The organism is Micromonospora sp. WMMD708 (genome assembly GCF_049315245.1).
GTDB classification, from domain to species: Bacteria; Actinomycetota; Actinomycetes; order Mycobacteriales; family Micromonosporaceae; genus Micromonospora; species Micromonospora wenchangensis.
In genome coordinates, this window is record NZ_CP186060.1 from 4,790,331 (window position 1) to 4,905,158 (window position 114,828).

Sequence of the window (114,828 nt, forward strand, 5' to 3'; positions counted from 1 at the left end):
GGTAGGAGCTTGAGATATTCGAGGATCACGGAATGCCGGCCCGGCACCCCGCCGATCCGCTGCGTTCTTCTCGTCGTGGCCGCCATGGTGATTCCCCTGTCCGGTGCCCGCGTCCGGTCGGATGAATCGGAGCCGCTGACCGGAGAACCGGCCCTCGCCGCCGACCGGCAGCCGACCGGACACTCAGCATCGAGGGCATAAGCCCTGTTCACAGGAGTGCAGCCGACGTCCGCGCATCCTACCTTTCATATTCGACCGTAGGCGTGTCGACCAGTCGAGCGCAATCATCAGTACCGGAAAGAGTACGGAGGAATGCCATTTTCACGCGTGGGAGTGGCATGCCGCGCAACTGATTTCGGATTACCGGCGGGCACCCCGTACCCCCGCCGCCGTCGGTATTCCGAATTCCGCCGGTGGCGTGGTCGACTGTCAGGCGGTGGCGTCGTCGACCGGGTGCTTCGCCCGGCTCGGCTGCACCCGTTTCGGTTCGCCGGGCATCTTCGGATGGTCGGGTGGATAGGGCAGGTCGCCCAGGCCCTGCCCGGCGTCCCGCTCGGCCCAGTCGAGCAGGGGCGTGATGTCGGCGGGGTCGTCGTCGATGCCCGCGTGCGGGTCGCCCCGCTCGGCCAACCGGACCGGAACCGTCCGCAGGTCGAAATCGTCGGGATCGACGTCGGGCAGCTCGTCCCAGGTGACCGGGGTGGAGACGGTGGCCCGCGCGGTGGCCCGCAGCGAGTACGCGCAGGCGATGGTGCGGTCCCGGGCCATCTGGTTGTAGTCGACGAAGACCCGCTGCCCGCGTTCCTCCTTCCACCAGGCGGTGGTGACCAGGTCGGGACGACGCCGTTCCAGCTCCCGGGCCAGCGCGATGGTGGCCCGGCGCACCTCGGTGAACGTCCAACGCGGGGCGATGCGCAGGTAGACGTGCAGCCCCCGGCCGCCGGAGGTCTTCGGCCAGCCGGTGACGCCCAACTCGGTGAGGATGCCCCGCAGCTCGGCGGCGGCCGTCGCCGCGTCGGCGAAGTCGGTGCCGGGCTGCGGATCGAGATCCACCCGCAGTTCGTCGGGGTGGTCGACGGCGGCGGCCCGGACCGGCCAGGGATGGAACACCACCGTGCCCATCTGCGCGGCCCAGGCGACGTGGGCGAGGTCGGTCGGGCGCAGCTCGTCGGCCCCCCGGCCGCTGGGGAAGGTGATGCCGACCGTCCGCACCCACGGCGGCACCCCCCGGGTGGGCACCCGCTTGGAGAAGAACGCCTCCCCCGCGATGCCGTCGGGGAAGCGTTGCAGGGTGGTCGGCCGGTCGACCAGAGCACGCATGATGCCCTCGCCCACCGCGACGTAGTAGTGGAAGACGTCGGCCTTGGTGAAGCCGCGCTCCGGGAAGATCACCCGATCCGGGCTGCTCAGCCGGACGCTGCGCCCGGCCACCTCGACCTCGGTCGCCGTCGTCTTCCCGCTGCCCGCCATGGCGCGACCATATGCGATGCCCCCGACATCCGACGTACGGTTGGCGGGTGAGTCTTGACGAGAGCGAACTGCCCCGCACCGAGGACGAGTGGCGGGTCCGGCTGACCCCGGAGGAGTTCCGGGTGCTGCGCGAGGCCGGCACCGAACGCCCCTTCACCGGCGAGTACGTCGACACGAAGACCCCCGGCGTCTACCACTGCCGGGCCTGCGGGCTGGAGTTGTTCTCCAGTGACACCAAGTTCGACTCGCACTGCGGCTGGCCGAGCTTCGACGACGCCATCCCGGGCCGGGTCAAGGAGATCCAGGACCGCAGCCTCGGCATGGTCCGCACCGAGATCCGCTGCGCCCGCTGCGACAGCCACCTGGGGCACGTCTTCCACGGCGAGGGTTTCACCCCGAAGGACACCCGGCACTGCGTGAACTCGGTCTCGATCCGGCTGGAGCCGACGCAGAGCTGACCCCGACACGCCGTCCAACCCGACCGAATTCAGGGCATTTGCCTCCTTTAGCTGTTCCCGCGAGGCACGCTTGGGGAAGATGTCCGATTCGGGGGGTACGACAGATGGCTACCTGCGAGGTCTGCGGCAACGACTACTGGATGGCGTTCGAAGTGCGCACGGTCAGCGGTGACGTGCACACCTTCGACTCCTTCGAGTGCGCGGCGCACAAGCTCGCGCCGATCTGCGAGCACTGCCAGGTGAAGATCATCGGGCACGGGGTGGAGGTCGGCGGCCGGTTCTTCTGCTGCGCGCACTGCGCCCGCGCGGTGGAGGCCCTGGGCGCCGAGATCCGCGACGCGGTCGGCGCCCGCCCGGCCTGACCCACCCTCCCCCGATGCCTCCGGCGCGGCATGTCGGGCGGCGCGGCGGCGGACCCGCCCTGCCGCCCCGCAGGGCAGCGCGGCCGACCGACCGGCGACCCCGCAGGGCGGCAGGGCGGGCCGCCTACCATCGCGGGATGGAACCGCAGACTCTCGACGTCCACGTCGCCCCGTTCGCCGAACTGGACACCCGTACCTTCCACGACCTGCTGCGGTTGCGGATCGACGTGTTCGTGGTGGAACAGCACTGCCCGTACCCGGAGCTGGACGGGCGGGACGTCGAGCCCGGCACCCGGCACCTCTGGCTGGCCCACGACGGCGTCGTGCGGGCCTACCTGCGGCTGCTCGCCGACCCGGGCGGGGTGGTGCGGATCGGCCGGGTGGTGGTGGCCCCGGCGGCCCGGGGCGGTGGGCTCGCCGGCCGGCTGATGACCGAGGCGTTGCGGCTGGCCGGCGACCGGCCGTGCGTGCTGGAGGCGCAGGCCCACCTGGCCGGTTTCTACGCCGGGCACGGCTTCACGGTGACCGGCCCGGAGTACGTCGAGGACGGCATCCCCCACCTGCCGATGCGCCGGAGCGGGGCAGACGGCGCGAAATATTGACGGACACCGCTTTCCTATGCAAGCCTGCGGGGGCAGTGGGAGCCGCACAGCAGGCACGGGAGGGGCAACTCCCGGCCGTCCGGGCGTCGATCGATAGACCCCTTCACCTCGGAGGCTCCATGTCCACCGTCCTACGCAGACGACCCACCGCGCTCGCGGGGTCGCTGCTCACCATCGGCGCGGTCATCGCGCTGCTGCTCACCACCGCCCTGGCCAACTCGGCGTCCGCGCACGGCGCGGTGGTGAACCCGGGGTTCCGCGCCTACAGCTGCTGGGAGCGCTGGGGTGCCGAGTTCCAGAACCCGCGCATGGCCACCGAGGACCCGATGTGCTGGCAGGCCTGGCAGGCCGACCCGCAGGCCATGTGGAACTGGAACGGCCTGTTCCGCGAGGGGGTCGCCGGTAACCACCAGGGCGCCATCCCGAACGGCCAGCTGTGCAGCGGCGGACGCACCCAGAACGGCCGCTACAACGCCCTGGACACCGTGGGGGCGTGGAAGACCACGTCGGTGGCGAACAGCTTCCGGCTGAAGTTCTTCGACCAGGCCAGCCACGGCGCCGACTACATCCGGGTGTACGTCACCAAGCAGGGTTTCAACGCGCTGACCACGCCACTGGGCTGGAGCAACCTGGAACTGGCCGGGCAGATCGGCAACACCCCGGCCTCCCAGTGGGACCGGGACACCGGCGGCGTGTCGATCCAGATCCCGGTGAACGCGCCGGGTCGTACCGGCCGGCACATCGTCTACACCGTGTGGCAGGCCAGCCACCTGGACCAGTCGTACTACCTGTGCAGTGACGTGGACTTCGGTGGCGGCACCAACCCGACCACCCCGCCGCCCACCACGGCCCCGCCGACCACCCCACCGCCCACCACCGCGCCGCCCACCACCCCGCCGCCGACCACGGCTCCGCCGACCACCCCGCCGGCGACCGGTGGCTGCACCGCGACCTACCGGGTGACCTCCACCTGGAACGGTGGGTTCCAGGGTGAGGTGGACGTGACCGCCGGCACCTCGGCGATCAAGGGCTGGACGGTGAACTGGACGTACTCCGGGGGCCAGCAGGTCAGCCAGGCGTGGAACGCCACGCTGACCAGCAGCGGGTCTGCGGTGACCGCCCGCAACGTCAACTACAACGGCGCGTTGGCCGCCGGCGGGAAGACCACCTTCGGTTTCCTCGCCTCGGGCACCAGCGGCGCCAGCCCGACCCCGGTCTGCACCGCGACCCTCTGACCGGTCCCGACCCCACACGGACGTGGTGGCCTCCCGTCACGCGGAGGCCACCACGTCCGTGGTCGGGCACGAGCCGGCCCGGCGGGCGGTCAGACCAGGCAGTTGACGATGTCGGCGACCGAGCGACGCCGGCCGGTGTAGAACGGGACCTCCTCGCGGACGTGCCGCCGGGCCCCGGAGGCCCGCAGGTCCCGCATCAGGTCGACGATCCGGTGCAACTCGTCGGCCTCGAAGGCGAGCATCCACTCGTAGTCGCCGAGGGCGAACGAGGCGACCGTGTTGGCCCGGACGTCCGGGTAACCGCGCGCCATCCTCCCGTGCTCGGCCAGCAGCTCCCGCCGCTCGGCGTCCGGCAGCAGGTACCACTCGTAGGACCTGACGAACGGGTAGACGCACAGGTACGGCCGGGGCTCCTCGTCGGCGAGGAACGCCGGGATGTGGCTCTTGTTGAACTCCGCCGGCCGGTGCAGCGCCAACTGCGACCACACCGGGGTCAACGCCCGCCCCAGGGTGGTGCGGCGCAACCGCAGGTAGGCGTCCTGGAGGGCGTCGCTGGACGACGAGTGCCACCAGATCATCACGTCCGCGTCGGCGCGCAGCCCGGCCACGTCGTACATGCCCCGGACCACGACGTCCTTGCCGGCCAGCTCCTCGAAGAGCGACTCCACCTCGCCGGTGACGTTCTCCCGCAGCGCCGGCAGCCCACCGGTGGCCCGGTACACCGACCACATGGTGTAGCGCACGGTGGCGTTGAGTTCCCTGATCCGGGCCGCGTTGGACTGCTCGGTGCTCTGCTCGGTCATGGACCCGATCCTCCCAGTGCTTCGATGATCTCGTCGGCCGCGCTCTCGCCGGAACGGACGCAGACCGGGATGCCGACCCCGTCGAAACCCGCGCCGGCCACCGCCAGGGTGGGGTGCGACGCGCGCAGCGCCGCCCGGACGGCGGCCACCCGCCCGGTGTGCCCGGGGGCGTACTGGGGCAACGCACCGCCCCAGCGCTGCACGTGACCGGCGACCGGCGTGGGCAGCGCCACCCCGAGCACCCGGGTCAGCTCCCGGTGCACGGTGGCGAGCAGGTCGTCGTCGGTGACCTGGAGCGAGGCCTCCTCGCCGTAGCGACCCACGGAGGCGCGGACCAGGGCCAACCCGTCCGGCGCGGCCAGGTGGCCCCACTTGGTGGTGAAGAAGGTGGACGCCTTGATCAGCAGTCCCTCGGTCGCCGGCACCAGGAAGCCGGAGAGCCGGGGCAACGCCGGCGCGGGCAGCGCCAGGGTGACCAGCGCGACGCTGGCGTAGTCCAGCCCGCCGACGGTCGCCGCCTGCGCCGGGGCGAACCCGGCGAGCAGCCGGGCGGTGGGCCGGGCCGGCACGGTGATCAGCACCGCGTCCGCCTCGACCGACTCCGGGTCGCGGGTCGGGCCGACGGTCAGCCGCCAGCCGTCGCCGACCGGGGTCAACTCACGGACCGCCGCGTTGCGGCGGATCGTCGCGCCGCTGGCCGTGGCCGCCGCCTCGACCAGGGTGCTGAGCCCGCCGGCCAGGGTGCCGAAGACCGGTGCGCCGGGCGCACGCGGCGCGGCGGCCTGCGCGGCCCGGACCGCGCCGACCAGGGTGTGTTCCACCCGCGCCGCGCGGGCCAGCGCCGGCATGGTGGTGACCAGGGACAGGTCGTCGGCCCGGCCGGCGTAGACGCCGCCGAGCATCGGGTCGACCAGCCGCTGCACCACCTGCTCGCCGAACCGGGCCCGGACCAGCGCGCCGACCGAGACGTCCTGGTCGGCGTCGAGCAGCGGCCGGCCGCCGTCGCGGTCGGCGTCCGGGGTGGGCTCGGCGACCGTCGCCACCGCCGCCAGGTCCCCGGGTACGCCGACCAGCGTGCCGCCCGGGACCGGACGCAGCCCGCCGTCGACGACGAGCGCGGCCTGCCCGACGGTGGGGTGCACGATCCGCCCGGCCAGGCCGAGCCGGCGGGCCAGGGCCACCGCGGCGGACTCGCCCCCGGCCGGGTCCCGCATCAGGAACGACTCCGCGCCGAACTCCACCGTACGGCCGGCCAGCTCACCGGTGCGCAGCTTGCCACCGAGCGCGCCGGACTGCTCGTACACGGTGATCCCGGTGTCGGCGGGGGCGCGGTCGCGCAGCCGGACCGCGGCGGCCAGGCCGGTGATCCCGCCACCGACCACCGCCACCCGCCACGGCCGTGCCCGCACCGCTCAGCCCTGCTCGTCCCGGCACGCGGACACCTCGTGCACCAGCGCGACCACCCGGGTCAGCACCTCGGGGTCGGTCTCCGGCAGCACGCCGTGACCGAGGTTGAACACGTGTCCGGGGGCGGCCCGGCCCTGCTCGACGATCCGCCGCACCTCGGCCTCGATCACCGGCCAGGGGGCGAACAGCACGGTCGGGTCGAGGTTGCCCTGCACGGCCCGGTCCGGCCCGATCCGGCGGCTCGCCACGTCCAGCGGGGTACGCCAGTCGACGCCGACCACGTCGGCGCCGGCCTCGCCCATCGCGCCGAGCAGTTCGGCGGTGCCCACCCCGAAGTGGATCCGGGGCACCCCCGCGTCGTCCAGACCGGACAGCACGGCGGTGGAGTGCGGCAGGACGAAACGGCGGTAGTCGGCCTCCGACAGGGCCCCGGCCCAGGAGTCGAAGAGCTGCACGGCGGAGACCCCGGCGTCGACCTGCACCCGCAGGAACGCCAGGGTGACCTCGGCGAGCCGGGCGCAGAGCGCGTGCCACAGCTCGGGCTGGCCGTACATCATCGCCTTGGTCCTGGCGTGGGTGCGCGACGGTCCGCCCTCGACCAGGTAGCTGGCCAGGGTGAACGGCGCGCCCGCGAAGCCGATCAGCGGGGTGTCGCCCAGCTCGGCGACGAGCAGCCGGACCGCTTCGTCCACGTAGGACACGTCGGCGCGGTCGATGCGGCGGACCCGCTCGACGTCGGCGACGGTGCGCACCGGCTCGGCCACCACCGGCCCGGTGCCGGCGACGATGTCCAGGTCGATGCCGGCCGCGGCGACCGGGACGACGATGTCACTGAACAGGATCGCCGCGTCGACGCCGTGCCGGCGGACCGGCTGGAGGGTGATCTCGGCTACCAGCTCCGGCCGGCGGCAGGAGTCGAGCATCCCCACGTTGGCCCGGATCTCCCGGTACTCCGGCAGGGACCGGCCGGCCTGGCGCATGAACCAGACCGGGGTGTGCGGGACGGACTCCCGGCGGCAGGCCCGGACGAAGGGCGAGTGGGCCGGCCCGTTGCGGCGGGATTCTCCGTCTCGGGCTGCGGTGCCCGTGGTGTCGGTGGTCATCGCGGCAATCGTGCCACGCTCCCGCGCGGGCCCGACGGGCAGCGCCGCCATTTGTGACCCGCGCCCCCGGCGCGCGCCGGTCGGCGGCGGCCCGGGTGCACGGCCCGCGCCGGTCGGCGGTGGCCGGGTGCCCGCCCCGCCCGGCCGCCGTGGCCCGGGTGGGCCGGTCCGGCCGGCCGTGGGCCGCCCCGCCCGGCCGACGGTGCCACGCGGACCACCGGAACGTCCCGGTCGGCGGCGGGACGCGGCACTTCGGCGTGCCGTCCCGGCGGGCGACGGCGGGTCGGCATAGGCTGCCGGTCATGGCCCCCCCGATCGCGCTCCCGGAGACGTTCGCCCGCGCGGTCGCCGGCCTGCGGTCGGTCACCCCGCGGGCGGAGATCGTCCTGGAGGAGGTCGGCGCGCCCCAGCGGCTCGCCCCGTACGCGTTCGCCCTCTCCGCCACCGTGCTGCGCGACGACGACGAGGTGGCCGACGGACGGCTGATCCTGCTGCACGACCCGGCCGGGCACGACGCCTGGCAGGGCACCCTGCGGCTGGTCACCTACGTGACCGCCGACCTGGAGGTCGACCTGGCCGCCGATCCGCTGCTGCCGGGGGTGGGTTGGACCTGGCTCACCGATGCGTTGGAGGCGCACCAGGCGCGCTACCGGGCGGCCGGTGGCACGGTCACCCAGACCGTGTCGACCCGGTTCGGCGACCTGGCCGGCCCGCCCGCCGCCGGGGACGTCGAGATCCGGGCGTCCTGGACGCCGCTCGGCGAGGACCTGGGTGCGCACCTGTCGGCCTGGTGCGCGCTGCTCGCCTCCACCGCGGGGCTGCCGCCGCCCGGCGTCACCGCGCTCACCGACCGCCGGCCGGCCGGCGCGGCCTGACCACCGGCCGCCCCCTCCGGTAGTGACGCGACACGCCCGAGGCACAAGCAGATGTCCCCGACCTACCGGGGACGTCCCACCCGACGCGGAATGTCCCGCACCCGAGGTGGCCGTCCCCACCGCCCGGACCCCTGCCGGACACCGGGACGACACACACCGGACCGCCTGCGCACACCATGTCGGCCGGGCGCACTAGGGTTGTCAGGTGACCGACGAACCACCCCTGCGCCGTCGGGCCGCCGAAAGCCGTACGGCAGACGTTCCGCCCCCGGCCGTCGACCAGCCGGCGGACCCGGGCACCGAGCAGCCCTCCGGCGGGCCCGTACCGCTGACCGCGCCCCGCGACGGCACCCCCCAGCCGGTGGCCACCCCCGCCGAGCTGGACGAGGTCGTGGCCCGCTTCGCGGCGGGCACCGGCCCGGTGGCCCTGGACGCCGAGCGGGCCTCCGGGTACCGCTACAGCCAGCGGGCCTACCTGGTGCAGCTGCGCCGGGAGGGGGCCGGCACCACGCTGATCGACCCGCTGCCGCTGCCCGACCTGACCGCCCTCGACGAGGCGATCGGCGACGCCGAGTGGGTGTTGCACGCCGCCAGCCAGGATCTGGCCTGCCTGGCCGAGCTGGGGTTGCGTCCGCGCCGGTTGTTCGACACCGAGTTGGCCGCCCGGCTGGCCGGCTTCGAGCGGGTCGGCCTGGCCGCGCTGACCGAGCAGTTGCTCGGCTACACCCTGGAGAAGCACCACTCGGCGGCCGACTGGTCCAGCCGTCCGCTGCCCGAGTCGTGGCTGACCTACGCGGCGCTGGACGTGGAGATGCTCGTCGACCTGCGCGACGCGCTGGACGCGGAGCTGCGCGCGCAGGGCAAGTCCGCGTGGGCGGCGGAGGAGTTCGCCGCGCTGATCACCTGGGCCACCCGGCCGCCCCGGGTGCGGGCGGAGCCGTGGCGGCGGACCTCCGGCATCCACCGGGTCCGGGGGGCGCGGGCGCAGGCCCGGGTCCGGGCCCTGTGGTACGCCCGGGACCAGATCGCCGTACGCCGCGACGCCGCTCCGGGCCGGGTACTGCCCGACTCGGCGATCATCGCCGCCGCCGAGCTGGACCCGAAGGACGAGAAGACGCTGCTGACCCTGCCCGGGTTCGGCGGCCGGTCGGTGCGCCGGCTGGCCCGGTCCTGGCTGACGGCGCTCGACGAGGCCCGCCAGTTGGCCGATGACGCGTTGCCGGTCACCCCGACGGTGGAGGGGCCGCCCCCGCCGCACCGGTGGGCGGAACGCGACCCGGTGGCCGCCGGGCGGCTGGCCCGCTGCCGGGAGGTGGTGGTCCGGGTCGCCGGTGAGCACCGGCTCCCGCCGGAGAACCTGATCACCCCGGACTCGGTCCGCCGGCTGGCCTGGCAGCCGCCGGACGAAATCACCGTGGACACCGTCACCGAGGTGCTGCGCGACTACGGCGCACGCCGGTGGCAGCTCTCCCTCCTACTGCCCGCGCTCGCCGAGGCGCTGCTGCCCACGCCCCGGGCCTGAGCCGCCGCCCCGCACCGCCGACGGTCCGGGCTGCGCCACCACCGGCGCACCCGGGCCGGAGTGTGGGGTGGGCCACACCGGGGGTGGTGACGGCCATGGTTACTGGCGAGTAGCATTCCTCGGGAAACGCCAGTGCCGGCCGACCCTCACCCGGCCCGTGCCGCCCCCGCGGCGCGTCGGCCGGGTCGTGGTCGATAAGGAGGCTCCAAGTGCCCCGAGAAGTTCGGGACGTCGTCTTCGTCGACGGTGTCCGCACCCCGTTCGGCAAGGCGGGTGGCATGTACGCCAACACCCGCGCCGACGACCTGGTCATCCGCTGCATCCGCGAGCTGCTGCGCCGCAACCCGCAGCTGCCCCCGGAGCGGGTCGAGGAGGTGGCCGTCGCCGCCACCACCCAGATCGGCGACCAGGGCCTCACCATCGGCCGCACCGCCGCCCTGCTGTCCGGACTGCCCAAGACCGTCCCCGGCTTCGCCGTCGACCGGATGTGCGCCGGGGCGATGACCGCCGTCACCGCCGTCGCCGGTGGCATCGCGATGGGCGCGTACGACATCGCCATCGCCGGTGGCGTCGAGCACATGGGCCGGCACCCGATGGGCGAGGGCGTCGACCCCAACCCGCGGATCATCGCCGAGAAGCTGGTCGACCCGTCCGCCCTGGTGATGGGGGCCACCGCCGAGAACCTGCACGACCGGGTCCCGCACATCACCAAGGAGCGCACCGACGCGTTCGCGCTCGCCTCGCAGGTCAAGACCGCCAAGGCGTACGCCGACGGCAAGCTCCAGGCCGACCTGGTGCCGGTCGCGATCCGCGACGACGAGGGCGGCTGGGGTCTCGCCACCGCCGACGAGGCGCCCCGGGAGACCTCGCTTGCGAAGCTGGCCACCCTGAAGACCCCGTTCCGCCCGCACGGCAAGGTCACCGCCGGCAACGCGGCCGGCCTCAACGACGGTGCCACCGCCAGCCTGCTCGCCGACGAGGCCACCGCCCGTGAGCTGGGCCTGCCGGTCGCCATGCGGCTGGTGTCGTACGGCTACGTCGGCGTCGAACCCGAGGTGATGGGCGTCGGCCCGATCCCGTCGACCGAGAAGGCGCTGCGCATCGCCGGCCTGAGCATCGACGACATCGGCCTGTTCGAGCTGAACGAGGCGTTCGCGGTGCAGGTGCTCGCCTTCCTCGACCACTTCGGCATTGCCGACGACGACCCCCGGGTCAACCCGTGGGGCGGCGCGATCGCCATCGGCCACCCGCTCGCCTCCTCCGGCGTACGGCTGATGACGCAGCTCGCCCGGCAGTTCGCCGAGCACCCCGAGGTGCGCTACGGCCTCACCGCCATGTGCATCGGCATCGGCATGGGCGGCACGGTCATCTGGGAGAACCCGAACTGGGAGGGTGCAGACAAATGAGCCTCACCGCACCGAACGAGGTCGTCACCCGGGCGCTGCTGCGGCAGGTGAACGTGCCGGGGCTGGACCGGCCCGCCGCCCTGATCACCCTGGACAACGGCTTCGACCACACCAAGCCGAACACCTTCGGCCCGGGTGGCCTGGCCAGCCTCGACGAGGCGATCACCGCCGCGCTCGCCGCCGAGCCGGCGTTCGTCGCGGTCACCGGCAAGCCGTACGTCTTCTGCGTGGGCGCGGACATCACCAGCCTGCCCACGCTGGCCGACCGGGAGCAGGCGCTGGAGATCGGCCGGCTCGGCCACCGGGTCTTCGCCCGGCTCAAGGACAGCGCCGTGCCCACCTTCGCCTTCGTCAACGGCGCGGCGATGGGCGGCGGCCTGGAACTGGCCCTGCACTGCCACTACCGGACGCTGTCCGGTGGGGCGGCGGCGCTGGCCCTGCCCGAGGTGTCGCTCGGCCTGATCCCCGGCTGGGGCGGCACCCAACTGCTGCCGAACCTGATCGGCATCCCCGCCGCCACCCAGGTGATCCTGCAGAACCCGCTGATGCAGAACAAGATGCTCAAGCCGAAGCAGGCCGCCGAGATGGGCATCGCGGACGTGCTGCTGGAGCCGGCCGACTTCCTGGAGCGGTCGCTGCAGTGGGCGGCCGGAGTGGTACGGGGCGAGGTCACCGTCACCCGGCCCGAGGTCGACAAGGACATGTGGGCGGGCGTGCTCTACTTCGCCCGGCAGACCCTCGACGCGCGGCTGCACGGCGCGGTCCCGGCCGCGTACAAGGCGCTGGACCTGCTGGAGACGGCGAAGGACGCCGACTTCGCCACCGGCACCGCCGCCGAGGACGAGGCGCTGGCCGACCTGATCTTCTCGGAGGAGCTGCGCAGCGGCCTGTACGCCTTCGACCTGGTGCAGCGGCGGGCCAAGCGGCCGGCCGGCGCGCCGGACAAGGGCCTGGCCCGGCCGGTCACCAAGGTCGGCATCGTCGGCGCCGGCCTGATGGCCAGCCAGCTCGCCCTGCTGTTCGCCCGCCGCCTGCAGGTGCCGGTCGTGCTGACCGACCTGGACCAGTCCCGGGTCGACAAGGGCGTCGGCTACGTGCACACCCAGATCGAGAAGGCCGTCAGCAAGGGCCGGATGGACAAGGGCACCGCCGCCAAGCTGTACGGCCTGGTCTCGGGCTCGGTCGACAAGTCCGTCTTCGCCGACGCCGACTTCGTCATCGAGGCCGTCTTCGAAGACCTGGACGTCAAGAAGCAGGTCTGGGCCGAGCTGGAGAAGATCGTCGCGCCGGAGGCGGTGCTCGCCACCAACACCTCCTCGCTGTCGATCACCGCGATGGCCGCCGAGCTGGAGCATCCGCAGCGGCTGGTCGGCTTCCACTTCTTCAACCCGGTGGCGGTGCTGCCGCTGCTGGAGATCGTCCGGGGCGAGCGGACCGACGACGCCACCCTGGCCACCGCGTTCGCCGTGGGCAGGCAGTTGAAGAAGTCCTCGGTGCTGGTCTCCGACGCCCCGGCGTTCGTGGTCAACCGGCTGCTCACCCGCTTCCTGGGCACCGTGTTCGCCGCCGTCGACGCCGGCACCCCGCTGGACGTTGCCGACAGCGCACTGGACCCGCTGGGGCTGCCGATGCGTCCGCTCGCCCTGCTCCAACTCGTCGGGCCGGCGGTGGCCTACCACGTGGGCGGCACCCTGCACGCGGCGTACCCGGACCGGTTCGACGTCAGCGAGAACCTCCGTCGGATCGCCGACTCGGGTCAGCCGATCGTCGTCGAGGACCGGATCAACGACGAGGTGGCCAAGCTGCTCGTCGTCGGCGACCAGCCGCTCAGCGCCGAGCAGGTCCGGCAGAACGCCCTCGACGCGTTGGCGCAGGAGATCCGGCTGATGCTCGACGAGGGCGTCGTCGCCGAGGCGCAGGACATCGACCTGTGCATGATCCTCGGTGCCGGTTGGCCGTTCCACCTGGGCGGGATCACCCCGTACCTGGACCGGACCGGCACCTCCGAGCGGGTCACCGGGCAGCGTTTCCTGCCGCGTGGGGCCGCCAGCCTGCGCGCCTGAACCATCCCCGCTCCCCCGCCGATCGCGGTGGCCGACGATGTCCTCCCCCCGGGATATCGTGGCCACCGCGATCGTCGTTTGCGTACCCTCGTCAGACTCGGGGGGCTGCGCGGCCGGGCACCGTCTGGCTACCATCACGCGTTCTCACCCTCGCCTGGAGCTGATCTGATGACCTCACCGCCGGTCGATCCCTGGTCCGGGCAGCCGGAGCACGGCTCGCCCACCGGTCACTACTCCGACGGCCCTCCGGTGCCGCCCGAGGGCCCGCACACCCCGCCGCAGGGTGGCGGCTGGCCCACCACGCCGTACCCGGCGGGATCGCAGCCCGGCGGATGGCCGGCCGATCCGCAGTCGGGCCCGCCGGCCGACGCCTACCCCGGCCCGCAGTACGGCGGCTGGCCACAGTCCGACCCGGCGCAGGGCGGCTACCCCGGCGCCCCGCACTCCGGGCCGCCCGCCACCCCACCGTCGGGCTACCCGGGCGCCCCGCAGCCCGGCTACCCGGCGGCCCCGCAGCCCGGCTATCCGGGCGCGGCCCCGTCCGGCTATCCCGGCGCCCCGCAGCCCGGTTACCCCGGCCCGCAGCCGGGCTACCCGGGTGCCGCCGCGTCGGGCGGCTACCCCGACCCCGCCGCGCAGCAGTACGCCGGCTTCGGCGGCGCGCCGTTCAGCTCCCCGCCCGGCCCCCCGCACGCCCCCGCACCCCAGCGGTCGAAGCTGCCGCTGCTGCTGTCGCTGGGGCTCGCCGGGCTCCTGGTGCTCTGCCTCGGCGGCGGCGGCCTCACCTGGGTCGCCCTGAGCGACGACGACGACCCGAAGACGCCGACCCCGTCGCCGACGCCCACCGCGGTCACGTCGCCCACCCCGAGCCCCACCCCCGACGAGACCGACAGCCCGACCCCCGACCCGACCCCCTCCGAGAGCGCCGACGACCCGGGTCCGATCCGGCTGGTGACGCCGTCGACCCTCGGTGGCCGGTCCAAGAGCACCGACCCGGAGCTGCGCCGGATCGCCGACCAGATGGTCCGCGACATGAAGTCCGAGGTGCGCAACGAGACGGGCGCGGTGAGCGCGTTCTACGGCAGCGCAGCCGGCAGGAACATGGTGATGATGGCCGGTGCGTCCGGCCCGGTCATCCTCCCCGAGCAGGAGCTGGACGACGCGGTCAAGGGACTGGGCAGTTCGCTCGCGGTCACCAAGATGTCCACCATCGACCCGGGTCCGCTGGGCGGGGTCGCGAAGTGCGGTGACGGCAAGGCGTCCGGCATCGCGCTCGGCGTCTGCGTGTGGGCCGACCACGGCAGCGTCGGCATGATCGTCATGTACTTCTCCTCGGCGGCCAAGGCGAAGTCCGAGTTCGTCGCCATCCGGGGTGAGATCGAGAAGCGGGACTGATCCGCCAGGGGGCGGTCACGGGTCCACCGGACCTCGTGGCCGCCCCTGCGGCTGTCCGCGCCCCATGCGCGGCGGTGACCTCGGGCGGACCGGTCGGCGGCGAGGGATGTCGGTCGGGCTGGCTAAGATCACCCGGCCTCAACAAACGATCTCTGGAGCCGATCTGATGTCCCAGCCCCCGACCACCCCTCCCGCCCACCAGCCGGACGGCGACGCGCCGCAGGGCGGCTACCCGCCGCCGCCGGCACCGCAGGGCGGCTTCCCGCAGCAGCCGGACGGCGCCGGGGCCACCCCGTACGCCGCCCCGCCCGCGCCGGCGAAGAAGCGGTCCGTCGGCAAGATCGTGCTGATCGTGCTGGCCGTGCTGCTGGTGCTCTGCCTCGGCGGCGCGGCGATCGCCGCCTTCGCCCTCAAGGACGACGTCAAGGAGGCGGTGGACGCCGCCAACACGACCGTGTCCGCCCCCGCCACCCTGGCCGGCCGCCCGCAGGTCACCGAGCCGGGCCTGAAGGCGGTCGCCGACAGCCTGGTCACCGAGATGAAGAAGTCCGTGCAGAACGAGACGAGCACCGCGGGTGCCTTCTACGGTGACCCGGCCAAGCGGGACCTGCTGATGATCGCCGCCGCGTCCGGTGTGATGGTCGACCCCAAGAAGGAACTCGACGACGCCGTCACCGGCATCTCCAGCCAGCTCAACGTCACCAACATGGCGGCCGTCGACGCCGGCCCGCTCGGTGGCGACGCCAAGTGCGGCGACGGCAAGAGCGAGGGCGTTCCGCTGGGCGTCTGCATCTGGGCCGACCGGGGCAGCGTGGGCCTCATCGTCCAGTACTACAAGTCGGCCGCCGAGCTGAAGTCCGAGTTCGTCACCATGCGCGGGCAGATCGAGAAGAAGGGCTGACCCCACCCGGTCGCCCCGACGGGCCCCGTCCACCGTGGAGTGGGCGGGGCCCGTCGGCGTCCGGGCCGACCCACCGGCAGTTCCGCCGACGGGTCAGCCGGACCGACGGTCAGGCGGTGGTGGCGGCCCGCTCGGCGGCGCTGCGCAGCACGCAGAACTCGTTGCCCTCCGGGTCGGCCAGCACCACCCAACCGGTGCCGTCGGGCCGACGCTGGTCGTCGACCTGGACGGCACCGACGGCCAGCAGCCGGGCGACCTCCTCGTCCCGGGTCCGGTCGACCGGCTCCAGGTCGAGGTGCAGGCGGTTCTTCACCGACTTGCCCTCCGGCACGGCCAGGAAGAGCACCTCCGGCCCACCCGGCGGCAGCAGCATCGCCTCCGGGTCACCGGGCTGGTCGTCGGGCTGGCGGGGGCAGTCGAAGACCTGCGCCCAGAAACCGGCCAGGGCGTAGGTGTCGTGACAGTCGATACCGATGTTGTGGATCCGTGCGCTCACGGGTCTGCCTCTCGCAGCGGTGGAACGCGCCCCGTGACGTGTGGTGTCAGCGGTGGGCAGGGCGGGGCGCGGGACAGGTCATGATGGACATCTCCGCACCCCCTCTCCTCGGACCGGGCCGACGGGGCGATCATTGCAGGCGTCCGGCCGGCCGGCAAGCAGATTCAGCCCGGGGTCTGTTCGGCAGAGGGCAGCGTGACGGTCACCTCCAGGCCCCCGCCCTTCTGCGCGGTGACCTGGACCGTCCCGCCGTGCGCGTCACAGACCGCCCGGACGATCGACAGGCCCAGCCCGGAACCCCGGGCCCCGGTGCGTTCCCGCCCGCCCCGGCGGAACGGCTCGAACAGCCCCGGCACGTCGGCCTGGTCCACCTCGAACCCGGTGTTGCGCACCACCAGCCAGGACGACCGCCCGTCGGTGCCGGTACGTACCCAGAGCCGGCCGTGCAGGTGGTTGTAGCGCACCGCGTTCTCGATCAGGTTCCCGGCCAGCCGGTCCAGCAGGCCCGGGTCACCGGTCACCGGAGCCGGTCGCAGCGAGGACTGCACCCGCAACCCGATCCGCTCCACCTCGCGGGACATGGCGGACAACGCGTTGGCGGTGCCGGTCGCCAGATCACACTCCGTACGCCGGGCCAGCCGTCGACCCGTCTGGGCCTCGCTGCGGGCCAGCACCAGCAGCGCGTCCACCAGGCCGTTGGCGCGTTCCGAGGCGTCCCGGACCACGGTGGCCATCCGGCGGTACTCGGCGGCGTCCGCCTCGTCGTCGCTGAGCGTCACGTCGATCTCGGTACGCATCACCGCCAGCGGGGTCCGCAGCTCGTGCGAGGCGTTGGCGACGAACCGCTTCTGCGCCTCGAAGGCGGCGGTGATCCGGTCCAGCATCGCGTCGAAGGTCCGGGCCAGCTCGGCCACCTCGTCGTCCGGCCCGGACCAGCCGATCCGCTGGTCGAGCGTGGTCTCGCCGAGCCGGCGGGCGGTCGCGGTGACCTGGTGCAGCGGGCGTAGCGTCCGGCCGGCCACCCAGTACGCCCCGGCCACCCCGACCACGCTGATCGCCAGCAGCGCCAGCAGGCCCTTGACCAGCAGCTCGTCGGAGGCGGCGTCGACCAGTTGCCGCTGCCACACCGCCGCGTCCAACGAACGCCCGTCGGCCAGCAGCACGGTGGTGCCCGGCCGCAGCTCGTCGGTGGGCCGCAACGCGTCGCGCACCAGCAGCCAGGCCAGCGTCACCAGGATCGCCCCGGCCCCGACCAGCAACACCCCGTTGAGCAGCGTCAACCGTAACCGCAGGGTGGGCCGCAGCCGCCGGATCACGAGCCGACCGTCCGGTAGCCGGCACCGACCACCGTCTCGATCAACGGCGGGTCGCCGAGCTTCTTGCGCAGGGTCCGCACGGTCACCCGGACGATGGTGGTGAACGGGTCGGTGTTGGCGTCCCAGACCCGCTCCAGCAACTCCTCGCTGGAGACCACCGCGCCGCGCGCCTTGACCAGCTCGCTGAGCACCCCGAACTCCTTGTTCGTCAGGTCGACCGGGGCACCCGCCCGGGTGACCACCCGGCGGGCCGGGTCGAGCACCACGTCGCCCACCTGGAGCACCGGCGGGGCGGCCGGGGTGGCCCGCCGGCCCAGCGCCTGCACCCGGGCCACCAACTCGTCGAAGGCGAACGGCTTGGGCAGGTAGTCGTCCGCGCCGAGGCCCAGCCCCTGCACCCGGTCGGCGACGCTGTCGCTGGCGGTCAGCATCAGCACCCGGGTGAGGGTGCCGGAGGCGGCCAGCTCGGCGCAGATCTGGTCGCCGTGCATGCCGGGCAGGTCGCGGTCGAGGACCACCACGTCGTACCGGGTGACGAAGGCGGCCTCGTGGCCGGCGTCACCGTCGTACGCCACGTCGACCGCCATGCCCCGCTTACGCAGCCCCCGCACGATCGCGTCGGCGAGGTTCCGTTCGTCCTCGACCACCAGCACCCGCATCCCGACCTCCTCGCCGACCTGTCCGACAACCTAGCGCCGCCGGCCAAACACCCGGCCGCAGGTGGGCCGTCCGACACCGTCAGCCGGGCATCCGCCACACGCCGATACTGTCGCGTTGCCGCCAGCAGACCAGCACCCCCTGGGTCCGTGAACAGGCCTCCCACCGGCCGGGCAGCACGTCCCGGACCCGTGGTGTGCCGTCGGTCGGGTCCAGCTCGGCCAGCAACTGCCGGTCGCCGCCAGCCGGCCGGACGACCAGCAGCGCGTCGGTGGGCGGCCACTGGTGGACCAACTCCCACCTGCCCAGCTCGGCCACGGCCCGACCGGTAGCCGTGTCGAGCAGGGCCAGCCCCTGTCGCCCGTCGGCGCTGACCCCGACCATCCGGCCGGCGACCGACGCGACCGGGGCCCACCAGTCGGAGGTCCAGCGCACCCGGCCGGTCAGCGGATCGAGTACCCGGGTCCCGAACGACTCCCCCAGGCAGACGGCGTCGCCGCAGGACCGGACGGTCCAGGCGTCCGACGTCGGCACCGGCGTGTCCCACCGCCGCCGGCCGGACGCCAGGTCGTAGCCGGCCAGCCGGCCCGGTTCCCCGTCGACCATCAGCAGGTCACCGACCGGTTGGGCCACGTGGTGATGGTCGCCGCGGGCGGGCGGCACCGGGAACGCGAGCCGACGTACGCCGGTGTCGACGTCGTACGCCTCGGCCCGGCCGACGCTGGTCACCAGGACGAGTTCCGCGACACCGCGTTCCCCCGGCCGGTAGCCGACGGTGGCCGCCCCGGCGGTGACCGTCCAGCGGACCGCGCCGGTCGCCGGCTCGACCCCGTGCAGCGCCACCCGGTCGACGTGCAGGTCCTCCAGCAGCAGCCCGCCGTCGGCGGTCGGCACCGCCACCCCGGGCTGCCGCCACCGGGCCCGCCCGTCGACGTGGTCGAGCACCATGGAGACCGGTTCGCCACCGGGGTCGGTGGTGACCACCACGTCGTCGCCGGCCCCCTCCAGCACCACCAGTTGGTGCCGGGGCGACAGCGACGTCTCCCAGCGGACCCGCCCGTCGGCCAGGTCGATCGCGGTGAGCTGCCGGCTGCCGGCCGGTGAGAGCGCCGACGGGTAGGCGAGCACCAGCAGGCCCCCGACGATCAGGTGGCTGGGCTCCGGCACGTCCGGCACGGGCACCGGGGTCAACCGGGTCGGTCCGGGTGCCGCGCCGGCCAGGGTGAGCAGCAGAAGAAGCGCGGTCAGGGCGACGACCGCCGGGTGGCCGGCCGACCGCCGGCCCCGGGGCCGGCGTGCCGGTGGGGGCGTCGGCTCGTCGTGGTGACCGACCTCACCCAGGTCGATCACCGTCACCGGGGCACCCGCCAGACCCCGAACCTGCCGTCCATCAGCCGGCACAGCAGCAACCGCCCGTCGCTCTGACAGTCGCCGGAGACGGCCGGCAGCACGTCGCGCACCCGCGCCCGCGCGGCGGCCACGTCCAGCTCGGCGACGAGCATCCGGCCCTCGCCGGCCGGGCGTAACCCGATCACCGGCCCGTCGGGGCTGTTCGACGCGGCGACGTTCCAGACGTCGAGTTCGGCGGCGACCCGCCCGGAGGCGACGTCGAGCACCACCAGCGGGTGCCAGACGCCCCGGCCCAGGCCGCTCGCCAGCACCCGGCCGCCGCGTTCGACCCCGGAGAGCCGCCACCGGTCGTCGCGCCACACCGTCCGGCCGGTCGCCGGGTCCAGCGCCCGTACCCCGCCGGCCTCGCCCTGCGCGCAGAGCAACGGTCCGCACGCGACGAAGAACGACGGCGTCGGCAACGGCACCTCCCATCGGTGGTCCAGCCGGTCGAGGCCGTACCCGGTGAGCCGGCCGGAGTTCTGCGCAACGGCGAGCAGCAGGTCACCGACGACGTCGAACCCGGAACTCGACGACGTTCCCTCGTGGTCGATCCGCCCGGTGTGCAGGCGTACCCCGCGTCGGGCGTCCCAGACCTCGGCCGTGCCGCCGGCGTGCACCGTCACGATCCGGTCCACGCCGTCGGCCCGGTGACGGAACATGGTGAACAGCGCCGGCATCGCCGCCGACCAACGGTCCCGCCCCGTGCCCGGGTCGACCGAGTGGAAGGTCTGTGGGCCGTCCGCGCCGTCCGCGAAGAGCAGGTCAGGGCCGGCGGACAGGCCCGCCCCGGCGCGCTGCCACCGCACCCGGCCGGTGTCCCGGTCATGGGCGAACACCCGGTACTCCCCGTCCGGCCGCCCCACCGGGCCGGTGAGCAGCAGCACGTCGGCGTGCCGGCGCAGCTGCGTGAAGCCGTCGGTCACCGACACCGGTACCGGCACCTGCCAGCGCCGTACCGGCCGCGCCCCCGGGGAGGTGGGGATCGTCCACGCGCTCAACCGGCCGGGAGCGGCCGGGGCACCGCCCGGTTCGAGCAGGAAGACCTCCCCGTCGTGGAGCAGCACCAACGAGCCGAGCGGCGCCGGCACCACGAACGCCGCCCGTCTCGCCACCGGCGCGGCGGCGGTCAACGCCAACAGGGTGAGCGCCAGCACCACCGCCAGCCGCAGCGGCCGGCCCACGGCCCGGGGCGCGGGGCCGGGTGGTCGCGGCGCGGCTTCGCGGAGTTCACCCAGATCGATGACCGTCACGCGCACCCTCTTTCGACCGCCATGCCCCGCCGACCGCCCGCCGGTGGACGTGGTGCCCCGCGCACCGGGCCACCGGGGCGGCCAGCCGTCGCCTGTACGATGGCCCGTCGTGGCCGTGCCGGTGGTAGATCCCTCGTTGAACCCGACATCCGCGCCCGACGCGGTCGAGCCCGACGCTACCGGGCCCGACGCGACAGACCCGCCCCGGCGGCCACGCCGACGGCCGGGCCGGGCCGACATGCTCGCCATCGGAGCCTATGCGCTGATCGGCGTTCTCGTGTGCCTGAACTACTGGGTGGACGTGCAGCACCGGGTGTCGTCCCACCTGCCGACCGACCACAGCTGGTTCGAGTGGCTGTTCACCCATGGCGCGTACTCGGTGCGGCACCTGGAGAACCCGCTGTTCAGCGCCCGGCAGAACGCCCCGGACGGGGTGAACATGATGGCGAACACCTCGCTGCTGGGCATGACCATCCCGCTGGCCCCGGTCACGCTGCTGTTCGGCCCCCAGGTGACGTACGCGCTCTACCTGGGCGGGGCGCTCGCCGCGACGGCGGCCACCTCGTACTGGATGCTCTCCCGGCACCTGGTGCGCTCGCGGGCCGGCGCGTTCGTCGGCGGCGCGTTCCTCGGTTTCGCCCCGGGCATCGTGCACCACGCCAACGGGCAGCCCAACTTCGTCTCCAACTTCCTGCTCCCGGTGATCGTGACCCGGGTGCTGCTGCTGGGCCGGCCCGGCCGGTGGCGGCGCGACGGGCTGGTGCTGGGCCTGTTGGTCGCGTACCAGGTCTTCATCAACGAGGAGATGCTGCTGCTGACCGCGCTGGCCTGCCTGGTGGCGGTGGTCGCGTACGTGGTGCAGCGGCCCCGCTCCGCCCGCGCGCGGGCCGGCGGTTTCCTGGCTGCCCTCGGGGTCGGCGGCGGGCTGGCGCTGCTGCTCACCGCGTACCCGATCTGGTACCAGTTCAACGGGCCGCAGTCCTACCGGGGCCTGCAGGGCGGGGTGTTCCACAACTGGGGCGAGGACCTGATGGCCTTCGTCACCTTCGCCCGGGACACGGTCGCCGGGGACGAGGCGGTCGAGAAGACCATCGGCCTGACCGAGCAGAACACCTGGTTCGGCTGGCCGCTGGTGCTGGTCGCGCTGGCCGCGCTGGTGCTGCTCTGGCGGCGGTCGCTGGCCGCCCGGATCGCCGGGGTGCTGGTGGTGGTCTTCACCGTCGCGGCGATCGGCCCCAAGGTGCGGTTCAACGGGGTGGAGACCACCGTGGACGGCCCGTGGGCGTACATCCCGGACGACCTGCCGCTGGTCGAGATGATGATGCCGACCCGGCTGACCCTGGTGGTGACCGGCGCGGTAGGCGTCCTGCTCGCGCTGGCCTGGGACGCGGTCGGCGGCCACGGCCGCCCCCGGGTGCCCGCGCCGCGTACCGCCGCCGCCGACACCGCCGTCGCCGACACCGCCGGGAAGGCCACGCCGGCCCGTCGCCGGTGGGTCCGGCCGGTCGGGTACGCGGCGATCGCGCTGGCGGTGCTGCCGCTGTTCCCCCGTCCGCTGCCCGCGCAGCACATCGACCTGCCGCCGCACTTCATCACCGCCGGCGGCTGGCGGCCGTACGTGCCGGACGGGCGCACCCTGGTCCCGGTCCCGATCCCGAGCAACGTGCACGGCCTGTCCACGCTGCGCTGGAGCGCGCTGACCGGGCACGAGTTCCCGGTGCCGGGGGGCTACTTCATCGGCCCCAACGAGCTGGGCGAGGGCGTCTTCGGCGCGCCGAACCGGCCCACCAGCACCCTGATCTACGCCACCATCGACGCCGGCACGGTGCCCGCACTGACCGGGGAGAACCGCCGGCAGGCGCTGGAGGACCTGCGGTTCTGGCGGGCGTCGGTGGTGGTGCTGGGGGCCCATCCGCGCGAGGCGGTGCTGCGGGACCTGATGACCGGCCTGCTCGGACCGGCGCAGCGGGTCGACGACGTCTGGCTCTGGGACGTCCGCACCCTGGTCGACTGACCCGCCCGGCGTGCGGCGCGACCGGCCGGGCCGTCGGTCCGGCCGGTCGAACGGTCAGGTGGTACGGGCGGACAGCGGCCGGACGTCCCACACCCACACGTCGAGTTCCCGGCGGGCGGGGCCGACCAACTGCTCGACGGTCCGGCGCAGCGGCTCCGCGTTCTGCTGGCGCAGCGGCAGCACCAGCACGGCGGCGTTCCAGTGCCGCAGCTCGTCCAGGCTGCGGCGGCGCTGCCGGTCGTCCAGTTTGGTGGTCCGCCCGGTGGTGGCGACCTCGTCGAGGAGCTGCCCGATGCCGCTGGGCCGCCCGCCGAACCGGCCCGGGTCACCGGTGTTGCCGTTGCGTGGGGCGAGGAAGTAGCCACCCGGGATCTTGAAGTCCAGGTTGGTGGCCGCCGCCCAGCGCATCCCGTGGGTGTTGCCCATGCTGGGCACCGGCACCGGCACCAGGGTCTGTCCGGGGCCGACGTACTCGCGCCAGCGGTCGGCGGTGATGAAGTCCGGCACCGGCGGGCGGGAGGTCACCTTCAGCGGCATCGGCACGATCGGCAGCAGCGCCAGCACCAGGGCGGCCACCGTGACGGTCTTGGCGTGCTGCCACTGCGCGCCGCGCAGCGTCCAGGCCCGCTGCACCGCCAGCGCCAGCAGCATGCCGATCACCACGGAGGTGATCAGGGCGAACCGGGTGGGCACCACCGCGTCCAGCAGGGGCAGCCGCACCAGCAGCTCCCACGGCCCGGTGACCAGGTCCCGCCCCCACCAGGAGATCCGCTCACCGAGGGAGAGCAGCGCGAAGAACGCTCCGGTGACGGCGAGCGCCCGGACGAGGCGTTCGCGGCGCAGCCAGAGCACGATGCCGACGGCGATCAGCGACAGGCTCCAGCCGAAGAAGGCGTTCTCCTCGGAGTAGTTCGGGGCCAGGTTGACGTTGGCCCGTTCGTTGCCGCCGAAGGTGGGCGAGCCGGGGGCGAAGAAGGCGGCGATGTCGTTGCCGTAGTCCTGCACCGCGTCGCTGAGCCCGTGGTACGCCATCGGCCCGGCGAACTGGATGTAGAGCGGGTACGCCAGCAGCGCCCCGGCCAGCACCGCGCAGGCGGCCAGTCCCTTGCCCAGGGGCCGCCACGCCGCCGACCAGAGCGCCGGGCGTTGGGCCACCATGGCGATCAGGAAGACGCCGCAGGCCAGGGCGGTGAAGAGCAGGATCTCCTCGTTGATGAACGCCTGCCCGGTGACCAGCACGGCGAGCAGCAGCCCGTCACGTACCGGCCGGGTGGAGCGGGTCAGCACCATCACCCGCCACACGATGAACGGCAGCAGGAACTGGCTGATGATGTTGGGGTGCCAGTTGGCGTGCGACAGCATCGCCGGGGAGAACCCGCAGAACCAGCCGCCGACCGCCGCGGCGAACCGCCGCCGCACCAGGTGCCGGGACAGCACGTGGTACCAGGCGGCGGCGGTGCCGGCGAGGCCGAGGGTGACCAGCACCACGAAGGACACCGCCGGCCCGAACAGCAGGGTGACCGGCACCATCGGGATGCCCAGCGCCAGCACCGCCGTGTTGGCCATCAGGTTGACGCCGTCGGGGAAGTTGAACTGGTCGGTGTAGAACGGGAACTCCCCGTGCAGCACCACCCGCACCGAGTGGGCGAGGAAGAACTGCACCTGCGCCGGGTCGCTGCTGTAGAGCGAGGCCACCCGGCCGGCCGGGTCGGCCCAGATCCGGCTGGTCACCCAGAGCGCGACGAGCAGGAAGATGCCGTACACCACCAGGTCCTTACGGCGGGCGGTCCAGTGCCAGCGCCGCCACCACGCGGCCGGCGTCGCGCCGTCACCGTCCGTGTCCGCAGCCACCCGCTCCGGTACGACCACCGCTGCCGGAGCGCCCGGCTTCCCGGCCGTCCCGACGGGCGGGTCCGTCACCGGTGGCGCGTCGACAGGCGTCGCCTCGACCGTCCGGTCGGCGGGTGCCGGCACGTCGGCGAGGCGCAGGTCGGCAGGGGTGGGACGGGTCACGGGTGGGGGCGCGGTCGCGGTGGCCGTCGTGCCGCGGGCGGAGCCCCCGGAGTCGTCGGGGGCCGGTGCGGAGGCGCCACGGGGCTCGGCAGACGTCACAGTCGGCGGAGTCTACCGGAGCCGGGAAAAAGCCCGAAATTCACTGTGGTGTCCCTTGTGGCCATCGGGACACGGCTGCGGGGCGTCACCGGGCGTTGCGTACCATGTGGGCTTCCGACAACGACGGCGACGCGATCGGGGGCGTAGGGATGGCTTCGGTTCGCCGTCGCGGCACGACGGTCGCCGCGCTGCTCACCCTGCTGCTGGTGGCTCCGGCGTGCGGCCCGGTCGCCGGGCGTCAGGTCCACGAGCTGCGGGTCGGCTACGACAGCCTGGACGGCACCCGCGCGGTGTGGCCGCCGCGCGGAACGCTCGCCGGGGACGCCGCGGCGACGGCGGCGGTGACCGAGGCCGTGCGCGCCTGGCGTTCACCGATCGACGACCGGGTCCACCTGCCGTCGTCGGGGATCCTCTGGTCGGGTGCGGTCGACGGCGTGCCGCTGGCCCTGGTCGCCGCCGACGTGCCCGGGGAGAGCGCCTCCTGGCTGCTCCAGCTCACCGGGCGCGACGGCCGGTACGAGGTGACCCGCGCCAGCGAGTACACCGACCCGGGCTACCTGGTCTACGCCGACGTCCTCCCGCTGCGCCTGCCGGACGGCCGGCGCTACCTGACCTCCGGCCGGGTGGAGCGGCTGCTCGGCCCGGACGGCCGGGCGCTGATGCTGACCGACGGGCTGACCGGCCCGGTGAAGGTGCCCGACTGCCGGGCGGTGCCGGTGACGGCCACCCTGCGGGCCACCGAGTCGCTGCCCCGGGGGCGGGCCGCCGACCGCCTGCTCGACCTGGGCGTCGCCACCGTCGACCCGAGGTATCCCCTGGTCCGCGACGACACCGGCTCCGGCCGGCGGGCCCTCGACGGGTTGGACACCTGCGTGCTGGCCGACGAGCAGGGGCCGTTCGGCAGCATCCCGCGCCGCATCGGCGACCGCGACGCACCCCGGTCGGTGCCCGAGTCGTGGCCGATGGAGAAGGTGGCCGTGCGGGCGATCGGCGAGATGACGCTGGGCGGCGGGAACGACCCCGGCGACCTGGAGCAGCTCACCTGGGAGACCGACGCGGGGACGATGACCGCGGTGGTCTACCGTCCGGCCGGCGACGGCACCCCGGTGGTCTCCCCCGCCGACCGGTCCAACCCGCTGCAGACGTACGTGCTGCCGGTGCCCGGGCAGCCGCTGGTGGTGCTGACCTGGCGGGGCAACCGGGACGCCTCCCTGTCGGTGCCCCCCGGCACCCCCCGCCTGGTGGAACGTCCCGGCCTGGTGGTCGTCCCGATGCCCGCCTCCCGGCAGACCTTCAGCCTGGCCACCGCCGAGAAGACCTACTACCGCTCCGCCGGCGGCCGCTGACCCCCTCTCCACCCCTCCCGGCCTCGCCCCCGGCCCGCCCCGGCCCGGCTCGCCCCGGCCCGGCTCGCCCCGGTGATCAAGAGGTTTGCGTCAAAGTTGATCACTGAATTGACGCAAACCTCTTGATCACGGGAGAGATTGACGCAAACCTCTTGATCATCGGGGTCAGCGACGGAGGCGACGGGCGGCAGCAGGCGGCGGGGCGGGAGACGGGCGCAGGGGCGGTCACGGCAGTGCCGTGACCGCCCCTGCGGGGTCGCCGGTGGGTCAGTTGGGGGTGGTGTCGGGGGCCGGGAGGCGGACCGTCTCCACCGAAGGCGCGTCGCCGTCCAGGCCGGAGATCCAGCCGGTGACGTCGCGGGCCACGTCCTGCGCGGTCAGCCGCAGGTCGGCCAGGATCTGCGCCCGGGTGCCGTGCGGGTGCCAGTCGGCCGGTACGCCCAGGTCGCGCAGCGGAACCCGGACGTCGGCGTCCCGCATCGCCTGGCCCAGCGCGTCACCGACACCGCCGATCCGTACGCCGTCCTCGACGGTGACGACCAGGCGGTGCCCGGCGGCCAGCTCGACCAGTTCGGCCGGCACCGGACGCACCCAACGCGGGTCGACCACGGTCACGCCGTAGCCCTGCTCGGCCAGCCGGGTCGCCACTTCCATCCCGAGCAGGCCGAAGGCACCCACCGCCACCAGCAGCACGTCGGTACGCGCCGACTCGGCCAGCACGTCGACCGGGCCCACCCGGCGGATCGCCGGCAGGTCGGCGGCGACGGTACCGGTGGGGAACCTGACGATGGTGGGACCGTCATCGACCGCGATCGCCTCGCGCAGCTCCTCCCGGAGGCTGGCGGAGTCGCGGGGAGCGGCGATCCGCAGCCCCGGCACCACCCCGAAGACCGACATGTCCCAGATGCCGTAGTGGCTCGGCCCGTCCGGCCCGGTGATGCCGGCCCGGTCCAGCACGAAGGTCACCGGCAACCGGTGCATCGCCACGTCCAGCAGGACCTGGTCGAAGGCGCGGTTGAGGAAGGTCGCGTAGACGGCCACCACCGGGTGCAGGCCGCCCATCGCCAGGCCGGCCGCGGACGTGGCCGCGTGCTGCTCGGCGATGCCCACGTCGTACACCCGGTGGGGGTGCTTGCGGGCCAGGGTGGCGATGCCGGTGGGCTCGGCCATCGCGGCGGTGATCCCCACCACGTCGGGCCGCTCGTCGGCGATGGCGACCAGCTCGTCGGCGAAGACCTGGGTCCACTTCACCGACGGGGCGGCGAGCAGCTTGCCGGTCTCGACGTCGAACGCGCCCGGACCGTGCAGGCAGTCCGCCTCGTCCTCCTCGGCTGGGCGGTAGCCGTAGCCCTTGCGGGTCACCGCGTGCACGATCACCGGGCCGCCGAAGTTCTTGGCCGCGCGCAACGCCGACTCGACGGCGGCGACGTCGTGCCCGTCGACCGGACCGACGTACTTGATGCCGAGGTCCTCGAACATGGCCTGCGGGGCGACCGCGTCCTTGATGCCCTTCTTGACCGCGTGCAGCACCTCGTACATCGGCTTGCCGACGAGCGGGGTGCTGCCCAGGGCGTCCTTGACCGTGTCGAGGACCTTCTCGTAGCCGGGGTTGAGCCGCAGCGACGACAGGTGGTCGGCCAGACCGCCGATGGTGGGCGAGTAGGAGCGGCCGTTGTCGTTGACCACGATCACCAGCCGGTTGCCGGCGGTGGCGATGTTGTTCAGCGCCTCCCAGCACATGCCGCCGGTGAGCGCCCCGTCGCCGACCACGGCGACCACGCTGCGCTGCTCGCCGCGCAGGGCGTACGCCTTGGCCAGCCCGTCGGCGTAGGACAGGGCGGTGGAGGCGTGCGAGTTCTCGATCAGGTCGTGCTCGCTCTCGCCCTGGCTGGGGTAGCCGGAGAGGCCACCGCGCTGGCGGAGCTTGTCGAATCCGTCCTGCCGGCCGGTGATGATCTTGTGTACGTACGACTGGTGGCCGGTGTCGAACAGGAGCCGGTCACGCGGGGAGTCGAAGACCCGGTGCATGGCCAGGGTCAGCTCCACCACGCCCAGGTTGGGGCCGACGTGTCCACCGGTGCGGGACACCTTGGCGATCAGGAAGTCGCGGATCTCGGCGGCGAGGATGTCCAGCTGTTCGCCGGTCATCCGCTTCACGTCCTGCGGACCACGGACGGTGCCCAGTAGCCGACCGTGGTTGGCCGTGTCCTCGTCAACACTCATGACGAGAGAGTCTATCGGCCGCCGCACACTCCGCAGCCCGGCCGTGGATCACCGCAGGTGAGGACCCTGACAGGCGGCGCGACAGCCACCCGCGCCGGTGCGCCGGCCGGAGGCGGCCCCGGGTCAGCGGAGCACGACCATCCGGCGGGGCGGTCGCGGCGCGGCCACCCCGTACGGCGGCCCGGACGGCGTCCAGGAGCCCAGCACGGCGGCCCGCCGCGCGCCGGTCACCGACGGCAGCGCGCCCGGCAGCCCGTGCCAGGACAGCCACCCGAGCAGGGCGAACGCGTACGCCTCCCGGGCCTGGGCGGGCACCCCCAGCTCGTTGGTGGTGCACAGCGTCCACCGGCCGTCGCCGAGGGCGGACAGCCGACCCCACAGGGTCGGGTTACGGACCCCACCCCCGGCGGCCACCAGTTCGGTCACCCGGTGCCGCCGGCAGGCGTCGGCTACCGTCCGGGCGGTCAGCTCGGTCAGCGTGGCGAACACGTCGTCGCGGGCGACCGGTTCCCCGAGCGCCGCCAGCCGGTCGTCGAGGTAGCCGGCGTGGAACAGTTCCTTCCCGGTGGACTTGGGCGGTGCCGCCGCGTAGTAGGGCTCGGCGAGCAGCAGCGCCAGCAGCCCGGGGTGCACCCGGCCGGCCGCCGCCCGCGCGCCGTCGACGTCGCAGGGCCGGTCGAGGAACCGGCGGGCCGCCGCGTCGAGCAGGGCGTTGGCCGGGCCCACGTCGTAGCCGAGCACCGGGGCGTCCGGCGCGACCACGGTGAGGTTGGCGATGCCGCCCAGGTTGAGCGCCGCCCGCACCCCGCCGCCGGGCCGCCCGCCCGGGTCGTCGTCGGTGGCCGGGGCGAGCAGCAGGGCGTCGAAGGCGGGGACCAGCGGCGCGCCCTGCCCACCGGCGGCGACGTCGGCCGACCGCAGGTCCGACAGCACGGGTACGCCCACCCGGGCGGCGACCCGGGCCGGCGCGCCGAGTTGCAGGGTGCCCCGCACGGTGCCGCCGTCGACCCAGTGGAAGACGGTCTGCCCGGGGGAGACGACCAGGTCGGCCGCCCCGCCGGCCAGCTCGACGCCGAGCGCGGCGGCGTCGGCGAACACCGCGCCGAGGGCGTTGTCGAGCCGGCAGACCGCCTCGACCGTGGTCGGCCGTGGCGGCAGCACCGCGGCGATCCGCTCCCGCAGCTCCGCCCCGTAGCCGCACTCGCGGTGCCCGAGCGGACGCATCCGCAGGGTGTCCCCGGCGGTGCTGAACTCGGCGGCGACCACGTCCACCCCGTCGTACGAGGTGCCCGACATCAGCCCGACGATCTTCATCGGGCCAGGCTAGTCAGCGGACCGGGGGCAGGAACAGGCCGACGAGTTCGACGTGCTGGGTCATCGGGAACAGGTCGAGGCCGCGCAGGGCGGCGAGCCGCCAGCCGGCCCGTCCGAAGGTGCGGACGTCCCGGGCGAAGGCGGCCGGGTCGCAGGCCACGTAGGCGATCGCCCGGGGGGTGGCGGCGATCACGTCCCGCACCACCGTCGCGCCCGCACCGGTGCGCGGCGGGTCGAGCACCACGAGGTCGACCGGGCCGGTGATCCGGCGGCGGGCCAGCGCGGTCTCCACCCGGGCGGCGACCACCTCGACCCGGGACAGGTCAGCGAGGTTACGTCGGGCGGCGGCGACCCCCTCGGCGGCGGACTCGACCACGGTGACCCGGGCCTGCGGGCCGACCCGGGCGGCGAGCGCGGCGGCGAACAGGCCGGCCCCGCCGTACAGGTCCCAGACGGATTCGCCGGGCCGCGGGTCGAGCAGGTCGAGGACCGTGTCGACCAGGGTGTCGGCGGCGGCCGGGTGCACCTGCCAGAACCCGCCGGCCGGAACCGTCCAGTCCCGGCCGGCGGCGACCTCGCGTACCGTCGCCGGGGCGTCGCCGGCCGCCGGCCCGCCCGGGGCCCCGGGAAGGTCGGTCGTCGCCGGGCCGTCGGGGAGGTCGACCGGGGTGGGCGTCCCGTCGGCGATGGCGGTGACCACGACGTCGCCGCCGGTGGAGGCGACCGCCGTCACCGCGTCAGCCGCCGGCCAGTTCCGCCCGAGTACCGGCAGCGCCTGGATCGCCGGGTGGGCGATCAGGCAGCGGTCGATCGGCACCACCTCGTGCGAGCGGTGCTTGAGCAGCCCGGCCCGGCCGGTGGCGTCGACCGCGTAGCGGACCCGGGACCGCCAGCCCAGCGGGCCGCCGGGCAGCGGCGCGACGGTGACCCGCAGCGCGTCGATCTCGGCGTCGGTCAGCCCGCCGAGCCGGCTGAGCTGCTCGCGCACCACGGCGGTCTTCCAGTCGAGCTGGGCGGCCGGGGCCACGTGTTGCAGGTCGCAGCCGCCGCAACCGCCCGGCCGGGCGTACGGGCAGGGCGGGGCGACCCGGTCCGGCGACGCCTCGACGATCTCGACGGCGTCGGCGCGGGCGAAACCCCGGTGCAGCTCGGTCACCTCGGCGACCACCCGTTCACCGGGCAGCGCGTGCCGGACGAAGACCACCTGGCCGTCGACCCGGGCCACGCAGTGCCCGCCGGGGGCGACCGCGTCGACGGTCAACTCGACCCGCTCGGCCTCCTCCAACCCGGACCGCTGCTCCGACCCGGACCGCTGGTCCCCGCCGGCCGGCGCGGCACGGTCGGCGGTCGCGGAACGGGCGGGTCCGGGGTACGCGGTCACTGACGGTCTCCGGTCGACGGGCCGGGCTCGCCGGGCGGGGCGGTCACCGGCGGGACGGGCGGCGGCAGGGTGCTGCGCGGCGCGACCCGGGGCCCCCGGGCGGGGGTACGGCTCAGCGTCTCGTCCAGCCGGTCGAGGTTCTTGGTCGCGGTGGACGCCAACTGCCACGGCACACTGGTCACCATCACGCCCGGCTCGAAGAGCAGCCGGCCCTTGAGCCGCAGCGCGCTCTGGTTGTGCAGCAGGTTCTCCCACCAGTGGCCCACGACGTACTCGGGGATGAAGACGGTGACCACGTCGCGGGGCGACTCCCGGCGGGTGTTCGCCACGAAGTTCAGGATCGGCCTGGTGATCTCCCGGTACGGCGAGTCGACCACGGTCAGCGGCACCGGCAGTTCGCGGCGCTCCCACTCCTGCTGGAGCTGCCGGGTGTCCTTCTCGTCCACGTTGACGGTGACCGCGGTCAGCGTGTCCGGCCGGGTGGCGCGGGCGTAGGCGATGGCCCGCAGGGTCGGCTGGTGCAGCTTGCTGACCAGCACGATGGCGTGGTTACGGGCGGGCAGCACGCCGCGTACCTCGGTCGGTTCCAGCTCGGCGGCGATCCGGTCGTAGTGCCGGCGGATGGCCAGCATCAGCACGTAGATCACCGCCATCGCGGCGATGGCGATCCACGCGCCGAGCAGGAACTTGGTGATCAGCACGATGACCAGGACGGTGCCGGTCATCGCCATGCCGAACGCGTTGATCGCCCGGGAGCGGAACATCCGCCGGCGGGCCTGCGGGTCACGCTCGGTGCGCAGGTGCCGGTTCCAGTGCCGGATCATGCCGGCCTGGGAGAGCGTGAACGAGACGAAGACGCCGACGATGTAGAGCTGGATCAGCTTGGTCACCTCGGCCTGGAAACCGACGATCAGCACGATCGCGAAGACGGCGAGGAAGACGATGCCGTTGGAGAACGCCAGCCGGTCGCCCCGGGTGTGCAGTTGCCGGGGCAGGTAGCGGTCCTGGGCGAGGATCGAGCCGAGCACCGGGAAGCCGTTGAACGCGGTGTTCGCGGCCAGGAACAGGATCAGCGCGGTCATCCCCGCGACCACGTAGAGCAGCACCGACCCACCGCCGAAGACCGTCTCGCCGAGCTGGGTGGTGACGGTCTTCTGCACGTACCCGTCGGGGCCGGAGAGGATCTGCGTGTTCGGGTCCTCGACGAACTGGAGGCCGGTCAGCCGGGCCAGCCAGATGATGCCGACCAGCATCGCCACCGAGATGGTGCCGAGCAGCAGCAGGGTGGTGGCCGCGTTGCGGCTCTTCGGGGCCTTGAACGCCGGCACCCCGTTGGAGATCGCCTCGACCCCGGTCAGCGCGGCGCAGCCGGAGGAGAAGGTCCGCAGCAGCAGGAAGATCAGCGCGAAGCCGGTCACGCTGTGCTCGGCCTGGATCTCCAGCCCGGCGCTGGGGGCGCGCAGGTCGTCGCCGAGGATGAAGTACCGGACCAGCCCGGTGAGGATCATCCCGCCGATGACGATCACGAAGCCGTACGTGGGGATGGCGAACGCGGTGCCGGACTCGCGCAGCCCGCGCAGGTTCATCGCGGTCAGCAGCACCACCGCGCTCACCGCGATCAGCACCTTGTGGCTGGCCACGAAGGGCACCACCGACCCGAGGTTGGCCACCCCGGAGGAGACCGACACGGCGACGGTCAGCACGTAGTCGACCAGCAGCGCGCTGCCTACCGCCAGCCCCGCCCGGGGACCCAGGTTGACGGTGGCCACCTCGTAGTCGCCGCCGCCCGAGGGGTACGCGTGCACGTTCTGCCGGTAGCTGGCCACCACGGTCAGCATGACCACGACCACCGCGAGGGCGATCCAGGGGGAGAACAGGAACGCCGACGCCCCGGCGATGGACAGGGTCAGCAGGATCTCGTCCGGCGCGTACGCGACGCTGGACAGCGCGTCGGAGGCGAAGACCGGCAGGGCGATGCGCTTGGGCAGCAGGGTGTGCTGGAGCCGGTCGGACCGGAACGGTCGACCGACGAGGAGTCGCTTCAGCAGCGAGGTGGGACTGGCCACAAGCGCTAAGGGTACGACCACCGGATCGTGGTCGCCGGGGGGTGCCTGGTCCCCTCCCCGCGCCCCGGCGCGGTACCGTTCGGTCCCCCGTGGTCGGGGTGGACGTGGCAGGCTCGCAGACGACAGTCGCCGGGAGGCGGGCACACCTTGGGAGGGACACCGTGCACGTCGTGATCATGGGCTGTGGGCGGGTCGGCTCGACGCTGGCCCAGAGCCTGGAGTCCCGGGGGCACTCGGTGGCGGTGATCGACCAGGACGCGGACGCGTTCCGCCGCCTCGGCCCCGACTTCGCCGGGATCACCGTCACCGGTGCCGGCTTCGACGGCGAGGTGCTGCGCCAGGCCGGCATCGAACGGGCGGACGCCTTCGCCGCCGTCTCCAGCGGCGACAACTCCAACATCATCTCGGCCCGGTTGGCCCGCGAGACGTTCGGCGTCTCCCGGGTCGCCGCCCGGATCTACGACCAGCGCCGGGCGCAGGTCTACGAGCGGCTCGGCATCCCCACCGTCGCCACCGTCCGCTGGACGGCCGACCGGATGCTGCGCCACCTGGTCCCCGAGGGCAACGTGGAGATCTTCCGGGACCCGACCAGCACCGTGTCGATCATCGAGGTGCCGGTGCACAAGGACTGGATCGGCCGGCCGCTGCGCCAGTTGGAGGAGGCGGCCGGCACCCGGGTGGCGTACCTGACCCGCTTCGGCATCGGCATGCTGCCCACCGCGTCCAGCGTCGTGCAGGAGGGTGACCAGCTCTACCTGCTGGTCACCGACGACATCGCCGCCCAGGTCACCGCGGTGGCCGCCACGCCGCCCGAAGGAGGGCACTGAGCCATGCGGATCGCCATCGCGGGCGCCGGCAACGTGGGCCGGTCGATCGCCCAGGAGTTGATCGACAACGGCCACCAGGTGATGCTGATCGAGCGGCAGCCCCGGATGCTGCGCCCGGACCGGGTGCCGACCGCCGACTGGGTGCTGGCCGACGCCTGCGAGCTGGCCAGCCTGGAGGAGGCGAACGTCGCGGGCTGCGACGTGGTGGTCGCCGCCACCGGCGACGACAAGGTCAACCTGGTGGTGTCCCTGCTGGCCAAGACCGAGTTCGCGGTGCCCCGGGTGGTGGCCCGGGTCAACCGGGCCGAGAACGAGTGGCTGTTCACCGAGCAGTGGGGCGTCGACGTGGCGGTCAGCAAGCCCCGGGTGATGGCCGCGCTCGTCGAGGAGGCGGTCACCGTCGGCGACCTGGTCCGGTTGATGACGTTCCGGCAGGGTGAGGCGAACCTGGTGGAGATCACCCTGCCGCCGACCGCGCCCTACGTGGGCCAGCCGATCCACGCCGTGCCGATCCCCCGGGACGCCGCGCTGGTGGCGATCCTGCGCGGCAAGCGGGTGCTGGTGCCCAGCCCCGACGACCCGATCGAGGCCGGCGACGAGCTGATCTTCGTGTGCACCGCCCAGGTGGAGGACGAGGTGCGCGGGGTGATCCTCGGCCCCGACAGCGTGGAACGGACCCGCGGCGCGGGCTGACCGGGCGGGGGCGTCCCGCCCGGCGGGTGCCGGGCGCGTGCCGGCCCCGGCGGTCCGGGTGCCGGCCCGGCGGTCAGCCGCCGGGCAGCGGCTGCGGCGCGGACTCCCGGGTCACCCGGCGTACCACCCAGACCGTGATCAGCAGCAGCAGCGCGTAGGGCGGGTAGCCGAGGGCGAGCCGGGCCACCCCCAACGCGGTGTCCTGGTGGGCCAGGTAGAGCCCGGCCTGCACCCCGACCTTGGCCAGCCAGACCACCCCCCAGAGCACGGTGAGCTGGGTGAAGGTACGCACCAGCCGGGGGTCGTCGCGCCACTCGGAGCGCCCCTTGGCCACCAGCACCGACCAGATCCACCCGACCAGGGGCTGCCGGATCACCGCGGAGAGCAGCAGGGCGATGCCGTAGCCGATGCCGTAGAGGATGCCCGGGAGGTAGAAGTCCCGCTCGTCCCCCGTACGCCAGGCGATGGCCGCGCCGATCGCGATACCGAACAGCCCGTTGACGGCGTGCCGGACCGGACGGCGCTGGACCAGCCGGACGACCGCGATCAGCACCGCCACCCCGACCGAGGCGATCACCGCCGGCCGCAGCTCGCCGACCACGTTGGCCAGCACGAAGACCACCACGGGGATGCTGGACTCGACCAGCCCGCGCCAGCCGCCGAGCTGGTCGGCCATCTGCTCGGCGAGGCTGGGCAGCCGCTCGTCGTCCGGCGCGGTGGTCTGCGGATCGGTGGCCGGGGGCTGTCCCGTCGTCACTTCGGCGACTCCAGCTCGTAGTACGGGTTGTAGATGACCTTGCGGTCGTCCCGGACGGCCACCCGGCCCCGCGCGGTCAGGTGCCGGCCCGGCTCGATGCCGGCGATGTGCCGTCGGCCCAGCCAGACCAGGGTGACCACGTCACTGCCGTCGTAGAGGTCCGCCTCCAGGGTGGGCAGGTTGGTCCGGGGCGTGTAGACCACCGTGCGCAGCCGCCCGGCGACCGAGACCACCTGCCCCCGCATGCACTGCCGGGCCAGCACGCCGCCGGACTCGGCGCTCTCCCGGCGCAGCTCCTGCGCCTCGATCTCGGCCTCGCTGGCGGTGAACCGGCGCAGGATGCCCCGTAGCGACATCCGGCTCTCGTCGGTCGACATGACCTCCGCGTCACCCTCTCCACGCTGACCGGTCGGCACCGGCGTCGCCCGACCCCGGGTGGGACCGTGCCGCCAGCGTACGCCGATCCGGCCCCACGGCGTCGGTCCGGTGCGTCCGCCCCCCGGTCGGCACCCCCACCGGAACGCCACCGCCGCCGGCTCGTGGCCGGGACGTGCCGCCGCCCCGACCCGGACGCCCGGGCGGACAGCAGTCCGGGCCGGCCCCGGCCACCTCGGGCGGCGGGGTCCGGCCCGGACCGGTCGGTCAGGCCTGGCGCGGGGCGGGCGTCGCGGCGTCGCCACCCTCGGCCTGGTCGGCCATCTCCCGGGGCAGCCGCAGCGGCAGTGGCTCGCGCACCGGCTTCGCCTCCTGCCCCCGGTCGACCACCAGGCCGTCCAGGCAGGTGGCGAGCGGGCCGGCCGCGGCCGGGTCGGTGGCGGCGGCACCCTGGTAGACGCCCCGGACCATCCAGCGCGGGCCGTCGATGCCGACGAAGCGCAGGTCGGTCGGGCCGTCCGGGGTACGCACCCGGGCGTGCAGCTCGACGCCGTACTCGCCCCGGGCCTCCTGGGCGGTGGCGCCGTCGGCGATCAGCGACTGCCGGATCTCCTCGCGCACCTCGTCCCAGATGCCCTCGGAGCGGGGGGCGGCGAAGACACCGAGCTGGAGGGCGTTGTCCCCGTGGACGAGCACCACCTGCTGGACGACGCCCTGCGGGTCGGCCTGCACCCGCACCTCGACCCCGGGCACCGCCGGGATGTGCAGGCTGCCCAGGTCGAGCCGCTGCACGTCGTCCGGTGCCTCGGCGACGTCGTACGGGCCACGGGCCGGGCCCGCCGTCTCGTACGCGTCAGGGCCCCCGGCCCGCTCGTCACGGGCGTGCCGCCCGTTGTCGGCCCGCTTTCGGGAGAAGATCACTGCGCCCACCCTCCGCTGTTCGCACTCACCCTGCCACCTCTTCCGTCCGTTCGCCGACCCGGTCGGTGTCCGCCACCCGGGTCGGGCCACCGGGCGGGGGCACGAGACCGGCGTGGCCACCGGTCGACCCGTGTCCGCCCGTCCCCCGTCGGGACCCGGGCAGCACCGCCACCGGCTGGAAATCGGCCCGCTCCACCCGCTGGACAACGAGCTGCGCGATGCGATCGCCACGGGAGATCTTCGCCGGTGCGTCCCGATCGTGGTTGATCAGGTTGACCAGGATCTCACCCCGGTAGCCGGCGTCGACCGTACCGGGCGCGTTGAGCACCGTCACGCCGAGCCTGGCGGCCAGGCCGGAGCGTGGGTGGACCAGGCCGACGTAGCCCTCCGGCAGGGCCAGCGCCACGCCGGTGGGGACCAGGGCCCGGCCGCCGGGGGGCAGCTCGACGTCCGCGGCGGCCACCAGGTCGGCACCGGCGTCGCCCGGGTGGGCGTACGCGGGCAGCGGTAGCTCCGGATCGAGCTGCCGGACGGGCACGGGTACGACGTGGGTCACGGATCTGCCTCTTCCGTCGGCGTTCACGGGGTGCCCTGCCATCCTGCCGGGTCGACCGGCCGTCGTGTTCCGTACCCTCGAGGTGTGAGCCTGTCGCCTTCCCCGTCGTCGCCGACCCCGCACGTCGCGGCCGTCCCGGCGTACTCCGAGCGGCTGGGCCTGCCGTGGTGGTGCTGGGCTGCCGGGGTGGCCCTGGCCGGGTTCGCCGCCGTCGAGCTGTGGATGGGCGCCGGCGGGGTACGCGCCTGGCTGCCCTTCGCGCTGCTGCTGCCGGCCACCCTGGCCGGGTTGTGGTGGCTGGGCCGGGTCCGGGTCGCGGTCGCCGACGGTGAGCTGTGGGTCGACGACGCCCACCTGCCCGTCCGGTACGTCGCCGACGCGGTCCCGCTGGACGCCGCCGGCCGGCGCGAGGTGCTCGGGGTGGGCGCGGACCCGCTGGCCTTCGTGGTGCAGCGGCCCTGGATCGGCGGCGCGGTGCAGGTGGTGCTCGACGATCCGGACGACCCCACCCCGTTCTGGGTGGTGAGTTCCCGCCGGCCGACCGAGCTGGCCGCCGCCCTGCTGGCCGCGCGCGACGCGGGCTGAGCACGGCCGTCGCGCCGCCCGGCCCGGAACCGGGGCGGGACCGTCCGGGGTCGGGCAGTCCGGGTCAGGGCAGGACGAGTGGTCCGCCGCCGGGCAGCTCCCCGCGCTGCCGGCGCAGGTCGCGGCGGAGCTGGTCGGCCAGGGAGCGGGTGGCCCGGCGGTTGAGGTAGCTGGCCACGGCCGCGCCGGTGAGGAACGGGCCCAGCGTGGTCAGGTTGCGACCGAAGCGCTTGAGCAGGGTGTCCCGCAGCTCCTTGCGGGCGGCGGTGCCGAGAACCGCGCTCACCCCGACGCCCGGCATCATCGGGTTGATCCCCCGCTGGCTGGCCCAGGACTGGACCAGGGCGATGGTTCGGGGGGTGCCGCCGGTGGGCAGCGGCGCGCCGTAGATCTCGTGCAGCTCGCCGATCAGCTTGAGTTCGATCGACACCACGGCCACGGTCTCGGCGGCGAGCAGGACCGGCGCGGACAGCAGGGTCGGGGCGACCGTCCACTCCACCGCGGCGACGCCGCCGCCGGCCGCGCCCACCCCGGCGGTGGCCCGGGTGGCGTTGCGGACCAGCCGGTCGGCGAGCGCCTCGTCGTCCAGGCCGGGGAAGTGCCGCCGCAGCGTCGCCAGGTCCCGGACCGGGATGTGCGGCGCGACGTCGGCGACCGTGTCGGTCATCCAGCGCAGCGCCGCCCTCGGCTTGAACAGGTCGGCGATGCCCCGACCGCGGGCCTGCCCGACGAGCCGGGCGAGCAGTTGCCGACGGCGGGCGGGGGCGATGTCGTCGGCGGTCAGCGCCGCCACCGTGGCACCCAGCTCGTCGCCGGCCGGACCGCTGCCGGGCGGGACGGTCGGGTCGGTGCCTGCCGGATCGGTGCCGGGCGGGACGGCCGGACCGCTGCCGGCGGCCCGGTCACCGGGCACGACGACGGGCGGGCCGGCGTCGGACTTCGGACCGTCCGGATCGGACCCGCCGTGCTCGTTCATCCGTCTGCCCCTCCCGTGGTGTCCACCGGTCCGGTGGACGCGCCTACCACGAGTCAAGCAGCAACCCGCCGTACCCGCACGGCGGCTCGGGCAGCGGCGGCCCCACGGGGAGGCCGCCGCTGGTGTGGTGGGTGCTCAGACGCACTCGCGGCAGATCAGGTCGCCGTTACGCTCCACCGCCAACTGGCTGCGGTGGTGCACCAGGAAGCAGCGTCCGCACCGGAACTCGTCCTGCTGCATCGGGAGGACCTTCACGGTCAGCTCCTCGTCGGCCAGGTCGGCGCCGGGCAGCTCGAAGCTCTCGGCCACCTCGGCCTCGTCGACGTCCACGGCGCCCGACTGTGAGTCGACCCGCCGGGCCTTGAGCTCTTCCAGGCTGTCCTCGCCGAGGTCGACCTCGTCGCGACGCGGGGCGTCGTAGTCGGTGGCCATCGGTTTCACTCTCCCATATCGATGTTGTCGCTTCCGGTTGTAACGCCGGGCGACGCTGTTTCGGTTCCCACTGGCCGGCCACCAATGTGTGTCGGTCGCCCGACCCGACGGCCTCTGGATCAAGGTCGCCGGGGGCAGGACCCGACGAGCGCGGTACCTTACCCCCTACCGGGCGAGGCATGTATACCGCCCTCGCGGCAGACATGTACGCCCCAGCGGCCAAAGATGTTCCCAATGTGACTCAGGCGACACGAAGATAGGGGTAGTAGTACCCCGTTCCCGGTTGGCGCGCCGGCATGTCGGACTGTTTCCACGCGTCCGCCGGACAACCGTTAACCTCAGCGGCGTACTCGACGGCCGACGGCGCCGCCCGCCGCCGACGTTCGCCGCCACCACCCACTGTCCGGGGAGCACCCAGATGAGCTTTGCGCGAGTGCGAGCACTCGTTGTCGTCGGCCTGCTGGCGGTCGTCGCCCTGGTCATCGTCATCGTCGCCGTGGTTCGCGACACCCAGGGCAGCGGTGCCAACGCCAAGGGCTGCCCCGAGGGCTGGCCACTGGCCGACCTGTCCCTGCGCACGTACAAGGATGTCAAGATCAACATCCTGAACGGCACCGGCGAGCCGGGCCTGGCAAGCAGCGTGGGCGACGACTTCCGCAACCGGAAGTTCCAGGTCAAGAAGGAGGGCAACGCCGCGCACTTCGACGGCGTCGCGCTGCTGCGGTTCGGTCCCAAGGGGGTCGGCTCGGCGCACCTGCTGCGCGCCTTCTTCCTCAACAACGCCGAACGCGACTACGACCCCAAGCGCCAGGACGACACGGTCGACGTGGTGCTGGGCGACAGCTTCCAGCAGTTGGCCACCACCACCGAGGTCAACCAGTCCCTCGGTGACCTGGGCGCGCCGGTCGCCCCGGAGGGCTCCTGCCCGATGCCGGTGGAGGACAAGTAGCCGGCCCCGCCGGTTCCCGGCGACCGACCGGCGCCACCGCCGTTCCCCGGCCGTTACCCGGCTGTCGGGCATGCTCCGGTAGCCGGGTAACGGCCGGTCAGGGAGCGTTCAGGGGCCGCCGGAGGCGTCCAGCGCGGCCAGCCGGGTGTGCAGCGGCGTGAACAGCGCCGGTGGGGCCGCGATGACCAGGTCGGGTCCGGCCGGACGCCCGTTCAGACCGGTCACCCGCAGCCCGGCCTCCGCGGCGACCAGCCCGCCCGCGGCCAGGTCCCAGGCGGCCAGCCCCTTCTCGTAGTAGGCGTCGACCCGGCCCTCGGCGGCCAGGCACAGGTCCAGCGCCGCCGCCCCCATCCGCCGGATGTCCCGCACGTCCCCGATCAGCTCGGCGACCACCCTGGCCTGGTGCCGGCGACGGCCGGCGTCGTAGCCGAATCCGGTGGCGACCAGCGCCTGTCCCAACTCCGTCTCGGTGGAACAGCGCAGCCGCCGGCCGTCGCGCCAGGCCCCACCACCGGCGGTGGCGGTCCACTCCTCGCCGGTCACGACGTTGCGCACCACCCCGGCGACCACCCGGCCGGCCACCTCGGCGGCGAGCGAGACCGCGCAGTACGGCAACCCGTACAGGTAGTTCACCGTGCCGTCGATCGGGTCGACGATCCAGCGCACGCCGTCCGCGCCGGCCTCGACGCCGCCGTACTCCTCGCCGAGCACCACGTCGTCCGGCCGGGCCGCGCGCAGGGCGGCGAGGACCTGCCGCTCCACCGCCCGGTCGGCGGCGGTGACCACGTCGGTGGCGGTGCTCTTGGTCGCCGCGACCGAGACCCCCTCGGCCCGCATCCGGGCCGCCGTGCCGGCCGCCTCCCGGGCCACCCCGACGGCGATCCCGAGCAGTTCCCGCGCGGTGGGCGTCGCACCCGTCATCGAACCCTGCCCCCTTCGCGGCCGCCGGGCGCGCACCGGGCGCACCGTTCGGGAGCCGAACGTGTGCCGCCCCGCCGTCCGGCGCGGCACGAGCCCGCCGCGCGTCGTCGATCCCGTCCGGACAGCATAGGCAGGCGCCGTCACCACCGGGCGCACGCGGTGCGACGGGCGGTTTCCGGCGTCGACCGACCGCCCGCCGGGGCGGGTCGACAGGATGGCCGCAAAGTCGACATCCGTGCCGAACCGGTGGTACAGACGGCCGGTTGCCGTGCGCCGCAGGATGATCGCGCCAACCGGGGTTACAATTCACCCTGCCCACGCGCCACGGACCACCGCCGCACAGCCGGCCCGGGACACGGGGGCCACTCAACGACGTCGACGGCGCGGCATGCCACGCTGCGCCGGACGACTCCGGCCGTGCTCGCTCTTCGCCTCCGGAAGGTCATTCGTGACAGAACCCCGCCAGCCCGGCGCCGACGTTCGCTCGCTCACCGACACCCTGATCGCCCACGCCCAGAGCGCCGGTGGTCAGCTGACGTCGGCCCAGCTCGCGCGCACCGTCGAGTCCGCCGAGGTGACCCCGGCCCAGGCCAAGAAGATCCTGCGGGCGCTCTCCGAGGCGGGCGTCACCGTGGTGGTCGACGGCTCCGCCAGCACCCGTCCCCGCCGGGTGGCCGCCGCCCGGTCGGCCACACCGGCCTCGCGGGCCACCACCGCCAAGACCACCAAGAAGGCCGTCGCGCCGGCCCCGAAGCAGGCACCCGCCGCCGAGGAGGCCACCGCGCCCGCCCCGCGCAAGGCGGCCCCGCGTAAGGCGGCCACCACCGCCGGGGTGGCCGCGAAGGCCGCCACGCCGGCCGCCAAGGCGACGAAGTCGACCCGTGCCACCAAGGCGACGGTGGCAGCCGCCGGGGCCGGCAAGGCCGCCACGAAGGCCAAGGGTGAGGGCGCCGAGGGCGACATCGATCCCGAGCAGCTGGCCGCGGAGATCGAGGACGTGGTGGTGGAGGAGCCGGCCGAGCTGGCCCGCGCCGCCGAGACCGACGCCGCCGCCTCCGCCACCGACAACGACTTCGAGTGGGACGACGAGGAGTCCGAGGCGCTCAAGCAGGCCCGTCGGGACGCGGAGCTCACCGCCTCCGCCGACTCGGTCCGGGCGTACCTCAAGCAGATCGGCAAGGTTCCGCTGCTCAACGCCGAGCAGGAGGTCGAGCTGGCCAAGCGGATCGAGGCCGGCCTCTACGCCGCCGAGCGGCTGCGTGCCGCCGACGACGGCGAGGAGAAGCTGACCCGCGACATGCAGCGCGACCTGCTCTGGATCTCCCGGGACGGCGAGCGCGCCAAGAACCACCTGCTGGAGGCGAACCTCCGGCTGGTCGTGTCGCTGGCCAAGCGGTACACCGGGCGGGGGATGGCCTTCCTCGACCTGATCCAGGAGGGCAACCTCGGCCTGATCCGCGCCGTCGAGAAGTTCGACTACACCAAGGGCTACAAGTTCTCCACGTACGCCACCTGGTGGATCCGGCAGGCGATCACCCGGGCGATGGCCGACCAGGCCCGAACCATCCGCATCCCGGTGCACATGGTCGAAGTGATCAACAAGCTCGGTCGCATCCAGCGCGAGCTGCTCCAGGACCTGGGCCGTGAGCCCACCCCGGAGGAGCTGGCCAAGGAGATGGACATCACACCCGAGAAGGTGCTGGAGATCCAGCAGTACGCCCGGGAGCCGATCTCGCTCGACCAGACCATCGGTGACGAGGGTGACAGCCAGCTCGGTGACTTCATCGAGGACTCGGAGGCCGTGGTCGCGGTCGACGCCGTCTCGTTCTCCCTGTTGCAGGACCAGCTCCAGCAGGTCCTGCAGACGCTCTCCGAGCGGGAGGCGGGGGTGGTCCGGCTGCGTTTCGGCCTGACCGACGGCCAGCCGCGTACCCTCGACGAGATCGGGCAGGTCTACGGGGTGACCCGGGAGCGGATCCGGCAGATCGAGTCCAAGACGATGTCCAAGCTCCGGCACCCGTCGCGCTCCCAGGTCCTCCGGGACTACCTGGACTGAGCCGGTCACGTCAACCCGTCGTGTCGGTTTGATCACCAGGCGTAGAACATGCGATGGTGACCCGTCCAATACGTGTTTGTGATCGTTGACGTGGCACCCTGGGTGCACGGCACACTGTCCTTCCCGCCAGGTGTGACCTCGGTCCCCCGCGGGCACACTGGGAAGGCGGCGCCCGGTAAGGGTGTTGCACGATGAGTGAGCAACGACCGAAGAGAGTGTTCATCGGTGACGACCAGAGGAGGAAGGCGATGACCCCGACCCTCACGCCGCCGCCCGAAACGGTGGCTCCCCCAGCCGCCGATGAACGGTGCGACCGCTGCAATGCTGCCGGCAAGCTCCGTATCACTCTGGCGGGTGGGAGCGAGTTGGTGTTCTGTGGGCACCACGCGAACAAGTACGCCGAGGATCTCGTGAAGATCACGGTGAAGTTCGCGACGGACCCGGAGTTCAGCTGGCGAGGCGCCGATCTGATGGCGAACTGACCCGAAACCCCTACGACGACGCAGCCGGGCGGAGGCACCCACAGGGTGCCTCCGCCCGGCCGTTCCCGGCTCTACCCTCTGCCCACCACCTCCGGTCGCCCCCTACCCGGCCCCGGATTCCCGCCACCGGCCCGGTGATCAAGAGGTTCGCGTCACCATCCCGCCGGTTTCTGACCCGAACCTCTTGATCACCGGGAAAGGCCGGGGATCCGGGGCCGGGAGGACGGGCGGGGCGGGAGAGCGGAGAGGAACGGGGAGCGTCAGAGGGTCTGGACGGTGGCTATACGTTCCTCGAGCTGTTCGATGGTGGCCTGGGCGCTGGGCGGGCCACCGCAGAGCCGGCGCAGCTCGGCGTGGATCTTGCCGTGGGGCAGCCCGGTGCGGTGGTGCCGGGCGGCCACCAGAGCGTTCAGCTGACGCCGGAGCGCCACCCGACGCTGGGCGGCACTCAGTGGTACGGCGGGTGCTGCCGGGGCCGCAGCGGCCGGCTCAGCGGCCTGGACGGCCGTCCGACGCCGCTGCGCGGCGAGCTGGTCGGCCTGCCGCTTGGTCAACAGCAGCGACACCTGGTCGGCGGTGAGCAGACCGGGCAGCCCCAGGTACTCCTCCTCCTCCGGCGTGCCGGCCTGGGCGGCGGTGCCGAAGGACGCCCCGTCGAAGATCACCTGGTCCAGTTCGGCGGTCGCGGACAACGCGGTGAACCGCTTCTCCAGCTCGCCGCTGGCCTGTTCGTCGCGTTGGGCCCGCTCCAGCAGGTCGTCGTCGAAGCCCTCGCGGTCCTTGGGCTTGCCGAGCACGTGGTCCCGCTCGGCCTCCATCTCGCTGGCCAGCCCGAGCAGGTGCGGCACGCTCGGCACGAACACCGAGGCGGTCTCGCCGGGGCGGCGGGCCCGGACGAACCGGCCGATGGCCTGCGCGAAGTACAGCGGGGTGCTGGCGCTGGTGGCGTACACCCCGACCGCCAGCCGGGGGATGTCGACGCCCTCGGAGACCATCCGGACCGCCACCAGCCACCGCTGCTCGGACGCCGCGAACGTCGCGATCCGCGCGGACGCCCCCTGGTCGTCGGAGAGGACCACGGTGGCCTTCTCCCCCGTCACCTGTTCGATCAGCTTCGCGTACGAGCGGGCGTTCTGCTGGTCGCTGGCGATGATCAGGCCACCGGCGTCGGCCATCCCGGCGTTGCGCAGCACGGTCAGCCGGGCGTCGGCCGCCCGCAGCACCTGCGGCATCCAGTCGCCGGCCGGGTCGAGGGCGGTCCGCCAGGCCTGGGCGATCAGGTCCTGGGTCATCGGCTCGCCGAGCCGCGCCGCCAGCTCGTCCCCGGCGTTGGTGCGCCAGCGGGTCTCCCCCGAGTACGCCAGGAACAGCACCGGGCGTACGACGCCGTCGCGCAACGCGTCGGAGTAGCCGTAGACCGAGTCGGCGCGGGAGCGCAGCAGCCCGTCGCCGCCGCGCTCGTAGGTGACGAACGGGATCGGGTTGTCGTCGGAGCGGAACGGCGTACCGGTGAGCATCAGCCGGCGTACGGCGGGCTCGAAGGCGTTCTTGACCCCGTCGCCCCAGGAGCGCGAGTCCCCGGCGTGGTGGATCTCGTCGAGGATGACCAGGGTGCGGCGGGTCATGGTGCGCCGCCGGTGCACCTGCGGGGCCATCCCCACCTGGGCGTAGGTGACGACCGCGCCGTGGAAGTCGGCGGCGGAGTGCAGGTCGGCGTTGCGGAACGCGGAGTCGAGCTGGATGCCGACCCGGGCGGCGGCCTGCGCCCACTGGGTCTTCAGGTGCTCGGTCGGGGCGACCACGGTGACCGCCTCGACGGTGCCGTCGACCAGCAGCTCGGCGGCGATCCGCAGGGCGAAGGTGGTCTTGCCGGCGCCGGGGGTGGCGACCGCGGTGAAGTCTTCGGTACGACGGCGCAGGTACTCCACCATCGCCTTGCGCTGCCAGGCACGCAGGGGCGGGAACGTCTCCAACGCCGGCAACCGGGGTGCCACCCGAGGCTCCTCTCCGACCGCACGAGGCGGATCCGGGCCGAGGGCCACGGTACCGCCGCCCATGAAAACGCCTCCGCGCAGAGCATGCCGCGAAGGCCGGCCCAGCATAACCAGCCGGGCCCGGCAACCCCAGCCGACACCACGCCGACCGGTCCCGCCGCCGGTCAGCCGGGTGGACGGCCGAGGCCGGTCTCCGGCGGACGCATCGTCGCCACGGGTGCCGACCACCGTCGCCGCAGCGCCACCAGGCGCAGTACGAAGACCAGCAGCGCCGCCGCGGTCAGCCCGCCCGCCCCGGCGTACCCCAGCGCCGACAGCAGCACCACCATGATCGAGCCGGCGAGCGCGGCGACGGCGTAGATCTCCCGGCGCAGCACCACCGGGATCTCGGCGGTCAACAGGTCCCGGCCGAGCCCGCCGCCGATCGCCGTGAGCATGCCGATGACCACCGCGCCGACCGCCGGCACCCGGGCGTCGAGCGCCTTGAGCGTGCCGGTGACGGTGAACAGGCCCAGCCCGGCGGCGTCGAGCACCAGCACGGTGGTGCGCAGCCGGGCGAGCTGCGGGTGCAGCCAGAACACGGCGGTGGCGGTGACCGCGGCGGTCGCGGCGTAGCGCCAGTCGGCGAAGGCGAGCGGCGGGACCTCGTCGATGACCAGGTCACGGAAGATCCCACCACCCAGCGCGGCGACGAACCCGACGAAGACGACGCCGAACAGGTCGAGCCGCTTCGCCACCGCCGCCGAGGCGCCGGAGGCGGCGAAGACGGCCACCCCGGTCAGGTCGGCCAGGAGCAGGGCGGTGGAGGTGGTCACACCGCCGAAGGTTACGGGGGCGGTCCGGTGGACCGCCCGGATCACTCGCGGTACGAGTCGTAGATCTCCTTGCACTTCGGGCAGACCGGCGAGCCGGGCTTGGCGGCCTTGGTCACCGGGAACGTCTCGCCGCAGAGCGCCACCACGTAGGTGCCCATCACGGCACTCTCGGCGATCTTCTCTTTGCGGACGTAATGGAACATCTCGGGACCCGTGTCGGCGTCCTTCAACTCCGGACGCTCAAGAACCTCGGTACTCACAGTCACACCTCCAACTGCCCAAGTTTGGCAGGTCGGCCGGGTCCGGTCCACCGCAGCCCACCCCGACGGCGGCCAGTTACGGTAGCTGACGTGACCACCTTTCACATCCGGCCCGGTACCGAGGTCGACGAAGCCCTGCGTGACGGCCGTCCCGTCGTCGCCCTGGAGAGCACCATCGTCTCGCACGGTCTGCCCCGACCGGACAACCTGCGCGTCGCCCGGCAGATCGAGCAGACGGTACGCGACGCCGGAGCCGTCCCGGCCACCATCGGCATGGTCGGCGGCGAACTCGTCGTCGGCCTCGACGACGCCGAGCTGACCCGGCTCGCCACCGTCGACCCAGTGGCGAAGCTCTCCGTCCGGGACCTCGCCGTGGCCGCCGCCACCGGGGCCGACGGGGCCACCACCGTGGCCGCCACCAGCGCGGTGGCCGCCGCCGTGGGGATCGGCGTCTTCGCCACCGGCGGCCTGGGCGGGGTGCACCGGGAGGCGGCGCAGACCTTCGACGAGTCGGCCGACCTGGTCACCCTGGCCCGTACCCCGATCACGGTGGTCTGCGCCGGGGTCAAGTCGATCCTCGACGTCGGGGCGACCCTGGAGCGGCTGGAGACCCTCGGCGTCGGGGTGGTCGGCTACCGCACCCGGCGGTTCCCCGGCTTCTACCTGACCGACTCCGGGTTCGACCTGGACTGGTCGGTGGACTCCCCCGAGCAGGTCGCCGCGGTGCTCGCCGCCCGTGAGCAGCACGGGGTGCACGGCGGCGGCCTGATCGTGGCCAACCCGCTCCCGGTCGACGAGCAGCTCGACCCGGCGCTGCACGACCGCACCCTCACCGAGGGCCTGGCCCGGCTGGGCCGCGAGGGGGTCACCGGCAAGGCGGTCACCCCGTTCCTGCTGGCCCACTTCCACTCGGCCACCGAGGGCGCCAGCCTGGCGGTCAACGTCCGGATCATCCTGCGCAACGCCGACCTGGCCGCGCGGATCGCGGTCGCGGCGTCCGGACGCACCGCCGCATGACCGCTCCCGGTCGGATCGTGGTGGTCGGCGACCTGATCACCGACGTGGTCGCGGTGCTGGAAGGCGCGCTGGCCACCGGCTCGGACACCCCGGCGACCATCCGGGTCACCGGCGGCGGGCAGGCGGCCAACACCGCCGCCTGGATCGCCGCCCAGCACGCGCCGGTGACGCTGGTCGGCGCGGTCGGCGACGACAGCGCCGGTCGGGACCGGGTGGCCGAGCTGGAACGGGCGGGGGTGGACTGCGCGGTCGAGGTGCACCCGCAGGCCACCACGGGAACGGTGATCGTGCTGGCCACCGCCGACGAGCGGACCATGGTCACCGAACGCGGGGCGAACCTGCGGCTGACCGCCGAGCACGTGGACCGGGCCCTGGCGGCGGTGCCCGACGCCACCCACCTGCACCTGTCCGCGTACTGCCTGTTGGACGCCGGGTCGCGACCGGCCGGGCTGCGCGCGTTGGCCGCCGCCCGTGAGCGTGGGCTGACCACCAGCGTCGACGCCGCCTCCGCCGCGCCGTTGCGGCGCATCGGCGCGGCGGCCTTCCTGTCCTGGGTACGCGACGTCGACCTGCTGCTGGTCAACGCGGACGAGGCGGGGGTGCTGGCCGGCGGGCTGGACCCGGCGGCCCAGGCGCGGGCGTTGTCGGCGGCGGCCCGACGGGTGGTGGTCAAGCGGGGCGGGGCGGGCGCGATCTGGGTGGACCGGCGGGCCACCGTCGGGGTGACGCCGTCGTTGCGGGTCGCCGTGGTGGACGTCACCGGGGCCGGGGACGCCTTCGCGGCCGGCCTGCTCACGGCGTGGACCACCGGCGCGACCCCGAGGGCCGCGCTGACCCGGGCCGCCGACCTGGGCGCCCTGGCGGTCTCGATGGTGGGTGCCCGGCCGGAGGCGACAGGCGGGTAGCGGTGCCGGCTACGTCCGCACCGGTCGGCCCGGTCAGGGTTCGGCGTCGATGATCCGGTGCGGGCGTTCCTCGGCGGTGAGGCTCATCGGCGGGGTCTCGTCGCGGTGCCGGGGCTGGAACCTGGTGGCCAGCCGGTGTTCCTCCTTGGGCGGACGGTCGTTGGCGAGCAGCACCGCCAGCCAGGGGATGAGGATCATGCCCAGCGCCACCAGGGGCAGCCAGAGCCAGAGCAGCGGGGCCTTCGTGCCGACCAGGACCGCTCCGGCGATCACGCAGGCCACCCGGATGCCCATCATCAGCACGTACCGCTTCTGTCGGCTGGTGAGCTGGTCGTCCTGGCTGCGCGAGGCGTCGGTGATCAGAATCGGCTGGTACGCCTGACGCTTCACCATGGACCTCCTGAGGGGATTACCCACCATCCTGTCACCGCACCACCTTGATCAGCGAAAATCGACGCATACCGGGATCGTGTTACGTACGTGGTACGCTCCGGCGGTGGGCAGCCGGTTCAGCTTCACCGAGGAGGCGTTGGCCAACCTGCGGGTCTACGACGTCACCCCCGGGGAAGTCTGGGAGGCGCTGCACAGCACCCGCCGGGTGATCCGGCACCTCGGCGAGGACCTGACGGTCGTCTACGCGGCGAGCGGTCGCGGCCGGCGGCTGGCCGTCCTGCTCGCCGAGGCCGACGGCACCGACCACGACTGGGACGTCCTCTCCGCCCGCGAACTGAGCGACGTCGAGGCCAAGCGCTACGACGAGACCGTGCGGAGAACGCGCCGATAGAGGAGGCGACGGCGATGAACCGTGACGAGGCCATCAAACGATTCCACGGCGGCGACGACACGTTCGCCGAGCTGATCGACGACAGTCGGCCGGTGGAACTGCCCGCCCCCGACACCGACGTGCCGATGGTCAGCCGTTCGGTACGCCTGCCGGTGGACACCTACGAGCGGGTCCGGGCGGCGGCCGAGGCGCGGGGCATCGGCGTCACCACCCTGATGCGGCAGTGGATCGAGGTCGGCCTGGCAGACCTGGACGACTCGGCCACCGTCTCGCTCGCCGACGTACGCCGGGCGCTCGCCTCGCTGTCCCGCCCCACCGCCGCCTGACCGGCCCGCTCACAGGGCAGGGTGGGGCCGCTCCGGTGGCCGCCCGTACGCCCGGCGGTAGTCCGCGACCGTGACCGCCGCCAGCACGGTCGCGGTCGCGGCGAGCGCCACCACGCTGACCGTCAGGGTCGCCAGGGGCGTCAGCACGGCCAGGACGAGCACCGCGATGATCCGGGAGCGGGACACCCGCCCGAACACCTCGTGCTCGAACCGGGCGCGGGCGAGCAGGAAGACCGCCGGCCCACCCGTCAGGAAGACCGCCCAGGCCAGCTCGGTGCGCTCGTACGGGTGCACGATCGCCAGCTCGTAGCCGACCGCCGTGGTCAGCACCCCGGCGACGATCGCCAGATGGGTCCAGCTCATCGACTCCCCCAGCCGACCGGGCGCACGGGCCACCCGGATCGCCTCGGTGAGCAGGTGACCCGCCCGGTGGAAGTAGATCCGCCAGAGCAGCACGGTGGTGACGAAGGAGAGCAGGAACGCCCCGGAACTGGCCGTGGAGAAGCTGTGCCCGCTGAACGCCAACCCGATGACGAGGATGTTCTCGCCGAGCGCGATCAGGAAGAACTGCTGGTGCCGCTCGGCCAGGTGCTCCCCCAGCACCGCCCAGGTGGAGGTGCGGGTCGCCCCCAGTCGCGGCACCGGCCAGCCGAACATCAGCCCGGCGTAGTCGACGACGACGGCCACCGACCAGCAGACCAGCCGCCAGGTCCCGGGCAGCACCGCCCCGAGCAGCCAGGGCACGGCGCTGACCGCCGCCCAGGACGCGACCCGCACGGTGACCAGCCGGCGGGGGTGACCGCGCAACGCCAGGGTGAGGATGAGCGGCCGGCCCACCTGCACCGCCACGAACGCCAGGGCGAAGGCCGGCGCACGGGTGTCGAAGGCGCGCGGCGTGGCGACCGCCATCACCATGCAGCCCAGCATCGCGTAGACCACCACGAACTGGATCTCCGGCCGTTCCGGCTCGTAGCGGCTGGTGACCCAGGCGGTGAAGGTCCAGACCGCCCAGAAGGCCAGGAAGATCACCAGGGTCTGGGCGATCTCGACGGGCAGGTCCCGCCGGGGGGTGTTCAGATCGTCGATCACCCGCTGGGAGACCCGGGTCAGGGCGAAGACGAAGACCAGGTCGAAGAAGAGTTCCAGGAAGGTGGCCCGGGGCGAGCTGACCCCGCCGCGCAGCAGCGCCGCCCCCCGCTCGTCCGTCATCGTCCACCCGTCGCCGCTGTCGCGGATCTCAACGAGCCGACCCGGCTGCGGTTGCGTCAGCCCTTGTCCGCCTTCGCCGCCGCCTTCATCTGCTGCTTGTACTCGCGTACCCGGCGCAGCGACTCCGTGTCGGTGACGTCGGCGACCGAGCGGAAGGTGTCCGGGTCGCCGTACCCGCCGGCGGCCTCCCGCCAGCCGTCGGGACGCACGTCGTACCGCTTGCCGAGCAGGGCGACGAAGATCTGCGCCTTCTGGGTGCCGAAGCCGGGCAGGTCGGCGATCCGGCGCAGCAGTTGCGCGCCGTCGGTGACGTCCGCCCAGAGCCGGCCGGCGTCGCCGGCGTACCGGTCGACCAGCACCCGGCACAACTCCTGCACCCGGCCGGCCATCGCTTTCGGGAACCGGTGCAGCGCGGGCGGCCGGGCGAAGACCTCGACCAGCTCCTGCGGGTCGTAGCCGGCCAACTCCCGGGCGTCCGGGTCGTGGCCCAGTCGCTGGGCCAGCACGTACGGCGAGGAGAACGCCTTCTCCATCGGCACCTGTTGGTCCAGCAGCATCCCGGTCAGCAGGGCCAGCGGGCTGCGCTCCAGCAACCGGTTGGCCTCGCCGTCGATAGGCAGCGAGAGCGTCATGCCCCCATCCTGCCCGCACCGGCCGCCCCGCCGGCCGACATCCGCCTCCGGCCCGCCGCGCCGGGGCCGTCCGGACGCCCGGACGCGGAGCGGCCAGGTGGACACAGCGCGGCCCGGTGGACGCGGCGCGGCCCGGTGGACGCGGCGCGGCCCGGTGGACGCGGCGCGGCCCGGTGGACGCGGCGCGGCCCGGTGGACGCGGCGCGGCCCGGTGGACGCGGCGCGGCCCGGTGGACACGGGGTCCACCGGGCCGGTTGGGTGCCGTGGGGGGTCAGTTCACGACGTAGAGCAGCCGGTTCGGCGAGCCCGAGCCGGGGCTGGTCACCACGTTCGGGGTGGCGCTGCCGGTCAGGGAGCTGGCGACCTGGGCCGGGGTGTACGACGGGTTGGCCGACAGGACCAGGGCGGCGGCGCCGGCGACGTGCGGGGACGCCATCGAGGTGCCACTGATCGAGTTGGTGGCGCTGTCGTTGGTGTTCCACGACGAGGTGATGTTCGAGCCCGGCGCGAACAGGTCGACGCAGGTGCCGTAGTTGGAGTAGGAGGCCCGCGCGTCGGTGTTGGTGGTGGCGCCGACGGTGATCGCCGAGGCGACCCGCGCCGGGGAGGAGCTGCAGGCGTCGGCGCTGGAGTTGCCGGCCGCCAGCGCGTACGTGATGCCTGAGCTGATCGAGCTGGCCACCGCGTTGTCGATGGCGGTGCTGGCCCCGCCGCCGAGGCTCATGTTGGCCACCGCCGGCTTGACCGCGTTGGCGGTCACCCAGTTGATGCCGTTGACCACGGCGGTGGTGGTGCCGCGACCCCGGCAGTTGAGCACCTTCACCGCGACCAGCTGCACGCCCTTGGCCACACCGTACTTGGTGCCGCCGACGGTGCCCGCGACGTGGGTGCCGTGGCCGTTGCAGTCGGTGTTGTTGGAGTCGACCGCGTTGGTGCCCCAGGTGGCCCGTCCGCCGAAGTCGGAGTGGGTGATCCGGATGCCGGTGTCGATGATGTAGGCCCGCACGTTGGTGGCCGTGGTCGGGTAGGTGTAGCTGGAGTTCAGCGGCAGGTTGCGCTGGTCGATCCGGTCCAGGCCCCAGGACGGCGGGTTGGTCTGGGTCGCCTGGACGGTCATCACCCGGTCCTGCTCGACGTAGGCCACCGACGGGTCGGCGGCGAGCCGGCGGGCCTGGCTGGCGCTCATCTTCGCACTGAACCCGGTGAGCGCGGCGCTGTAGACGTCGGCGACGTTACCGCCGTACCGCTTGGTGAGGCTGGCGGCCCGGTCCGGTACGGCGGTCCGGGCGGCGCGGCTGTTGGCGGCGCCGACGGCTTCGCCCTTCAGCACGACCAGGTAGCTGCCGCTGATCGCGTCCGGGGAGGAGGCGTAGCGGATCTGGCCGGTGGGGGCGGCGAGGGCGGGGGCGCCCGCGGCGACGGAGAGGGCGGCAGCGGCGGCCGCGACGGCGACCGCGCGGAGCGCGTGACGCCGGGGGACGGACACGTCGGACATCGTCTGAACTCCCTACCGGGAACGACCGGACAGACGGGGGCCGTCCGAACGTCCCATCGACGGATGTTGGAGGGAATGTTAACGAGACATCGACGCACGTAACAGAGATAACGGCCGGGGGATTGAGCTGGTGTTATGGAAGTCGCCGGGTGCCCCCCACCGCCGGCCTCCGGGCCAGGCAGGATGACGAGGTGGACCGTTACGACATGCTGCTCTCCCCCGCCGGCGTCGACGCGCTGCGCACCGCGCTCACCGGCGCCGACTTCACCGCCAACGGCATCGCCGGCCGGCTCGGGCCGCAGGCCACCGGCGGGGTCGCCCGCAACGACTTCCGGGCCGCGCTGCGCGCCACCGAGGATCGGGACCCGCTGGCCACCCTGATCCGGGTGTTCGTCTGCGACCAGACCGAGCCCGAGTCGGCGGTCGCCGCCGCGCTCGCCCCGCTCGACCTCGCCGAGGCCGTCGCCGCCGGCCTGGTCGAACCGTGCGGCGACGGCCTGCGCGCCGGGATCGACCTGGAGCCGTACGGGGACGACTGGTGGGTGCTCGCCGACGTGCCGACCAGCGCCCGCCCGGGCCGGCCACTGCCCAGCGAACACGTGCTCGGCATCGGCGGGGCCACCCAGACCCTGATCGGGGCGACCGTCCGCCGCCCGGTGGACACCGCGCTGGACCTCGGCACCGGCTCCGGTGTGCAGGCCCTGCACCTGGCGACGCGGGCCCGACGGGTCACCGCCACCGACGTGTCGGAGCGGGCGCTGCGCTTCGCCGCCACCACCGCCGCCCTCAACGGGCAGGACTGGGAACTGCTGCGGGGCGACCTGGTCGCGCCGGTGGCCGGCCGCCGGTTCGACCTGGTGGTCAGCAACCCGCCGTTCGTGGTCGGGCCGGGCACCACCACCCACGTCTACCGGGACTCCGGCCGGGTCGGCGACGCGATCGGCGCGGAACTGGCCGCCGCCGCCCCGGGCCTGCTCACCGAGGGCGGCACCATGCAGTACCTGGCCAACTGGGTGCACGTCGCCGGGGAGGACTGGGCGCAGCGGGTGACCGGTTGGTTCGCCGGCACCGGCCTGGACGCCTGGGTGATCCAACGCGAGGTCGCCGACCCGATGGCGTACGTCAACCTGTGGCTGACCGACGTCGGTGAGGCGGCCGACCCGCACCGGGCGGCGGCCTGGCTGGACTGGTTCGACGCGCACAAGATCGAGGCGGTCGGGTTCGGCATCGTCTCGCTGCGCCGGGGCGGGCACACCGACCCCGTCGTCCGGGTGGAGGATCTGCGCCAGCGGGTCGAGGCCCCCCTGGGCGACCAGGTCACCGCCTGGTTCGACAGGCAGGACTTCCTGCTCGCCCGGGGCACCGACGGGGTGCTCGACGCCCGCTACCGGGCCGCCCCGGGGCTGCAACTGCGGCAGGAGGCGACCATCGGCGACGAGGGCTGGGCGGTGGACCGGCAGGTCCTGACGATGCCGCGCGGGCTGCGTTGGAGCGAGGAGATCGACCCGCTGGTGCTGGCCCTGGTCGGCGGCTGCGACGGACGGTTGCCGCTGCGCGACCAGCTCGCCCTGCTCGCCGCCGCGCACGACGTCACCACCGACGAGTTGGCCGAGGCGGCCGGACCGATCGTGGCGCACCTGGTCGAACGGGGCATCGTCGAGCCGGTGACCGACTGATGCGGGCGGTGGTGCAGACCGTCGGCCGGGCCAGCGTCACCGTCGACGGCGAGGTGGTCGGCGCGATCACCGACGGCCTGCTGGTGCTGCTCGGGGTCACCCACACCGACACCCCCGAGCTGGCCGCGACGATGGCCCGCAAGGTGCACGAACTGCGCATCCTCGACGACGAGCGCAGCGCCGCCGACACCGGTGCGCCGATCCTGCTGGTCAGCCAGTTCACCCTCTACGGCGACACCCGCAGGGGCCGCCGGCCGAGCTGGACCGCCGCCGCCCCCGCCGAGGTGGCCGAACCCCTTGTCACCGCCGTGGTCGAAGCGCTGCGCGCCCGGGGCGCGACGGTCGAGACGGGCCGCTTCCGCGCCCACATGCTCGTCGAGAGCATCAACACCGGCCCCCGCACCCTCCTCCTGGACCTCTGACCCGCCCTTCCCCCTCCCCCACTCCCTCCCCCCGCCCGCCCCGCCCCCACGCCAGCCCCGCTGATCAAGAGGTTTACGTCACTCTGAAGATCGAAGTTGACGCAAACCTCTTGATCATTTGACGCAAACCTCTTGATCACCGAGGCGGGGCGGGCAGGGCGGGGACGGGCCGGGAGCGGGTGGGCGGGGCCGGGAGCGGGTCAGGAGAAGAGGCCCCGGCGTTGGAGGGACTGGCGGAGCCAGCCGTCGAGCTGGGCGGCCCAGTCGGTGTGGTCGGCGTTGGCGTGGTCGACGGTGAACCGGCCGAAGGCGTCCCGACCCTCGGTGAACAGGCCGCCGCGCTTGTCCATCTCCAGCACCACCTGCACCTGGTGCGGGTCGGTGACGAAGGTGACCTCCAGCTGGTTGATCGCCCCGGCGTACTGCGGGGCAGGGTAGAACTCGATCTCCTGGTAGAACGGCAGGCTCTGCCGTACGCCGTAGATGTGGCCGCGCTCGACGTCGGCGCGGGCGAACCGGAAGCCCAGCCGCAGCAACGCCTCCAGCAGCCGCTCCTGGGCCGGCAGCGGATGCACCGACACCGCGTCCAGGTCACCCTTGTCGACCGCGCGGGCCACCTCCAGCTCGGTACGCAGCCCCATCGTCATCCCGTGCAGCCGGTGGCCGTACAGGTCGGTCAGCGGGGTCTCCCACGGCACGGCGAACCGGAACGGGATGTCGTACCGCTGGCCCGCCTCCAGCCGGAACGGGCCGGTGACCTGCTGCCGGGCGAACTCCTGGGTGGTCTCGTACTCGGAGTCCGCGCCCTCCACCTCGACCCGGGTGACCATACCGAGCGCCACGTACTCGATGTCGGTGGCGTGGTCGCCGCCGGCCACGTGCACCCGACCCTCCAGCACCCCGCCCGGACGGCAGTTCGGGTTGGCGAGCACGGTTTCCACCGACGGCCCGCCCACCCCCATCGACTGCATGAGCCGCTTGAAGACCACCACGTCCTCCATTGCCTGTTCACGTGCCGACCACCATGGTCGACCGCTGGCACGGTAGCCGGACCCGGCAAGACCCGCGACGGCCAACCCCGCACCCGACCGGATTGGTGTCGGTTCCCCGATCACCTCACCCCCGTTTCACGTCCCGGTTGGAAAGCTGTTCGTCACCGGGGCCGATGGCGCCGGTACGCGACACGAAAGCGGACACGGGGAGACACAGAGATGGCCCTGCAGATGATCGATAACAAGACGCGCCCGGCCACCACCATCGACGCCGAGCACGGCACCGAAGCCCTCACCGACCTCGACGCCACCGACGAGCGCGGGGTCTCCACCGACCTCGTCCGGGCCTACCTCAACGGCATCGGCCGGACGAAGCTGCTCACGGCGGCCCAGGAGGTGGAGCTGGCCAAGCGGATCGAGGCCGGGCTGTTCGCCGAGGAGAAGCTGTCGACGTGCACCCCCGTCTCCGGCGACCTGCACGCCGACCTCGCGCTGATCGCCCGGGAGGGTCGCGCCGCCAAGGACCACCTGCTGGAGGCGAACCTGCGCCTGGTGGTCAGCATCGCCAAGCGGTACACCGGGCGGGGGATGGCCTTCCTCGACCTGATCCAGGAGGGCAACCTCGGCCTGATCCGCGCCGTCGAGAAGTTCGACTACACCAAGGGCTACAAGTTCTCCACGTACGCCACCTGGTGGATCCGGCAGGCGATCACCCGGGCGATGGCCGACCAGGCCCGAACCATCCGCATCCCGGTGCACATGGTCGAGCAGGTCAACCGGATGGTCCGGGTCCGCCGGGAACTGTCGGTCACGCTGGGTCGCGAGCCGATCGTCTCCGAGGTGGCCCGGGCGATGGAGATCCCCGAGTTCCAGGTCATCGAGCTGATCTCGTACGACCGGGAGCCGGTCAGCCTCGACCAGGCCGTCGGCGAGGACGGCGAGAGCGCCCTCGGTGACTTCGTCGCCTCGGTGGACCCGCGCACCACGCCGGGTGACGCCGCCGCCAACGGCGAACTGCGCAACGAGGTACGCATCGTGCTCGCCACCCTGTCCCAGCGGGAGCAGGCGGTGATCCGGCTCCGGTTCGGCCTCGACGACGGCCGGCAGCGCACCCTCGACGAGGTGGGCAAGGAGTTCGGCCTGTCCCGGGAGCGCATCCGGCAGATCGAGAAGGTCACCCTGCTCAAGCTGCGCGACCCGGAGCGGGCGCAGCGGCTGGAGGCGTACGCCTGCTGAGCGGGACGGTTCGCGGTCAGGCCCCCGGCGGTTCGCCGGGGGCCTGACCGCTGTCCGGGGTCTCGTCACCGCCCGCCGCCGGGCCGAGCGGGAAACACGGTCAGAGCCGGCGCGGGCCGGTGTCGGGGCGGGCCCCGGCGGTGCCGACCCCCACCGCCGCGTGCAGCACCGAGATGCCGTCCGGGCGGGCCAGCACCGGGTTGAGGGTGAGCGACCGCACCCGGGGCTGCTCGTCGGCGAGCCGTCCCACCCGCAGCAGCAGGTCGGCCAGGGCCGCCCGGTCCACCGGGGCGGCACCCCGGTGCCCGCGCAGCAGCGGCGACGCCCGGGGCTCGTCGACCAGTTCGGCGGCGTCCCGGTCGGTCAACGGCACGGCCCGCCAGGCCCGGTCGCCGAGCAGCTCGGTGGCGACGCCCCCCAGCCCGAAACCGACCACCGGCCCGAACGCCGGGTCCTCCCGCAGCTCCACCACGCAGGCCACCCCGGGCGGCACCATCGGCTGGACCAGCACCTGCGCGCCGAAGCCGGCCGCCAGGTCCGCGTACGCCCGACGCAGGGCGACCGGGTCGGCCAGGTCGAGGCGGACGGCACCCAGGTCGAGGCGGTGCCGCAGGCCGGGCGCGGCGGCCTTCAACGCCACCGGCCACCCGCAGCGGTCGGCGGCGGCGAGCGCCTCGTCGACGCTGCCGGCGGGCACCGACCCGACCACCTCGACGCCGTACGCGGCGAGCAGCGCCACCGGGTCGGCGGTGTCACCGCGCAACGCGTCCCGTCCGGCTTCCCGGTCCACCCCGGTCAGCTCCGGCACCGTGCCCGGGTCCCGCCGCAGCCACCCGGCGTACCGGCCGACCCGGCCCAGCGCCCGCACCGCCTCCTCCACGCTCGGGTACGCGGGCAGCCCCGCCGGCACCCGCCCGGCGAGGAACGTCACCACGGTCGGCTTGCCGGCGGCCAGCGTCGCCGGCAGCGCGGCGGTGACGTCCGCCTCCTCGACGGTGAGCTGCCCCGGCAGCGGCGGGGCGAAGACCGCCACCAGCGCGTCCACCCGGTCGTCGGCGGCGGCCCCGGCCAGCGCGGCGGTGAACTCGGCGACCCCGGCGTGCGGACCGACGTCGAGCGGGTAGCCGTCGGCGACGGTGAGGCCCTGCCCGGCGCAGGCGGTGGCGGCCAGTCCGGTCAGCGCCGACGAGTTGCCCACCACCGCGACCCGGTCCCCGGCGGGCAGCGGTTGGTGGGCCAGCAGCACCCCGACGTCGAGCAGCTCGGCGACGGTGTCCACCCGGATCACCCCGGACTGGGCGAACAGCGCGCTGACGGCGGCCTCGTCCAGCGCCGGTCCGGCCGGGCGGGCCAGCGAGGCCAGCGCCACCACCGGCTTGTCCCGGCCGATCCGGCGGGCCAGCCGGGCGAACTTGCGCGGGTTACCGAAGGTCTCCAGGTAGAGCAGGATCACGTCGGTGCCCGGGTCGTCCTGCCAGTACTGGAGCAGGTCGTTGCCGGACACGTCGGCCCGGTTGCCGGCCGAGACGAAACTCGACAGGCCCAGCCCGCGACGCTGCGCCTGCGCCAGCAGCGCCACCCCGAACGCGCCGGACTGGCTGAAGAAACCCACCCGGCCGGGGGCCGGCAGCACCGGGGCCAGGGTGGCGTTGAGGCGTACCCGCTCGTCGGTGTTCGCCACCCCCAGGCAGTTCGGGCCGACGACCCGCATGCCGGCGGCGTGTGCCGCCCGGACCAGGGACCGCTGGGCCGCCGCACCGGCCGGGCCGGCCTCGGCGAAGCCGGCGGAGATGACCACCAGGCCGTGCGCGCCGGCAGCGGCGGCGTCGGCCACCACCGCGGCCGCCGCGTCGGGGGGCACCGCGACGACCGCGAGGTCGACCGCCACCCCCGCGTCGGCCGCCGACGGGTACGCGGGCAGCCCCGCCACCGTGCGCGCCACCGGGTGCACCGGCACGATCGCCCCCGGGTAGCCGCCGTCGCGCAGGTGCCCGAGCAGCGCCGCGCCGACGCCCTGACCGGTGGCGCTGGCCCCGTACACGGCCACCCCGCGTGGGGCGAGCAGCCGGGCGATGGACCGGGCCTCGGTGCGGTGTTCCCGACCCCGCTGCACGGCCAGGGTCGCCTCGGTCGGCGCGATCGGGAAGGTCAGGTGCACCACCCCGTCGGCGAACTGCCGTTGCACCTGGTAGCCGAAGTCGGCGAAGACCCGCAGCATCGCCCCGTTGGTGGGCAGCACCTCGGCGACGAAGTGCCCGATGCCGGCCCGGCGGGCCGCATCGGCCAGGTGCTCCAGCAGCACCGAACCGATCCCCCGGCCCTGGTAGGCGTCCTCCACCACGAACGCCACCTCGGCTTCGGGGGCGCCCGGCCCCAGCCGCTCGTACCGGCCGACGGCGACGATCCGGTCGCCGGCCAGCACCACGAACGCCTCCCGGTCGCGGTGGTCGACGGTGACGAACCGGTGCAGGTCCCGTTCCGGAATGCGCGGGTACGGCGAGAAGTACCGCAGGTAGCGGGTGCGTTCCGAGAACCGCCCGTGCATGGCGACGATCTCCGGGGCGTCCTGCGGCCGGATCGGTCGCAGTGCGACGGTGCTGCCGTCGCTGAGCAGCACGTCCACCGGTTGGTCGACAGTGGTCACCGGTCCCTCCCCAGGTCCCCGGCTCAGTCGCGCGGGTCGTACGGGTCCAGCCCGAGCAGCGGGAACACCGCCTTGCGGGTGGCCGCCACGGCCCGGTCCACCGAGTTCGGCTCCCCGGTCGGCTGCCACGGCCGGTGTTCCGGGTCGACGTCGTCGGTCATCCGCAGCGGCACGTCGTGGCCGGGTCGCCGGTGGGCGGCCAGCGTGCGCCAGCCGGGCGGGGTGAGGGTGGCCGGGTCGAGCGGGTCGCCGGTGGCCACCGCCAGCAGGTGCGTCCAGGCCCGGGGCACCACCTCCACCAGGGCGTACCCGCCGCCGCCGGTGGCGACCCAGCGGCCGTCGCACAACTCGTCGGCGAGGGCCCGCAACGCCAGGTAGGTGGCGCGCTGCCCGTCCACCGACAGGTGCAGATCGGCCAGCGGGTCCATCCGGTGCCCGTCGGCACCGCACTGGGTGACCAGGATCTGCGGCCGGAACGCGCGCAGCACCGACGGCACGATCGCGTGGAAGGCCCGCTGCCACCCGGCGTCGTCGGTGCCCGGCGGCAGCGGCACGTTGACCGCGCTGCCCTGCGCCCCCGGCCCGCCGGTCTCGTCGGGGAACCCGGTGCCGGGGAAGAGCGCGAGCGGGGTCTCGTGCAGGCTCACCGTGAGCACCCGGGGGTCGTGGTAGAAGACCTCCTGCACGCCGTCGCCGTGGTGCACGTCGACGTCGACGTAGGCGACCCGCTCGGCACCGAGGTCGAGCAGGCGGGCGATGGCCACCGCCGGGTCGTTGTAGACGCAGAACCCGGCGGCCCGGTCGGGCATGGCGTGGTGCAGCCCACCGGCCACGTTGACCGCGCGGCGGGCCTCGCCCCGCCAGACCGCCTCGGCGGCGGCCACGCTCGCCCCCGCGATCAGCGCGCTGGACTCGTGCATCCCGTCGAAGACCGGATTGTCCGAGGTGCCCAGTCCGTACCCGGCGAAGAGCGGATCGCGGGGGGCGGCCCGGACCGCGTCCAGGTAGTCGGGCCGGTGCACCCGGGTCAGCGTCGCGTCGTCGGCCGGCTCGGGTTCGACCAGCCGCACCCCCGGTCGGTCCAGCACGCCCAACTCCCGGGCCAGCGCCACGGTCAGCTCGACCCGGACCGGGTCCAGCGGGTGCTCCCCCATGTCGTAGTCGAGCAGGGACTCGTCCCACACCACCAGCGTGTCGTCCGACATGGGGTCATCGTCGCACGACGGTCACCACCCGCCCACCACACGTGCAGGTCAGCCGCCGGGTGTCGGGCCGGTGGCCACCGGGCGGGACCCGTCGGCGACCCACCCGCTCCACGAGCCGACGTAGAGCGCGGCGTCCGGCCGGCCCGCCAGGTGCAGCGCCAGCACCGCCTGCGCGGCGGTCACCCCCGACCCGCAGTACGCCCCCACCGGCGCGCCGGTGCGCACCCCCACCGCCGCGAACCGGTCCCGCAGCACGTCGGCCGCCGGGTAGCGCCCCTCCGTGACGTACCCGGGGGCTGGCAGGTTGACCGCGCCCGGCACGTGCCCGGCCACCGGGTCGATCGGCTCGGTCTCACCCCGGTAGCGGGGCGCGGCCCGTACGTCGATAAGCACCCCGTCGTCGGCCGCCGCGAGGGCCGCCGCCGCGTCGGCGTCCAGCACCGGCAGCGCACCCGGCCGCACCGTCACGTCACCGGGTGTGACGGGGGGCACCTCGACGGTGTGCGGTAGCCCGGCGGCACACCAGGCCGCCCAGCCACCGGCCAGCACCCGGACCGGCCGGTGGCCGGCCCAGCGCAGCGTCCACCAGGCGCGGGCGGCGGCCAGGCCGTCGCCGCCGTCGTACACGACGACGGGGTGACCGGCGCGGACCCCGGCGGCCCGCAGCGCGTTCTGGAGGGCGGCCGGGTCGGGCAACGGGTGCCGGCCCGCCGCGCCGGGCGGACCGCACAGGTCGGTGTCCAGGTCGACGAAGACCGCACCGGGCAGGTGCCCGGCGAGGTAGTCGTCGCGTCCCGGCGGGCCGGCCAGCCGCCAGCGGACGTCCAGCAGGGTCGGTGCGTCGGGCCGGGCCAGCTCGGTGGCGAGCCGGTCCGGCTCGATCAGGGGGTCATCGGTACCGGACATGACGTCCAGTCAACACCATCGGGGTACCGACCTCGCGTTTCGGCGCAGGTCGATCTTCGTGCGCCGGGGTAGCATCGACCACCGGGAGGCCGCTGACGTGAAGCATGACCTGGTCGACACGACCGAGATGTACCTGCGCACCATCCTCGAACTCGAAGAGGAGGGGGTGCCGCCGTTGCGTGCCCGGATCGCCGAGCGGTTACGGCAGAGCGGGCCGACCGTCAGCCAGACCGTGGCCCGGATGGAACGCGACGGGCTGCTCACCGTCGAGGGCGACCGGCACCTGGCGCTCACCGAACTGGGCCGGGGCACCGCCGTGTCGGTGATGCGCAAGCACCGGCTCGCCGAACTGTTGCTGGTCAACGTGATCGGGATGCCCTACGAGGAGGCCCACGAGGAGGCCTGCCGGTGGGAGCACGTGATGAGCGACGCGGTCGAGAAGCGGGTGTACGACCTGCTCAACCGCCCCACCCGCTCGCCGTACGGCAACCCGATCCCGGGGCTTGAGGAGCTGGGTTCACCGCAGGCCGGGGCCAGCGATCCGGTCGAGGGTGAACGCAACCTCGCCTTCCCCGGGCTGACCGGGCAGGTGGTGGTCCGGCGGATCTGCGAGAGCGTGCAGACCGACGCCGACGTGCTGCGGCAACTGCACGCCGCCGGGGTGGACCCGGGCGCCACGGTCACCGTCGCCCAGGAACGCGACGGGGTGTTCATCGACCGCTCCGGCGAACGGGTCCGGCTGCCCCGCGAGGTCGCCTCCCGGGTCTTCGTCGCCGCCCACTGACCGCCCCGGCGGCGGCCCGCCGTCACCGCGACCGGGCGTCCCAGCGAACAGCCGTCACAGCGACCGGGTGTCGAGCGTCCTGGCCAGGTCGACGAGATGGTCGGCCACCTCGTCGGCGGCCGCCCGGTCGTCGTCCGGCCGGCACGTCCAGCGGAGCGTGGCCAACCGGTCCTCGGTGGCGAGCCACCCCACCTCGGCCGTCGGGCCGCGCTTCGCGGTCTTCGCGCCGGTCCGGCGGTAGGCGGCCTGACCCAGCTTCGACACCTTGTTCGCCCCGGCGGGCAGCACGTCGGCGGTGAAGGTCGGCACGTCGATCGAGGTGTCGGTGACCGTCAGGGTCAGCTCCGGCCAGGTGGCGTCGGTGGCCCGCACCACGCAGGTCCGGGTGTCACCGCGCTCGCTGGCGGCGGCCACGTCGAAGCGGGCCCCGGTGTGTTCCTCGACCACCGCGAAATCGAGCAGCCGGCACGCCCCACCGGACGAGGCCGCACCCACCTGCACGGTGGCCGGTTCCCCGGTCGGCAGCGGTACCGGCTCGACCTCCGACGCGCCACAGCCCGTGGTCAGCAGCACGCCCACGCCGGCCAGCCAGATCCGCCCGTGCACGGGCACACCTCCGTGATCGTCGGCGGGGAACCCGCCGGTGTCCGTCGGAAACCGTACGGGTTGGGGTTGCCGGACGGAAGACCCGGGTGGTCCGCCTCTGCGGCGTCAGCCCGGCGGCAGGTCGCGCAGGCTCCGCAGTGGAGACAGCACCACGAACAGGGCGGCGCTCCAGGTGCCGAGCGCGCAGACCACCAACGCCGGCCGCAGTCCCCAGTGGCTGCCGAGCAGGCCGCCGGTCAGCGCCCCCAGCGGAACCACCCCGAAGCAGACCCACAGGAACGCGGCGTTCACCCGGCCGAGCAGCTCCGGCGGGGTGATCCGCTGCCGGTACGACAGGATCGACACGTTGAACAGCACCGCGTTGGCGGAGAACGCGGCCAGCCCGACGACGTAGAGCGCCAGCCCCCACCCGGGTCGGGCCAACGGCACCAGCAGGTAGAGCGGTCCCGGCACCGCCATCGCCACCCAGATCACCCGGGCCGTGCCGATCCGGCGGGACAGCGGGGCGGCGAACGCGCCGGTGACCAGACCGCCGACCGCCCCCAGGGAGAAGACCAGCCCGACCGTGGCCGGGCCGGCCCGCAGCTCCCGCACCAGGAAGCTGACCTCCAGCGCGGTGGTGCCGATGGCGAAGAAGTTCGAGGTGGCGGTGCAGGCCAGGATGCTACGCAGGATCGGACGCCGGCCGACGAAGCGCAGCCCCTCGGTGAGGGCGACCCGCACCGGCACCCGGTCGGTGAGCCCGCGGTCCCGGAGCACCGGGCGGACCGCCGCCAGCGTCGCCGCGCTGAGCAGGAACGCCAGCGCGGTGCCGAGAAACGTCCGGGCGGCACCGACCAGCCCGGCCAACACCCCGCCGACGGTCGGCCCGACCAGCGCGGCGGTGTCGGCGGTGACGGTCAGCCGGGCGTTCGCCTCGACCAGCCGGTCCGCCGGGGCCAGCGCCGGCACGATGCTCTTGTAGGCCACGGTGAAGAGCACGGTGAGCACTCCGCACAGCCCGACGACGACGTACAGGAAGGCCAGGGTGAGCCGGCCGACCAGGGCGACCGCCGGCAGCGACGACAGCAGCGCGGCCCGGCCCAGGTCGCAGCCGATCATCAGCCGGCGCAGGTCGACCCGGTCGGCGAGCAGCCCCGCCGGCAGCGCGAAGACCAGGTACGGCAGCCAGGCCAGCACGGTCAGCAGGGAGACCTGGAACACGCTGGCCCGCATCGGGCCGGCGGCCAGCAGCGGCACCGCCACCCCGGACATCCGGGTGCCCAGCTCACCGACCGTCTGGCCGGCCCAGAACAGGGCGAAGCTCCGGTCCCGCCACAGCGGTGGGCGTACCGCCCGACCGTCGGTCAGTTGCGCCGTCATCGATCCCCCGTCGGTCCGCCCCAATCTAGGTGGGCGGGGCAGCCGGGGCCGCCGAATTAGTCGTCGACGTACGGGCAGTGCCGACAGCCCCGCCCGCAGCAGGTGCCACGCCGGGCCAGAAAGCCGGCGGTGAGGACGAACAGGCCGGTGGCCGGGTCGGGATAGCCGGCGTCCCCGGCGGCGAGCGCAGCGGCGTGTGCGGCCAGGATCCGTGCCCGGTCGGGGTGCTCCGGCGGCAGCCGGGACGGGTGCGGCTCGGTCAGCGGCCGGTCCGCCAGCGGACGTCGTTCGCCACTCACCACGAGGAGTCTACGGACCCGGCGGGTTCACTGCCCCGGGCCGGCGGTCTCGGCGCGGACCCGGATCAGCAGGTCGACGAAGGGGCCGGGCCGTTGGTAGAGCGAGCGGTGACCGGCGGCGTCCAGCACCACGTGCTCCTTGTGCGGGGCCTGGAGCTGGGCGTACCACTGGGTGGTCAGGGCCAGCCGGCCCGGCACCTCGTGTACGCCGTCGACCAGGTAGACCGGCACCGCGAGTTGCCGCACCCGGGTACGCAGGTCGACCTGCTGGACCTTCGGGTAGAGCACGTCCCAGCCGTCCAGACCGCCGCCGAGCACGTGCACCTTCTCCAGCAGGGTGTACTCGGCGACGCCCAGGTTCTCCCCCGTCCCGCCCCGGCCCTCGTGGTTGCCGGTGCGGTCGAAGTCGAAGGCGGCGGCCTCGTTGGCCAGCAGCGGCTCATAGTGGTACATGTCCGGATACGGTGGCGGCCCCAGGTCGGTCAACTGCCGGACCAGATCGTCCCGTCCGGTCCGGCGCGCCCAGGCGAGGGTGTCGGCGTACTGGCTGCGGTCGGCGGCCCGCAGGTCGACCACCTGGCCGACCCCGACGTACGCCCGGAACAGCTCCGGGCGGCGCTGCACGGCGACGGCGGCGACCAGCGTCCCCCCGGAGTGCGCCACCAGGTAGACGTCGGGCCGGCCGAAGCGCTGCCGCAGCCGGTCGGCGACGGCGAGCAGGTCGGTGACCTCACTGTCGAGGGTCAACGACGAGGAGGGCGGGAACGCCGCCCACGAACGTGCCGCGCCCCGCCGGTCCACGACAGCCACCACGAACTGCCGTTCCAGCCCGGCGAGGTGCCGCCGGACCGCCCCCACCTCGGAACTGCCCGGCCCACCGGGCAGGAAGAGCAGCACCGGGGCCTGCCGGTCGGCTCCCCGCAGCAGCACCCCCAACTCCCGGTCGCCCCCGCCGCGCACCGTGGTCAGCTCGGCGATCCCACCCGGTACGGCGGCCGTTGCGGCCGGCAGCGCCACCCCGACCGTCACCAGGGCGACCACCGTGGTGAGCAGGCCCACCCCGGCCCGCCCCAGCCAGGTCCACACCGGACGGCGGCCCGCCGTCGGAGCGGTCCGTCGCGCCAGGCCCGCCCCGTACGCCGCGCCGACCAGCAACGGCAGCAGGGACAGCAGTCCGTGTACGCCCCGCCCCAGCAGCAGCGCGCCGACACCGAAACCGCTCAGGTGCGGGACGTCGACGGTCGGCCCCCGCAGCGGCCAGCGGACCAGCTCGACGGCGAGCGCGAAGAGCACCGGAGCCGCGAACATCGCCCAGCGGGACCGGCCCGCCCAGCCGGCGAACCCGCCGACCGCGAGACTGACCAGGATCGACGTCAGGGCCTCGGCGTTGGTGCCGGGCCCACGCGGTGTCCACCAGCCGACCAGCAGACCCCAGCCGAACGGAGCGACGCCGGCGGCGATCCACCGGACCGACGGGGCACGGCTGAGCAGGGCGGGACGGGGCAGCGACGGCTTCGCCATGACACCTCACCGGAGTCGTCGGCACCCCAGCCTAATGATGATCGATCTCATCCGCTGTCCCGTCACACTCACGGAACGTCATGACCCGCGTCACGTCCCCGCCGGATCGGGCCGGTCACCTGGGATCAGCCGAACCAGTGTGCCTCCTGGCCGTGCGAGCGCATCCAGGCCAACGGCGTCCCGTCGAGGGCGAGCACGTTGTGCAACGTCCCGTCGGGCGGGGCCGGCAGCGCGTCCGCGTCCCACCCGAGCACGTCGGCCGCCTCGGCGGACACCCAGTGACCGGGCAGGGCGCGGACCAGCGCGACGAAGGCCCCCCGGCGCGGCGGCGGCACCTGGTAGAGCACGGAGGTGTGCAGGACCACCAGCGTCGCGCCGGCCGGTGCCCGCGCGGCCAGCGCCGGCAGGTCGTCCACCAGGTCGCCCCGCACCAGTTCCGGTGGGTCGGCGGCGGCCACCGCCGCTGCCGCCCGCAACCGGGCCCTGCGATGGGTGTGCTCCGGCCAGATCAGCGCGTCGAGCCAGCCCACGTCGGCCGGGTCGGTGACGTCGAGCGGGTTCAGGTCGAGGCCGGCCCGCCACACCACCTCGGGGCGGGTGGTCGGCGGCCCGGTCCCGGTCAGCGTGCAGTCGAGGACCGGGTCGCCACCGCCGAGCAGGTGGTCGCCGTAGCGGTAGGCGTACCGGTCGGGGTAGAGGCAGAGGCCGGCGGACGCGCCGACCTCCAGCAGCGCCAGCGGCTGCGGCAGGGCGGCCAGCACCGGCAGCAGCGCCGCGCAGCGGCCGGCCTCGTTGGTCTGCACCGCCCGGGTCAGCATCGCGGCCCGGATGGCGGGCCAGTGCGCCTTGGTGTAGGCGCGGAAGGCGGACGGGTCGTCGACCGGGCCACCGAGCCAGCGGACCACGCCGAGCAGCAGTTGCGGCTGCCGCCTGGCCGGGGGCAGGCCGTCCAGCAGGGCGAGCAGGTCGTCGTCGCGGGCGACCGCGTGGGCCAACCGTTCATAGGCCGGGGAGATGCCGTGCGCCTCCCGGGTGGCGAACTCGACGTACCGGTCGGCGGTGGTCATGCCCCGATCATCGCCGTCGCGCCCGTCCGGCGCGGCCCCCGGAGCGCCGCCGTCGGCGTGATCCGCGCAACGGGAGCGAGGTGGCGGTGTCCGGGTAGGACCGATGCCGCTACCCCGCCCCACCGGGGTCGATGATGGGGACGGAACGCGGGAGGGCCGGCACCCGTCGGATGCCGACCCTCCGTGTGACGCGTACGTCAGCTGCAACCGCTGGTGGAGCCGCAGCCCTCGCAGACGTAGCAGCTACCGGCGGGGCGCATCTTCGTGCCGCAGGTGAAGCAGAGCGGCGCGTCGGCGGCCTTGCCGATCACGGCCTCCAGCAGCTCGGTGGAGGAACCCACGGCGGGTGCCGGCTTGACGGCGGCCACCCCGGCCAGTTCCTGGGCCGGCTGGGCCACCGGGCCGGTCTTCGGCTCGGCAGCCTCCACCGGGGCCGAGGACGCCATCGCCGTCAGGTCCGTGCCGGCGGCCTCCGCGTCGGCCTCGGCCCGCAACTGCGCCGCCCGCTCCTTGGCGGTGAAGATGCCCAGCTCGGCACGGCGCTCGTAGGGCAGGAAGTCCAGCGCCAGGCGACGGAAGATGTAGTCCATCACCGAGGCGGCCATCCGCACGTCCGGGTCGTCGGTCATGCCCGCCGGCTCGAAGCGCATGTTGGTGAACTTGCTGACGTACGTCTCCAGCGGGACGCCGTACTGCAGGCCGATGGAGATCGCCACCGAGAAGGCGTCCATCACCCCGGCCAGGGTGGAGCCCTGCTTGGACATCTTGAGGAAGACCTCGCCGAGGCCGTCGTCCGGGTAGGACGAGGCGGTGAGGTAACCCTCCGCGCCGCCGACCGAGAAGGAGACGGTCTGCGAGGGGCGCTTCTTCGGCAGCCGCTTGCGCACCGGGCGGTACTCGACGACCTTCTCCACGGCCTTCTCGACCTCGGCGGCGGGAGCCGCGGTCTCGGCCGCGCCCTTGTTGGGCTTGGCCACCGACAGCGGCTGGCCCACCTTGCAGTTGTCCCGGTAGATCGCCAGCGCCTTCAGGCCGAGCTTCCAGCCCTCGAAGTAGATCTTCTCGACGTCGGCGACGGTGGCCTGCTCCGGCATGTTGACCGTCTTGGAGATGGCCCCGGAGATGAACGGCTGGACGGCCGCCATCATCCGCACGTGCCCCATCGGGGCGATGGACCGCTCGCCCATCGCGCAGTCGAAGACCGGGTAGTGCTCCGGCTTGAGGCCGGGGGCGTCCACCACGTGCCCGTGGTCGGCGATGTGCTCGACGATCGCCTCGACCTGCTCCTCCGGGTAGCCGAGGCTGCGCAGGGCGCGCGGCACGGTCTGGTTGACGATCTGCATCGAGCCGCCGCCGACCAGCTTCTTGAACTTCACCAGCGCCAGGTCGGGCTCGACGCCGGTGGTGTCGCAGTCCATCATCAGGCCGATGGTGCCGGTCGGGGCGAGCACGCTGGCCTGCGAGTTGCGCCAGCCGTTGCGGTCGCCGACCTTGTTGCCCTCGGTCCACTGCCGGGTGGCCTCGCGCTGGATGGCGGTGGCCACGGTGCCGGCCGGCTTGATGGCATCGTTGGCGGCGGCGTGCTTGCGCATGACCCGCTTGTGCGGCTCGGCGTTACGGGCGTAGCCGTCGTACGCGCCGACGATGCCGGCCAGCTCGGCCGACCGGCGGTACGCGGTCCCGGTCATCAGCGAGGTGATCGCGGCGGCGACCGAGCGCCCCTGCTCGGAGTCGTACGGCAGGCCGGAGGCCATCAGCAGCGCGCCGAGGTTGGCGTAGCCGATGCCGAGCTGCCGGTAGGCGCGGGTGGTCTCGCCGATCTTCTCGGTCGGGAAGTCGGCGAAGCAGATCGAGATGTCCATCGCGGTGATGACGAACTCGACCGACCTGACGAACTTCTCCACCTCGAAGCCGCCGTCGGCGCGGAGGAACTTCATCAGGTTGAGCGAGGCCAGGTTGCACGAGGAGTTGTCCAGGTGCAGGTACTCCGAGCACGGGTTCGACGCGGTGATCCGGCCGGTCTCCGGGCAGGTGTGCCAGTCGTTGATGGTGTCGTCGTACTGCAGCCCGGGGTCGGCGCACTCCCAGGCGGCCTGGGAGATGGTGCGGAACAGCTTCCTGGCGTCGATCGTCTCGATGGTCTGCCCGTCGAGCCGGCCGCGCAGGTCGAAGCCGCCGTTGTTCTCCACCGCCGTCATGAACTCGTCGGAGACCCGCACGGAGTTGTTGGCGTTCTGGTACTGGACGCTGACGATGTCGGCACCGCCCAGGTCCATGTCGAAGCCGGCGTCCCGCAGCGCGCGGATCTTGTCCTCCTCGCGCGCCTTGGTCGCCACGAACTCCTCGATGTCCGGGTGGTCCACGTCGAGGATGACCATCTTGGCCGCGCGCCGGGTGGCACCGCCGGACTTGATGGTGCCGGCGGAGGCGTCCGCGCCGCGCATGAAGCTGACCGGGCCGGAGGCGGTGCCGCCGGAGGAGAGCAGTTCCTTCGAGGACCGGATGCGGGAGAGGTTGACCCCGGCACCGGAGCCGCCCTGGAAGATCCGCCCCTCCTCCTTGTACCAGTCCAGGATGGAGTCCATCGAGTCGTCGACCGAAAGGATGAAGCAGGCGCTGACCTGCTGCGGCGACGGGGTGCCGACGTTGAACCAGACCGGCGAGTTGAAGCTGAACACCTGGTGCAGCAGCATCCAGGTCAGCTCGTGCGCGAAGACCTCCGCGTCGGCCGGGTTGGCGAAGTAGCCGTGCTGCTCACCGGCGGCCCGGTAGGTGCTGACCACCCGGTCGATGAGCTGCCTGAGCGACCACTCGCGCTGCGGGGTGCCCACCGCGCCCCGGAAGTACTTGGTGGTGACGATGTTGGCGGCGTTGACGCTCCACGACTCGGGGAACTCCACCCCGCGCTGCTCGAAGTTGATCGAGCCGTCCCGCCAGTTGGTCATGACGATGTCGCGGCGTTCCCACGTCACCTCGTCGTACGGGTGCACGCCCTCGGTCGTCCAGACCCGCTGCACCTTGAGCCCCGTCACCGCGCCGTTCTTCGCCGCCCGCGACCGGCTTGTTGTCACGCCGTCCCCCGCCATCTCATCGGCCCCCTCGTCTGCGCGGCCACCCGCCACGCGTCGTCACTGTCAGAATCAAGGTCGTTGCTGTCGGAAAAGACTCAATCGGTACGGTCGGCCTCAATCGGTACGGCCGGCGGCCCCGGCCGCGTCGGCGCGGGCCTGTGCGGCGGCCCGCAGCGTCTCGATCTCCCGTTCGAAGTCGGCGAGCGAGTCGAACGAGCGGTAGACGCTGGCGAAGCGCAGGTAGGCCACCTCGTCCAGGTCGCGCAGTGGGCCCAGGATCGCCAGTCCCACGTCGTGGCTCGGCAGTTCGGCCGCACCCTTGGCCCGGACGGTCTCCTCGACCTTCTGGGCCAACAGGGCGATGGAGTCCTCGTCGACCGGCCGCCCCTGGCACGCCTTGCGCACCCCACCGATGATCTTGGTCCGGCTGAACGGCTCGGTCACGCCGCTGCGCTTGACCACCGCGAGCACGGCCTCCTCGACGGTGGTGAACCGTTTGCCGCATTCCGGGCAGGAGCGCCGGCGACGGATCAGCTGACCGTCGTCGGCCTCGCGCGAGTCGACCACCCGGGAGTCGGCGTGCCGGCAGTACGGGCACCGCATCGCCTGACCTCCTTGATCGACCGGGGCCGCCCGCCCACCTCCGGGCACGCGTCGGCCCGGCGGAGCCGGCTTCGCCGGCCGTCGCCGGGGTCGACGATACGGGAGTGCGGTGGGTAGTCGAACCCAACCTGTGGGCAACTTACGCCCGTGTGACTACTACATCTAGGGGTCGACCGTAGGCCGCCGAGGAGGTCGGGTCAAGTTGCCGGCGTGTCCGGCGCGTCACCTCCGACCACCGGCGGCGACCCGTCGCCCCGGGGACACGCTGGGTGCAACCGACGGAGCCCACGGGAGGTTACCGGCCGTCCGGACACGACCCCCGGACGGACGACGCGACCAGGCCGACGACCCGCCGGACGCCGACCCGACGGGGACGTACCATCTACCAGAACAGGCGTACGAAAGGCCAGGATTTCCACCCGACACGCCGAGTTGCGTCGTACAGATGTTTGAAAATGACCGATCTCACCTATACGGTCATGAACGACCGGGCACGGCGCACCACGTCGGTCCGGCACCGCGACACCCCCGCACGCACCACGAGCCGCCAAGGCACCCAGCGCCGACCAGGGAGGACGGACGTGACCGAGGACCGGGCCAGCCGGCAGAAGAACCCGCAGCCGATCGCCGAGGCGGGTTCCCCGGCCAGTCGGCGTCCCCGCGCCGCCCGCAGCCGTACCGGCCAACCGGCCGTCCGCCCGGTCACGCCGGTGGTCAGCGGCTTCCCCGACCCGAGCGCCGTCGACCTGACCGCCCGGCAGCGCCGCATCCTGGAGTTCATCCGCAGTTGGGTCGAGCGGCACGGCTACCCGCCGAGCGTCCGCGAGATCGGTGAGGCCGTCGGCCTGGTCTCCCCGTCGAGCGTCGCCTACCAGCTCAAGGAGCTGGAGAAGAAGGGCTTCCTACGGCGCGACCCCAACCGGCCCCGCGCGGTGGACGTGCGCGCCCCCGGCGGGGACGCCGACGACGAGCTGAGCCGCGCCCAGCGCCCCACCCCGGCGTACGTGCCGATGCTGGGCCGGATCGCCGCCGGTGGGCCGATCCTCGCCGAGCAGGCGGTGGAGGACGTCTTCCCGCTCCCCCGCGAGCTGGTGGGTGAGGGCGAGGTCTTCATGCTCCAGGTCAAGGGCGACTCGATGCTCGACGCGGCGATCTGCGACGGCGACTGGGTGGTCGTCCGGCAGCAGCCGATCGCCGAGGCCGGTGACATCGTGGCCGCCATGCTCGACGGCGAGGCGACCGTCAAGACCTACCGGCGGCGCGACGGCCACGTCTGGCTGATGCCGCAGAACCCGGCCTTCGATCCGATCCCGGGTGACGACGCCACCATCATGGGCCGGGTCGTCGCCGTGCTCCGCCGGATCTGACCCGTACGCTGACCAGCGACCTCCCCGGGGGAGGCCGCTGGTCAGGTGTCGACGGGAGGTCCGCCGCAGCGTCAGTAGCGTTCGCCGCTGCGACCGGGCGGCGGGCCGTACTGGCCGCCGCGCCGGTCGTCGTGGCCGTCGCGGCGCGGGCCGGAGCGCGGCTCGCGAGGGCCGGCCGCATCCCGGCGCGGCGGCTCTGCCCGCCCACCGCCGTAGACACCGCCACCACCGCCGCGGCCACCTGCGGGTGGGCCACCGCGGCCACCGTCACGTCCGCCCGCGGGCGGACCGCCCCGACCACCGGTGGGTGGGCCACCTCGGCCATCGGACGGGGCACCACCGCGCCCACCGGCCGGGACGCCACCACGGCCGCCGGCCGGGGCAGCACCGCGTCCGTCCGGCGGCGTGCCACCACGACCACCCGGCGGCGTGCCGCGCCCGTCCACCGGGGCACCACCACGGGCCGGAGGAGCACCGCGCCCACCGGCCGGGGCACCACCGCGCCCACCGGCGGGAGCACCACCGCGCGGGTTCGCGGCGGGCGGGCCGCCCCGGGACGCGCCGCCGGCCGGGGCACCGTGGGGCGCGCCGCCGCGCGGACCCGCGCCGTTGCCCGCCGGACCGCCCGCCGGGGCCGCACCGTAGACCCCACCACCGGCGGGACGACCGCCGCCGTACACACCGCCACCCGCCGGACGGCCGCCGGACGGTGGCGGACCACCACCCGGACGGCCGGCGGGAACCGCACCGGCCCCGGCCGGGGGCCGACCGCCGCCGTAGACCGCGCCGCCGGCCGGCCGGGCGGGCGCGCCGCCGGCCGCCGCCGGAGCACCGTAGACACCGCCGCCACGCGGCCGGTCCGCGACCGGGTCGGCAGTGCGCGGACCGTCGGCGGCCGACAGCCCCTCGGCCCGGGAGACCGCGCCGGAGGTGAACACGTCGTCGTCCTGGTCGACCGGGTCGTCGCCGGCCGTCGCGGCCCGCCGCCGGGACCTGACGATCCCGACGATGCCGGCCCCGACCAGGAGCGCGCCGATCACGCCGACCGCACCGATCAGATAGGTGATCTGGTCCAGGCTGAGGTTGTCGTACCAGGACCTCTCGGCCGCCGGTTTGGCCCCCGCCGCACCCTCGACCGGCTCGGCGCCCTTGGTCGACGGCGTGTAGCCGAGGATGTCGATCGGGTCCTCCGGGGCGAGTTCCCCGCCGTCGGAGACGGTGACGAACCCGGTGCCGTCCGGGGTGTACGAGATGGCCTCGCCGAACGGGTCGGCCAGCGGGGTGACCCGGGGCTTGCCCGTGGTCAGGGCGGCCACGATGTCCCCGCCACTGACGTCGTACTCGAAGGCGTCGGCGTAGGTGCGCAATACCACCCGGCTGCCGTCGGGCGAGCGGGCCGCCCCGGTGATCGCCACCCGGCCGATGATGTTCAGCGGATTGTCGGTGGTGGTCTTGGGCAGGGTGATCTCGCCGACCTTCTTCATCGGCACCGGCTCGGTGTCGCCGTCGGGGTCGAGCTTGGCCTCCGGGGTGAAGATCTCCGCCTTGCCGCTGGGCACCTTGGTGATCACCAGGGGCAGGCCGTCCGCGCCGACCAGCAGCGCCTCGGCGTCGTGCGGCTTGCGTTCCGGGTACGACAGCCGGTGCAGCACCGGCTGCTTCGACCCGCTGACCGGCATCGTCCAGACCGCGACCCGGGTACGCCGTTCCCTGCTGGTGACGTTGTCGCCGGTGTCGGCGATCCAGAGGGTCTTGCCGTCGGGCGAGAGCGCCAGGTCCTCGGTGTCGAACGGGCCGTCACCGGAGTACTTCACCGGCTCCTTGGCGATCTTGCACTTGGTGTCCAGGAAGAAGACCCGCTTGCGGCTCTCCTGGAGGGTGCCGTCGTTGATCACGATGTAGCCGGTCTTCGTGGCGACCAGACCGGACAGCTCGCGCAGCCGCTCGTCGGTGATCGTGCACTTCTTCTTGCCCGCTGCCGCCGCGAGCAGCGGACCCGCCCCGACGGCCAGCGGCCCCGCGCCGGCGACGGGCGGGGCCACCCCGGCGGGGACGGCGGAGACCGGTGCCGCCCCGGCGGCGGCAGCGGGTGCCACGGCCGCGCCGAACAGGGCGAGGGCAACCGTGACCGAGGAGACAGCGCGGCGCATGGCGTCAGTGTCGCATGCCGCGATGAACCTCAGGTCACACCGGAGCGCTCACCGGCTGCCGGCCACCGCCGGATCACCCGCCGCCACGAACGGCGTCAGCTCGGCGGCCAGCGCCTCCCCCACCCTGACGTGCAGGAGCGTGCCCTCGGGCAGGTGGGAGGTGCTGAGCACCTCGCCCTGCCGGTGCAGCCGGGCCACCAGGTCACCCCGGTCGTACGGCACGATCGCGCGGACCTCCACCGCCGGGCGGGGCAGCCGCTGCTCGATCACCTCGCGCAGCCCGTCGATGCCGCGTCCGCTGTGCGCGGAGACGAAGACCGCGTCCGGCCAGAGCCGCTTGAGCCGCAGCAGGGTCTCCTCGTCGGCGGCGTCGGTCTTGTTCACCACCAGCAGCTCGGGCAGCCGGTCGGCACCGACCTCGGACAGCACCTCGCGCACCGCCCGGACCTGCTCCTCAGGGTCGGGGTGGGTGCCGTCGACCACGTGCACCACCAGGTCGGCCTCGGCGACCTCCTCAAGCGTCGAGCGGAACGCCTCGACGATCTGGTGCGGCAGGTGCCTGACGAAGCCCACCGTGTCGGACAGCGTGTAGATCCGCCCGTCCGAGGTGGTGGCCCGCCGGGTGGTCGGGTCCAGGGTGGCGAAGAGCGCGTCCTCCACCAGCACGCCCGCACCGGTGAGCCGGTTGAGCAGACTCGACTTGCCGGCGTTGGTGTAACCGGCGATGGCCACGGCCGGCACCGCGTTGCGGGAACGGCGGGCGCGCTTGGTCTGCCGTACCGTGCGCATGGCCTTGATCTCCCGACGTAGGCGGGCGATGCGGTGCCTGATGCGCCGACGGTCGGTCTCCAGCTTGGTCTCACCGGGACCACGCAGGCCCACGCCGCCGCCGGCGCCGCCACCCCGCCCGGAACCACCGGTCTGCCGGGAGAGCGTCTCGCCCCAACCACGCAGCCGGGGCAGCAGGTATTCGAGCTGGGCCAGCTCGACCTGTGCCTTGCCCTCCTTGCTCTTGGCGTGCTGGGCGAAGATGTCGAGGATCAGCGCGGTGCGGTCGACGACCTTGACCTTGGTGCGCTGTTCCAGGTTCCGCAACTGGGACGGGGACAGCTCGCCGTCGCAGATCACCGTGTCGGCGCCGGTGGAGAGCACCACGCCGGTCAGGTCGTCGACCTTGCCCCGGCCGACGTAGGTGGCCGGGTCGGGGCGGCTGCGGCGCTGGATGAGCCCTTCGAGCACCTGTGAACCGGCCGTCTCGGCCAGGGCGGCCAGCTCGGTCAGCGAATTGTCGGCGTCGCGCTGGGTGCCTTCGGTCCAGACGCCGACGAGGACGACCCGCTCCAGCCGCAGCTGGCGGTACTCGACCTCGGTGACGTCGGTCAGCTCGGTGGAGAGGCCGGGGACCCGCCGCAACGCCTGCCGCTCCGACAGCTCGTACTCGCCGGTCGTGGCGTCGAGGTCGTCGTCCGAGTAGGGGGTGTGGGTCTCCTGGTCTCGCAAGCTGCGACTCCTGTCCGTTCTGTGCATGTACCGGCAATCCTGACACGGGTCAACGCCGAGCGCGACTGCTATATGCCCGTGGTGGAGGTCGCCGAACGCGGGGCCGGCTGCCGCCGTGGCCCGGCGGGCGAGTAGAAATGCTGACGAGCCGCCAGCGACGACGGAGGTATTTCCGTGGCCATCACCCGACTGCCGAGTGCCGGATTCTCGATCACGATCCGGATCGCGGTCCCCGCGGACGCCTCCTCGATCGGCCGGCTGACCACGTCGGTCGGTGAGGCCGGGGCGATCGTCACCGCGCTGGACGTGGTCGACTCCGACCCGACCAACGTGATCGTGGACCTCACCTGCGACACCGCCGACGCCGGCCACGCCGACCAGGTCGTCGAGGCGCTCACCGCGCTCGACGGGGTGGACGTGCGCAAGGTCTCCGACCGGACGTTCCTGCTGCACCTCGGCGGCAAGATCGAGGTGCACTCGAAGGTCGGGCTGCGGACCCGGGACGAGCTGTCCCGGGCGTACACCCCGGGGGTCGCCCGGGTCTGCCAGGCGATCGCGGACAACCCGGCCGACGCCCGCCGGCTCACCATCAAGCGCAACACCGTCGCCGTGGTCAGCGACGGCTCGGCCGTACTCGGCCTGGGTAACCTCGGCCCGGCGGCGTCGCTGCCGGTGATGGAGGGCAAGGCGGCGCTGTTCAAGCGGTTCGGTGGGGTGGACGCCTGGCCGGTGGTCCTCGACACCCAGGACACCGACGAGATCGTGACGATCGTCAAGGCGATCGCCCCCGCGTACGGCGGGATCAACCTGGAGGACATCGCCGCGCCGCGCTGCTTCGAGATCGAGGCCCGGCTGCGCGAGGCCCTCGACATCCCGGTCTTCCACGACGACCAGCACGGCACCGCGATCTGCGTGCTGGCCGCACTGACCAACGCGCTGCGCGTCGTGGGCAAGCAGCTCGCCGACGTCCGGGTGGTCGTCTCCGGGGCCGGCGCGGCCGGTACCGCGATCATGAAGCTGCTGCTGCGCCAGGGCGTCGGCGACATCATCGCGTACGACCGGCAGGGCGCCCTGCACCGCGACCTGCCCGACCTCAACCCGGCCTGGCAGTGGCTGGCCGAGAACACCAACCGGGACAACTACTCCGGCGACCTGGCCGGCGCGGTCCGGGGCGCGGACGTCTTCATCGGGGTGAGCGCCCCCAACCTGCTGACCGGCGACGACATCGCCACCATGGCCAAGGACGCGATCGTCTTCGCGCTGGCCAACCCCGACCCGGAGGTCGACCCCCGGGAGGCCCGCAAGCACGCCGCGATCGTCGCCACCGGCCGCTCCGACCAGCCGAACCAGATCAACAACGTGCTCGCCTTCCCAGGCGTGTTCCGGGGCATGCTCGACGCGCACGCCGAGGAGTTCACCGAGGAGATGGCGATCGCGGCGGCCCGTGCCATCGCCGACGTGGTCGGCGAGGACAAGATCAACCCGACGGTCATCGTGCCGAGCGTCTTCGACTCCCGGGTCGCCCCGGCGGTCGCCGCCGCCGTCCGTGCCGCCGCCCAGAACCCGGCCGTCACCCCGCCGCCGGCCGCCGACCCGGGCCCCGCCGACCTCCCCGAGATCGCCGCCACCGCCAGCGCGACCCCCTGACCCCTCTCCCCCTCCGAGCCCCACCTCCCCGCCAGCCGGCCCGACCCGGCTGGCCCGGCTGGGCCCGGCCCGGCTTCGGCCGGCCCGACTTCGGCTGGCCCGGCTTCGGCTGGCCCCGGTGATCAAGAGGTTCGCGTCACCCCGGCCGGCAACCGCTGACGCGAACCTCTTGATCGCCGCGCGCCCCGCCCGTCCGGCGCAAGTGATCAAGAAGTTTGCGTCATCCCGCCCGTCATCTCTGACCCGAATCTCTTGATCACCCGCGCCACCCTGTCAGGGCCGGGCGATCAAGAGGTTCGCGTCATCCACCACGCCGGTTCTGACGCAAACCTCTTGATCAACGAGGCGAGGCGAAGCAAGGAGAGGCGAGGCGAAGCGAAGCGGGACGGGGCAGAGCGGGGCGAGGGAGGGCAGGGCGGGGCGAGGCGGGACAGAGCGGCGGTCAGGGGAGGGTGAGGGTGCCGGTGGCGACGAGGACGGCGGGGCCGGCGAGCCAGCAGGAGTCGGCCGTGACCGTGACCGTGAGCCGGCCACCGGGGACGTCCACCGCCACGACACCGGTGTCCCGGGTGGCGTCGCGCAGCGCCACGGCGGCGACCGCGCAGGCGCCGGTGCCGCAGGACAGGGTCTCGGCCGAGCCACGCTCGTAGACCCGCATCAGGACGTGGCCGTCGGTGCCGTGGACCGGGCCGGCAGGGGCGGTGAACTCGACGTTCACCCCGTGCGGGAAGACCCGGGGGTCGAAGTCGGGCGCGCGGGTCAGGTCCAGGTCGGCCAGGTCGATGCCGGCCGGCAGGGCGCAGACCAGGTGCGGATTGCCGACGTCCACCGCCGTGCCGGGCAGGGTCAGCCCACCGAGGACAGCGCTGGAGGCGTCGTACAGCCGGGGACGGCGCATCTCGACGGCGATGGTGTCGCCGTCGACCCGGGCCCGCACCAGGCCGGCGCGGGTCGCCACCGGCAGGGTTCCGCCGGTCGGGGTGGCCAGCCCGGTCGCCAGCAGGTAGCGGACGAAGACCCGGGCCCCGTTGCCGCACATCTCGGCGAACGAGCCGTCGGAGTTCCAGTAGTCCATGAACCATTCGGCCTCACCGGCGAGGGCGACACCGTCGGGGTGTTTCGCCGCCCGGACGACCCGCAGCACGCCGTCGCCGCCGAGGCCACGCCGCCGGTCGCACAGCGCGGCGACCAGGCCGGGGGTCAGGTCGAGGGTGCCGTCCGGATCGGGCAGGACGACGAAGTCGTTGCCGGTGCCGTGGCCCTTGGTGAACTCCACGCCCCCATCATCGCCGATGCCCGGCGACCACCCGCAGGGCAGTCTCGACAACCGTCGGCGCGGTCGGGTCCAGCCAGTGGATCCGCTGGTCACGGCGGAACCAGGAGCGTTGCCGTCGGACGAACCGGCGGGTGGCCCGGATGGTCTCCTCCCGGGCCTGCGCCTCGTCGGTGTCCCCGGCCAGGAACCGCAGCACCTGCTGGTAGCCGAGCGCCCGGCTGGCCGTCCGGCCGTCGGCCAGGCCCTGCCCGCACAGCGCGCGTACCTCGGCGACCAGCCCGTCGGCCCACATCCGGTCGACCCGCGCCGCGATCCGCTCGTCGAGCAGCGCGGTGTCGAGGTCGACGCCGAGCTGCACCGCCGGGTAGTACGGCGTCGGGTCGGGCAGCGAGGCGGTGAACGGCGACCCGGTCAGCTCGATCACCTCCAGCGCCCGGACGATGCGCCGGCCGTTGCCGGGCAGGATTCCCGCCGCCGCCACCGGGTCCGCCCCGACCAGCCGGGCGTACAGCGGGGCCGGGCCGAACTGCGCCAGTTCCGCCTCCAGCCGGCCGCGTACCGCCGGGTCGGTGCCGGGGAACTCGAACTGTTCGAGCACCGCCCGCACGTACAGGCCGGAGCCGCCGACGAGCAGCGGCACCCGCCCCCGGGCCAGGATGTCGTCGACCGCCGCGCGGGCCAGCCGCTGGTACCCGGCGACGCTCGCCGGTTCGGTGACCGGCCAGATGTCCAGCAGGTGGTGCGGCACGCCGTCGCGTTCGGCGGGGGTGAGCTTGGCGGTGCCGATGTCCATGCCCCGGTAGAGCTGCATCGAGTCGGCGTTGACCACCTCACCGCCGAGGGCGTGCGCCAGGGCGATGCTCAGCGCCGACTTGCCCGCCGCGGTCGGGCCGACCACGGCGACGACCGTGCCGCTCACCGCGTCATACCGCCCGCCGCCGTCCCGGCGTCAGCCACGGTTGTCCCGGCATCGTCCGCCGCTGTCCCGGCCGGGTCCGTCCGCGTCCAGGAGGCCACCAGGTAGCCGACGCCGTAGGGGACGCCGCGGTGGCGCAGTTCGCCGTGCCAGTCGCCGCCGGCCGCGCGGACCGCCCCGGCCAGCACCTGCCAGGCCGGCCGACCGGCCACCCTGAGCTGCGCCGACAGCCCCGGGTCCAGGCCGAGCAGCGCGTCGGCGTCCGCGTCGGCCAGGGCACGGGCCACCCCCTCGTCGTACGCGCCGGCGCGCGGGTCGTCGTAGCCTGGCGCCTTCGGGCCGTGGCAGGCCGACCCGTCACCGAGCACCAGCAGGGCCCACGGCCCGTCCACCCGCAGCCCGGCGCCGAGGGCGGCGCACCGGTCGGTCGGCTCCTCCGACGCGACGCTCACCATCCGCCAGGCGGTCGGGGTCGGCGGGGCGGTCCGGTCGACCAGCCAGGCTCCGACCAGCAGACTCAGCGGCAGGCCCGCACCGTCGGCCGGCGGCGACGCGGGGTCGACGCCGACCGACGCAGGCACCGGGTCGACGCCGACCGTTCCGAGACCGACCGTGAGGGGCAGGCCCCAGGGGGCGAAGCTGCCCCGGTGGGGCAGCGCCACCTCGGTGGTGCGCCCACCGGCACCGACCAGCACGATGGTGTCCGCCCCGGCTGCGTAGAGGGCGGCGACCGCGGCGGCGCAGGCGTCACGCAGCTCCGCCAGCTCGGGCGCGGCGGCCCCGGCCAGCTCGGGCACGATCAGCGGCGGGTGCGGGCAGACGGCGGCGGCGAGCAGTGGCACCAGGCAACGGTAGCGGCCGGTCAGCCGGTCTGGCCGCCCCAGCCGCCCTGGACCATGGTCTGGAACCGCCACTGCCCGCCGGTGCGGACCAGCAGGTCGGCGTAGCGCACGCGCTGGCGTTGGCCGTCGAGGGTGAACTCGGCCTCGGTGAGCACCACGGCCAGGCTGCGGGTGAGGAAGTAGGGCGTGCGGCGGCTCTCCATCCGCAGGTCACCCCCGCCGCCGAGGACGCCGCCCATCATCTCCAGGTAGGCCGCCCGGTCGAGCTGGCGGGCCGAGCCCTCGCCGGCCGCGTCGTCGGTGACCGTGTTGAGCGGGAACATCGCCAGGTCGGCGGTGCCGGCCACGTCGCCCGCCTCGGCCAGGGCGTCGTACTGGCGGAACCACTCGTCCAACTCGGCGAGATCGGCGGCGTCGGGCACGAACCCGGGGTCGGCCGGGGGCGTCATCCGGGTGTGGGACTGCGTCATTCTGCTCCTCCTCGCTCGCCCGGGGCACGGGCGGCAACTTCGGTGTACGCCCTACCGTACACCGTACGGCTAATTGCGACACTCGGCCCACGGAGCCTGTGTGTGGGTGCTAGGACACCGTATGGTCACGGTCAGAGACAGGCGCTCGACGCGGACGGGGGCGGACCTGTGACAATGCCGGGAGCAAGTTGGCTGCGCCGTGGCGGCGATCGCGGGGGGTTTCCCGACGACGCCGGGAGAACGAGGATGGGCACATGAGCGACTGGACTGCCTTCGGACGGGTGGACGCGGACGGCACCGTGTACGTGAAGACCAGCGAGGGCGAGCGGGTGGTCGGTTCCTGGCAGGCGGGCGCGCCCGAGGAGGGGCTGGCCCACTTCGCCCGCCGCTTCGCCGACCTGGTCACCGAGGTGGACCTCACCGAGGCCCGGCTCAACTCGGGCGCCGCCGACGCGGGAGGTTCGCTGAGCACCGTCCGGCGGATCCGCGCCTCGCTGGCCGAGGCCCACGTCGTGGGGGACATCGATGCCCTCGCCGCGCGCCTGGACAAGCTCGCCGTGCTCGCCGAGGAGAAGGCCGGCGAGGCCCGTGCCGCCCGGGAGGCCGCCCGGGGTGAGGCGCTCGCCCGCAAGACCGCCCTGGTCGAGGAGGCCGAGAAGCTGGCCGCCGAGTCGACCGGCTGGAAGACCGCCGGTGACCGGCTCAAGGAGATCCTCGACGAGTGGAAGACCATCCGGGGGGTCGACAAGAAGACCGACGGTGAGCTGTGGAAGCGGTTCGCCGCCGCCCGGGACGGCTTCACCAGGCGTCGGGGTGCCCACTTCGCCTCCCTCGACCAGCAGCGCAAGCAGGCGCACACGGTCAAGGAGGAGTTGGTCGCCGAGGCCGAGAAGCTCTCCGACTCCACCGACTGGGCGGCCACGGCCAACCAGCTCAAGGAGCTGATGAACCAGTGGAAGGCCGCCCCGCGCGCCTCCAAGGAGTCGGAGCAGAAGCTCTGGGAACGGTTCCGCGCCGCCCAGGACGCCTTCTTCAGCCGGCGCAGTGAGGTCTTCTCGGCCCGGGACAACGAGCAGCGGGCCAATCTGGAGCGCAAGCAGGCGCTGCTGGCCGAGGCCGAGGCGCTGGACGTCGACGGCGACCCGAAGGGCGCCCAGGCGAAGCTGCGCGAGATCCAGGCCCAGTGGCACGAGGCGGGCCGGGTACCCCGGGAGGCCGCCGCCGGCCTGGAGCGGCGGCTGCGGGCGATCGACGACAAGGTCCGCGAGGTGATGGACTCGGCGTGGCGGCGGACCACCAAGGAGGACAACCCGCTGCTCGCCCAGATGCGGGCGCAGGTCGCCGAGGCCGAGGAGCGGCTCGCCCGCGCCCAGGCCGCCGGGGACGCCCGCCGGGTCAAGGAGGCCGAACAGGCGCTCGCCTCCAAGCGGCAGTTCCTCCAGCTCGCCGAACAGGCCGGCTGACCCCGACCGGCCGTCGCGCCGGTCGGATGGACACACGCGAGCCCCCGGTCCCGGGTGAAGGGACCGGGGGCTCGCGCGCGTCCGCCCTGTTCATCGGGCGGACCACTCCGGCGGAGCCGCGCGGGGAACATCCCGGGCACGTCGGCGACCAGCCGGCACGACCCCTGCGGCGGGGCCGCCGCGACCTGCGGTTGACGCATCGAGACCGGCTGATCAGAATGAGCGGCAGAGCCAGGTCGATCCCACCGGCGCGAGGGCACCGACGACGGACACCGTCGTCGGGAGTCGCCGGTGCACCGCAGCGAGTGGCCGTGTCCACGTGACCCGGCACGTCGCGCACTGTCCGCGTATCCCGTGACGAGCGGGACGGACGGCGGCGGCCGGCTTTCCCCCCGGTTTTCCGCCCCGCGTCGCCGTCGGCGACGCCGGGCATCCGAAGTGGAGCCCGCATGTACCGACCCCGCATTCTCGGCGCCGCGCTCACCGCGCTCGCCACCGCTGCGGCAGGCGTGTTCGTCGCCGCCGCCGTCAGCACCACCCCGGCCGCCGCCGCCGTCGGCGGCACCGGCACCGGCTACCTGCACACCAGCGGCAACAAGATCGTCGACAGCACCGGCGCGACGGTACGGCTGACCGGCATCAACTGGTTCGGCATGGAGACCGACAACCGGACGTTCCACGGCCTGTGGTCGAACAACCCGTGGCGTGGGCAGCTCGACAAGATGGCCAGCCTGGGCTACAACACGCTGCGCATCCCGTACTCGAACGACGCGATCAAGCCGGGCGCGACCGCCACCGGGATCAACGACTTCGTCAACCCGGACCTGGTCGGGCTCTCCCCGTTGCAGATCCTCGACAAGGTGATCGACTACGCCGGCAGCAAGGGCATGCGGGTCATCCTGGACCGGCACCGGCCGACGTCGGCCGGTCAGTCGCCGCTCTGGTACACCTCCACGGTCTCCGAGGCGACCTGGCTCAACGACTGGAAGATGCTGGCCCAGCGGTACGCCGGCAACACCACGGTGATCGGCGCGGACCTGCACAACGAGCCGCACGCCGAGGGCACCAACCCGGCCGCGACCGGCGCCTGCTGGGGCTGCGGCGACACCACCCGGGACTGGCGGCTGGCCGCCGAGCGGGCCGGTAACGCCATCCTCGGGGTGCAGCCGAACTGGCTGATCTTCGTGGAGGGGGTGAGCTGCCCCAGCGGCGGCCTGTCGAACGTCTGGGACAACGACACCAGTAACGACGAGGACTGCGGCTGGTGGGGCGGCAACCTGTCCAAGGCCGGCCAGTTCCCGGTCCGGCTGAACGTGGCGAACCGGCTGGTCTACTCGCCGCACGAGTACGCCACCAGCGTCTACGAGCAGAACTGGTTCAAGGCCGCCGACTTCCCGGCGAACCTGCCGGCGATCTGGGACAAGTACTGGGGTTACCTCTACAAGCAGAACATCGCCCCGATCATGATGGGCGAGTTCGGCAGCACCCTGGCCGACCCCCGGGACAAGGTGTGGCTGGAGAATCTGATGGCCTACACCGGCACCGGCGTCAACGGGATGTCCTTCACCTACTGGTCGTGGAATCCCAACTCGGGTGACACGGGTGGCATCGCACTGGACGACTGGACCAACATCAACACCGCCAAGCAGGCGATCCTCCAGCCGTACCTGATCCCGCCGGTCGCCGGTGGGGCCGACCCGACCGGCACCCCGACGCCGAAGCCGCCGACGACCACCCCGGTGCCGCCGACCACCACCGCCCCGCCGCCGACCACGACGCCCCCGCCGCCCACCACCACGCCCCCGCCGGCCGGTGGCTGCACCGCCACCTACAAGCAGGTCAACGCCTGGCAGGGTGGCTTCCAGGGTGAGCTGACCGTCAAGAACACCAGTTCGTCGGCGGTGAACCCGTGGTCGGTGACCTGGACCTGGCCGGCCGGGGTCACCCTGGTCAACGGCTGGAACGCCACGGTCACCCAGTCCGGCACGACGGTGACCGCCGCCGGGCCGAACTACGCGCCGTCGCTGGCGGCGGGCGCGTCGATCACCGTGGGCTTCACCGCCAACGGTACGGCCGCCGCCCCGGCGTCGGTGAAGCTCAGGGGCACCGCCTGCTGAGCTGAACCCGTCCGCACCCGGCGGGCCGCCGGTCGACACGTCCGTCGACTGGCGGCCCGCCGGCCGGTCCGGCACCGTCGGGGCGGCAGCCGGCCCGCCGATTTACATCTGCGACTGTCTATGCTTTGCTCGGGAAAGCGCTTGTCCGGGCCGCGGGCGCACCACACGGGAGCCACCTCGTACCGACCTGACCCCCCGGCAGGGGCCGATCGGCGAACGCGGCGAGCCACCGGTGCCCACGGGCACGGCACCCACCGGCGGCTCCCCCGTCGACGGCCGCCTGTCCCACCCGAAAGGGACGCAGCATGCGCACACCCCGGCGTCGTACGACGCTGATCGCCGCCACCACCGTCGCCCTGCTCGCCACCGGCACGCTCACCGCCGTCGCCGCCCACGCCGCCCCCGGCTGCGCGGTCACCTACACCGTCGGCGGGCAGTGGCAGGGCGGATTCACCGGCAACATCACCATCAGCAACCTCGGCGACCCGCTGTCGGGCTGGAGCCTGCGCTGGTCGTACTCGGCCGGCCAGACGGTCAGTGACGCCTGGAACGCCACCGTGGCCCAGAGCGGCAGCACGGTGACCGCCACCAACGTCGGCTACAACGGGAGCGTGCCGACCGGCGGCACCGTCTCGTTCGGCTTCAACGGCACCTGGAACAACTCCAGCAACCCGGCACCGACCAGCTTCACCGTCAACGGGGTGACCTGCACCGGAAGCACCGCCCCCACCGGTGCGCCGACCACCCCACCGGCGACCACACCCCCGCCGACGACGCCCCCGCCGACCACCCCGCCGCCCAGCGTGCCGCAGACCGGCCTGGTCGGCTGGGCCACCCAGAACGGCGGCACCACCGGCGGCGGCAGCGCGGGCGCGACGACCGTCTCCACCGCCTCGGCGCTGACCAGCGCGTTGAACGCCACCGGCGCGGCGGTGATCCGGGTCTCCGGCACCATCAACTGCTCGGGCATGCTGCGGGTCCGCTCCAACAAGACGATCCTCGGCAACGCCGGGGCGACGATCGTCGGCTGCGGGTTCACCGTCAACGGCGACCGCAACGTCATCATCCGGAACCTGACCTTCCGCAACTGGAACGACGACGCGATCAACGTGGAGAGTTCGGCCACCAACATCTGGATCGACCACAACACGTTCAGCAACGGCTACGACGGCACCGTCGACATCAAGCGCGGCTCGGACTTCGTCACCGTCTCCTGGAACCGGGTCTACAGCCACGACAAGACGATGCTGCTCGGGCACAGCGACGACAACGGCAGCCAGGACATCGGCCACCTGCGGGTGACCTACCACCACAACTGGTACGACGGCAGCAAGCAGCGCAACCCCCGGGTCCGCTTCGGCAACCCGGTGCACGTCTACAACAACTACTACTACAACAACGCCGGCTACGGCGTGGCGTCCACGATGAGCGCCGGGGTGCTCGTCGAGGGCAACTACTTCGAGAACGTCAAGGACACCTACCACCTCGGCGAGGGTGACTCCGGGCCGGGCAGCCTGGTGGCCCGCAACAACCACTTCGTCAACTCGCCCGCCGGGCAGACCGGCGGCAGCGTCGCCGGCATCCCGTACCCGTACACCCTGGACAGCGCGAGCAGCGTGAAGTCCATCGTGACGGCGGGCGCCGGCGCGGGCCGGATCTCGGTCTGACCGGGCACCGGTCGGGGTCCGCGGCGTGGCGGGCCCCGGCCGGGGCGTCAGTGCGCGGCGCAGCCGGTCGTCGGCGCGGGCGACGCGGCCGGCGCACCGACCGTGGGCAACCCGAGCAGCACCCCGGGGGTACGTGGGGCGCGGCCCGCCTCGGCGGCGTCCCCGGCCCGGGTGCGGCGGTGCGCCAGCGGCGCGCCGTCGGCGTTGAGGTGGTGCGGGGCGGCGTAGGTGACGGTGGTGTGCACGATGTCGCCCGGTCGGACGGTGCCGGCCGCGCCGGGCTCACCGGGCGCGCCGGTGGCGAAGTGCACCAGCCGGCCGTCGCGGGCCCGGCCGGAGAGCCGGCCGGTGCGGTCGTCCTTACGGCCCTCGCCGACGGCGACCAGCACCTCGACGGTCTCGCCGACCAGCCGCTTGTTCTCCGCCCAGGTGATCTCCTCGACGCAGGCGATCAGCCGCTCGTAGCGTTCCTGCACGACCTGCTTGGGCAGTTGGCCGTCCATGGTCGCCGCCGGGGTGCCGGGGCGCTTGGAGTACTGGAAGGTGAACGCCGACGAGAACCGGGCCGCGCGGACCACGTCGAGGGTCCGCTCGAAGTCGGCCTCGGTCTCGCCGGGGAAGCCGACGATGATGTCGGTGGTGATCGCCGCGTCGGGCATCGCCGCGCGGACCTTCTCGATGATGCCGAGGTACCTCTCCGACCGGTACGAGCGACGCATCGCCTTCAGCACGTCGTCGGAGCCGGACTGCAACGGCATGTGCAGCGAGTGGCAGACGTTGGGGGTCTCGGCCATCGCGGCGATCACGTCGTCGGTGAAGTCCTTCGGGTGCGGGCTGGTGAACCGGACCCGTTCCAGCCCGTCGATCTCACCTGTCGCGCGCAGCAGCTTGCCGAAGGCGTACCGGTCGCCGAACTCGACGCCGTAGGAGTTGACGTTCTGCCCGAGTAGGGTCACCTCCAGCACGCCCTCGGCGACCAGCGCGCGCACCTCGGCGAGCACGTCGCCGGGGCGGCGGTCCTTCTCCCTGCCGCGCAGCGAGGGCACGATGCAGAACGTGCAGGTGTTGTTGCAACCCACCGAGATCGACACCCAGCCGGCGTACGTCGACTCGCGCCGGGTCGGCAGGGTGGACGGGAAGACGTCGAGGGATTCGAGGATCTCCACCTCGGCGGCGGTGTTGTGCCGGGCCCGTTCCAGCAGCACCGGCAGCGAGCCGATGTTGTGCGTGCCGAAGACCACGTCCACCCAGGGGGCCTTGCGGACGATGTCGCCGCGGTCCTTCTGGGCCAGGCAGCCGCCGACGGCGATCTGCATCCCCGGGTGCCTGTCCTTCACGGGGCGCAGGTGACCGAGGTTGCCGTAGAGCCGGTTGTCGGCGTTCTCCCGGACGGCGCAGGTGTTGAACACCACCACGTCCGGGTTGTCGTCGGCCTCGGCGAGCCGCACGTAACCGGCCTGTTCGAGCAGGCCGGAGATGCGCTCGGAGTCGTGCACGTTCATCTGGCAGCCGTACGTGCGCACCTGGTAGGTGCGCGGGCTGCCCGCGGCTGCGGTAGTCATGACGTGCACAGCGTATCCGGGCCGACCGACCCGGGCCGACCGGGAAGACCCCGACGAGGAGGAACCATGTGCCGGAGCATCAAGACCCTGCGCGAGCCGTACGTGCCGACGGTCACGCCGGCCGACATCGAGGCGGCGGCGTTGCAGTACGTGCGGAAGGTGTCCGGTTTCCGGGCCCCGGCGGCACACAACGCGGCGGCGTTCGAGGCGGCGGTGCAGGCGGTGACCGCCGCCACCGCGACCCTGCTGGACCAGTTGCAGGTCCGGGGTGCCCGCCCCACCGCCCCCTGACCCCGGCGCACCGGCCCGGACGGACCGCCGCGGGGTCGGGTCGGTCAGGCCGCGGCGAGGGCCGGGTTGACCGAGTCCGGTTGCCAGCGCGACCGGCAGCACCGCGACCAGCCCCGGCAGCCCGGGTGCGCCAGGGTGCAGAGCCGGCGGGCGGAGAGCACCTCGCCGTCGTCGGTCTCGGTGATCTCGAAGTGCACCGGACGGATCGTGCCGTCCGGGGCGACCAGCAGGTGCCGGCCGGCGTCGAGGGTGTCGTCGGGCAGCAGGCAGTCCCGGTCGAGCAGCCGGGCCAGCGCGGCGACCGCGCTCAGCTCGTGCAACGACTCGGGTACGCCGTAGCAGTCGACGATCGTCCCGAACTCCCCCGGGGCCTGCCAGACGTCGCAGATCACCGCGTACGTGGGCAGTCGGGCGGGGTCCGCCACGGCCAGGGGCATCACCACCCGGCCGAGCGCCTCGGCCAGCGCCGGGTACACCTCGTCGGGTGCGGCCCCGTCGATTCTCCAGTTCCACAGCTCGGTCATGCCGCCTCCTCGCTGCGTTCGTCCCACCGGCCTCCGGATCGGGCCTTACTGACGATGGTGGGGGGCATATGACCTCAGCCGGGGACAAGTTACCGGTCTGTGACCATTCCGGGCAAAATTTCCTGACGCTCCGCTGCGCCGAGTAGCGGGAAAACGACAGTTTATCGGGTACGGTGCCCCCGGCCGGGCCGGTCGGGGGGCGGGTCAGCGGACGACGACCATCGACTCCCCCCGGGGCAGCAGCTCGCCGATCACCGTGCCACCGGGCACCTCGCCGGCCAGCAGCAGCCCGCCGGAGGTCTGCGCGTCGGCCAGCAGCAGCCGGTCGGCCTCGCCGGTCGGCCCGAACCCGGTCCACGGGCCGACCCAGTCCAGGTTGCGCCGGGTGCCGCCGCTGACGTGCCCGTCGCGCACCGCCTGGCGGGCACCGGGCAGGTAGGGCACCCGGGCGGCGTCGATCGCCACCGTCAGGCCACTGGCGCGGGCCAGCTTGGAGGCGTGCCCGAGCAGCCCGAAACCGGTCACGTCGGTACCGCAGCGGATGCCGGCCGCGACGGCGGCGCGCGCCGCGTCCCGGTTGAGCGTGGTCATCGACGCCACCGCCTCGGCGCAGACCTCGCCGGTGGCCTTGTGTCGGGTGTTGAGCACCCCGACGCCGAGCGGTTTGGTCAGCGACAGCGGCAGCCCGGCCCGCCCGGCGTCCAGGGTGATCAGCTCGTCGGGGCGGACCAGCCCGGTCACCGCCAGCCCGTACTTGGGGCCGTCGTCGTCGACGCTGTGCCCGCCGGCCAGGTGGCAGCCGGCCTCCCGGGCCACGTCCTGCCCGCCGCGCAGCACCTCCCGGGCCAGCTCCAGCGGGAGGGTGTCCCGGGGCCAGCAGAGCAGGTTGATGGCGACCAGCGGGGTGCCGCCCATGGCGTACACGTCGGACAGGGCGTTCGCGGCGGCGATCCGCCCCCAGTCGTAGGCGTCGTCGACGACCGGGGTGAAGAAGTCGGCGGTGGTGACCAATCCGGTGCGCCCGTCCAGCCGGACCACCGCGGCGTCGTCGCCGTGGTCCAGGCCGACCAGCAGCTCGGCGGTGCCGGTGGCCGGTCCGAGGCCGGCGACCATCGCCTCCAGCTCCCCCGGTGGGATCTTGCAGGCGCAGCCGCCACCACGCGCGTACTCGGTCAGGCGGACCCGGTCGGTCATCCCCCCATGATCTCCGTCACCCCGCCGCACCGCCACCTGACGGCCCGCCGGGGTGACGGAATTCGGACGTCGGCGTACACCCGACACCGGTGTTACCTCTCCGTGACCCGTTGAGTTGCGATCCGCCACGTCGCCCCGCCTACAGTGGCCCAACCGGGGGTCGACCGACCCCGCTTTCCGGTACGACGACAGGGACGGTGGACGACGTGGCGACCGGCGAACCGCTGATCGTGCTGGACAAGGTCAACAAGTGGTTCGGCCCCCTGCACGTGCTCGACGACGTGTCACTCTCGGTGGGCAAGGGCGAGGTCGTGGTGGTGATCGGGCCGTCCGGCTCGGGCAAGTCGACACTCTGCCGGACGATCAACCGGCTGGAGCCGATCAACGACGGGACGATCACCTTCGACGGCCGGCCGCTGCCGGCCGAGGGCCGGGCGCTGGCGAAGCTGCGCAGCGAGGTCGGCATGGTCTTCCAGTCGTTCAACCTCTTCGCCCACAAGACCATCCTGGAGAACGTCACCCTCGGGCCGGTCAAGGTCCGCAAGGAGAAGCCGGCCGCCGCCCGCGAGCGCGGCCTGGCCCTGCTCGACCGGGTGGGCATCGCCAACCAGGCCGACAAGTTCCCGGCCCAGCTCTCCGGCGGCCAGCAGCAGCGGGCCGCGATCGCCCGCGCGCTGGCCATGCAGCCCAAGGCGATGCTCTTCGACGAGCCGACCAGCGCGCTCGACCCGGAGATGGTCGGCGAGGTGCTCGACGTGATGACCTCGCTGGCGGGTGAGGGCATGACCATGGTGGTGGTGACCCACGAGATGGGCTTCGCCCGGCACGCCGCCAACCGGGTGATCTTCATGGCGGACGGGCAGCTCGTCGAGGACGCCCCGCCGACGGAGTTCTTCGCCAACCCGCGCAGCGAGCGGGCCCGGGACTTCCTCTCCAAGATCCTCACGCACTAGGCGTCCGTAGTGGAGCGCGCCGGTCACCGGTGCATCCGACGAAGAAGGAGTTCAGTATGCGTATGAAGCGCGTGGCGGCAGTCGCCGCGGCGGCTACTCTGGCGCTCGGCCTGGCCGCCTGCGGTGGCGACGACGCCGACGAGGGCACCGGCGCCGGCAGCAAGTCCTTCGCCGCCGGCAGCACCATGGAGAAGCTCAACAAGGCGCAGAAGATCAAGGTCGGCACCAAGTTCGACCAGCCCGGCTTCGGCCAGAAGGGCCTGTCGGGCAAGCCGGAGGGCTTCGACGTCGAGGTGGCCAAGCTCATCGTCAAGGAGCTGGGCATCCCCGAGGACAAGATCGAGTACGTCGAGACGCCGTCGAAGGTCCGTGAGGACGTCATCGTCAACGGCACCGTCGACCTGGTCGCGGCGACCTACACGATCAACGACAAGCGCAAGGAGCGGATCGCCTTCGCGGGGCCGTACTACGAGGCCGGCCAGAACATCCTGGTCAAGAAGGACGACACCACCATCACCGGCCCGGACTCCTTCAAGGACGGTGCCAAGAAGGTCTGCTCGGTGACCGGGTCCACCCCGGCCGAGGAGATCAAGAAGTACGTCAAGGACGTCGGCACCCAGCTGGTGCTCTTCGACACGTACGACAAGTGCCGTGACGCCCTCAAGGGCGGCCAGGTCGACGCCGTCACCACGGACAACGTGATCCTGCTCGGCTACATCGCCAAGGACGAGGCGTCGTTCAAGCTGGCCGGCGAGAACTTCACCAAGGAGCCGTACGGCATCGGGGTGAAGAAGGAGGACACCGACTTCCGCAACTTCATCAACGACACGCTGGAGAAGGCGTTCAACGACGGCAGCTGGAAGAAGGCGTGGGACGACACCGCCGGCAAGTTCGGCGCGGAGCTGGGCAGCGCGCCCACCGTCAACCGTTACTGATCTGACCTCGATCTGGAGGGTGGGGAGGAACACCGACCCGTGAGTGTGCTCATCGACAAGTTCGACGTCTTCGCGGGTGGTTTCTGGCTCACCCTCCAGATCTGCGTCCTCGCTGCGGTCGGCGCCCTGATCCTGGGCGCCGTCGTGGCGGTGCTCCGCATCTCGCCGGTGCCGCCGCTGCGCGCCGTCGGCACCGCGTACGTGAACGTCTTCCGGAACATGCCGTTGACGGTGGTGATGTTCTTCGCCGCCTTCGGCCTGCCGGCCCTCGGCTCCAACGCCGACTTCCTGCGGATCCCGGTGCTGGACTCGCTGTTCACCCGGCTCGGCACCGACCTGCCGTACTTCCGTTTCGCGCTGATCGCCCTGGTGCTCTACACCGCCGCGTTCGTCTGCGAGGCGCTGCGCTCCGGGGTCAACGCGGTGCCCCCCGGTCAGGCCGAGGCCGCCCGGTCGCTCGGCCTGACCTTCGGCCAGAACCTGCGGCACGTCGTGCTGCCGCAGTCCTGGAAGGCGTCGGTGGTGCCGCTCGGTTCGGTGATCATCGCGATGATCAAGAACTCCGCGCTGATCGGCTTCTTCGGCGTGGTCGGCGACCTGTCCCAGACCGCCGACCAGCTCACCTCCGCCGAGGGTTACGCCTTCATCCCGGTCGCCATCGGCATCTCGATCGGCTACCTGATCATGACTGTGCCGCTCGGCGCGCTGCTCGACCGGCTGGAGAAGCGACAGGCGGTCGCCCGATGAGTCAGCAGACCAGCGTCCTGTACGACGTCCCCGGCCCGCGCCAGCGGCGGATCACCCTGATCAGCAGCATCGTCGCCACCGTACTGCTGGCGGTCGGGGCGTACTTCCTGATCTACCGTCCGCTGGACGACAAGGGCCAGTTCTCGATGGAGCTGTGGGGGCCGCTCGTCGACCCCTCCCACGAGAACTTCTCCCAGGTGTGGGACCGGATCGGCCTCGGCCTCAAGAACACCCTCACCGCCGCCGCGCTGGCCATCGTCGCCTCGCTGGTGGTCGGCACCCTGCTCGCGGTGCTGCGCATCCAGCTCAAGAGCCTCACCCGGCGGCGTTTCACCGGGATGGCCACCCCGGTGGCCTACCTGCTGCGCGGGCTGAGCGTCCTCCTCTCGGCGGTCACCCGGGTCTGCGTCGAGGTGTTCCGGGGCCTGCCGGTGGTGCTCACCATCTTCTTCGTGGCCCGGGGCTTCCCCGAGTTCGGCATCTCCTTCGACACGCTGTGGTACCTGGTCATCGGCCTGACCGTCTACAACTCCGTGGTCATCGCCGAGATCCTGCGTTCCGGCATGGAGGGGCTGCCCGGCGGGCAGGCCGAGGCCGCCGCCGCCATCGGCCTCTCCCCCGCGCAGACCACCCGGATGATCCTGCTCCCCCAGGCGTTCCGGATCATGCTGCCCGCGCTGATCAGCCAGCTCGTCGTGGTACTCAAGGACACCTCGCTGGGCTTCATCATCAGCTACGAGGAAACCCTCAACATCGGCAAGCAGCTCATCGGCGTGCTCGACAACCCGATCCAGGTCTACGTGGTGATCGCCGCGCTGTTCATCCTGGCCAACTACTCGCTGTCGAAGCTGGCCCAGTTCGTGCAGCGGCGGCTGTCCCGGGGTCGCAAGTCCGCCGGCACCCCGGCCCCCCAGGCCCCGCCCACCGCGCTCGCCTCCCAGGCGGAGGGCGCGGGCGGCAACTGACCGCACACGACGAGGGCCGGCCCGGATCTCCGGGCCGGCCCTTCCTGGTCGTACGGGGTCAGCGGGCGATCTCGGTGACCCGGGACTCGCGGACCACGGTCACCCGGATCTGACCCGGGTAGGTCAGCTCCTCCTCGATCTGCTTGGCCACGTCCCGGGCGAGGACCGCCGCGCCGATGTCGTCGACGTCGTCCGGCTTGACCATCACCCGGATCTCCCGGCCCGCCTGCATCGCGAAGACCTTCTCCACGCCGAGCTTGCCGGCGGCGATCTCCTCGATCCGCTCCAGCCGCTTGACGTACGCCTCAAGGCTCTCCCGCCGGGCCCCCGGCCGCCCACCCGAGCAGGCGTCGGAGGCCTGGGTGAGGACCGCCTCGATGGTCTGCGGCGGCACCTCGTTGTGATGCGCCTCGATGGCGTGCACCACGTCCTCGCTCTCGCCGTACTTGCGGGCCAGGTCGGCGCCGATGATGGCGTGGCTGCCCTCCACCTCGTGGGTGAGCGCCTTGCCGATGTCGTGCAGGAACGCCGACCGCTTGATCGTCGGCACGTCCAACCGCAGCTCGGCGGCCATGATCCCGGCGATGTGCGCGGTCTCCACCAGGTGCTTGAGCACGTTCTGCCCGTACGACGTGCGGTAGCGCAGCCGGCCGAGCAGGGTGACCAGCTCCGGGTGGATCTCGGTGATGCCCACCTCGACCAGGGCGTCCTCGGCGGCCCGGTGGCACAGCTCCTCCACCTCCTGCCGGGCCAGGTCGTGCACCTCCTCGATCCGGTGCGGGTGGATGCGCCCGTCGAGGACCAGCTTCTCCAGGGTGAGCCGGCCGACCTCACGGCGTACCGGGTCGAAGCAGGACAGCAGCACCGCCTCCGGGGTGTCGTCGATGATCAGGTTGACCCCGGTCACCGACTCGAAGGCGCGGATGTTGCGCCCCTCCCGGCCGATGATCCGCCCCTTCATCTCGTCCCCCGGCAGGTGCAGCACGCTGACCACGCTCTCCGCGGTCTGCTCGCTGGCCACCCGCTGGATGGCGTCCACCACGATGTGCCGGGCGCGCTGCTCGGCGGTGGTGCGGGCGTCGGACTCGATGTCCCGCACCAGCAGCGCCGCCTCCCGCTTCGCCTGCGTCTCGATCGCCTCGATCAGCTCGGTGCGGGCCGACTCGGCGGTGAGCCCGGCGACGCGTTCCAACTCCCGCCGACGCTGCTCCTCGGCCACCGTCAGGGCGGCCTCCCGGGCGGTGACCGCCGCCTCCCGTTCGGCCAGCGCGGCGCTGGCGGCGGTGAGCTGCCGCTCCCGTTCGGCCAGCCGCTCAACCTCCTCGGTGTGCAGCCGCTCCCGCTCGTCCATCCGGGCGGCCCGGCGTTCCACCTCGGCCGCCTGCTCCCGCGTCGTCGCGGCGAGTACCGCCACCTCACGCTCACCGCTGCGTCGGGCGGCGGTCCGTAGCTGCTCGGCGTCCGCCTCGGCCTGCTTGTGGGCCCGCTCCAGGATGGTGTCCGCCTCGGCGCGGGCGTCGTCGAGCACCCGCCGGGCCTCCGCGCGGGCGGACTTCGCCTCCGCCTTCGCGCCGGCCGCCTCGGCCCGCGCCGCCGAGGCGGCGGACTTCGCCACGTCGATGGTGCTGTTCACCTCGTCGGCGGCGCTGCGCAGCGCCGCCAGCGACTGTTCCTGCCGGTCCTTCTCCGCGATGAAGGCGGGATCGTCCGGGGCGGGGGCGGTGCCGATCCGGCGCAGCGCCCGTATGCCGACCAGGACGACGCCGACCACGACGAGGGCGAGGAGCCCGACGACGATCAGGAGCACCACGTCGAAGGTGCTCATGCCGGCGTCCCGTCACCCGGGCCGGTGGGCCGCAACACCGTGCCGGCGCGACCGTGCGCGCCACCACCTCCTGGGGACCCCCGGTCCCTGTGCCGACCAGCCATGGTCGCGCCTCCCCAAACGTCTACGCCGCAGGGGAACCGTGCCGACGGGCACGCCACCTCTGCGGCTCCGGACGCCCGACCGAGCGGCTGGCCGTGGGGATAGCTCTCCGTCGGCGATGCCCATGCGGCATCGCCGACAGCCGGGTGCAGTTGTCGGGTCGGCTCCGGACCGGCTGTCCGGAGGGACCGTCAAGGCCGGTGGAGCTGGCCAAAGTGATGCGGTTCTGTTACGCGATCTATGTTGTGCGCTTAGCCTGCGCTTGGTCGGGCAAAGTGAGCCTGTATGGCGAGGCTAGGTCGCGGAAGGCCGTTCGGTCAAGAACTCATGATCAAACCCCCCGAACGGAGAGAGTTGGCAACGTCACCCACTGGTGATCCAAATCCGGACACTGCGCTACGAAAATCCCGAATATCCGCAGTGGTGGGGCCGGACCCGGTCTTGTCAGCGGGCACCCAGTGCGCGGGCGCAGCCCGCCAGGGCGGCGTTGTCGGGGGCGGGTGAGCCGTCCGGCAGGTACAGGGTGTCCTCCAGACCGATCCGGGTGTCCAGGCCCCGGCGGACCGCCTCCAGGAGCACCGGCCAGGTCGCCGGCCCCTCGCCGTGCAGCAGCACCGCAGGATCACCGGGGGCGAGGAGGGCGAGCATGTCGGCGGCGTCGGCCAGCGCCCGGTCCGGCTCGTCGGCCAGGCACTCGACCAGGACCCGCCCGGCGGGCACCCGCCAGCCCCGCCAGGCACGGACCGCGTCCACCGTCCAGAGGCCGGCCTCGACCAGCACGCCCCGCTCGTGCAGGGCCGCCGCGACCGCCTCGGCACCGTCCTCGTGGGCGTTGACCGACGCGAAGTCGGGCAGCACCGACCAGGCGCGGACGGCGGCGACCCGGTCGGCCGGATCAGGTGCGATCCACGCGCCGGTGCTCACCCCCACCGGCAGCCCCGGCCGGGCGGCGCGGATCGCGGTCACCGCCTCGGCGATCACCGACGGGGACAGCGACTCGGCACCGTCGGTGTCGCGGGGATGGACGTGCACCGCCGCCACCCCCAGTTCGGCACAGCGCACCGCGTCGGCGGCCAGCTCGGCCGCGGTCAGCGGCACGGCGGGGTGCTCGTCGCGCCGCCGGGCACCGTTGAGGGACGCCTTCCACACGGTCAGCCCCGCTCGCCCTCGGCGTCGGCCAGCGCGTCGGCGTCGATCTGCTCGGCGAACTCGGCCGCCTCGGCACTCTGGGCGGCCAGGGCGTCCTTCACCGCCCGGATCGCCACCCCGGGCGGATAACCCTTGCGGGCGAGGATGCCGACCAGCCGACGGAACACCGCGTCGGGCTCGCCCCGGGCGGTCCGCAGCTTCCGGTCGACCAGGGCGCGGGCGGTCTGCGCCTCGGTCTCCTCGTCCAGCTCGCCGAGCGCCTCGCTGGCCACCTCGCCGTCCACGCCCCGCTGGCGCAGTTCGTTGGCCAGCGCCCGGCGGGCCAGCCCGCGACCGTTGTGCCGGCTGGAGACCCAGGCGCGGGCGAAGGCCGCGTCGTCGATGATGCCGACCTCGTCGTAGCGGTCGAGCACCTGGGCGGACACCTCGTCGGAGATGCCCTTCCTCGCCAGCGCCCCGGCCAGCTCGGCCCGGGTACGCGGGCGCACCGCGAGCTGCCGCAGGCAGATCTCCCGGGCCACCTCGCCCTCGTCCCGGGGGGTCGGCTCGGTCTGCCCCGGCGCGTCCTCGTCGGCCCGTCCCCGGCGACCCCGACGGGGGCGGGGCCCACCGGCCCGGGTCGGATCGTCGGCACCGGTGCGGGAAGGGTCGGCACCGGTGCGGGAAGGGTCGGCACCGGTGCGGGAAGGGTCGTCGGCACCCGCGCGGGGTGGGGAGGCGTCCCACCCCCGCCCCGTGCGGGCGCGTCGTCCTGCCATCGGGGGGCGACCGGTCAGAAGTCGACAGGCGGCAGCTCAGGACCACCGGCGGCGTCACCCGCGCCGACCCCGACCCCGAGCTTCTCCAGGATCTTCTTCTCGATCTCGGCGGCCACGTCCGGGTTCTCCTTCATGAACTCCCGGGCCTTCTCCTTGCCCTGGCCGAGCTGGTCACCGTCGTAGGTGTACCAGGCGCCGGACTTGCGGATGATCGCCTGCTCCACGCCGACGTCGATCAGCGAGCCCTCACGGGAGATGCCCTTGCCGTACATGATGTCGAACTCGGCCTGCTTGAACGGCGCGGCGACCTTGTTCTTGACGACCTTGACCCGGGTGCGGTTACCGACCACGTCGGTGCCGTCCTTGAGGCTCTCGATGCGGCGCACGTCGAGCCGGACCGAGGCGTAGAACTTCAGCGCCCGACCACCGGTGGTCGTCTCGGGGCTGTTGTGCACCATGACCCCGTCGACGAAGTAGTTGTGGTTGCCCTCCACCTCGATGTCGAACCGGTTCATCGAGCGGGTCCTGGGCTTGACGTGCACGTCGATGATCCGGGCCGGCACCGGGGTGAGTTCCGCCGAGGCGAACTGCGGCTCGACCGCGCACTGCCCCTGGAACCGGGGAAGCAGCTTCGAGTGCATCGCCGCCGGCACGTACGGCGCGACCAGTTCCTGAAACCGGGCGGACGACGCCGTCGTGAAGATGATCGACGCAGTTCCCCGGGCACCCCGGGAAACCAGCTTCACCTCCATGCCGTACGCGTCGCGCAGATGCTCCACCAGCCGCTCACGGCTGCCTTCCGCCATCGCCTCGACGCAGATCTCGATCCGACCGGAGCCACCGGCGGTGCGCTCCTGCACGCCCTTGGAGCGGACCGTGAAGCACCCGTCGTCCATGTACCACACGGCGAGGGCAAGCGGCGTGAGGGCCTTGAGGTAGTCCCAGCTGAGGTGCTTCCTGCCGTCGCCCAGATAGACCGCCCGCCGCAACTCGTCCAGCTCGGGCAGGGGCGTGAAGTCGGCAAACGCGGCACCGCGCTCGTCGGTGCGGCGGGAGTGGGTGATGTTGCCGAGCAGGGACACCTTCCAGTCGAGGTAGTCGACCTGCGCAGCGCCGTGCCCGAGGCGGAAACGGACACCGGAGCGGTCCGCCCGGTTGGGCGAGAGGGCACCGTCACCCATCAGCGAACCGAGCACGACCTGCCACTGCTGCTCACTCAGCCGCCGCGGCTCGGCCAGCATGACCCGGTCACCGGCGATCAGTTCGCCGGCCTCCCGCCAACCGCCGGGCGTGCGGATCAGGTGGTTGGCGGTGGCGGCGAACTGGGCGCGGCCGTTACCGCCCGACTTGGCCACGGTGAACTGGAGGAACTGCTCGGCGGGGCCGTTGTTGAACCAGTTGGTGATTCGTTTCGGCTCCACCCGGTCGGTTTCCGGGTTGTAGGAGAGGACCTCGACGTCCATCCGCTGATTGACGATCTTGCCGATCTTCTCCTGCGTGCCGTCGGCCAGGGTCACCCTGGTCGAGTACGACATACAGCCGAACATGACGCCGATCTTCTCGCGGAGCTGGTTGATGAAGATCGCCGTGGTGCCGGTGTTGTTGAGCACGCCGGTGATCTTCCGCAGCGCCTGGCTCATCAGCCGGGCCTGGAGACCGACGTGGCTGTCGCCCATCTCGCCCTCGATCTCGGCGCGCGGCACCAGGGCCGCCACCGAGTCGATCACGATGATGTCGATCGCGCCGGAGCGGACCAGCATGTCGGTGATCTCCAGCGCCTGCTCGCCGGTGTCCGGCTGGGAGACCAGCAGGGCGTCGGTGTCGACACCGAGCGCCTTGGCGTAGTCGGGGTCGAGCGCGTGCTCGGCGTCGACGAAGGCGGCGATGCCGCCGGCCCGCTGGGCGTTGGCCACCGCGTGCAGGGCGACCGTGGTCTTACCGCTGGACTCGGGGCCGTAGATCTCGACGACCCGGCCCCGGGGCAGGCCACCCACGCCCAGCGCCACGTCGAGCGCGATGGAACCGGTCGGGATGATCGAGGTCTGGACGACCGGGCGCTCGCCCAGCCGCATCACCGACCCCTTGCCGAACTGCTTGTCGATCTGAGCGAGAGCAAGGTCGAGTGCCTTCTCCCGGTCGGGCCCTGCGGCCATGTTTGCCACTCCTGCCTTCGCCGGCGTCTTTCCTGAGCTTCGCGTCACGCGGACACGCTAGGCGCTGGGTCCGACAGAAAACCAGCCGACGGGCCGCGAGCTGTGGACGAGCACCCCGCTGTGGACAATAGCCGAACAGGTGTACGAGTCAGCAAGCGACACGCGGACGGGGTTCGACGGCAGCTCAGCGTAGTCGCGCCGGCACCCGGTCGGGGTACGCGGCGACCACCGCCCGCCACACCACGTGGGTCTGCTCACCGGCCGCGAGGGCCTGCTCGATGGTCCGCCCGTCGAGTTGGGAGAGCACCTGGTCGCTGGCGATACTGGCCGCGTAGCCCGACCCGAACGCCTCGTCCAGCCGGGTCCAGAAGTCGGTCAGCCGCACGTGATCACTCCTCCTCGTCGGGTGCCGTCGGTGGCACCCGACGCAACGCTAGCGCCACCAGCGGCACCACCGCGATCGCCGCCAGCAGGGTCAGGGTCGGATAACCCGCCACCCGCATGACAAACCCGCTGGCCGCCGCCGCACCCGCCCCGGCCAGCCCCATCGTCAGGTCGGAGAGCCCCTGCACGCTGGGGCGTACCCGGGACGGCACCGCCTCGGACAGCAGCGTCGAGCCGGCCACCATGGTCGCCGACCAGCCCAGCCCGAGCAGGGCCAGGCCGACCGAGAGGCGCGGCGTGTGGTGCCCGGCGGTGCCGGCCACCGCGCACGCCGCAAGCAGGGTGCCGACGCCGGTGAGGATGACCGCGCGCCGGCCCCACCGGTCGGTGAGCCAACCCACCACCGGCGAGAACGCGTACATGCCGGCGATGTGCACGCTCAGCACGATGCCGACGACCCGCAGCACGTCCGCGTCGGAGTGCGACTCGCCGAGGCGTACCGGGGTCATCGCCATCACCGCGACCATCACCAGGTGGCCGACCGCGACGGCGGCGATGCCCAGCCGGGCCGCCGGCCGGCGGCGCACCACCCGCCAGGCCGCCCGCATGCCGGCCCGCCGCGCGCCCGACGCGGTCGCCGCCGGGGTTCCGGCCCCGGGCGGCGTCCCCGCCTCGGCCGCCGCGAGCCGCCGCGCGGTCAGCAGCGGGTCGGGCCGCAGCAACAGCAGCAGTACGACCGCCGCCAGGCTGAACGCGACGGCACTGAACGCGAACGGGCCGGCCAGCGACGGCAGCCCCCAGGCATGGGTGACCCGGTCGGCGAGCGCGGCGAAGTTGGGTGCCGCCACCGAGCCGATGGTGGTGGCCCAGACGACCAGGGAGAGCTGCCGGCCCCGGCGGGCCGGTTCGGCGAGGTCCACCGCCGTGTAGCGGGCCTGGAGGTTGGCCGCCGTGCCGCCGCCGAACAGCAGCATCCCGAGGAAGAGCAGCGGCACCCCGCCGGTGACCGTGGCGAGCACCACCAGCAGTGCCCCGACCGCCCCGGTCAGGTAGGCCACCACCAGCCCCGGCCGCCGGCCGTGCCCGTTCATGATCCGGGTGACCGGTACGGCGAGCAGCGCCGCGCCGACCACCCCGCAGCTCTGCGCCAGCCCGGCCACGGCGGTGCCGGCGATCCGGGCCGCCAGCAATGCCCCGACGGAGATCCCGATCGCCACCCCGACCCCACCGATGGTCTGGGTGGCGACGAGCAGCCGCAACGTACGTCGCTGGATCGGGGCGACGTCGGGCCGGGTGGGCACGCGCAGGTCGACGGTCATCGCAGCTCCTGGTCCGGGGAGGCCATCCTCGCGCAGCCGGCCACCCGCCCGCACCGGGGTTCCCGGGCGCGCGGCCCCGCCGTCAGCTGGTCAGGGCGCGGGCGGCGACCGTGAGGTCGTCCACCAGCCCTCGGTAGGCGACGTCCTGGTTGTCGGCGCGCAGCACCGCCGACGGGTGGATGGTGGCGAGCACCCGGGCGGCGGGCGCGTCGGCGCGGTCTACCAGAGCCCGGGTGAAGTCCTCCGGGTGCTCGGCGGCGGCCGGCCAGGGCAGCAGCCCGCCACGCTGCCGGGTGACCCGGAACGTCGGGCCGAGCAGGGCCTTCGCCGCCGTCGCGCCGAGCACCACCACCAGGTCGGGGCGGAGCCGGGCGAACTCGGCGACCAGCCACGGCCGGCAGGCGACGATGTGCACCCGGTCCGGGGTCTGGTGAATGCGACGCCGGCCGCGCAGCTCGTGCCGGAAGTGCTTCACCGCGTTGGTGATGTAGAGGTGGGCCGGGTCGAGGCCGGCGTCGTCGACCGCCCTGCGCAGCAGCCGGCCGGCCGGGCCGACGAAGGGCAGCCCGTGCTGGTCCTCCAGGTCGCCGGGCTGCTCGCCGACGAAGACCACCCGGGCGCTCTCGTCGCCCCGGCCGAAGACGGTCTGGGTGGCGTCCCGGTACAGCTCGCAGCCCCGGCAACCGGCGGCCGCGGCCCGCAGCTCGGCCAGTGTGCCGGCCTGCGGCGGGATGAACTGCTGGGCACCGGGTACGTCGGTCTGCTCGGCCATGGCGACTGTTCTACCCGGTCGCGTCGGGAGTCCACGAGGGACCCGCCGGGCGTCCCGTCGACCCGGGTTCCCTACGCTTCCTCGTCGCTTTCGAGCAGGTGCGGACGCTTCTCGGCGATCCACGCCTCCACATCGGACTTGAGCCAGACGTTGCCCATCCTGAGGGTCGCCGCCGGAGCCGGGAAGTCCCGTCGGTTGATCAGGATGTAGGCGCGCTGCCGGGAGACGCCCAGGCGTTCCTGGATCTCTGCCGCACCCATCAACGCTACTTCCACCCGTCAGACGCTACGGATACAGCGTGCGCACGCTTCCAGAAGCGGAGACTCTATACCCAACTCACTCTTCGGATGTAAGGTTTACGTCACGTAAACTCCTAGCGTCAGGAGCGCTCGGCATGTCCCGTTGCAAGTGGTTCCACCGGCCGACTGAGCCCGTCGACGTCGTACAACGGGCCAGGCCCCTGCCCCCGACGGCGGCTGCCGGGCGACACTCCCCCGCCGGCCGCCGGGCCGCGCCGCGCCGACTGGTCCCCGAGGTGAGGTGGGGCGCGCGCCGCTCCGACCGGCCCAACCGGGGGTGCTGGCCCGATGCCTGAGCCGCGCTCCGGCGAGCCACCGTTCGCCGTGGTGATGGCCGGTTACGTCGTCGACTTCCACCACCGCAACGCCTGCTCCAGGTGCCGGCCGGACGGCTCGTGCGCCCGTCTCGCCGACGCGGGCGCGACGCTGCGCGCCTGGCGGGACCGGCGCGTCCAGCGGGAGCTGCGCGCCCGACGGGACCGGGACGGCCGGTGAGGGCCGGCGACCTGGTGTACGTGACCAGCGCCGCCAGCGTGCAGTTCCTCCGGCCCATCCGGTTGCGGGTCATCCGGGTGCTCGACTGGCCCACGTACGACGGATGGGTCTGGTTGGAGGGCTACCAACTGGACGCGGCCGGCGACGCGGTCGCCCGCCGGAAGGTCTTCGTACGCCCGGCGGGGTTGACCACACCGCCGGAGCCCACCTCTGGGCAGCGGGAAGGGAGGAGGCCGACGGCGCGGATCAGGCGGTGAAACCGACCGGACCGGCGGGACGGACCGCCGCCGCCACCGCGTCGGCCAGTGGTACGAGGTCGGCGTCGTCGAGCGCGCTGACCGTGATCCGGACGGCGGGCGGGCTGCCGAGCCGGGAAAGGCCACCTGGCGCGACCGACCAGCCGGCGTCGCGTAGCGCGGTGACCGTGGCGGTCTCGTCGGGCACCGGCAGCCAGACGTTGATGCCGCTGCGGCCGTGCCCCGCCACGCCCCGGTCGGCGAGCGCGGCGAGCAGCCCGCGACGGCGACGTTCGTAGGCGTCGGCGGCCCGGTCGACCAGGGCGGTGGTGGCCGAATCGTGCCAGAGCGACAGGACGAGCCGCTGCAGGACAGTGGAGACCCAGCCGGCCCCCACCCGGGCCCGGCCGGCCACCCGGGACACCGTCACCTCGTCACCGGCCAGCACCGCCAACCGCAGGTCGGGCCCGTAGGGCTTGCTCACCGAGCGGACGAACGCCCAGGTCGGGGTGGCACCGGCCAGCGGGTGCACCGGCAGCCGGGACAGCTCGGCCGCGTGGTCGTCCTCGATCAGCAGCAGGTCGGGGCGGCCGGCGAGCAGGGCCCGCAACTCCCCGGCCCGGTCGGCGGAGACGGCGGCGCCCGTCGGGTTCTGCGCCCGGCTGGTCACCACCAGCGCCCGTATCCCGAGGGCGAGGGCGTCGTGCACCCCGGACACGACGGGCCCCTCGTCGTCGACCGGGAAGCCGACCGGCCGCAACCCGAGCGCGGCGACCAGGTCGAGCAGGTTGGCCCAGCCCGGGTCCTCCAGGCCCACCGCGTCGCCGGGGCGCAGGTGGGTGGCGAGCAGCCGCTCGATGCCGTCGAGCGCGCCCCCCGTGACGGTCAGCTCGTCGGCGGGTACCCCGTCGGCGGCCAGCCGGGAACGGGCGGCCTCGGCCAGGGCGGGGTGCACGCCGGTCGTGGCGTACCCGACGGGTGGGCCGACCGTGTCGGCGAGCGCGGCCAGGTGCGGGCCGAGCGGCGGCAGCAGCCGGGGGTCGGGTTGCCCGTGGGACACGTCCCGGGTGCCGGGGGCGGGGGCCGGGGCGCGTGCGGCGCGGCGGGGGGCGACCGGCGGCCGGGGCCGCACCCGGGTGCCGTGCCGGCCGGCGGTGACCACCAGACCCCGCTGGCGCAGCTCCTGGTAGGCGCGGGCGACGGTGGCCGGGCTGACCGCCAGCGCGGTGGCGAGGGCGCGGACGGGCGGCAACGCGTCACCGGCGGCGAGCGCGCCGCTGCGGATGCCGGTTTCCACGCTCGCCGAAATCGCGGCGGACGTGGACCCGAGGATCTGATAATGTGCTGCCACAGTTCCAGGATCGTACTAGAACAAAGGCGGGATGTCACATGTACGCGCCGACCGCACGCACCACCGCCAGCCGCAGCCGGGACCGGATGAGCTACGACCGGGCCACCGCCCACGCGGTGCTCGACGAGGCCTACCACTGCGTGCTGGGGTTCGTGGTCGACGGCGAGCCCCGACTGCTGCCCACCCTGCACGTCCGCGTCGGTGACACCCTCTACCTGCACGGCTCCACCGGCAGCCGGCCGCTGCTCGCCGCCCGGGGCGACGCCGGGCTGCCGGTCTGCGTCACCGTGACCCTGCTCGACGGGCTGGTCTTCGGCCGTTCCCAGTTCCACCACAGCGCCAACTACCGCTCGGTGGTCGCCCACGGCACCGCCCACCTGGTGACCGGCGAGGACGACAAGCGCACGGTGCTGACCGCCCTGGTGGAGAAGGCCGCCGCCGGGCGGGCCGCCGACAGCCGCCCACCGAGCCGGCGGGAGCTGGCCGAGACGGCCGTCCTGGCGCTGCCGCTGCACGAGGTGTCGGTGCGGACCCGCACCGGCGGGGTCCGCGACGAACCCGCCGACCTCGACCTGCCGTACTGGGCCGGGGTGGTGCCGCTGCGGCAGGTCGCCGGCCCGCCGGAACCCGACACCGGGGTGACCGCCCCACTGCCGGCCTACCTGTCCGGTTCCGCCGGGTCACCGTGGTACGAGCCGGTGCCGCTGCGCGGCGGGCACGTGCTGCTGGAACCGCTCACCACGGCGCACGCCGACGACCTCTTCACCGCCACCGCCGAGCCGGAGGTCTGGGCCCACCTGAGCCACCCGACGCCCACCGACCCGGCCGCGATGCGGGCCGTCGTCACCACCGCGCTGGACGCCCGGCAACGCGGCGAACGGGTGCCGTGGGTGCAGCGCTGCGCCCGCACCGGCGCGGTCATCGGGTCGACCTCCTACTACGACATCGACCCGGCGCGGCGCAGCGTCGCCATCGGGTACACCTGGCTCGGTCGGCCCTGGTGGGGCAGCGCCGTCAACACCGAGGCCAAGCTGCTGCTGCTCGGTCGGGCGTTCGACGAGCTGGGGGCGGTGCGGGTGGTCTGGCAGACCGACATCCGCAACACCCGGTCGCAGGCCGCGATCGCCCGGCTCGGCGCGACCCGGGAGGGCGTGCTGCGGATGCACCGGCAGCGCCCGGACGGCTCCTGGCGGGACACCGTGCAGTACGCCATGACCGTCGACGAGTGGCCGAACGCACAGGCCAGGCTGCGGGAATGGCTTCGCCGTTCGGCACCTGCGGAGCGAGGATGACGGGCGTGCTGGGCATCACCGACATCTGGACGTACGTGTTGGGCACCGTGGCGATCATCCTGCTACCGGGGCCGAACTCCCTCTTCGTGCTCTCCACCGCCGCCAAGCGCGGCGTGGCGACCGGCTACCGGGCGGCGGGCGGGGTCTTCCTCGGCGACTCGGTGCTGATGATCCTCTCCGCCGCCGGGGTGGCGTCGCTGCTCAAGGCGTACCCGCCGCTCTTCCTCGTGATCAAGTACGCCGGCGCGGCCTACCTGGGCTACGTCGGCCTGACCATGCTGCGGGGGGCCTGGCGGCGGTGGCGTGACCGCAACGACCCCGCGACACCCCGGCTGATCGACGCCGCCGAGCCGGAGGCGCTGCACAGCCCGTTCCGCAAGGCGCTGGTGATCAGCCTGCTCAACCCGAAGGCGATCCTCTTCTTCATCTCGTTCTTCATCCAGTTCGTCGACCCCGGCTACGCCTGGCCGGCGCTGTCGTTCCTGCTGCTCGGGCTGATCGCCCAGGTGACCAGCGCGCTCTACCTGACCGCGCTGATCTTCGCGGGCACCTTCCTGGCCGCCCAGTTCCGGCAGCGTCGCCGGTTGGCCGCCGGAGCCACCACCGGCGTCGGCATGCTCTTCCTGGGCTTCGGCATCAAGCTCGCCACCGCCTCGGTCTGACCCGCCCCGCCCCCGACACCCGACACCCGGCCCGCCGACGCCCGCTGCGGCCGGCGGGTCAGGTGCCGTCGCCACCTCCACCGCCGCTGCCGATCCCCCCACTCCCGGCGGTGCCGCCCAGCCCGAAGCCTGGCCGCACCGGTTCGTCAGGCGGCCGGCTGACGTGGGCCGACTCGGTGATCCGGGCCGACCAGTGCGCGTCGGAGGCCGCCGCCGCGTGCCGGTCGATCGCCCTACGCAACCAGCCGTCCACCACCGAGACCCAGTCCTGCTGGTCGGCTCCGGTGTGCCAGATCCGGAACCGGCTGATGCTCTGGTGACTGATCCCGGTCAACGACAGCCGCCGGTCCATCCAGAGCAGCACCTCCAGGCCGGCCGAATTGGTCACGAAGATCAGCTCCAGCTCGGTGATCGGGCCGGCGTAGAGCGGGGCGACCCAGTAGCCGAGCCGTTGGTGCACCGGCAGGGCCTGCGCGACCCCCGGCAGCCGGCTCGACACCAGGCCCGCCTGCCGCAGCACGAAACCCAGCGTGTCCAGCGCGGCGAGCACATGCTGCTGGGTGGGCAGCGGATGGACGAAGACCGGCACCATCGCGCCCTGCTCCAGCTCCGGGTCCACCGACACCTCGGTGCGCAGCCCGGTACGCATACTCATCACCGGTACCCCGCCGAAGATCGTCACCGGGGTCTCCCACGGCAGCGGCACGGCGAAGTCGATGGCCCGCCGCCGCCCGGCCGGTACGACGAACCGTCCCCCCACCGGCACCTGGTGGTACTGCACCAGGCGACGGGGCGAACGGGGGTCCTCCGGTTCGGCGGTCGCCACCAGACCCAGCCGTACGTGCCGGACCGGCACGTCCTGCGACCCGGCGCTGAGGGTCACCCGCCCCGGCAGCCGCAGCCCCGGACGGGTGCTCGGACTGGTGAGGGTGGTACTCACCGACAACCCGGTCACACCGGATTCCCGGGACACCCCGGTCAACCGCATGACCGTGCGGGTTCCCGCTGACCGGCCCGGCACTCCTCCACCCGGACACCCGACCGGGCGGAGCGGGGCGGGGCGGGGCGGGGCGGCCTCGTCGATCAACGCGATGGGGCGATGTAGTGGTGTCCATGCCACTGCGACACCACCACATCGCCCCCGTTGCGTCGATCCCGCGGAACGACGGGCGCTACGACCGTCAGCGCATCCGGCGGCCCCGGGGGATCGGGTCGGTCTCGTCGTCGAACTCCCCGATGACCTCTTCGAGGAGGTCCTCCAGCGCCACGAAACCGATCGGCCGGGTCGGGCCGCCGCCGTTGCGGACCAGCGCCAACTGGGCCTGGTCGGCGCGCATCGCGGCGACCGCCTCGGTGACCGAGGAGGTGGCGGGCAGGGTGAACGACCGGGTCATCAGCTCGGCGGCGGTGGCCGCCCGGCTGGTGGTGACGGCCCGGACCGCCTCCCGTACGTGCACCAGCCCGCACACCTCTCCGCCGTCGTCGAGCACGGCGAGCCGGGACCGGCCGCTGTCCCGGCTGACCTGCTCGATCCGCTCGGCGGTGTCGTTGCGGTGGACCGTGACGATCTGGTCGAAGGGTTCCATCACCTGCGCGACGGTGGTGCCCTGCAACTCCAGCATGCTGGTCAGCATCTGGTGCTGTTCGGCACCGAGCAGCCCGTGCTCGCGCGACTGTTCGAGCAGGATGCGCAGCTCGTCCGGGCCGTGGACCTGGGCGAGCTGGTCCTGCTGCTGCACCCCGACCAGCCGCAGCATCGCGTTGGCCAGGGCGTTGAGCACGGACAGCACCGGGCGGGCGACCCGGGCGAAGGCCCGGAACGGCAGCGCCAGCAGCGTCGCCGAGCGCTCGGCGTCGGTGATCGCCCACGACTTCGGGGCCATCTCGCCGACCACCAGGTGCAGGAACGTCACCAGCCCCAACGCGAAGATCAACGCGACGACGTGGCTGGCCGCCTCCGGCAGGCCGACGGTGTGCAGCAGCGGACTGATCAGGTGTTCGATCGCCGGTTCGGCGAGCGCGCCCAGCCCCAGGGTGCACAGGGTGATGCCGAGCTGCGCGCCGGCCAGCATCAGGGACAGCTCCCGTACCCCGTCCAGGGCGGCGCGGGCGGCCCGGCTGCCGGTGGCGGCGGTCTGTTCCAGCCGGTAGCGCTTGGCCGCCACCAGGGCGAACTCGGCGGCCACGAAGAAGCCGTTGAGCGCGAGCAGCAGCACCGACACCAGCAGTGCGACGGTGGGGCTCATGACCGCTCCTCCCGACCCCGGGTGACGCGTACGTCGGCACCGCCACCGGTGGCACGGGCGTTCGCGCGACCGCGTCGGTCGCCCCCGGTGCCGGTGGCGCGGACGTTCGTGGCGCGGCGTCGGTCGCCCCCGCCGCCGGTGGCCCGGGGCTCCCCGTCGGCATCCTGGTCGCCGGCCAGGGTGAGCCGGACGGAGTCGGCCACGTGCCGGTCCACGGCGAGCACCTCGACCAGGGCCGTCGGCCGTTCCGCCGGCTCGTCGTGGTCGACCGGCAGGCTGATCTCCAGCCGGTCACCCACCTCGGGCACCCGGCCCAGCTCCCGCATGACCAGCCCGGAGAGGGTGTCGTACTCGGGGGCCTCGGGCAGGGCGATGCCGGTGCTGTCGGCGACCTCGTCGATCCGCCAGCGGGCCGGCACCACCCAGGAGCCGTCGTCCTGCCGGATCGGTGCCGGCTCGGGCGGGTCGTCCTCGTCGCGGATCGGTCCGACGAGTTCCTCGGCGATGTCCTCCAGCGTGATCACGCCGGCGAAGCCGCCGTACTCGTCGACCACGCAGGCGAGCTGCCGGTGCCCGGAGCGCAGCCGGTCCAGCACCGTGGGCAGCGGCAACGTCTCCGGCACCAGCAGCGGCGGTACGGCCACCGCGCTGACCGGGGTGGTGGCGCGCTCGGCCGGCGGCACCCCGAGCACGTCGGCGATACCGACCACGCCGACGAGGTCGTCGACGCCGTCCACGCCGCGTACCGGGAACCGGGAGTGGCCGGTGTCGAGCAGCTCGACCACCCGGCTGACCGGTTCGTGCGACCGGATGGTGTGCACGTCGACCCGGGGCACCATGGCCTCCCCGGCGGTCAGCTCCCGGAAGTCGAGACCCCGGTCGAGCAGGTCGGACATCTCGGCGTCGAGGTGCCCCTCCTCCCGGGACTCGGCGATGATCTGCTCCAGGTCGGCCGGGGTGGCACCGCTGGGCAACTCCTCGATCGGCTCGATGCCGACCCGGCGCAGCAGCCGGACGGCGGCCCGGTCGAAGAGCGTGATCAACGGCCCGGCGATCTTCAGGTAGATCAGGGTGGACCGGCTCAGCGCCCGCGCCAACGCCTCGGGACGGGCGATGGCCAGGTTCTTGGGGGCGAGCTCACCGAGGACCATCTGCACGACGGTGGCGATGACCAGCGCCAACGCCACCGACAGCGGCAGGCTGACGGCGGTTGCGACGCCGACGCCGCCGAGCAGTTCGGCCAGCCCGGCACCGAGGTAGGGCTCGGCGGCGTAACCGACCAGCAGAGCGGTCACGGTGATGCCGAGCTGCGCCCCGGAGAGCATGAACGACAGCCGGCCGGTGACTTCCAGGGCGCGGGCGGCCTTGGCGTCGCCGTCGTCGGCGAGCTGCTTGAGCTTGCCCCGGTCCACGGCGACGTAGCCGAACTCCTGGGCTACGAAGTAGCCGGTGGCGGCGGTGAGAACGATGATGAGTACGAGACCGACGACGATCAACACGGGTCGCTCAGGGCTCCCGTGGACGTCGGGGCGGGGGATTGCCGGGCACGACCCGGCTGGCTACTGCTGCCCTCCTGGGCAGAGGAGTCGATCATGCCGTAATTCTATCGGCGGTTGCTGGGCGCCCGCTGAGGGTGGGGACAAAGTTCCTGCTCCTCCCGCTATTCCCCGGTCCGGGGCGGGTCCCCGGCCAGTTCGTCGACGTCGAGCAGGCTGCGGTCGACCCGGCCGGACCGGTAGGCGGCCCGGCCGATCATCTGGGCGGCCACCGGGGCGGTGGCCAGCTGGAAGACCCCGACCAGCATGATCATGCCCAGGTCGGCGGCGGTACGCAGCCGCAGCACCAGCCCCAGCAGCAACAGCAGCACCCCGAGCACCTGCGGTTTGGTGGCGGCGTGCATCCGGTCCAGCACGTCCGGGAAGCGCAGCACGCCGATCCCGGCGGCGAGGCTGAGCAGCGCCCCGCAGACCAGGGCGACGGCGGCCAGCCAGTCGGTCACCGTACCCACGCTCACGGCCGACCTCCCCCGGCCGGAACCGACCCGACCCGGCCGGAACCCGGCACATGGTCGCGGCCCGACACCCGGCCGTGGTCCGGTACGGGATGGTGGCCTGAACGCGTGGCGGGCGGGGTCACGGCTCCTCCCGGGCGGCGAAGCGGACCAGGGCGACCGAGCCGACGAAGCCGAGCAGGGAGAGCACCACCAGCACCGGCAGCGTGGTGGCGTGCCGGTTCACCGCCGCCTCCGCGCCGACCGCACCGAGCATGGTGGCGAGCAGCAGGTCGGCGGCGATGACCCGGTCCAGCAGCGACGGGCCCCGGTAGATCCGGGCCAGCGCCAGCAGCGCGGTGGTCGACAGCAGCACGGTCAGGACGACGGCGAGAAAGACGGTCACGGGGCCTCCGTGGGTTCGGTGGTGAGCTGCCGCAGCTCGGCGGCGGAGCCGACGGCCCGCACGATCCGTTCCTCGACGGCGAGGATGCGGTCCCGGCTGCCGGTCAGGTCGGCCGGGGACCGCACGTCGAGCACGTGCACGTAGAGGACGCCGGCGTCCCGGTCGACCTCGACGATCAGGGTGCCCGGCACCAGGGAGAGCAGCTCGGCGGTGAGCGCCAGGTTCAGGTCGGTGCGGACCCGCAGCCGCACCCCGATGATCGCGCCGCGCGGGCGGAAGCCGGGGCGTACGGCGATGGCGGCGACGTGGATGCTGGCGCTGACCAGCTCGACGACGAACCCCCCGGCGAGCCGGAGCAGCGCCCGGGGCCGCAGCCGGCCGCCGAAGGAGACCGGCGGGAGCGGGAAGAACACCAGCACCGCCCCGCCGACCAGTAGGCCGGCGAGCAGGTTGGGCAGGGAGAAGTTCCCCCAGAGCAGGTTCCAGACCACGACCAGCCAGCCAAGGGCGATGAGCTGGTCCCGGCGGCGTCCGGTCCGCGGGGACGGCGTGCCGGCCCGGCGCGTCCGGCCCGTCATGACGGGCCGCCCGGTAGGACGGCCCGCACGTACGGGGTGCGCAGCCGCAGGTCGTCGGCGGCGTCGGCGGTGACCTGGAACAGCGGGCCGGCGGCGACGGTGAGCGCCAGCCCCAGCACCACCAGGGCGACGGTGGCCCCGATCATCAGCGCGGGCAGCCGGGACACCGGGTCGGCGGTGGCGAGCTGCGGGGCCCGCCAGAACGCGATGTTCCATACCCGGGAGGCGGCGTAGAGGGTGAGCAGGCTGGTCAGCGTGCCGGCGGCGACCAGCACCCAGGGCAGCGCGCCGCCGTGCGCCACCCCGGCCTCGAGCAGGCCGACCTTGCCGAGGAAGCCGGAGAACGGGGGGATGCCGGCCAGGTTCATCGCGGGGACGAAGTAGAGCACCGCCAGCAGCGGGGCGATCCGGGCCAGCCCGCCGAGCCGGCGCATGTCGGTGCTGCCGGCCCGCTCCTCGACCAGGCCGGCGACCAGGAACAGGGTGGTCTGGATGGTGATGTGGTGCACCACGTAGAAGATCGCGCCGGAGAGCGCGGCGGTGGTGCCCAACGCCACCCCGAAGATCATGTAGCCGATGTGACTGACCAGGGTGAACGAGAAGAGCCGCTTCATGTCCGACTGGGCGACCGCGCCGAGCACGCCGACCACCATGGTCAGTCCGGCCGCCACCATCAGCAGGGTGGACGCCGCACCGCCGGGGAAGAGCAACGTCTCGGTCCGGATGATCGCATAGACGCCGACCTTGGTGAGCAGGCCGGCGAAGACGGCGGTGACCGGCGCCGGGGCGGTCGGGTAGCTGTCCGGCAACCAGGCGGACAGCGGGAACAGCGCCGCCTTGATACCGAAGGCGAGCAGCAGCATCAACTGCAACGCCAGCCGTACGCCGTCGGGCAGCGCGTCGAGCCGGCCGGCGAGCTGCGCCATGTTGAGGGTGCCGGTGGCGGCGTACACCAGTCCCACGGCGGCCAGGAAGATCATCGAGGAGAGGATGCTGACCACCACGTACGTCGACCCGGTGCGGATGCGGGCCTCGGTGCCGCCCAGGGTGATCAGCACGAAGCTCGCCGCGAGCAGGATCTCGAACCCGACGAAGAGGTTGAACAGGTCACCGGCGAGGAACGCGTTGGTGATCCCGGCGGTCAGCACCAGGTAGGTGGGGTGGTAGATGCTCACCGGCGCGGACTCGCTGGTCTCGGCACGGCCCTGGCCGATGGAGTAGAACAGCACGCAGAGCGTGACCGCCGACGAGACCACCAGCATCAACGCGGCGAGCTGGTCGGCGACCAGCACGATGCCGACCGGCGCGGGCCAGCCGCCCACCTCGGTCACCACCGGCCCGTCCCGGTGGGCCCGCACCAGCAGCAGCACCGCGACCACCAGGTTGGTGGCGAGGGCGACGACGCTGACGGTGCGCTGCAACCGGGGTCGGCTGACCAGGATCAGGGTGAGGGCGGCCCCGAGCAGCGGCACCACCACCGGCAGCGGCACGAGGCGGTTCACCGGATGCCGCCCGGTCGGCGGGGCGGTTCCGGGTCCACCTGCTCGGGGTCGTCGCCGGGCCCCTCGCCGCCGAGGTCGGCGTTGGGCACCTCGTTGCGGGCGGCGAGCGCGACGATCTGCTGGTCCTCCACGTCGTCCTGGACCTCGTCGTCGCCGCCGAGATACCAGCTCCGGTACGCCACGGCGGCGAGGAAGGCGGTCAGCCCGAAGGTGATCACGATGGCGGTGAGCACCATGGCCTGCGGCAGCGCGTCGCTCATCGCGTCGTCCGGGCCGGTGCCCACCACCGGTGCCCCGCCGGAGCGGCCACCGACCAGGATGAGCAGGTTCACCCCGTTGCCGAGCAGGATGACGCCGAGCAGGATGCGGGTGAGGCTGCGCTCCAGCAGCAGGGTCACCCCGGTGGCGGTGAGCACGCCCACGGCGATCACCAGCACCAGCGTCGGGCCCGTCCCGCCGTCGCTCACCGCCGGTCCCCCTCATGGTCGACGACGAGCCCCCGGTCGGATTTGCCGGCCGCCTCGATGTGCCTGTCGATCTCGGCGCCGAGACTGCGCAGGATGTCCAGCATCAGGCCCACCACGATCAGGTAGACGCCGATGTCGAAGAAGAGCGAGGTGACCAGGTACGGCCCGCCGAGGCCGGGCAGCGGCAGGTCGACCCGGGTGCTCGCCAGCACGGTGCCGGAGGTCAGCAGGGAGACCACGCCCCCGCCGACGGCGATCGCCAGGCCGGCGCCCAGCACCGTGCCCGCCCCGACCGGGGCCGCCTCGGCCAGTTCGTACCGGCCACCGGCGAGGTAGCGCACGGCCAGCGCCAGGCTCGCCACCAGGCCACCGGAGAAGCCGCCGCCGGGTGCGTTGTGGCCGGAGAAGAGCAGGAACAGCGAGAACAGCACGATCGTGTGGAACAGCAGCCGGGTCACCACCTCGAAGACGATGGACCGGCGACGCGCGTGCAGGGTGGCCCCGCCCCGCAGCCAGACCGGCCGGTCGCCGTGGCCGGGTGCGGCGGGTTCCACCCGCCGCGGTCGCGGCCCGGTGCGGGACCGCTCGAAGATCAGGCTGGCCACCCCGGTGGCGGCCACCACCAGCACCGAGATCTCGCCCATGGTGTCCCAGGCCCGGATGTCCACCAGGGTCACGTTGACCACGTTGCGGCCGTGCCCCTCGGCGACGGCGAGCGCCGGGAA

106 protein-coding genes and 3 pseudogenes (2 of these 109 running past the window's edge) are annotated in these 114,828 nt (G+C 73.4%); 40 read left to right on the forward strand and 69 right to left on the reverse strand.

What is annotated here, in order from left to right:
* Both ACN260_RS21040 and ligD read right to left on the reverse strand, forming a co-directional pair.
* A protein-coding gene (locus ACN260_RS21040; protein WP_402890851.1) for a hypothetical protein crosses the window boundary here: on the reverse strand, positions 1–86 show its 5' portion. The gene continues 70 nt to the left of window position 1, outside the view; only the first 86 of its 156 coding nucleotides appear in the window; the start codon lies at positions 84–86; its stop codon lies off the left edge, out of view.
* 343 nt (positions 87–429) lie between these two features.
* On the reverse strand, positions 430–1,470 hold the full coding sequence (gene ligD / locus ACN260_RS21045; RefSeq protein WP_422752702.1) for a non-homologous end-joining DNA ligase: 1,041 nt from the start codon (positions 1,468–1,470) through the stop codon (positions 430–432).
* A gap of 47 nt (positions 1,471–1,517) precedes the next feature.
* On the opposite strand from ligD, the gene msrB reads away from it, so the two are divergent.
* The 4 genes from msrB to ACN260_RS21065 all read left to right on the forward strand — a co-directional run bounded on the left by msrB (position 1,518) and on the right by ACN260_RS21065 (position 4,127).
* On the forward strand, positions 1,518–1,928 hold the full coding sequence (gene msrB, locus ACN260_RS21050; RefSeq protein ID WP_422752703.1) for a peptide-methionine (R)-S-oxide reductase MsrB: 411 nt from the start codon (positions 1,518–1,520) through the stop codon (positions 1,926–1,928).
* 104 nt (positions 1,929–2,032) lie between these two features.
* Positions 2,033–2,290, forward strand: coding sequence for a Prokaryotic metallothionein (locus ACN260_RS21055; protein ID WP_088645482.1), 258 nt, complete (start codon positions 2,033–2,035; stop codon positions 2,288–2,290).
* Between the two features lie 137 nt (positions 2,291–2,427).
* Positions 2,428–2,892: a GNAT family N-acetyltransferase gene (locus ACN260_RS21060; RefSeq protein ID WP_422752704.1), complete on the forward strand. Its 465-nt coding sequence runs from the start codon at positions 2,428–2,430 to the stop codon at positions 2,890–2,892.
* Positions 2,893–3,011: 119 nt separating this feature from the next.
* A complete protein-coding gene (locus ACN260_RS21065; protein WP_422752705.1) occupies positions 3,012–4,127 on the forward strand; it encodes a lytic polysaccharide monooxygenase auxiliary activity family 9 protein in 1,116 nt (371 codons plus the stop codon).
* An 89-nt stretch (positions 4,128–4,216) separates the two neighbouring features.
* On the opposite strand, the gene hemQ is transcribed toward ACN260_RS21065, so the two are convergent.
* From hemQ to hemE, 3 genes are read right to left on the reverse strand one after another with little or no spacing between them, the layout of a single operon-like run.
* Entirely contained in the window at positions 4,217–4,930 is a 714-nt protein-coding gene (gene hemQ / locus ACN260_RS21070; protein ID WP_422752706.1) for a hydrogen peroxide-dependent heme synthase, read from the reverse strand.
* Positions 4,927–6,339, reverse strand: coding sequence for a protoporphyrinogen oxidase (gene hemG, locus ACN260_RS21075; protein WP_422752707.1), 1,413 nt, complete (start codon positions 6,337–6,339; stop codon positions 4,927–4,929). Before hemG ends, hemQ begins: the two co-directional genes overlap by 4 nt.
* A gap of 3 nt (positions 6,340–6,342) precedes the next feature.
* On the reverse strand, positions 6,343–7,440 hold the full coding sequence (gene hemE, locus ACN260_RS21080; RefSeq protein ID WP_422752708.1) for a uroporphyrinogen decarboxylase: 1,098 nt from the start codon (positions 7,438–7,440) through the stop codon (positions 6,343–6,345).
* Between the two features lie 302 nt (positions 7,441–7,742).
* Between hemE and ACN260_RS21085 the strand changes: the two genes are divergently transcribed.
* From ACN260_RS21085 to ACN260_RS21110, 6 genes are all read left to right on the forward strand, one after another.
* A complete protein-coding gene (locus ACN260_RS21085; RefSeq protein ID WP_363656393.1) occupies positions 7,743–8,315 on the forward strand; it encodes a DUF3000 domain-containing protein in 573 nt (190 codons plus the stop codon).
* Between the two features lie 205 nt (positions 8,316–8,520).
* The gene (locus tag ACN260_RS21090; RefSeq protein WP_422752709.1) at positions 8,521–9,837 is read left to right on the forward strand and encodes an HRDC domain-containing protein; all 1,317 of its coding nucleotides are present in this window, start codon (positions 8,521–8,523) and stop codon (positions 9,835–9,837) included.
* A 209-nt stretch (positions 9,838–10,046) separates the two neighbouring features.
* Complete coding sequence (locus ACN260_RS21095) at positions 10,047–11,243, forward strand: thiolase family protein (protein WP_422752710.1); 1,197 nt, start codon at positions 10,047–10,049, stop codon at positions 11,241–11,243.
* Positions 11,240–13,306 carry a 3-hydroxyacyl-CoA dehydrogenase NAD-binding domain-containing protein gene (locus ACN260_RS21100; protein WP_422752711.1) on the forward strand — a complete coding sequence of 689 codons (2,067 nt, stop codon included), beginning with the start codon at positions 11,240–11,242 and terminating at the stop codon, positions 13,304–13,306. Before ACN260_RS21095 ends, ACN260_RS21100 begins: the two co-directional genes overlap by 4 nt.
* Positions 13,307–13,474: 168 nt before the next feature.
* Positions 13,475–14,701 carry a hypothetical protein gene (locus ACN260_RS21105; protein WP_422752712.1) on the forward strand — a complete coding sequence of 409 codons (1,227 nt, stop codon included), beginning with the start codon at positions 13,475–13,477 and terminating at the stop codon, positions 14,699–14,701.
* A 166-nt stretch (positions 14,702–14,867) separates the two neighbouring features.
* Positions 14,868–15,602, forward strand: coding sequence for a hypothetical protein (locus ACN260_RS21110; protein WP_422752713.1), 735 nt, complete (start codon positions 14,868–14,870; stop codon positions 15,600–15,602).
* 109 nt (positions 15,603–15,711) lie between these two features.
* On the opposite strand, the gene ACN260_RS21115 is transcribed toward ACN260_RS21110, so the two are convergent.
* From ACN260_RS21115 to ACN260_RS21135, 5 genes are all read right to left on the reverse strand, one after another.
* Positions 15,712–16,098 (reverse strand): VOC family protein, encoded by a 387-nt coding sequence (locus ACN260_RS21115; protein ID WP_422752714.1) that lies wholly within the window; start codon positions 16,096–16,098, stop codon positions 15,712–15,714.
* Between the two features lie 164 nt (positions 16,099–16,262).
* A complete protein-coding gene (locus ACN260_RS21120; RefSeq protein WP_422752715.1) occupies positions 16,263–17,414 on the reverse strand; it encodes a sensor histidine kinase in 1,152 nt (383 codons plus the stop codon).
* Entirely contained in the window at positions 17,411–18,073 is a 663-nt protein-coding gene (locus ACN260_RS21125) for a response regulator transcription factor (protein ID WP_422752716.1), read from the reverse strand. The genes ACN260_RS21120 and ACN260_RS21125 overlap by 4 nt, the downstream gene beginning before the upstream one ends.
* Before the next feature lie 79 nt (positions 18,074–18,152).
* Complete coding sequence (locus ACN260_RS21130; protein WP_422752717.1) at positions 18,153–19,427, reverse strand: PQQ-binding-like beta-propeller repeat protein; 1,275 nt, start codon at positions 19,425–19,427, stop codon at positions 18,153–18,155.
* Complete coding sequence (locus ACN260_RS21135; protein WP_422752718.1) at positions 19,424–20,713, reverse strand: PQQ-binding-like beta-propeller repeat protein; 1,290 nt, start codon at positions 20,711–20,713, stop codon at positions 19,424–19,426. The genes ACN260_RS21130 and ACN260_RS21135 overlap by 4 nt, the downstream gene beginning before the upstream one ends.
* Positions 20,714–20,951: 238 nt before the next feature.
* Between ACN260_RS21135 and ACN260_RS21140 the strand changes: the two genes are divergently transcribed.
* A complete protein-coding gene (locus ACN260_RS21140; protein WP_422752719.1) occupies positions 20,952–22,727 on the forward strand; it encodes a hypothetical protein in 1,776 nt (591 codons plus the stop codon).
* Positions 22,728–22,781: 54 nt separating this feature from the next.
* Here ACN260_RS21140 and ACN260_RS21145 read toward each other — a convergent pair whose 3' ends face one another.
* Entirely contained in the window at positions 22,782–24,701 is a 1,920-nt protein-coding gene (locus ACN260_RS21145) for a hypothetical protein (RefSeq protein ID WP_422756780.1), read from the reverse strand.
* 287 nt (positions 24,702–24,988) lie between these two features.
* On the opposite strand from ACN260_RS21145, the gene ACN260_RS21150 reads away from it, so the two are divergent.
* The gene (locus ACN260_RS21150) at positions 24,989–26,185 is read left to right on the forward strand and encodes a hypothetical protein (RefSeq protein ID WP_422752720.1); all 1,197 of its coding nucleotides are present in this window, start codon (positions 24,989–24,991) and stop codon (positions 26,183–26,185) included.
* 267 nt (positions 26,186–26,452) lie between these two features.
* Here ACN260_RS21150 and dxs read toward each other — a convergent pair whose 3' ends face one another.
* From dxs to ACN260_RS21170, 4 genes are all read right to left on the reverse strand, one after another.
* Positions 26,453–28,408 carry a 1-deoxy-D-xylulose-5-phosphate synthase gene (dxs, locus tag ACN260_RS21155; RefSeq protein WP_422752721.1) on the reverse strand — a complete coding sequence of 652 codons (1,956 nt, stop codon included), beginning with the start codon at positions 28,406–28,408 and terminating at the stop codon, positions 26,453–26,455.
* Between the two features lie 123 nt (positions 28,409–28,531).
* Positions 28,532–29,722: an anhydro-N-acetylmuramic acid kinase gene (locus ACN260_RS21160; RefSeq protein WP_422752722.1), complete on the reverse strand. Its 1,191-nt coding sequence runs from the start codon at positions 29,720–29,722 to the stop codon at positions 28,532–28,534.
* 13 nt (positions 29,723–29,735) lie between these two features.
* Positions 29,736–31,007 carry a class I SAM-dependent RNA methyltransferase gene (locus ACN260_RS21165; RefSeq protein ID WP_422756781.1) on the reverse strand — a complete coding sequence of 424 codons (1,272 nt, stop codon included), beginning with the start codon at positions 31,005–31,007 and terminating at the stop codon, positions 29,736–29,738.
* Between the two features lie 92 nt (positions 31,008–31,099).
* Positions 31,100–33,169 (reverse strand): APC family permease, encoded by a 2,070-nt coding sequence (locus ACN260_RS21170; protein ID WP_422752723.1) that lies wholly within the window; start codon positions 33,167–33,169, stop codon positions 31,100–31,102.
* Positions 33,170–33,330: 161 nt separating this feature from the next.
* Here ACN260_RS21170 and ACN260_RS21175 point away from each other — a divergent pair, with 161 nt between their 5' ends.
* On the forward strand, positions 33,331–33,996 hold the full coding sequence (locus ACN260_RS21175) for a potassium channel family protein (RefSeq protein WP_088646419.1): 666 nt from the start codon (positions 33,331–33,333) through the stop codon (positions 33,994–33,996).
* A gap of 3 nt (positions 33,997–33,999) precedes the next feature.
* Positions 34,000–34,689 (forward strand): potassium channel family protein, encoded by a 690-nt coding sequence (locus ACN260_RS21180; protein ID WP_088646420.1) that lies wholly within the window; start codon positions 34,000–34,002, stop codon positions 34,687–34,689.
* Positions 34,690–34,762: 73 nt separating this feature from the next.
* Here ACN260_RS21180 and ACN260_RS21185 read toward each other — a convergent pair whose 3' ends face one another.
* From ACN260_RS21185 to dut, 4 genes are all read right to left on the reverse strand, one after another.
* Positions 34,763–35,446 carry a DUF3159 domain-containing protein gene (locus ACN260_RS21185; RefSeq protein WP_422752724.1) on the reverse strand — a complete coding sequence of 228 codons (684 nt, stop codon included), beginning with the start codon at positions 35,444–35,446 and terminating at the stop codon, positions 34,763–34,765.
* Positions 35,443–35,823: an OB-fold nucleic acid binding domain-containing protein gene (locus ACN260_RS21190; RefSeq protein ID WP_088646422.1), complete on the reverse strand. Its 381-nt coding sequence runs from the start codon at positions 35,821–35,823 to the stop codon at positions 35,443–35,445. Before ACN260_RS21190 ends, ACN260_RS21185 begins: the two co-directional genes overlap by 4 nt.
* A gap of 265 nt (positions 35,824–36,088) precedes the next feature.
* Positions 36,089–36,742: a DUF3710 domain-containing protein gene (locus ACN260_RS21195; protein WP_422752725.1), complete on the reverse strand. Its 654-nt coding sequence runs from the start codon at positions 36,740–36,742 to the stop codon at positions 36,089–36,091.
* 25 nt (positions 36,743–36,767) lie between these two features.
* Positions 36,768–37,340 carry a dUTP diphosphatase gene (gene dut, locus ACN260_RS21200; RefSeq protein ID WP_422752726.1) on the reverse strand — a complete coding sequence of 191 codons (573 nt, stop codon included), beginning with the start codon at positions 37,338–37,340 and terminating at the stop codon, positions 36,768–36,770.
* Between the two features lie 42 nt (positions 37,341–37,382).
* Between dut and ACN260_RS21205 the strand changes: the two genes are divergently transcribed.
* Positions 37,383–37,883 (forward strand): DUF3093 domain-containing protein, encoded by a 501-nt coding sequence (locus tag ACN260_RS21205; RefSeq protein WP_422752727.1) that lies wholly within the window; start codon positions 37,383–37,385, stop codon positions 37,881–37,883.
* A 64-nt stretch (positions 37,884–37,947) separates the two neighbouring features.
* Here ACN260_RS21205 and ACN260_RS21210 read toward each other — a convergent pair whose 3' ends face one another.
* On the reverse strand, positions 37,948–38,859 hold the full coding sequence (locus ACN260_RS21210) for a hypothetical protein (protein WP_422752728.1): 912 nt from the start codon (positions 38,857–38,859) through the stop codon (positions 37,948–37,950).
* A gap of 135 nt (positions 38,860–38,994) precedes the next feature.
* Positions 38,995–39,291, reverse strand: coding sequence for a DUF4193 domain-containing protein (locus tag ACN260_RS21215; RefSeq protein ID WP_067315205.1), 297 nt, complete (start codon positions 39,289–39,291; stop codon positions 38,995–38,997).
* Positions 39,292–39,724: 433 nt separating this feature from the next.
* Here ACN260_RS21215 and ACN260_RS21220 point away from each other — a divergent pair, with 433 nt between their 5' ends.
* Positions 39,725–40,240, forward strand: coding sequence for a LytR C-terminal domain-containing protein (locus tag ACN260_RS21220; RefSeq protein WP_363656431.1), 516 nt, complete (start codon positions 39,725–39,727; stop codon positions 40,238–40,240).
* Between the two features lie 108 nt (positions 40,241–40,348).
* Here ACN260_RS21220 and ACN260_RS21225 read toward each other — a convergent pair whose 3' ends face one another.
* Positions 40,349–41,161, reverse strand: a complete 813-nt coding sequence (locus ACN260_RS21225; protein ID WP_422752729.1) for an inositol monophosphatase family protein — start codon at positions 41,159–41,161, stop codon at positions 40,349–40,351.
* Positions 41,162–41,609: 448 nt separating this feature from the next.
* Between ACN260_RS21225 and ACN260_RS21230 the strand changes: the two genes are divergently transcribed.
* Both ACN260_RS21230 and ACN260_RS21235 read left to right on the forward strand, forming a co-directional pair.
* Positions 41,610–43,217 carry an RNA polymerase sigma factor gene (locus ACN260_RS21230; protein WP_422752730.1) on the forward strand — a complete coding sequence of 536 codons (1,608 nt, stop codon included), beginning with the start codon at positions 41,610–41,612 and terminating at the stop codon, positions 43,215–43,217.
* A gap of 248 nt (positions 43,218–43,465) precedes the next feature.
* Entirely contained in the window at positions 43,466–43,699 is a 234-nt protein-coding gene (locus tag ACN260_RS21235) for a DUF7455 domain-containing protein (protein ID WP_088646450.1), read from the forward strand.
* 260 nt (positions 43,700–43,959) lie between these two features.
* Here ACN260_RS21235 and ACN260_RS21240 read toward each other — a convergent pair whose 3' ends face one another.
* From ACN260_RS21240 to ACN260_RS21250, 3 genes are all read right to left on the reverse strand, one after another.
* On the reverse strand, positions 43,960–45,693 hold the full coding sequence (locus ACN260_RS21240) for a DEAD/DEAH box helicase (protein WP_088646427.1): 1,734 nt from the start codon (positions 45,691–45,693) through the stop codon (positions 43,960–43,962).
* A 164-nt stretch (positions 45,694–45,857) separates the two neighbouring features.
* Entirely contained in the window at positions 45,858–46,508 is a 651-nt protein-coding gene (locus ACN260_RS21245; RefSeq protein ID WP_088646451.1) for a trimeric intracellular cation channel family protein, read from the reverse strand.
* Between the two features lie 41 nt (positions 46,509–46,549).
* Positions 46,550–46,774, reverse strand: a complete 225-nt coding sequence (locus ACN260_RS21250) for a DUF3039 domain-containing protein (protein ID WP_176739083.1) — start codon at positions 46,772–46,774, stop codon at positions 46,550–46,552.
* 84 nt (positions 46,775–46,858) lie between these two features.
* On the opposite strand from ACN260_RS21250, the gene ACN260_RS21255 reads away from it, so the two are divergent.
* The gene (locus ACN260_RS21255; protein WP_422752731.1) at positions 46,859–47,785 is read left to right on the forward strand and encodes a pseudouridine-5'-phosphate glycosidase; all 927 of its coding nucleotides are present in this window, start codon (positions 46,859–46,861) and stop codon (positions 47,783–47,785) included.
* On the forward strand, positions 47,782–48,690 hold the full coding sequence (locus ACN260_RS21260; protein WP_422752732.1) for a carbohydrate kinase family protein: 909 nt from the start codon (positions 47,782–47,784) through the stop codon (positions 48,688–48,690). Before ACN260_RS21255 ends, ACN260_RS21260 begins: the two co-directional genes overlap by 4 nt.
* Before the next feature lie 33 nt (positions 48,691–48,723).
* Here the strand turns inward: ACN260_RS21260 and ACN260_RS21265 are convergent, their stop codons facing one another.
* Entirely contained in the window at positions 48,724–49,083 is a 360-nt protein-coding gene (locus ACN260_RS21265) for a DUF3099 domain-containing protein (protein ID WP_194821888.1), read from the reverse strand.
* Between the two features lie 103 nt (positions 49,084–49,186).
* Here ACN260_RS21265 and ACN260_RS21270 point away from each other — a divergent pair, with 103 nt between their 5' ends.
* Both ACN260_RS21270 and ACN260_RS21275 read left to right on the forward strand, forming a co-directional pair.
* Complete coding sequence (locus tag ACN260_RS21270) at positions 49,187–49,474, forward strand: hypothetical protein (RefSeq protein WP_422752733.1); 288 nt, start codon at positions 49,187–49,189, stop codon at positions 49,472–49,474.
* Positions 49,475–49,488: 14 nt separating this feature from the next.
* A complete protein-coding gene (locus tag ACN260_RS21275; protein ID WP_422752734.1) occupies positions 49,489–49,800 on the forward strand; it encodes a hypothetical protein in 312 nt (103 codons plus the stop codon).
* A 9-nt stretch (positions 49,801–49,809) separates the two neighbouring features.
* Here the strand turns inward: ACN260_RS21275 and ACN260_RS21280 are convergent, their stop codons facing one another.
* The 3 genes from ACN260_RS21280 to ACN260_RS21290 form a co-directional block, all read right to left on the reverse strand.
* Complete coding sequence (locus ACN260_RS21280; protein ID WP_422752735.1) at positions 49,810–51,009, reverse strand: low temperature requirement protein A; 1,200 nt, start codon at positions 51,007–51,009, stop codon at positions 49,810–49,812.
* Positions 51,010–51,065: 56 nt separating this feature from the next.
* The gene (locus ACN260_RS21285; RefSeq protein WP_422752736.1) at positions 51,066–51,641 is read right to left on the reverse strand and encodes an HhH-GPD-type base excision DNA repair protein; all 576 of its coding nucleotides are present in this window, start codon (positions 51,639–51,641) and stop codon (positions 51,066–51,068) included.
* Between the two features lie 272 nt (positions 51,642–51,913).
* Positions 51,914–53,137: a S8 family peptidase gene (locus tag ACN260_RS21290; RefSeq protein WP_422752737.1), complete on the reverse strand. Its 1,224-nt coding sequence runs from the start codon at positions 53,135–53,137 to the stop codon at positions 51,914–51,916.
* A 191-nt stretch (positions 53,138–53,328) separates the two neighbouring features.
* Here ACN260_RS21290 and ACN260_RS21295 point away from each other — a divergent pair, with 191 nt between their 5' ends.
* Entirely contained in the window at positions 53,329–54,813 is a 1,485-nt protein-coding gene (locus ACN260_RS21295) for a DUF7059 domain-containing protein (RefSeq protein ID WP_422752738.1), read from the forward strand.
* Entirely contained in the window at positions 54,813–55,235 is a 423-nt protein-coding gene (gene dtd, locus ACN260_RS21300; protein WP_422752739.1) for a D-aminoacyl-tRNA deacylase, read from the forward strand. Before ACN260_RS21295 ends, dtd begins: the two co-directional genes overlap by 1 nt.
* 200 nt (positions 55,236–55,435) lie before the next feature.
* Here the strand turns inward: dtd and ACN260_RS21305 are convergent, their stop codons facing one another.
* Positions 55,436–56,224 carry a sporulation protein gene (locus ACN260_RS21305; protein WP_422756782.1) on the reverse strand — a complete coding sequence of 263 codons (789 nt, stop codon included), beginning with the start codon at positions 56,222–56,224 and terminating at the stop codon, positions 55,436–55,438.
* A gap of 222 nt (positions 56,225–56,446) precedes the next feature.
* Here ACN260_RS21305 and sigB point away from each other — a divergent pair, with 222 nt between their 5' ends.
* Entirely contained in the window at positions 56,447–57,463 is a 1,017-nt protein-coding gene (gene sigB / locus ACN260_RS21310) for an RNA polymerase sigma factor SigB (RefSeq protein ID WP_422752740.1), read from the forward strand.
* Positions 57,464–57,563: 100 nt separating this feature from the next.
* Here the strand turns inward: sigB and ACN260_RS21315 are convergent, their stop codons facing one another.
* Genes ACN260_RS21315 through ACN260_RS21325 form a run of 3 tightly spaced genes read right to left on the reverse strand, consistent with a single transcriptional unit; the run spans position 57,564 to position 62,218 of the window.
* On the reverse strand, positions 57,564–60,107 hold the full coding sequence (locus ACN260_RS21315) for a GNAT family N-acetyltransferase (RefSeq protein WP_422752741.1): 2,544 nt from the start codon (positions 60,105–60,107) through the stop codon (positions 57,564–57,566).
* Positions 60,108–60,130: 23 nt separating this feature from the next.
* Positions 60,131–61,312, reverse strand: a complete 1,182-nt coding sequence (locus ACN260_RS21320) for an acetoin utilization protein AcuC (protein WP_422752742.1) — start codon at positions 61,310–61,312, stop codon at positions 60,131–60,133.
* 48 nt (positions 61,313–61,360) lie between these two features.
* Positions 61,361–62,218: a sulfurtransferase gene (locus ACN260_RS21325; protein WP_422752743.1), complete on the reverse strand. Its 858-nt coding sequence runs from the start codon at positions 62,216–62,218 to the stop codon at positions 61,361–61,363.
* 97 nt (positions 62,219–62,315) lie between these two features.
* Here ACN260_RS21325 and ACN260_RS21330 point away from each other — a divergent pair, with 97 nt between their 5' ends.
* Complete coding sequence (locus tag ACN260_RS21330) at positions 62,316–63,002, forward strand: metal-dependent transcriptional regulator (protein ID WP_422752744.1); 687 nt, start codon at positions 62,316–62,318, stop codon at positions 63,000–63,002.
* A gap of 54 nt (positions 63,003–63,056) precedes the next feature.
* On the opposite strand, the gene ACN260_RS21335 is transcribed toward ACN260_RS21330, so the two are convergent.
* The 7 genes from ACN260_RS21335 to nrdR form a co-directional block, all read right to left on the reverse strand.
* On the reverse strand, positions 63,057–63,608 hold the full coding sequence (locus ACN260_RS21335) for a hypothetical protein (protein ID WP_422752745.1): 552 nt from the start codon (positions 63,606–63,608) through the stop codon (positions 63,057–63,059).
* Positions 63,609–63,713: 105 nt separating this feature from the next.
* Complete coding sequence (locus ACN260_RS21340) at positions 63,714–64,970, reverse strand: MFS transporter (protein ID WP_422752746.1); 1,257 nt, start codon at positions 64,968–64,970, stop codon at positions 63,714–63,716.
* Between the two features lie 56 nt (positions 64,971–65,026).
* Entirely contained in the window at positions 65,027–65,269 is a 243-nt protein-coding gene (locus ACN260_RS21345) for a DUF5522 domain-containing protein (protein WP_204923959.1), read from the reverse strand.
* A 27-nt stretch (positions 65,270–65,296) separates the two neighbouring features.
* Positions 65,297–66,790 carry an alpha/beta fold hydrolase gene (locus ACN260_RS21350; protein ID WP_422752747.1) on the reverse strand — a complete coding sequence of 498 codons (1,494 nt, stop codon included), beginning with the start codon at positions 66,788–66,790 and terminating at the stop codon, positions 65,297–65,299.
* A gap of 125 nt (positions 66,791–66,915) precedes the next feature.
* On the reverse strand, positions 66,916–67,857 hold the full coding sequence (locus ACN260_RS21355) for a DUF2332 family protein (protein ID WP_422752748.1): 942 nt from the start codon (positions 67,855–67,857) through the stop codon (positions 66,916–66,918).
* Between the two features lie 197 nt (positions 67,858–68,054).
* Positions 68,055–70,943, reverse strand: coding sequence for a vitamin B12-dependent ribonucleotide reductase (locus tag ACN260_RS21360; RefSeq protein WP_422752749.1), 2,889 nt, complete (start codon positions 70,941–70,943; stop codon positions 68,055–68,057).
* A 99-nt stretch (positions 70,944–71,042) separates the two neighbouring features.
* The gene (gene nrdR, locus ACN260_RS21365; RefSeq protein ID WP_204957009.1) at positions 71,043–71,531 is read right to left on the reverse strand and encodes a transcriptional regulator NrdR; all 489 of its coding nucleotides are present in this window, start codon (positions 71,529–71,531) and stop codon (positions 71,043–71,045) included.
* Between the two features lie 581 nt (positions 71,532–72,112).
* On the opposite strand from nrdR, the gene lexA reads away from it, so the two are divergent.
* Positions 72,113–72,898 carry a transcriptional repressor LexA gene (gene lexA / locus ACN260_RS21370; protein ID WP_422752750.1) on the forward strand — a complete coding sequence of 262 codons (786 nt, stop codon included), beginning with the start codon at positions 72,113–72,115 and terminating at the stop codon, positions 72,896–72,898.
* Positions 72,899–72,969: 71 nt separating this feature from the next.
* On the opposite strand, the gene ACN260_RS21375 is transcribed toward lexA, so the two are convergent.
* Both ACN260_RS21375 and hflX read right to left on the reverse strand, forming a co-directional pair.
* Positions 72,970–75,048 carry a hypothetical protein gene (locus ACN260_RS21375; protein WP_422752751.1) on the reverse strand — a complete coding sequence of 693 codons (2,079 nt, stop codon included), beginning with the start codon at positions 75,046–75,048 and terminating at the stop codon, positions 72,970–72,972.
* 48 nt (positions 75,049–75,096) lie between these two features.
* Entirely contained in the window at positions 75,097–76,575 is a 1,479-nt protein-coding gene (hflX, locus tag ACN260_RS21380) for a GTPase HflX (RefSeq protein WP_422752752.1), read from the reverse strand.
* Between the two features lie 147 nt (positions 76,576–76,722).
* Here hflX and ACN260_RS21385 point away from each other — a divergent pair, with 147 nt between their 5' ends.
* Positions 76,723–78,195: an NAD-dependent malic enzyme gene (locus tag ACN260_RS21385; protein ID WP_422752753.1), complete on the forward strand. Its 1,473-nt coding sequence runs from the start codon at positions 76,723–76,725 to the stop codon at positions 78,193–78,195.
* A 442-nt stretch (positions 78,196–78,637) separates the two neighbouring features.
* Here ACN260_RS21385 and dapF read toward each other — a convergent pair whose 3' ends face one another.
* From dapF to ACN260_RS21405, 4 genes are read right to left on the reverse strand one after another with little or no spacing between them, the layout of a single operon-like run.
* The gene (dapF, locus tag ACN260_RS21390; RefSeq protein WP_422752754.1) at positions 78,638–79,471 is read right to left on the reverse strand and encodes a diaminopimelate epimerase; all 834 of its coding nucleotides are present in this window, start codon (positions 79,469–79,471) and stop codon (positions 78,638–78,640) included.
* Between the two features lie 7 nt (positions 79,472–79,478).
* Positions 79,479–80,390 carry a tRNA (adenosine(37)-N6)-dimethylallyltransferase MiaA gene (miaA, locus tag ACN260_RS21395; protein WP_422752755.1) on the reverse strand — a complete coding sequence of 304 codons (912 nt, stop codon included), beginning with the start codon at positions 80,388–80,390 and terminating at the stop codon, positions 79,479–79,481.
* A complete protein-coding gene (locus ACN260_RS21400) occupies positions 80,387–81,229 on the reverse strand; it encodes a hypothetical protein (protein ID WP_422752756.1) in 843 nt (280 codons plus the stop codon). Before ACN260_RS21400 ends, miaA begins: the two co-directional genes overlap by 4 nt.
* Before the next feature lie 20 nt (positions 81,230–81,249).
* Positions 81,250–81,699, reverse strand: a complete 450-nt coding sequence (locus ACN260_RS21405) for a hypothetical protein (protein WP_422752757.1) — start codon at positions 81,697–81,699, stop codon at positions 81,250–81,252.
* A gap of 254 nt (positions 81,700–81,953) precedes the next feature.
* Between ACN260_RS21405 and ACN260_RS21410 the strand changes: the two genes are divergently transcribed.
* From ACN260_RS21410 to ACN260_RS21420, 3 genes are all read left to right on the forward strand, one after another.
* Positions 81,954–83,162, forward strand: a complete 1,209-nt coding sequence (locus ACN260_RS21410) for a DUF349 domain-containing protein (RefSeq protein ID WP_421486328.1) — start codon at positions 81,954–81,956, stop codon at positions 83,160–83,162.
* Positions 83,163–83,611: 449 nt separating this feature from the next.
* Positions 83,612–85,279 carry a cellulase family glycosylhydrolase gene (locus tag ACN260_RS21415; protein ID WP_422752758.1) on the forward strand — a complete coding sequence of 556 codons (1,668 nt, stop codon included), beginning with the start codon at positions 83,612–83,614 and terminating at the stop codon, positions 85,277–85,279.
* A gap of 305 nt (positions 85,280–85,584) precedes the next feature.
* Positions 85,585–86,946, forward strand: a complete 1,362-nt coding sequence (locus ACN260_RS21420) for a cellulose binding domain-containing protein (RefSeq protein WP_422752759.1) — start codon at positions 85,585–85,587, stop codon at positions 86,944–86,946.
* 47 nt (positions 86,947–86,993) lie between these two features.
* Here the strand turns inward: ACN260_RS21420 and miaB are convergent, their stop codons facing one another.
* Positions 86,994–88,508, reverse strand: a complete 1,515-nt coding sequence (gene miaB / locus ACN260_RS21425) for a tRNA (N6-isopentenyl adenosine(37)-C2)-methylthiotransferase MiaB (RefSeq protein WP_422752760.1) — start codon at positions 88,506–88,508, stop codon at positions 86,994–86,996.
* A 66-nt stretch (positions 88,509–88,574) separates the two neighbouring features.
* Between miaB and ACN260_RS21430 the strand changes: the two genes are divergently transcribed.
* A complete protein-coding gene (locus ACN260_RS21430; protein WP_422752761.1) occupies positions 88,575–88,799 on the forward strand; it encodes a DUF2277 family protein in 225 nt (74 codons plus the stop codon).
* 44 nt (positions 88,800–88,843) lie between these two features.
* On the opposite strand, the gene ACN260_RS21435 is transcribed toward ACN260_RS21430, so the two are convergent.
* Positions 88,844–89,323 (reverse strand): hypothetical protein, encoded by a 480-nt coding sequence (locus ACN260_RS21435; RefSeq protein WP_422752762.1) that lies wholly within the window; start codon positions 89,321–89,323, stop codon positions 88,844–88,846.
* Between the two features lie 204 nt (positions 89,324–89,527).
* On the reverse strand, positions 89,528–90,517 hold the full coding sequence (gene selD / locus ACN260_RS21440; RefSeq protein ID WP_422752763.1) for a selenide, water dikinase SelD: 990 nt from the start codon (positions 90,515–90,517) through the stop codon (positions 89,528–89,530).
* Between the two features lie 197 nt (positions 90,518–90,714).
* Between selD and ACN260_RS21445 the strand changes: the two genes are divergently transcribed.
* From ACN260_RS21445 to ACN260_RS21460, 4 genes are read left to right on the forward strand one after another with little or no spacing between them, the layout of a single operon-like run.
* Positions 90,715–91,470, forward strand: coding sequence for an amino acid ABC transporter ATP-binding protein (locus ACN260_RS21445; protein ID WP_422752764.1), 756 nt, complete (start codon positions 90,715–90,717; stop codon positions 91,468–91,470).
* Between the two features lie 56 nt (positions 91,471–91,526).
* Positions 91,527–92,405, forward strand: coding sequence for a glutamate ABC transporter substrate-binding protein (locus ACN260_RS21450; protein WP_422752765.1), 879 nt, complete (start codon positions 91,527–91,529; stop codon positions 92,403–92,405).
* Positions 92,406–92,444: 39 nt separating this feature from the next.
* Positions 92,445–93,152, forward strand: coding sequence for an amino acid ABC transporter permease (locus ACN260_RS21455; RefSeq protein WP_422752766.1), 708 nt, complete (start codon positions 92,445–92,447; stop codon positions 93,150–93,152).
* Positions 93,149–94,117, forward strand: a complete 969-nt coding sequence (locus ACN260_RS21460) for an amino acid ABC transporter permease (RefSeq protein ID WP_422752767.1) — start codon at positions 93,149–93,151, stop codon at positions 94,115–94,117. Before ACN260_RS21455 ends, ACN260_RS21460 begins: the two co-directional genes overlap by 4 nt.
* A gap of 58 nt (positions 94,118–94,175) precedes the next feature.
* On the opposite strand, the gene rny is transcribed toward ACN260_RS21460, so the two are convergent.
* From rny to ACN260_RS21510, 10 genes and pseudogenes are all read right to left on the reverse strand, one after another.
* A complete protein-coding gene (rny, locus tag ACN260_RS21465) occupies positions 94,176–95,942 on the reverse strand; it encodes a ribonuclease Y (RefSeq protein WP_422752768.1) in 1,767 nt (588 codons plus the stop codon).
* 546 nt (positions 95,943–96,488) lie between these two features.
* Positions 96,489–97,193: a 3-keto-5-aminohexanoate cleavage protein gene (locus ACN260_RS21470; RefSeq protein ID WP_422752769.1), complete on the reverse strand. Its 705-nt coding sequence runs from the start codon at positions 97,191–97,193 to the stop codon at positions 96,489–96,491.
* Between the two features lie 2 nt (positions 97,194–97,195).
* Positions 97,196–97,951 (reverse strand): RecX family transcriptional regulator, encoded by a 756-nt coding sequence (locus tag ACN260_RS21475; protein ID WP_422752770.1) that lies wholly within the window; start codon positions 97,949–97,951, stop codon positions 97,196–97,198.
* Between the two features lie 14 nt (positions 97,952–97,965).
* Positions 97,966–98,466 (reverse strand): hypothetical protein, encoded by a 501-nt coding sequence (locus tag ACN260_RS21480; protein ID WP_372445910.1) that lies wholly within the window; start codon positions 98,464–98,466, stop codon positions 97,966–97,968.
* A 171-nt stretch (positions 98,467–98,637) separates the two neighbouring features.
* A pseudogene (locus ACN260_RS21485) lies at positions 98,638–99,192 on the reverse strand (LAGLIDADG endonuclease); the annotation flags it as partial.
* A gap of 60 nt (positions 99,193–99,252) precedes the next feature.
* Positions 99,253–100,104, reverse strand: a pseudogene (recA, locus tag ACN260_RS21490) (recombinase RecA); the annotation flags it as partial.
* Between the two features lie 184 nt (positions 100,105–100,288).
* On the reverse strand, positions 100,289–100,489 hold the full coding sequence (locus tag ACN260_RS21495) for a DUF3046 domain-containing protein (protein ID WP_088647147.1): 201 nt from the start codon (positions 100,487–100,489) through the stop codon (positions 100,289–100,291).
* A 4-nt stretch (positions 100,490–100,493) separates the two neighbouring features.
* Positions 100,494–101,807, reverse strand: coding sequence for an MFS transporter (locus ACN260_RS21500; RefSeq protein ID WP_422752771.1), 1,314 nt, complete (start codon positions 101,805–101,807; stop codon positions 100,494–100,496).
* A gap of 82 nt (positions 101,808–101,889) precedes the next feature.
* A complete protein-coding gene (locus ACN260_RS21505; RefSeq protein WP_422752772.1) occupies positions 101,890–102,579 on the reverse strand; it encodes a UdgX family uracil-DNA binding protein in 690 nt (229 codons plus the stop codon).
* Positions 102,580–102,650: 71 nt separating this feature from the next.
* Positions 102,651–102,854 (reverse strand): helix-turn-helix transcriptional regulator, encoded by a 204-nt coding sequence (locus tag ACN260_RS21510; protein WP_420115820.1) that lies wholly within the window; start codon positions 102,852–102,854, stop codon positions 102,651–102,653.
* A 312-nt stretch (positions 102,855–103,166) separates the two neighbouring features.
* On the opposite strand from ACN260_RS21510, the gene ACN260_RS21515 reads away from it, so the two are divergent.
* A complete protein-coding gene (locus ACN260_RS21515) occupies positions 103,167–103,373 on the forward strand; it encodes a hypothetical protein (RefSeq protein WP_422752773.1) in 207 nt (68 codons plus the stop codon).
* On the forward strand, positions 103,370–103,630 hold the full coding sequence (locus ACN260_RS21520) for a hypothetical protein (RefSeq protein WP_422752774.1): 261 nt from the start codon (positions 103,370–103,372) through the stop codon (positions 103,628–103,630). Before ACN260_RS21515 ends, ACN260_RS21520 begins: the two co-directional genes overlap by 4 nt.
* Here ACN260_RS21520 and ACN260_RS21525 read toward each other — a convergent pair.
* A complete protein-coding gene (locus ACN260_RS21525; protein WP_422752775.1) occupies positions 103,620–104,960 on the reverse strand; it encodes an aminotransferase class I/II-fold pyridoxal phosphate-dependent enzyme in 1,341 nt (446 codons plus the stop codon). The genes ACN260_RS21520 and ACN260_RS21525 overlap by 11 nt on opposite strands.
* Before the next feature lie 38 nt (positions 104,961–104,998).
* On the opposite strand from ACN260_RS21525, the gene ACN260_RS21530 reads away from it, so the two are divergent.
* The gene (locus ACN260_RS21530) at positions 104,999–106,252 is read left to right on the forward strand and encodes a bifunctional pyridoxamine 5'-phosphate oxidase family protein/GNAT family N-acetyltransferase (RefSeq protein WP_422752776.1); all 1,254 of its coding nucleotides are present in this window, start codon (positions 104,999–105,001) and stop codon (positions 106,250–106,252) included.
* Positions 106,249–106,914 carry a leucine efflux protein LeuE gene (gene leuE / locus ACN260_RS21535; RefSeq protein WP_145918465.1) on the forward strand — a complete coding sequence of 222 codons (666 nt, stop codon included), beginning with the start codon at positions 106,249–106,251 and terminating at the stop codon, positions 106,912–106,914. The genes ACN260_RS21530 and leuE overlap by 4 nt, the downstream gene beginning before the upstream one ends.
* Before the next feature lie 58 nt (positions 106,915–106,972).
* On the opposite strand, the gene ACN260_RS21540 is transcribed toward leuE, so the two are convergent.
* From ACN260_RS21540 to ACN260_RS21580, 9 genes and pseudogenes are all read right to left on the reverse strand, one after another.
* Positions 106,973–107,902, reverse strand: a complete 930-nt coding sequence (locus tag ACN260_RS21540; RefSeq protein WP_422752777.1) for a sporulation protein — start codon at positions 107,900–107,902, stop codon at positions 106,973–106,975.
* A gap of 193 nt (positions 107,903–108,095) precedes the next feature.
* Positions 108,096–109,160: a hemolysin family protein gene (locus tag ACN260_RS21545; RefSeq protein ID WP_204923927.1), complete on the reverse strand. Its 1,065-nt coding sequence runs from the start codon at positions 109,158–109,160 to the stop codon at positions 108,096–108,098.
* 146 nt (positions 109,161–109,306) lie between these two features.
* A pseudogene (locus ACN260_RS21550) lies at positions 109,307–110,659 on the reverse strand (hemolysin family protein); the annotation flags it as partial.
* 161 nt (positions 110,660–110,820) lie between these two features.
* Positions 110,821–111,168 carry a monovalent cation/H(+) antiporter subunit G gene (mnhG, locus tag ACN260_RS21555; RefSeq protein ID WP_422756783.1) on the reverse strand — a complete coding sequence of 116 codons (348 nt, stop codon included), beginning with the start codon at positions 111,166–111,168 and terminating at the stop codon, positions 110,821–110,823.
* Positions 111,169–111,292: 124 nt separating this feature from the next.
* A complete protein-coding gene (locus tag ACN260_RS21560) occupies positions 111,293–111,556 on the reverse strand; it encodes a monovalent cation/H+ antiporter complex subunit F (protein ID WP_088645615.1) in 264 nt (87 codons plus the stop codon).
* Positions 111,553–112,134: a Na+/H+ antiporter subunit E gene (locus tag ACN260_RS21565; protein ID WP_422752778.1), complete on the reverse strand. Its 582-nt coding sequence runs from the start codon at positions 112,132–112,134 to the stop codon at positions 111,553–111,555. The genes ACN260_RS21560 and ACN260_RS21565 overlap by 4 nt, the downstream gene beginning before the upstream one ends.
* On the reverse strand, positions 112,131–113,636 hold the full coding sequence (locus ACN260_RS21570; protein ID WP_422752779.1) for a Na+/H+ antiporter subunit D: 1,506 nt from the start codon (positions 113,634–113,636) through the stop codon (positions 112,131–112,133). The genes ACN260_RS21565 and ACN260_RS21570 overlap by 4 nt, the downstream gene beginning before the upstream one ends.
* Positions 113,633–114,103, reverse strand: coding sequence for a Na(+)/H(+) antiporter subunit C (locus ACN260_RS21575; RefSeq protein ID WP_422752780.1), 471 nt, complete (start codon positions 114,101–114,103; stop codon positions 113,633–113,635). Before ACN260_RS21575 ends, ACN260_RS21570 begins: the two co-directional genes overlap by 4 nt.
* Positions 114,100–114,828 carry the 3' portion of a Na+/H+ antiporter subunit A gene (locus ACN260_RS21580; protein ID WP_422752781.1) on the reverse strand. Its footprint extends 2,106 nt past the window's final position, so the window shows 729 of its 2,835 coding nt (coding positions 2,107–2,835); the start codon falls outside the window, past its right edge; the stop codon is at positions 114,100–114,102. The genes ACN260_RS21575 and ACN260_RS21580 overlap by 4 nt, the downstream gene beginning before the upstream one ends.

Coding starts and splice junctions, on each gene's coding strand:
- ligD (WP_422752702.1), bottom strand. CDS start 1,470: ATGGCGGGCAGCGGGAAGACGACGGCGACCGAGGTCGAGGTGGCCGGG.
- ACN260_RS21055 (WP_088645482.1), top strand. CDS start 2,033: ATGGCTACCTGCGAGGTCTGCGGCAACGACTACTGGATGGCGTTCGAA.
- ACN260_RS21060 (WP_422752704.1), top strand. CDS start 2,428: ATGGAACCGCAGACTCTCGACGTCCACGTCGCCCCGTTCGCCGAACTG.
- ACN260_RS21065 (WP_422752705.1), top strand. CDS start 3,012: ATGTCCACCGTCCTACGCAGACGACCCACCGCGCTCGCGGGGTCGCTG.
- hemQ (WP_422752706.1), bottom strand. CDS start 4,930: ATGACCGAGCAGAGCACCGAGCAGTCCAACGCGGCCCGGATCAGGGAA.
- hemE (WP_422752708.1), bottom strand. CDS start 7,440: ATGACCACCGACACCACGGGCACCGCAGCCCGAGACGGAGAATCCCGC.
- ACN260_RS21085 (WP_363656393.1), top strand. CDS start 7,743: ATGGCCCCCCCGATCGCGCTCCCGGAGACGTTCGCCCGCGCGGTCGCC.
- ACN260_RS21100 (WP_422752711.1), top strand. CDS start 11,240: ATGAGCCTCACCGCACCGAACGAGGTCGTCACCCGGGCGCTGCTGCGG.
- ACN260_RS21105 (WP_422752712.1), top strand. CDS start 13,475: ATGACCTCACCGCCGGTCGATCCCTGGTCCGGGCAGCCGGAGCACGGC.
- ACN260_RS21110 (WP_422752713.1), top strand. CDS start 14,868: ATGTCCCAGCCCCCGACCACCCCTCCCGCCCACCAGCCGGACGGCGAC.
- ACN260_RS21125 (WP_422752716.1), bottom strand. CDS start 18,073: ATGCGGGTGCTGGTGGTCGAGGACGAACGGAACCTCGCCGACGCGATC.
- ACN260_RS21140 (WP_422752719.1), top strand. CDS start 20,952: ATGCTCGCCATCGGAGCCTATGCGCTGATCGGCGTTCTCGTGTGCCTG.
- ACN260_RS21150 (WP_422752720.1), top strand. CDS start 24,989: ATGGCTTCGGTTCGCCGTCGCGGCACGACGGTCGCCGCGCTGCTCACC.
- dxs (WP_422752721.1), bottom strand. CDS start 28,408: ATGAGTGTTGACGAGGACACGGCCAACCACGGTCGGCTACTGGGCACC.
- ACN260_RS21160 (WP_422752722.1), bottom strand. CDS start 29,722: ATGAAGATCGTCGGGCTGATGTCGGGCACCTCGTACGACGGGGTGGAC.
- ACN260_RS21180 (WP_088646420.1), top strand. CDS start 34,000: ATGCGGATCGCCATCGCGGGCGCCGGCAACGTGGGCCGGTCGATCGCC.
- ACN260_RS21190 (WP_088646422.1), bottom strand. CDS start 35,823: ATGTCGACCGACGAGAGCCGGATGTCGCTACGGGGCATCCTGCGCCGG.
- dut (WP_422752726.1), bottom strand. CDS start 37,340: ATGGCAGGGCACCCCGTGAACGCCGACGGAAGAGGCAGATCCGTGACC.
- ACN260_RS21210 (WP_422752728.1), bottom strand. CDS start 38,859: ATGAACGAGCACGGCGGGTCCGATCCGGACGGTCCGAAGTCCGACGCC.
- ACN260_RS21215 (WP_067315205.1), bottom strand. CDS start 39,291: ATGGCCACCGACTACGACGCCCCGCGTCGCGACGAGGTCGACCTCGGC.
- ACN260_RS21225 (WP_422752729.1), bottom strand. CDS start 41,161: ATGACGGGTGCGACGCCCACCGCGCGGGAACTGCTCGGGATCGCCGTC.
- ACN260_RS21235 (WP_088646450.1), top strand. CDS start 43,466: ATGACCCCGACCCTCACGCCGCCGCCCGAAACGGTGGCTCCCCCAGCC.
- ACN260_RS21260 (WP_422752732.1), top strand. CDS start 47,782: ATGACCGCTCCCGGTCGGATCGTGGTGGTCGGCGACCTGATCACCGAC.
- ACN260_RS21265 (WP_194821888.1), bottom strand. CDS start 49,083: ATGGTGAAGCGTCAGGCGTACCAGCCGATTCTGATCACCGACGCCTCG.
- ACN260_RS21275 (WP_422752734.1), top strand. CDS start 49,489: ATGAACCGTGACGAGGCCATCAAACGATTCCACGGCGGCGACGACACG.
- ACN260_RS21280 (WP_422752735.1), bottom strand. CDS start 51,009: ATGACGGACGAGCGGGGGGCGGCGCTGCTGCGCGGCGGGGTCAGCTCG.
- ACN260_RS21285 (WP_422752736.1), bottom strand. CDS start 51,641: ATGACGCTCTCGCTGCCTATCGACGGCGAGGCCAACCGGTTGCTGGAG.
- ACN260_RS21290 (WP_422752737.1), bottom strand. CDS start 53,137: ATGTCCGACGTGTCCGTCCCCCGGCGTCACGCGCTCCGCGCGGTCGCC.
- dtd (WP_422752739.1), top strand. CDS start 54,813: ATGCGGGCGGTGGTGCAGACCGTCGGCCGGGCCAGCGTCACCGTCGAC.
- sigB (WP_422752740.1), top strand. CDS start 56,447: ATGGCCCTGCAGATGATCGATAACAAGACGCGCCCGGCCACCACCATC.
- ACN260_RS21320 (WP_422752742.1), bottom strand. CDS start 61,312: ATGTCGGACGACACGCTGGTGGTGTGGGACGAGTCCCTGCTCGACTAC.
- ACN260_RS21325 (WP_422752743.1), bottom strand. CDS start 62,218: ATGTCCGGTACCGATGACCCCCTGATCGAGCCGGACCGGCTCGCCACC.
- ACN260_RS21340 (WP_422752746.1), bottom strand. CDS start 64,970: ATGACGGCGCAACTGACCGACGGTCGGGCGGTACGCCCACCGCTGTGG.
- ACN260_RS21350 (WP_422752747.1), bottom strand. CDS start 66,790: ATGGCGAAGCCGTCGCTGCCCCGTCCCGCCCTGCTCAGCCGTGCCCCG.
- ACN260_RS21355 (WP_422752748.1), bottom strand. CDS start 67,857: ATGACCACCGCCGACCGGTACGTCGAGTTCGCCACCCGGGAGGCGCAC.
- ACN260_RS21360 (WP_422752749.1), bottom strand. CDS start 70,943: ATGGCGGGGGACGGCGTGACAACAAGCCGGTCGCGGGCGGCGAAGAAC.
- nrdR (WP_204957009.1), bottom strand. CDS start 71,531: ATGCGGTGCCCGTACTGCCGGCACGCCGACTCCCGGGTGGTCGACTCG.
- ACN260_RS21375 (WP_422752751.1), bottom strand. CDS start 75,048: ATGCGCCGCGCTGTCTCCTCGGTCACGGTTGCCCTCGCCCTGTTCGGC.
- hflX (WP_422752752.1), bottom strand. CDS start 76,575: ATGCACAGAACGGACAGGAGTCGCAGCTTGCGAGACCAGGAGACCCAC.
- ACN260_RS21405 (WP_422752757.1), bottom strand. CDS start 81,699: ATGACGCAGTCCCACACCCGGATGACGCCCCCGGCCGACCCCGGGTTC.
- ACN260_RS21410 (WP_421486328.1), top strand. CDS start 81,954: ATGAGCGACTGGACTGCCTTCGGACGGGTGGACGCGGACGGCACCGTG.
- ACN260_RS21415 (WP_422752758.1), top strand. CDS start 83,612: ATGTACCGACCCCGCATTCTCGGCGCCGCGCTCACCGCGCTCGCCACC.
- ACN260_RS21420 (WP_422752759.1), top strand. CDS start 85,585: ATGCGCACACCCCGGCGTCGTACGACGCTGATCGCCGCCACCACCGTC.
- miaB (WP_422752760.1), bottom strand. CDS start 88,508: ATGACTACCGCAGCCGCGGGCAGCCCGCGCACCTACCAGGTGCGCACG.
- ACN260_RS21430 (WP_422752761.1), top strand. CDS start 88,575: ATGTGCCGGAGCATCAAGACCCTGCGCGAGCCGTACGTGCCGACGGTC.
- ACN260_RS21435 (WP_422752762.1), bottom strand. CDS start 89,323: ATGACCGAGCTGTGGAACTGGAGAATCGACGGGGCCGCACCCGACGAG.
- selD (WP_422752763.1), bottom strand. CDS start 90,517: ATGACCGACCGGGTCCGCCTGACCGAGTACGCGCGTGGTGGCGGCTGC.
- ACN260_RS21450 (WP_422752765.1), top strand. CDS start 91,527: ATGCGTATGAAGCGCGTGGCGGCAGTCGCCGCGGCGGCTACTCTGGCG.
- ACN260_RS21460 (WP_422752767.1), top strand. CDS start 93,149: ATGAGTCAGCAGACCAGCGTCCTGTACGACGTCCCCGGCCCGCGCCAG.
- rny (WP_422752768.1), bottom strand. CDS start 95,942: ATGAGCACCTTCGACGTGGTGCTCCTGATCGTCGTCGGGCTCCTCGCC.
- ACN260_RS21475 (WP_422752770.1), bottom strand. CDS start 97,951: ATGGCAGGACGACGCGCCCGCACGGGGCGGGGGTGGGACGCCTCCCCA.
- ACN260_RS21480 (WP_372445910.1), bottom strand. CDS start 98,466: ATGAACCGGTTCGACATCGAGGTGGAGGGCAACCACAACTACTTCGTC.
- ACN260_RS21500 (WP_422752771.1), bottom strand. CDS start 101,807: ATGACCGTCGACCTGCGCGTGCCCACCCGGCCCGACGTCGCCCCGATC.
- ACN260_RS21505 (WP_422752772.1), bottom strand. CDS start 102,579: ATGGCCGAGCAGACCGACGTACCCGGTGCCCAGCAGTTCATCCCGCCG.
- ACN260_RS21515 (WP_422752773.1), top strand. CDS start 103,167: ATGCCTGAGCCGCGCTCCGGCGAGCCACCGTTCGCCGTGGTGATGGCC.
- ACN260_RS21530 (WP_422752776.1), top strand. CDS start 104,999: ATGTACGCGCCGACCGCACGCACCACCGCCAGCCGCAGCCGGGACCGG.
- leuE (WP_145918465.1), top strand. CDS start 106,249: ATGACGGGCGTGCTGGGCATCACCGACATCTGGACGTACGTGTTGGGC.
- ACN260_RS21540 (WP_422752777.1), bottom strand. CDS start 107,902: ATGCGGTTGACCGGGGTGTCCCGGGAATCCGGTGTGACCGGGTTGTCG.
- ACN260_RS21545 (WP_204923927.1), bottom strand. CDS start 109,160: ATGAGCCCCACCGTCGCACTGCTGGTGTCGGTGCTGCTGCTCGCGCTC.
- ACN260_RS21565 (WP_422752778.1), bottom strand. CDS start 112,134: ATGACGGGCCGGACGCGCCGGGCCGGCACGCCGTCCCCGCGGACCGGA.